106 protein-coding genes and 3 tRNA genes (2 of these 109 only partly in view) are annotated in these 112,823 nt (G+C 63.6%); 32 read left to right on the top strand and 77 right to left on the bottom strand.

From position 1 onward, the window contains the following. Both dnaE and ABIB95_RS32460 read right to left on the bottom strand, forming a co-directional pair. Nucleotides 1-1,442: the start of a DNA polymerase III subunit alpha gene (gene dnaE / locus ABIB95_RS32465; RefSeq protein WP_354245514.1), read on the bottom strand. 2,062 nt of this gene lie to the left of the window's left edge; the window shows 1,442 of its 3,504 coding nt (coding positions 1-1,442); it begins with the start codon at nt 1,440-1,442; the stop codon falls past the left edge of the window. A gap of 499 nt (nt 1,443-1,941) precedes the next feature. Beyond that, nucleotides 1,942-2,661 (bottom strand): outer membrane protein, encoded by a 720-nt coding sequence (locus ABIB95_RS32460; RefSeq protein ID WP_063983028.1) that lies wholly within the window; start codon nt 2,659-2,661, stop codon nt 1,942-1,944. 254 nt (nt 2,662-2,915) lie between these two features. Here ABIB95_RS32460 and ABIB95_RS32455 point away from each other — a divergent pair, with 254 nt between their 5' ends. Next, the gene (locus ABIB95_RS32455) at nt 2,916-3,236 is read left to right on the top strand and encodes a DUF3551 domain-containing protein (protein WP_354245488.1); all 321 of its coding nucleotides are present in this window, start codon (nt 2,916-2,918) and stop codon (nt 3,234-3,236) included. Between the two features lies 1 nt (nt 3,237). Continuing rightward, on the top strand, nt 3,238-3,492 hold the full coding sequence (locus ABIB95_RS32450) for a DUF3551 domain-containing protein (protein ID WP_071913454.1): 255 nt from the start codon (nt 3,238-3,240) through the stop codon (nt 3,490-3,492). An 89-nt stretch (nt 3,493-3,581) separates the two neighbouring features. Here ABIB95_RS32450 and ABIB95_RS32445 read toward each other — a convergent pair whose 3' ends face one another. The 4 genes from ABIB95_RS32445 to ABIB95_RS32430 form a co-directional block, all read right to left on the bottom strand. Next, a complete protein-coding gene (locus ABIB95_RS32445) occupies nt 3,582-4,232 on the bottom strand; it encodes a hypothetical protein (protein ID WP_354245486.1) in 651 nt (216 codons plus the stop codon). Between the two features lie 29 nt (nt 4,233-4,261). After that, the gene (locus tag ABIB95_RS32440; protein ID WP_071913450.1) at nt 4,262-4,822 is read right to left on the bottom strand and encodes a papain-like cysteine protease family protein; all 561 of its coding nucleotides are present in this window, start codon (nt 4,820-4,822) and stop codon (nt 4,262-4,264) included. Between the two features lie 114 nt (nt 4,823-4,936). Continuing rightward, nucleotides 4,937-5,773: a phosphatase PAP2 family protein gene (locus ABIB95_RS32435; protein ID WP_354123707.1), complete on the bottom strand. Its 837-nt coding sequence runs from the start codon at nt 5,771-5,773 to the stop codon at nt 4,937-4,939. 49 nt (nt 5,774-5,822) lie between these two features. Then, nucleotides 5,823-7,700 (bottom strand): adenylate/guanylate cyclase domain-containing protein, encoded by a 1,878-nt coding sequence (locus tag ABIB95_RS32430; protein ID WP_354245482.1) that lies wholly within the window; start codon nt 7,698-7,700, stop codon nt 5,823-5,825. A 665-nt stretch (nt 7,701-8,365) separates the two neighbouring features. Here ABIB95_RS32430 and ABIB95_RS32425 point away from each other — a divergent pair. Continuing rightward, on the top strand, nt 8,366-9,673 hold the full coding sequence (locus ABIB95_RS32425; protein ID WP_354100166.1) for an MFS transporter: 1,308 nt from the start codon (nt 8,366-8,368) through the stop codon (nt 9,671-9,673). A gap of 7 nt (nt 9,674-9,680) precedes the next feature. Here ABIB95_RS32425 and ABIB95_RS32420 read toward each other — a convergent pair whose 3' ends face one another. Continuing rightward, nucleotides 9,681-10,319 (bottom strand): HD domain-containing protein, encoded by a 639-nt coding sequence (locus ABIB95_RS32420; RefSeq protein ID WP_166341989.1) that lies wholly within the window; start codon nt 10,317-10,319, stop codon nt 9,681-9,683. A 50-nt stretch (nt 10,320-10,369) separates the two neighbouring features. Beyond that, nucleotides 10,370-10,831: a carboxymuconolactone decarboxylase family protein gene (locus ABIB95_RS32415; RefSeq protein ID WP_354245478.1), complete on the bottom strand. Its 462-nt coding sequence runs from the start codon at nt 10,829-10,831 to the stop codon at nt 10,370-10,372. A gap of 109 nt (nt 10,832-10,940) precedes the next feature. Between ABIB95_RS32415 and pdxR the strand changes: the two genes are divergently transcribed. Both pdxR and ABIB95_RS32405 read left to right on the top strand, forming a co-directional pair. Next, complete coding sequence (gene pdxR / locus ABIB95_RS32410; RefSeq protein ID WP_354245475.1) at nt 10,941-12,350, top strand: MocR-like pyridoxine biosynthesis transcription factor PdxR; 1,410 nt, start codon at nt 10,941-10,943, stop codon at nt 12,348-12,350. A 138-nt stretch (nt 12,351-12,488) separates the two neighbouring features. After that, nucleotides 12,489-13,760 carry a hypothetical protein gene (locus ABIB95_RS32405; RefSeq protein ID WP_354245472.1) on the top strand — a complete coding sequence of 424 codons (1,272 nt, stop codon included), beginning with the start codon at nt 12,489-12,491 and terminating at the stop codon, nt 13,758-13,760. Between the two features lie 51 nt (nt 13,761-13,811). Here ABIB95_RS32405 and ABIB95_RS32400 read toward each other — a convergent pair whose 3' ends face one another. Next, nucleotides 13,812-15,425 (bottom strand): winged helix-turn-helix domain-containing tetratricopeptide repeat protein, encoded by a 1,614-nt coding sequence (locus ABIB95_RS32400; protein ID WP_354245469.1) that lies wholly within the window; start codon nt 15,423-15,425, stop codon nt 13,812-13,814. 302 nt (nt 15,426-15,727) lie between these two features. On the opposite strand from ABIB95_RS32400, the gene ABIB95_RS32395 reads away from it, so the two are divergent. Beyond that, a complete protein-coding gene (locus ABIB95_RS32395; protein WP_354245466.1) occupies nt 15,728-16,714 on the top strand; it encodes a Bug family tripartite tricarboxylate transporter substrate binding protein in 987 nt (328 codons plus the stop codon). A gap of 327 nt (nt 16,715-17,041) precedes the next feature. On the opposite strand, the gene ABIB95_RS32390 is transcribed toward ABIB95_RS32395, so the two are convergent. The 4 genes from ABIB95_RS32390 to ABIB95_RS32375 all read right to left on the bottom strand — a co-directional run bounded on the left by ABIB95_RS32390 (nt 17,042) and on the right by ABIB95_RS32375 (nt 19,947). Next, nucleotides 17,042-17,635, bottom strand: coding sequence for a DUF6647 family protein (locus ABIB95_RS32390; protein WP_166096961.1), 594 nt, complete (start codon nt 17,633-17,635; stop codon nt 17,042-17,044). 336 nt (nt 17,636-17,971) lie between these two features. After that, complete coding sequence (locus tag ABIB95_RS32385) at nt 17,972-18,487, bottom strand: hypothetical protein (protein WP_354245463.1); 516 nt, start codon at nt 18,485-18,487, stop codon at nt 17,972-17,974. Between the two features lie 61 nt (nt 18,488-18,548). Beyond that, nucleotides 18,549-19,010 (bottom strand): YybH family protein, encoded by a 462-nt coding sequence (locus ABIB95_RS32380; protein ID WP_354245460.1) that lies wholly within the window; start codon nt 19,008-19,010, stop codon nt 18,549-18,551. 193 nt (nt 19,011-19,203) lie between these two features. Beyond that, on the bottom strand, nt 19,204-19,947 hold the full coding sequence (locus ABIB95_RS32375) for a hypothetical protein (RefSeq protein WP_354245457.1): 744 nt from the start codon (nt 19,945-19,947) through the stop codon (nt 19,204-19,206). Between the two features lie 869 nt (nt 19,948-20,816). Here ABIB95_RS32375 and ABIB95_RS32370 point away from each other — a divergent pair. Then, nucleotides 20,817-22,250, top strand: coding sequence for a DUF1254 domain-containing protein (locus ABIB95_RS32370; protein WP_354245454.1), 1,434 nt, complete (start codon nt 20,817-20,819; stop codon nt 22,248-22,250). A 206-nt stretch (nt 22,251-22,456) separates the two neighbouring features. After that, complete coding sequence (locus tag ABIB95_RS32365) at nt 22,457-22,756, top strand: hypothetical protein (RefSeq protein WP_028151721.1); 300 nt, start codon at nt 22,457-22,459, stop codon at nt 22,754-22,756. Between the two features lie 83 nt (nt 22,757-22,839). Here the strand turns inward: ABIB95_RS32365 and ABIB95_RS32360 are convergent, their stop codons facing one another. After that, entirely contained in the window at nt 22,840-23,619 is a 780-nt protein-coding gene (locus ABIB95_RS32360; RefSeq protein WP_354245450.1) for a helix-turn-helix transcriptional regulator, read from the bottom strand. A gap of 109 nt (nt 23,620-23,728) precedes the next feature. Between ABIB95_RS32360 and ABIB95_RS32355 the strand changes: the two genes are divergently transcribed. After that, nucleotides 23,729-24,808, top strand: coding sequence for a zinc-binding dehydrogenase (locus ABIB95_RS32355; RefSeq protein WP_354245448.1), 1,080 nt, complete (start codon nt 23,729-23,731; stop codon nt 24,806-24,808). 130 nt (nt 24,809-24,938) lie between these two features. Here ABIB95_RS32355 and ABIB95_RS32350 read toward each other — a convergent pair whose 3' ends face one another. From ABIB95_RS32350 to ABIB95_RS32300, 11 genes are all read right to left on the bottom strand, one after another. Beyond that, nucleotides 24,939-25,643 carry an ABC transporter ATP-binding protein gene (locus tag ABIB95_RS32350; protein WP_028153958.1) on the bottom strand — a complete coding sequence of 235 codons (705 nt, stop codon included), beginning with the start codon at nt 25,641-25,643 and terminating at the stop codon, nt 24,939-24,941. Between the two features lie 7 nt (nt 25,644-25,650). Further along, nucleotides 25,651-26,931 (bottom strand): lipoprotein-releasing ABC transporter permease subunit, encoded by a 1,281-nt coding sequence (locus tag ABIB95_RS32345; RefSeq protein ID WP_014494909.1) that lies wholly within the window; start codon nt 26,929-26,931, stop codon nt 25,651-25,653. A 73-nt stretch (nt 26,932-27,004) separates the two neighbouring features. Next, entirely contained in the window at nt 27,005-28,324 is a 1,320-nt protein-coding gene (proS, locus tag ABIB95_RS32340) for a proline--tRNA ligase (RefSeq protein WP_354245445.1), read from the bottom strand. 151 nt (nt 28,325-28,475) lie between these two features. After that, nucleotides 28,476-30,038 (bottom strand): copper resistance CopC/CopD family protein, encoded by a 1,563-nt coding sequence (locus ABIB95_RS32335; RefSeq protein WP_354245442.1) that lies wholly within the window; start codon nt 30,036-30,038, stop codon nt 28,476-28,478. Beyond that, nucleotides 30,038-30,556, bottom strand: coding sequence for a YcnI family copper-binding membrane protein (locus ABIB95_RS32330; protein ID WP_208087111.1), 519 nt, complete (start codon nt 30,554-30,556; stop codon nt 30,038-30,040). The genes ABIB95_RS32335 and ABIB95_RS32330 overlap by 1 nt, the downstream gene beginning before the upstream one ends. Before the next feature lie 20 nt (nt 30,557-30,576). After that, entirely contained in the window at nt 30,577-31,011 is a 435-nt protein-coding gene (locus ABIB95_RS32325) for a hypothetical protein (protein WP_071913414.1), read from the bottom strand. Further along, a complete protein-coding gene (locus tag ABIB95_RS32320) occupies nt 31,011-31,532 on the bottom strand; it encodes a copper chaperone PCu(A)C (RefSeq protein WP_063983006.1) in 522 nt (173 codons plus the stop codon). Before ABIB95_RS32320 ends, ABIB95_RS32325 begins: the two co-directional genes overlap by 1 nt. A 28-nt stretch (nt 31,533-31,560) precedes the next feature. Continuing rightward, complete coding sequence (locus tag ABIB95_RS32315; RefSeq protein WP_166341994.1) at nt 31,561-32,058, bottom strand: TlpA family protein disulfide reductase; 498 nt, start codon at nt 32,056-32,058, stop codon at nt 31,561-31,563. Further along, nucleotides 32,055-33,266, bottom strand: a complete 1,212-nt coding sequence (locus ABIB95_RS32310) for a sialidase family protein (protein WP_354245437.1) — start codon at nt 33,264-33,266, stop codon at nt 32,055-32,057. Before ABIB95_RS32310 ends, ABIB95_RS32315 begins: the two co-directional genes overlap by 4 nt. Before the next feature lie 26 nt (nt 33,267-33,292). Further along, nucleotides 33,293-35,698: a TonB-dependent receptor family protein gene (locus tag ABIB95_RS32305; RefSeq protein WP_354245434.1), complete on the bottom strand. Its 2,406-nt coding sequence runs from the start codon at nt 35,696-35,698 to the stop codon at nt 33,293-33,295. Between the two features lie 84 nt (nt 35,699-35,782). Continuing rightward, nucleotides 35,783-36,157, bottom strand: a complete 375-nt coding sequence (locus tag ABIB95_RS32300) for a DUF2946 domain-containing protein (protein ID WP_175618088.1) — start codon at nt 36,155-36,157, stop codon at nt 35,783-35,785. Between the two features lie 498 nt (nt 36,158-36,655). Here ABIB95_RS32300 and ABIB95_RS32295 point away from each other — a divergent pair, with 498 nt between their 5' ends. From ABIB95_RS32295 to ABIB95_RS32280, 4 genes are all read left to right on the top strand, one after another. After that, nucleotides 36,656-37,060 (top strand): globin, encoded by a 405-nt coding sequence (locus tag ABIB95_RS32295; protein ID WP_354245431.1) that lies wholly within the window; start codon nt 36,656-36,658, stop codon nt 37,058-37,060. Nucleotides 37,061-37,199: 139 nt separating this feature from the next. Then, nucleotides 37,200-38,222: a sugar ABC transporter substrate-binding protein gene (locus ABIB95_RS32290; RefSeq protein ID WP_028155964.1), complete on the top strand. Its 1,023-nt coding sequence runs from the start codon at nt 37,200-37,202 to the stop codon at nt 38,220-38,222. A gap of 6 nt (nt 38,223-38,228) precedes the next feature. Continuing rightward, nucleotides 38,229-39,731, top strand: a complete 1,503-nt coding sequence (locus ABIB95_RS32285) for a sugar ABC transporter ATP-binding protein (protein ID WP_071913405.1) — start codon at nt 38,229-38,231, stop codon at nt 39,729-39,731. A 12-nt stretch (nt 39,732-39,743) separates the two neighbouring features. Beyond that, on the top strand, nt 39,744-40,772 hold the full coding sequence (locus ABIB95_RS32280) for an ABC transporter permease (protein ID WP_354245427.1): 1,029 nt from the start codon (nt 39,744-39,746) through the stop codon (nt 40,770-40,772). 243 nt (nt 40,773-41,015) lie between these two features. Here the strand turns inward: ABIB95_RS32280 and ABIB95_RS32275 are convergent, their stop codons facing one another. The 4 genes from ABIB95_RS32275 to ABIB95_RS32260 all read right to left on the bottom strand — a co-directional run bounded on the left by ABIB95_RS32275 (nt 41,016) and on the right by ABIB95_RS32260 (nt 44,259). Further along, a complete protein-coding gene (locus ABIB95_RS32275) occupies nt 41,016-42,059 on the bottom strand; it encodes a medium chain dehydrogenase/reductase family protein (RefSeq protein WP_354245425.1) in 1,044 nt (347 codons plus the stop codon). A 196-nt stretch (nt 42,060-42,255) separates the two neighbouring features. Continuing rightward, on the bottom strand, nt 42,256-42,960 hold the full coding sequence (locus tag ABIB95_RS32270; RefSeq protein WP_354245422.1) for an L-2-amino-thiazoline-4-carboxylic acid hydrolase: 705 nt from the start codon (nt 42,958-42,960) through the stop codon (nt 42,256-42,258). A 41-nt stretch (nt 42,961-43,001) separates the two neighbouring features. Further along, the gene (locus ABIB95_RS32265; protein ID WP_063982996.1) at nt 43,002-43,388 is read right to left on the bottom strand and encodes a RidA family protein; all 387 of its coding nucleotides are present in this window, start codon (nt 43,386-43,388) and stop codon (nt 43,002-43,004) included. Nucleotide 43,389: 1 nt separating this feature from the next. Next, on the bottom strand, nt 43,390-44,259 hold the full coding sequence (locus tag ABIB95_RS32260; protein ID WP_354245419.1) for a VOC family protein: 870 nt from the start codon (nt 44,257-44,259) through the stop codon (nt 43,390-43,392). Between the two features lie 130 nt (nt 44,260-44,389). Between ABIB95_RS32260 and ABIB95_RS32255 the strand changes: the two genes are divergently transcribed. Then, nucleotides 44,390-45,016, top strand: coding sequence for a LysR family transcriptional regulator (locus ABIB95_RS32255; RefSeq protein ID WP_354245417.1), 627 nt, complete (start codon nt 44,390-44,392; stop codon nt 45,014-45,016). A 108-nt stretch (nt 45,017-45,124) separates the two neighbouring features. Here the strand turns inward: ABIB95_RS32255 and ABIB95_RS32250 are convergent, their stop codons facing one another. Further along, nucleotides 45,125-45,400 carry a hypothetical protein gene (locus ABIB95_RS32250; RefSeq protein ID WP_354096081.1) on the bottom strand — a complete coding sequence of 92 codons (276 nt, stop codon included), beginning with the start codon at nt 45,398-45,400 and terminating at the stop codon, nt 45,125-45,127. A 258-nt stretch (nt 45,401-45,658) separates the two neighbouring features. Between ABIB95_RS32250 and ABIB95_RS32245 the strand changes: the two genes are divergently transcribed. Continuing rightward, a complete protein-coding gene (locus ABIB95_RS32245) occupies nt 45,659-46,165 on the top strand; it encodes a methyltransferase family protein (protein WP_502917891.1) in 507 nt (168 codons plus the stop codon). A 1,055-nt stretch (nt 46,166-47,220) separates the two neighbouring features. On the opposite strand, the gene ABIB95_RS32240 is transcribed toward ABIB95_RS32245, so the two are convergent. The 6 genes from ABIB95_RS32240 to ABIB95_RS32215 all read right to left on the bottom strand — a co-directional run bounded on the left by ABIB95_RS32240 (nt 47,221) and on the right by ABIB95_RS32215 (nt 53,060). Beyond that, entirely contained in the window at nt 47,221-47,439 is a 219-nt protein-coding gene (locus ABIB95_RS32240) for a hypothetical protein (protein ID WP_247342444.1), read from the bottom strand. Nucleotides 47,440-47,646: 207 nt separating this feature from the next. Beyond that, nucleotides 47,647-48,699: an ABC transporter ATP-binding protein gene (locus ABIB95_RS32235; protein ID WP_354245409.1), complete on the bottom strand. Its 1,053-nt coding sequence runs from the start codon at nt 48,697-48,699 to the stop codon at nt 47,647-47,649. Further along, on the bottom strand, nt 48,692-49,672 hold the full coding sequence (locus ABIB95_RS32230) for an ABC transporter ATP-binding protein (protein WP_354245406.1): 981 nt from the start codon (nt 49,670-49,672) through the stop codon (nt 48,692-48,694). Before ABIB95_RS32230 ends, ABIB95_RS32235 begins: the two co-directional genes overlap by 8 nt. Beyond that, entirely contained in the window at nt 49,669-50,490 is an 822-nt protein-coding gene (locus ABIB95_RS32225) for an ABC transporter permease (protein ID WP_038936568.1), read from the bottom strand. The genes ABIB95_RS32230 and ABIB95_RS32225 overlap by 4 nt, the downstream gene beginning before the upstream one ends. Beyond that, entirely contained in the window at nt 50,487-51,410 is a 924-nt protein-coding gene (locus ABIB95_RS32220) for an ABC transporter permease (protein ID WP_063982990.1), read from the bottom strand. Before ABIB95_RS32220 ends, ABIB95_RS32225 begins: the two co-directional genes overlap by 4 nt. A 60-nt stretch (nt 51,411-51,470) precedes the next feature. Then, on the bottom strand, nt 51,471-53,060 hold the full coding sequence (locus tag ABIB95_RS32215) for an ABC transporter substrate-binding protein (protein WP_354245403.1): 1,590 nt from the start codon (nt 53,058-53,060) through the stop codon (nt 51,471-51,473). A 252-nt stretch (nt 53,061-53,312) separates the two neighbouring features. Between ABIB95_RS32215 and ABIB95_RS32210 the strand changes: the two genes are divergently transcribed. Further along, nucleotides 53,313-54,188 (top strand): hypothetical protein, encoded by an 876-nt coding sequence (locus ABIB95_RS32210; RefSeq protein ID WP_354245401.1) that lies wholly within the window; start codon nt 53,313-53,315, stop codon nt 54,186-54,188. Nucleotides 54,189-54,201: 13 nt separating this feature from the next. Here ABIB95_RS32210 and mtnK read toward each other — a convergent pair whose 3' ends face one another. The 26 genes from mtnK to ABIB95_RS32080 form a co-directional block, all read right to left on the bottom strand. Next, nucleotides 54,202-55,488: an S-methyl-5-thioribose kinase gene (mtnK, locus tag ABIB95_RS32205; protein WP_354245399.1), complete on the bottom strand. Its 1,287-nt coding sequence runs from the start codon at nt 55,486-55,488 to the stop codon at nt 54,202-54,204. A gap of 89 nt (nt 55,489-55,577) precedes the next feature. Then, nucleotides 55,578-55,925 carry a hypothetical protein gene (locus ABIB95_RS32200; protein WP_014494873.1) on the bottom strand — a complete coding sequence of 116 codons (348 nt, stop codon included), beginning with the start codon at nt 55,923-55,925 and terminating at the stop codon, nt 55,578-55,580. A gap of 36 nt (nt 55,926-55,961) precedes the next feature. Then, nucleotides 55,962-56,237, bottom strand: coding sequence for a DUF1467 family protein (locus ABIB95_RS32195; protein WP_038943027.1), 276 nt, complete (start codon nt 56,235-56,237; stop codon nt 55,962-55,964). Between the two features lie 11 nt (nt 56,238-56,248). Then, nucleotides 56,249-56,653 (bottom strand): methylmalonyl-CoA epimerase, encoded by a 405-nt coding sequence (mce, locus tag ABIB95_RS32190; RefSeq protein ID WP_028149063.1) that lies wholly within the window; start codon nt 56,651-56,653, stop codon nt 56,249-56,251. A gap of 41 nt (nt 56,654-56,694) precedes the next feature. Then, entirely contained in the window at nt 56,695-58,365 is a 1,671-nt protein-coding gene (locus ABIB95_RS32185) for a ribonuclease J (RefSeq protein WP_354245396.1), read from the bottom strand. Next, nucleotides 58,365-59,171, bottom strand: coding sequence for a biotin--[acetyl-CoA-carboxylase] ligase (locus tag ABIB95_RS32180; RefSeq protein WP_208071089.1), 807 nt, complete (start codon nt 59,169-59,171; stop codon nt 58,365-58,367). The genes ABIB95_RS32185 and ABIB95_RS32180 overlap by 1 nt, the downstream gene beginning before the upstream one ends. 1 nt (nt 59,172) lies before the next feature. Continuing rightward, nucleotides 59,173-60,609: an NADH-quinone oxidoreductase subunit NuoN gene (nuoN, locus tag ABIB95_RS32175; protein WP_085400356.1), complete on the bottom strand. Its 1,437-nt coding sequence runs from the start codon at nt 60,607-60,609 to the stop codon at nt 59,173-59,175. Between the two features lie 22 nt (nt 60,610-60,631). Further along, nucleotides 60,632-62,140, bottom strand: a complete 1,509-nt coding sequence (locus tag ABIB95_RS32170) for an NADH-quinone oxidoreductase subunit M (protein ID WP_071913375.1) — start codon at nt 62,138-62,140, stop codon at nt 60,632-60,634. Next, the gene (gene nuoL, locus ABIB95_RS32165; protein ID WP_063982982.1) at nt 62,141-64,219 is read right to left on the bottom strand and encodes an NADH-quinone oxidoreductase subunit L; all 2,079 of its coding nucleotides are present in this window, start codon (nt 64,217-64,219) and stop codon (nt 62,141-62,143) included. It abuts the gene before it with no gap. 8 nt (nt 64,220-64,227) lie between these two features. Continuing rightward, nucleotides 64,228-64,536 carry an NADH-quinone oxidoreductase subunit NuoK gene (gene nuoK, locus ABIB95_RS32160; protein WP_008547737.1) on the bottom strand — a complete coding sequence of 103 codons (309 nt, stop codon included), beginning with the start codon at nt 64,534-64,536 and terminating at the stop codon, nt 64,228-64,230. Beyond that, the gene (locus ABIB95_RS32155) at nt 64,533-65,171 is read right to left on the bottom strand and encodes an NADH-quinone oxidoreductase subunit J (RefSeq protein ID WP_028149057.1); all 639 of its coding nucleotides are present in this window, start codon (nt 65,169-65,171) and stop codon (nt 64,533-64,535) included. The genes nuoK and ABIB95_RS32155 overlap by 4 nt, the downstream gene beginning before the upstream one ends. Nucleotides 65,172-65,180: 9 nt before the next feature. Next, nucleotides 65,181-65,669, bottom strand: a complete 489-nt coding sequence (gene nuoI / locus ABIB95_RS32150) for an NADH-quinone oxidoreductase subunit NuoI (RefSeq protein ID WP_027529879.1) — start codon at nt 65,667-65,669, stop codon at nt 65,181-65,183. A 14-nt stretch (nt 65,670-65,683) separates the two neighbouring features. Beyond that, the gene (gene nuoH / locus ABIB95_RS32145; protein ID WP_063982981.1) at nt 65,684-66,751 is read right to left on the bottom strand and encodes an NADH-quinone oxidoreductase subunit NuoH; all 1,068 of its coding nucleotides are present in this window, start codon (nt 66,749-66,751) and stop codon (nt 65,684-65,686) included. A 4-nt stretch (nt 66,752-66,755) separates the two neighbouring features. Then, a complete protein-coding gene (gene nuoG, locus ABIB95_RS32140; RefSeq protein ID WP_354245391.1) occupies nt 66,756-68,831 on the bottom strand; it encodes an NADH-quinone oxidoreductase subunit NuoG in 2,076 nt (691 codons plus the stop codon). A gap of 5 nt (nt 68,832-68,836) precedes the next feature. Then, nucleotides 68,837-70,162, bottom strand: coding sequence for an NADH-quinone oxidoreductase subunit NuoF (gene nuoF / locus ABIB95_RS32135; protein WP_014494861.1), 1,326 nt, complete (start codon nt 70,160-70,162; stop codon nt 68,837-68,839). A gap of 15 nt (nt 70,163-70,177) precedes the next feature. After that, on the bottom strand, nt 70,178-70,378 hold the full coding sequence (locus tag ABIB95_RS32130; RefSeq protein ID WP_028149053.1) for a hypothetical protein: 201 nt from the start codon (nt 70,376-70,378) through the stop codon (nt 70,178-70,180). Next, nucleotides 70,378-70,989, bottom strand: a complete 612-nt coding sequence (gene nuoE / locus ABIB95_RS32125) for an NADH-quinone oxidoreductase subunit NuoE (protein WP_028149052.1) — start codon at nt 70,987-70,989, stop codon at nt 70,378-70,380. The genes ABIB95_RS32130 and nuoE overlap by 1 nt, the downstream gene beginning before the upstream one ends. 10 nt (nt 70,990-70,999) lie before the next feature. Then, nucleotides 71,000-71,962: an FkbM family methyltransferase gene (locus ABIB95_RS32120; protein ID WP_354245389.1), complete on the bottom strand. Its 963-nt coding sequence runs from the start codon at nt 71,960-71,962 to the stop codon at nt 71,000-71,002. After that, nucleotides 71,962-73,158, bottom strand: coding sequence for an NADH-quinone oxidoreductase subunit D (locus ABIB95_RS32115; RefSeq protein WP_063982978.1), 1,197 nt, complete (start codon nt 73,156-73,158; stop codon nt 71,962-71,964). The genes ABIB95_RS32120 and ABIB95_RS32115 overlap by 1 nt, the downstream gene beginning before the upstream one ends. Before the next feature lie 2 nt (nt 73,159-73,160). Then, nucleotides 73,161-73,772, bottom strand: coding sequence for an NADH-quinone oxidoreductase subunit C (locus tag ABIB95_RS32110; RefSeq protein ID WP_166342015.1), 612 nt, complete (start codon nt 73,770-73,772; stop codon nt 73,161-73,163). Nucleotides 73,773-73,783: 11 nt separating this feature from the next. Continuing rightward, nucleotides 73,784-74,371, bottom strand: a complete 588-nt coding sequence (locus ABIB95_RS32105) for a NuoB/complex I 20 kDa subunit family protein (protein ID WP_061847881.1) — start codon at nt 74,369-74,371, stop codon at nt 73,784-73,786. Further along, entirely contained in the window at nt 74,362-74,727 is a 366-nt protein-coding gene (locus tag ABIB95_RS32100) for an NADH-quinone oxidoreductase subunit A (RefSeq protein ID WP_007603535.1), read from the bottom strand. Before ABIB95_RS32100 ends, ABIB95_RS32105 begins: the two co-directional genes overlap by 10 nt. A 248-nt stretch (nt 74,728-74,975) precedes the next feature. Further along, complete coding sequence (locus ABIB95_RS32095) at nt 74,976-75,206, bottom strand: hypothetical protein (RefSeq protein WP_063982974.1); 231 nt, start codon at nt 75,204-75,206, stop codon at nt 74,976-74,978. Next, entirely contained in the window at nt 75,206-76,342 is a 1,137-nt protein-coding gene (locus tag ABIB95_RS32090) for a PepSY-associated TM helix domain-containing protein (RefSeq protein ID WP_354245386.1), read from the bottom strand. The genes ABIB95_RS32095 and ABIB95_RS32090 overlap by 1 nt, the downstream gene beginning before the upstream one ends. Before the next feature lie 22 nt (nt 76,343-76,364). Further along, nucleotides 76,365-78,617 (bottom strand): TonB-dependent siderophore receptor, encoded by a 2,253-nt coding sequence (locus tag ABIB95_RS32085; protein WP_354245511.1) that lies wholly within the window; start codon nt 78,615-78,617, stop codon nt 76,365-76,367. Nucleotides 78,618-78,791: 174 nt separating this feature from the next. Then, the gene (locus ABIB95_RS32080) at nt 78,792-79,307 is read right to left on the bottom strand and encodes a MarR family winged helix-turn-helix transcriptional regulator (protein WP_071913358.1); all 516 of its coding nucleotides are present in this window, start codon (nt 79,305-79,307) and stop codon (nt 78,792-78,794) included. 183 nt (nt 79,308-79,490) lie between these two features. On the opposite strand from ABIB95_RS32080, the gene ABIB95_RS32075 reads away from it, so the two are divergent. The 6 genes from ABIB95_RS32075 (at nt 79,491) to pepT (ending at nt 84,573) form a co-directional block, all read left to right on the top strand. Then, nucleotides 79,491-80,681, top strand: a complete 1,191-nt coding sequence (locus tag ABIB95_RS32075) for a Rieske 2Fe-2S domain-containing protein (protein WP_354245383.1) — start codon at nt 79,491-79,493, stop codon at nt 80,679-80,681. A 120-nt stretch (nt 80,682-80,801) separates the two neighbouring features. After that, entirely contained in the window at nt 80,802-82,097 is a 1,296-nt protein-coding gene (locus ABIB95_RS32070; RefSeq protein ID WP_354245380.1) for a spinster family MFS transporter, read from the top strand. Between the two features lie 142 nt (nt 82,098-82,239). Next, entirely contained in the window at nt 82,240-82,443 is a 204-nt protein-coding gene (locus ABIB95_RS32065; protein WP_166097000.1) for a hypothetical protein, read from the top strand. Nucleotides 82,444-82,602: 159 nt separating this feature from the next. Continuing rightward, a tRNA-Asp gene (locus ABIB95_RS32060) sits at nt 82,603-82,679 on the top strand. 195 nt (nt 82,680-82,874) lie between these two features. Next, the gene (locus ABIB95_RS32055) at nt 82,875-83,204 is read left to right on the top strand and encodes an HU family DNA-binding protein (protein WP_028155929.1); all 330 of its coding nucleotides are present in this window, start codon (nt 82,875-82,877) and stop codon (nt 83,202-83,204) included. Between the two features lie 118 nt (nt 83,205-83,322). Beyond that, nucleotides 83,323-84,573 carry a peptidase T gene (gene pepT, locus ABIB95_RS32050; protein WP_247301958.1) on the top strand — a complete coding sequence of 417 codons (1,251 nt, stop codon included), beginning with the start codon at nt 83,323-83,325 and terminating at the stop codon, nt 84,571-84,573. Nucleotides 84,574-84,740: 167 nt separating this feature from the next. On the opposite strand, the gene ABIB95_RS32045 is transcribed toward pepT, so the two are convergent. Continuing rightward, nucleotides 84,741-85,457 (bottom strand): cation efflux transmembrane domain-containing protein, encoded by a 717-nt coding sequence (locus ABIB95_RS32045; protein WP_354245376.1) that lies wholly within the window; start codon nt 85,455-85,457, stop codon nt 84,741-84,743. Nucleotides 85,458-85,644: 187 nt separating this feature from the next. On the opposite strand from ABIB95_RS32045, the gene ABIB95_RS32040 reads away from it, so the two are divergent. From ABIB95_RS32040 to ABIB95_RS32020, 5 genes are read left to right on the top strand one after another with little or no spacing between them, the layout of a single operon-like run. Further along, nucleotides 85,645-86,007 (top strand): hypothetical protein, encoded by a 363-nt coding sequence (locus ABIB95_RS32040; RefSeq protein ID WP_354245373.1) that lies wholly within the window; start codon nt 85,645-85,647, stop codon nt 86,005-86,007. A gap of 55 nt (nt 86,008-86,062) precedes the next feature. Beyond that, entirely contained in the window at nt 86,063-87,337 is a 1,275-nt protein-coding gene (gene ihpA / locus ABIB95_RS32035; protein ID WP_354245371.1) for a divalent metal ion exporter subunit IhpA, read from the top strand. Continuing rightward, nucleotides 87,334-88,311, top strand: coding sequence for a divalent metal ion exporter adaptor subunit IhpB (ihpB, locus tag ABIB95_RS32030; RefSeq protein WP_354245368.1), 978 nt, complete (start codon nt 87,334-87,336; stop codon nt 88,309-88,311). Before ihpA ends, ihpB begins: the two co-directional genes overlap by 4 nt. Further along, nucleotides 88,304-91,516 carry an efflux RND transporter permease subunit gene (locus ABIB95_RS32025; protein WP_354245365.1) on the top strand — a complete coding sequence of 1,071 codons (3,213 nt, stop codon included), beginning with the start codon at nt 88,304-88,306 and terminating at the stop codon, nt 91,514-91,516. The genes ihpB and ABIB95_RS32025 overlap by 8 nt, the downstream gene beginning before the upstream one ends. Nucleotides 91,517-91,518: 2 nt before the next feature. Further along, complete coding sequence (locus ABIB95_RS32020) at nt 91,519-92,493, top strand: cation diffusion facilitator family transporter (RefSeq protein ID WP_354245362.1); 975 nt, start codon at nt 91,519-91,521, stop codon at nt 92,491-92,493. A gap of 123 nt (nt 92,494-92,616) precedes the next feature. On the opposite strand, the gene ABIB95_RS32015 is transcribed toward ABIB95_RS32020, so the two are convergent. Together ABIB95_RS32015 and ABIB95_RS32010 are read right to left on the bottom strand one after the other, a co-directional pair. Then, nucleotides 92,617-93,477 (bottom strand): class I SAM-dependent methyltransferase, encoded by an 861-nt coding sequence (locus ABIB95_RS32015; protein WP_354245359.1) that lies wholly within the window; start codon nt 93,475-93,477, stop codon nt 92,617-92,619. Nucleotides 93,478-93,657: 180 nt separating this feature from the next. Beyond that, entirely contained in the window at nt 93,658-93,849 is a 192-nt protein-coding gene (locus ABIB95_RS32010) for a hypothetical protein (protein WP_014494837.1), read from the bottom strand. Between the two features lie 433 nt (nt 93,850-94,282). Between ABIB95_RS32010 and ABIB95_RS32005 the strand changes: the two genes are divergently transcribed. Beyond that, nucleotides 94,283-94,359, top strand: a tRNA-Val gene (locus ABIB95_RS32005). Nucleotides 94,360-94,451: 92 nt separating this feature from the next. On the opposite strand, the gene ABIB95_RS32000 is transcribed toward ABIB95_RS32005, so the two are convergent. From ABIB95_RS32000 to ABIB95_RS31975, 6 genes are all read right to left on the bottom strand, one after another. Beyond that, nucleotides 94,452-94,856, bottom strand: coding sequence for a GFA family protein (locus ABIB95_RS32000; RefSeq protein ID WP_354245356.1), 405 nt, complete (start codon nt 94,854-94,856; stop codon nt 94,452-94,454). 69 nt (nt 94,857-94,925) lie between these two features. Continuing rightward, nucleotides 94,926-97,349, bottom strand: coding sequence for an endopeptidase La (lon, locus tag ABIB95_RS31995; RefSeq protein ID WP_063982959.1), 2,424 nt, complete (start codon nt 97,347-97,349; stop codon nt 94,926-94,928). A gap of 324 nt (nt 97,350-97,673) precedes the next feature. Next, nucleotides 97,674-98,945, bottom strand: a complete 1,272-nt coding sequence (clpX, locus tag ABIB95_RS31990) for an ATP-dependent Clp protease ATP-binding subunit ClpX (protein WP_014494834.1) — start codon at nt 98,943-98,945, stop codon at nt 97,674-97,676. A gap of 461 nt (nt 98,946-99,406) precedes the next feature. Further along, the gene (locus tag ABIB95_RS31985; protein WP_063982958.1) at nt 99,407-100,039 is read right to left on the bottom strand and encodes an ATP-dependent Clp protease proteolytic subunit; all 633 of its coding nucleotides are present in this window, start codon (nt 100,037-100,039) and stop codon (nt 99,407-99,409) included. A 401-nt stretch (nt 100,040-100,440) separates the two neighbouring features. Beyond that, nucleotides 100,441-101,802: a trigger factor gene (gene tig / locus ABIB95_RS31980; RefSeq protein ID WP_085400716.1), complete on the bottom strand. Its 1,362-nt coding sequence runs from the start codon at nt 101,800-101,802 to the stop codon at nt 100,441-100,443. A gap of 174 nt (nt 101,803-101,976) precedes the next feature. After that, nucleotides 101,977-102,061 (bottom strand) — tRNA-Leu (locus tag ABIB95_RS31975). A 154-nt stretch (nt 102,062-102,215) separates the two neighbouring features. Between ABIB95_RS31975 and ABIB95_RS31970 the strand changes: the two genes are divergently transcribed. After that, on the top strand, nt 102,216-103,544 hold the full coding sequence (locus ABIB95_RS31970; protein WP_354245352.1) for a multicopper oxidase domain-containing protein: 1,329 nt from the start codon (nt 102,216-102,218) through the stop codon (nt 103,542-103,544). A 4-nt stretch (nt 103,545-103,548) separates the two neighbouring features. On the opposite strand, the gene ABIB95_RS31965 is transcribed toward ABIB95_RS31970, so the two are convergent. Continuing rightward, nucleotides 103,549-103,986, bottom strand: coding sequence for a GNAT family N-acetyltransferase (locus ABIB95_RS31965; RefSeq protein WP_354245349.1), 438 nt, complete (start codon nt 103,984-103,986; stop codon nt 103,549-103,551). Then, nucleotides 103,986-105,485 carry a bifunctional ADP-dependent NAD(P)H-hydrate dehydratase/NAD(P)H-hydrate epimerase gene (locus tag ABIB95_RS31960; protein ID WP_071913331.1) on the bottom strand — a complete coding sequence of 500 codons (1,500 nt, stop codon included), beginning with the start codon at nt 105,483-105,485 and terminating at the stop codon, nt 103,986-103,988. The genes ABIB95_RS31965 and ABIB95_RS31960 overlap by 1 nt, the downstream gene beginning before the upstream one ends. 383 nt (nt 105,486-105,868) lie before the next feature. Here ABIB95_RS31960 and ABIB95_RS31955 point away from each other — a divergent pair, with 383 nt between their 5' ends. Both ABIB95_RS31955 and glnA read left to right on the top strand, forming a co-directional pair. Continuing rightward, nucleotides 105,869-106,207, top strand: coding sequence for a P-II family nitrogen regulator (locus ABIB95_RS31955; RefSeq protein ID WP_007603495.1), 339 nt, complete (start codon nt 105,869-105,871; stop codon nt 106,205-106,207). A 152-nt stretch (nt 106,208-106,359) separates the two neighbouring features. Continuing rightward, on the top strand, nt 106,360-107,769 hold the full coding sequence (gene glnA / locus ABIB95_RS31950) for a type I glutamate--ammonia ligase (RefSeq protein ID WP_063982953.1): 1,410 nt from the start codon (nt 106,360-106,362) through the stop codon (nt 107,767-107,769). 114 nt (nt 107,770-107,883) lie between these two features. Here glnA and ABIB95_RS31945 read toward each other — a convergent pair whose 3' ends face one another. The 4 genes from ABIB95_RS31945 to ABIB95_RS31930 form a co-directional block, all read right to left on the bottom strand. Next, nucleotides 107,884-109,020, bottom strand: a complete 1,137-nt coding sequence (locus ABIB95_RS31945) for an asparaginase (protein ID WP_354245346.1) — start codon at nt 109,018-109,020, stop codon at nt 107,884-107,886. 81 nt (nt 109,021-109,101) lie between these two features. Beyond that, nucleotides 109,102-109,863: a slipin family protein gene (locus ABIB95_RS31940; RefSeq protein WP_063982951.1), complete on the bottom strand. Its 762-nt coding sequence runs from the start codon at nt 109,861-109,863 to the stop codon at nt 109,102-109,104. Next, nucleotides 109,860-111,263 carry an NfeD family protein gene (locus tag ABIB95_RS31935; protein WP_085400722.1) on the bottom strand — a complete coding sequence of 468 codons (1,404 nt, stop codon included), beginning with the start codon at nt 111,261-111,263 and terminating at the stop codon, nt 109,860-109,862. The genes ABIB95_RS31940 and ABIB95_RS31935 overlap by 4 nt, the downstream gene beginning before the upstream one ends. A gap of 177 nt (nt 111,264-111,440) precedes the next feature. Continuing rightward, complete coding sequence (locus ABIB95_RS31930) at nt 111,441-111,698, bottom strand: tautomerase family protein (protein ID WP_014494824.1); 258 nt, start codon at nt 111,696-111,698, stop codon at nt 111,441-111,443. 151 nt (nt 111,699-111,849) lie between these two features. Between ABIB95_RS31930 and ABIB95_RS31925 the strand changes: the two genes are divergently transcribed. Continuing rightward, on the top strand, nt 111,850-112,823 hold the 5' portion of the coding sequence (locus ABIB95_RS31925) for a GlxA family transcriptional regulator (RefSeq protein WP_354245341.1). Its footprint extends 4 nt past the window's final position; the window shows 974 of its 978 coding nt (coding positions 1-974); its start codon is at nt 111,850-111,852; its stop codon lies off the right edge, out of view.

The raw sequence follows: 112,823 nt of genomic DNA, 5'->3' as shown, positions 1-112,823 counted from the left end.
GTCACCGGCGCGGCCGGATTCTGCGGCACCAGCTTGGTCAGCTTGTCGACCTGGCCATAGGGCATTTGCAGCACGCGGCCGACGTCGCGCAGCACGCCGCGCGCCTGCAGCGTACCGAAGGTGATGATTTGCGCGACCTGGTCGCGACCGTAGCGCTCCTGGACGTACCTGATCACCTCGCCGCGGCGGTCCTGGCAGAAATCGATGTCGAAGTCCGGCATCGAGACGCGTTCCGGATTGAGGAAGCGCTCGAACAGCAGGCCGAACTTGATCGGGTCGAGGTCGGTGATGGTCAGCGCCCAGGCGACCAGAGAGCCGGCGCCCGAACCGCGCCCCGGTCCGACCGGAATCCCCTGGCCCTTCGCCCATTTGATGAAGTCCGAGACGATCAGGAAGTAGCCCGCGTATTTCATCCGCATGATGACGTCGAGCTCGAACGCCAGGCGCTTGTCGTAGTCCTCTTCCGTAGTGCCCTGCGACAGGCCGTGCACGCGCAGGCGGTTGGCGAGCCCCTCCTCCGCCTGGCGCTTGAGCTCGGCCGCCTCGACCGACGCGGCGTCGGAGCTTGCGGCGGCGCCGACCGTGAAGAACGGCAGGATCGGCTTGCGCGTCATCGGGCGGAACGAGCAGCGCTCGGCGATCTCCACCGTCGAGGCCAGCGCCTCCGGAATGTCGGCGAACAGCACCGCCATCTCGGCGCGGGTCTTGAAGCGGTGATCGGGCGTGAGCTGAAGGCGATCGGTCTCGGCGATCAGCCGTCCGCCGGCGATGCAGAGCAGCGCATCGTGCGCCTCGTAATCGTCGTTCGAAGCGAAATACGGCTCGTTGGTCGCAACCAGCGGCAGGCCTTTTGCGTAGGCAATGTCGATCAGCCCGCTTTCGACGCGGCGCTCCTTGTCGATGTTGTGGCGCTGCAATTCAACATAGAGGCGGTCGCCGAACAGGCCGGCGAGACGCTCGCAGCGCGTCGCCGCAATTTCGGCCTGCCCGCTGGCAAGCGCGAGCGAGATCGGCCCGTCAGGGCCGCCCGTGAGTGCGATCAAGCCTTCGGTCTCACCGTCGAGCCAATCGAACTTGATGAACGGCGCGTGGCTGTCAGGCGATTCGAGGAACGCGCGCGAGTTCAGCCGCATCAGGCTGCGATAGCCGCGCTCCTGGGCCGCCAGCAGCACCACACGCGACGGCAGCAGCGCATTGCGCGCGTTGGGATCCTGGTCGCCGAAATCGATCGCGAGCTCGCAGCCGACGATCGGCTGGATGCCGGAGCCCGCCATCTTGTCGGAGAACTCCAGCGCGCCGAACATGTTGTCGGTGTCGGTCAGCGCCAGTGCGGGCTGGTGGTCTTTCTTCGCAAGCTCGGCGAGCTTGGCAATCTTGATCGAGCCCTTGAGCAGCGAATAGGCCGAGTGAACGTGAAGGTGGACAAATCCGGCGCTCGGCATGGTCGCGTGACGGCCTCTTGCAGATGAGATGGAGCGGTCGCCGGCTCCAGGGGGGATCATGAGGACATCTTCCGCCCACCCAGCCGACTCGCCTCACAATGGTGGGGCGTCACCGCTTCAGAGTCCACGCCGGAGCCACGAAACGGCCGCGTCGTCCCGCTTTTCCCCAAGGGCACTCCTGAGGGGGCAAGTCGGGTTCCCGAGCATCGGCTTACAAAACCGAGGCTCTAGAGCTGCGGAATCACCTGCGCCCAGATTGCGATCATCCCGACGAACAGCGAGATCGAGGCGAGTGCGGCGGCTTCTTCCACGAAAATCCTGAACATGGCTTGCTCCATCACCAGAACGTATGAAGAACATTGTTCTCATTTCGTTCTTGAGAGTCAAGCCGTGCGAGCTCTCTCGAAAAGTGATGGTTAACTCGCTGAATTCACACAACAAAAAAGCCCCGGCGCAAGGCCGGGGCTTTTCGACGATCGCTCGAAATGAGCGACCAGTCTCAGTAGCGACCGATCATCGGGCCGCCGAACTTGTAGTTCAGGCGGACGAGACCCATGTCGACGTCCTGACGGATGCGCTCCGAGCCGGCGAAGCCAGCGAAGGTCACGTCCTTGTCGGACAGGAAGATGTGGTTGTACTCGACGCCAACCGACCAGTTCGGCGCGAAGCCGTACTCGAGGCCGGCACCGACCGTGCCACCCCAGCGGCTGTCGCTGGACGAGGAGAGCAGCGCGCCCGCCGTGCTGGAGATCTCGTACTTGTTGCTGACCACAGCCGCACCGCCCTTGACGTAGACCAGGACGTTGTTCCAAGCGTAGCCAACCTGACCGGTGATCAGACCAAACGCATCGATCTTGGTGCGGTTGCGGGTGGCGAACAGCGCGCTGGTGTTGTCGCCCGAGAAGTCGGCCCAGTTGCCCTGGCCTTCCACGCCGAACACCCACTGGCCGGACTGCCAGCGATAGCCGATCTGGCCACCGACCGTGCCGCCCGTCGCATCGTGCGAACCTTCGCGGCCAACGCCAACGAAATCCCAGGTCGCGTGCGACGAACCGCCGCCGCCGTTGATGCCGATGTAGAAGCCGCTCCAGTCATAGACGGTCGCGATCATCGCGGGCGCCTTGGTGTAAGGCCGCGCAGCGAGGTCAGCAGCCAGCGCCGGCGCAGTCGCGCTCAGCGCGACAAGGCTCACGGCAGCAAGCAACAGATTCTTGTTCATTTGATTCCCGTTCCAGTTTCGTCGTTAGGCCCCCGGGCCGTAGGGCCGTCATATCAGCGCTCGACGGAATTGCTGTAACCCCGACGCAACAGTCGGGGCCAAAGGGCTGTGCTGCGTTAATGAATGTTTAGCAGCGCGCGCGGGAAACCCTTTGGAACAAGGGTTTTCATGAGTTCCAATGTCGACTACACGACGTATGTTGCATCTGTGCCTGGACACCTGATGCACGCACGATTGTGTGATTGGAGATTGAGATGCGCAGACAGATTGCCTTCCCCATTGTCGCCACATTTTCGCTCGCAATCGCCACATTCGCGCTCACGCTGAGTGCAAGCACGCCCGCACGCGCATTCGGCACGCATCACGCGTTCTGCCTGACCGGCCAGGAATGGCCGGGGCTGAGCAATTGCACGTTCGACAGTTACGCACAGTGTCAGGCAAGCTCGTCGGGCCGCGCGCTGACCTGCATCGCGAATCCGTATTTCACGGGCCAGAGCGACGATCCCTACGCCTATCAGAATCGTCCGCGCGCGCAGACACCGGGCTATTCACCCGGCTACTACCCGCCGCGCTGAGATGCGCCGCGCCCGCTTCGCGCTCGTCGCCACCGGCCTGCTCTTCTCGGGCGTGCCGGCGCACGCGCAGACCTACGATCCCAGCTATCCCGTCTGCATGCAGATCTACGGCCCGGTCGGCTATTTCGACTGCCGCTACACTTCGCTCGAACAGTGCAGATTTCTCGCCGTCGGCCGCTCCGCGAGCTGCGCCGTGAACCCGTACTTTCCGCAGAAGAGGTCAAAGGCTCCCCGGCGGCCGAAGCAGGCCGACTAGGCGTGCTCCCATGCCGGGACTTGCCAACTTTGACGCCCTTGCGAGCTTAACGCACTTGCGAGCTTTTCCATCGCGCCGACATTGCCCGCTCACCCTCTCGTCGCGTATTCGGAAGTTACTTTCCGAGCGAGGTCTTGCACGACAGCCAAGAACGCAGCCGACGCCATCGGCCGATACGGCTCCAAGGCCTGGTCCGAGGGCGGTAACGTCAGCAGCAGGTCCGCATCGCCATGACAATCTTGATAATCTTGCAGCCAGAGCGCTGTCACATGGACCGCCGGCACGGCGAGCAAGAAAGCCTCGAAGCGTCCTTCCCGAACTTCAGGAAGCTTCTCGGCACGACGGATCGCCTCCGACGTCGCCGCCACAAACGGCCCTTCGTTCAGGTCACCCAGTTCATACGTCGTCTCATACATCGTCGCTGCCGACTTCACGATTGTCGCAGCAGCGATCGGCTCCTGTTCCTCCCCTCCCCCATCATCAGCGGCGGTGCGCCGCTTCGCTTCAATCACAAGAAATCTCCAATTGCCTAGCTTCGCAGCCGCTCTGAGTTTGTCTGCGCGACGGATCTTGCCAAAAGCCAGATAGGCAATGCGATGCGGCAGGGAAATGAAGACCGCGTCGCGGTTGGCAGTGGAAAGCCTTGATCGCGGGAATTTCGGGTTGCCCACCCGGCTGGCCACCGCTCGCTTCACAGCTACGACCGCAGCCGCCGGAGGATCGCTGGGATGAATTGCCATCTTTTCTCTCCTTTCGCGGTGGCGAGGTTCTAGACCGGGGCCTTGGTGAAGTAAGTGTCCGTCCAGACACCTTTGGCGTCCTGATAGTTTGAGCAAAATCGATCAAACTGGATCTCCGGTGTTAGGCCGAAAAGGGGATCCTCGATGACCAGGCTGTCGGTATCCTCCAGATATCCGACGATCGCGACGAAGTGCGCCGGTCCCTCCTCATCTTCGTCTCCCGACCAGACCGTGCGAACACAAATGGGTCGCCCTGCACTGATCTCCTGCTGCACCTCCATTCGTGTCGCTCGTTGGTCGAGGGCCAACACGGCGAGGCAGCGGACTCGGTTGAGCGGTGATCCGAGAGAATGCGTCACATCGAATTCCAGGCCCGGCGTGCCGCAAGGGAAATCACAGCAATCATGCCGGTTCAATTCAAGGTCGGCGATGCGGCACTGCGTGAAAGTACTGGTCTCGTCGTAATAGCGCGAGATGCTGGAAGCGACGGCTGCCCAGCACCAATTGATGTGACACTGATGTTGCATCGTGAAATCTGGCGCCAACTGAATCCGTGTCCTTTCGATGACGGAAATTTCTTCCACACCCATTGCAATACCTCGTGGTTGAGATCGATTGGTCCAACTTCAATTCCTTGTGGCCGTGCGGAGCGCATCCTTGCAAAATCCAAGGATGCGATCTCGGCTGCGGCATTAGGCACTGTTCTAATGCTCTTGTTTTGCCGCCTCGGTCACCGCATGGAAGGTGCTGCATTGCTGGAGGTACGGAAACACGGCTTCAGCAATGGCCTTCCCGGCAGCCGTGTCACTCGGGTAGTGGACGCCAGCGATCTCGCGATTCTTCCCGATCCGCGCGGCCAGCGCCCTCAGTGCACTCTTGGCACCGGGGATAATCTCTCCCAGCGCCAGTGCCATCAGATGACTCTCCAGCGAATGTCCGCTCGGATAGGAGGCGTGCCAGGGCGACGCGACCATTGGGAAAAGCGCCGGACACACCTGTTGCGGCCGCCCGCGATTGAACCTGAGCTTGTAGTAGACGGCGACCATCAGCCCAACATGATCGGCCATCTCCAGAATCTTGATCGTATTTGGATGCGCAGACGGCGAAAGCATGAGGACCTGCGCAAAATAGCCGACAAGCCTCACGTCCTGATCGACGATCTCATCTGCCAACCTCTTGCGACGATCCATCGACGCCCCAAGCAGTTCATCGATCTCGCCGAAAATCACATCGTGATCCGTTGGCGGGCCGGCGACAGTGATGGTTTGCCAATCGGTCTTGGCAAATTCGAGCAATGCGATCTGGGCAAAAAAGTCAGGGCGCCAGGCAGACAGCGGGAATGTCGCCCCGTAATTCAAGCTACCGGGCAGGACTCCGACGAAACTCTCGAAGATCGGGAAAGGACGCGGGGGAATTCCACCACCAACGTAACCGCCGCTGACTGCGCCGTTTCCGCCACCACCGCCGCCGCCGCCGCCTCCGCCGCCTCCGCCACCGCCGCCACCACCGCCACCACCGCCTCCTCCTGCAACACCAGGCATTGTGCTCTCCATCGAGGGGCTAATAATTTGAACCGGGCTCCTGGCCCCATCAATCCGGCAACCCAGCTGCTCCTAATCGCTCGACATACAAAGACCCCTGGGGCTCCTTGAACGGACAACGGCGCGCATAGTCCGATACCCTGAAGCCGGGCAGGATGTTCTTATGGTGCTGCGAAACCTGCCGCGCTTCCTCCAGGCGACCAACCGCGACGAGGCTTGCGGCGAGGACGCGCGCGGCGTTTCCAAAACGCGGGCTGAGGGTCAAAGACTTCTTCGACCAGCGAATGGCATCGTCAAACGTTCCGTTCAGATAATGATTTTGGCCGAGCAGGCAGAAATTGAAAAAGGCCTGTTGGCCAAGTGGTGAAAGCCGGATGGCGCGCTCCGCACGGGCGATTCCGGTTGAAGCATCGCCGATGAACCCGGGGGTCCCGCTCCCGAACACCCATGCCCACGAATTGCTGGGGGATATGGCAAGAGCCCGCTCACACAGGTCCAATCCGCTGTCGTAGTCACGAAAGAACATGCTCTTGCCGTGCCCCTGTATCGCGAGCGCGAGAGCATTTTGCGGGTCTCTTTCGATGGCACAATTGGACAGTCGGATCACGTCGGCCGAATCCGCATCGAAATCCGACGACCACCCCTCCGCGATCTTGAAATTGTGCCACTTCGCAGCGAACGCGTACGGCGCCGCGTATTCGGGGTCTTCCTCGCTGGCTTTCTCGAGCAGCCCTTTGGCGCGCGAGAAGCTCGCGAAATCGAATTTGTAGAGCAGCTCAAGCGCCCGCAGGAGATAGTCATACGCATTGAGGCTCTTCGGCGGCTTTCGCAGCGCCCGCTTGATCTCTGCGCGACGCACATAGGCGGCGATCTTCTCAACGACACCAATGGCGATCTCGTCCTGGACTTCGAAAACGTCCGCAAAGTCCGTGTCGTATTTCTCGGCCCACACCACGGAGCCAGTCGCAACATCGACCAACTCGACCGAAAACCGGAATCGCTTGCCCGATCGGCGAACGTGACCGCTGACGTAATAGCGAACGCCAAGCTTCTCGCCGATTTCGACGGGATCGATCTCGCGCTGACGAAACGGCATCGTCGACCCGCGAGACACCACCAGGAGCTCCTGAATATTACTCAGGCTGACAATGATGTCTTCGACGAAGCCTTCGGCAAAATAGCTGTCGTCGACCTCCGAAGAGCTGTTCGCAAACGGAAGAACGGCGATCGAAGGCAGTTTGGTTCGTCTCGAGGATTTGGTGGAAGCGCCGATCACCGTGCGGCGGTCCACTCCCGGCGAGAGCAGGAGAAAGGCATGAACCGGCCGCGACAGGTTCTTGAGATGAAGCTCACCCAGGTCGTCAAACTTGAATTCGCTCAGATCGGCGACTACTCGCAAAAGGGCCGACGACACCACAACGCCGCCCGCGGGAGCGACAGACTGCAAGCGTGCTGCGATATTGACGCCATGGCCGTAGACATCGTTCAGATCAAAGATGACAGGCTCCCAATGGACGCCGATGCGAAAGGCTATGCGGCGCTCGGGAGGTTGCAAGGTTTCAAGCCCGGTGACTTCACGCTGCAACTCGGAGGCACAGCGAAGGGCATCGAGCGGGCTCTCGAACACCGCGACGAAGCCGTCGCCGGTGTTCTTCACGATCTCGCCTCGTCGACCGATCAAGGCAGGATCGATGACGCTCACGCGAAGAGCCCGATAGCGACTATGCGTCTCGACCTCAGCAGCTTCCATAAGTCTGGTATAGCTGACGACGTCCGCCACGAGGACGGCGCGGAAAGGTCTTTCGAATTCGAGGATCGTTCCTACTTGGGAATTAAAGTCCTGTTCGGCAGCACCAACCAACCTCGCACCACTGTCGTTGGCGGTGTTCGGCGACGACGGGGGGACGCTCGTAGGCTCCGACTTCATTGATCCCTCAGCGGCGAATAAAGCCTCTTGCCGAGCAGAGTCTCGTCGTTGAACCAGTCTGCAACACGCTAAACGCAATTCGGTTGAGGCGCTACCAAAATCACCCGAATGGCTCGGAGCGGCAGCGCCACAACAAGTGGCGGCGGAGAGTAAAAGGGCTTCTTCGGATTACCTCATCTTGGCGATCAGCGGCTCGCGCTGGAATAAGGCGCCCGATCAACGCACTCTACCTTTCGAATTCCTTTTGAATTCCTTATGAATTCCTTCTGAATTTCGACAGCATTCGCGAATTCCCACTTGCACCGGGCCCCGAAGTGGAAGCCCTCGCGCCGGGCGCGATGGCAAAAGGTCGCGCCGACCGCCTCAACCGCCAATACGCTTTGCTGCAGCTATGCAACTGTTTTGCCCTCAAGCGAGTCGACCCCGTCTGTAGAGTGGATAGCGAAAGTCGCGGGAAGGCCGAAGCGCACCGATGAAGCCACAGGCTGGTGCGCGACGCGTCCGGATGGCGCCACACTTAAATCGGGACGCTGATATGCGGCATGCCTTGCATCGCGCCTCCGATGTTGACGCGGGCTGGCGCGGGTTTAAGTACGACGACAAATCTTGCAGGGGTGGCGACGTTCGCTGGGCTGATTCCCGTTGCCGCCACCAATGCAGGACACATGACGACCTCGCCTCACGCGACCTCGCCCCGCGCCTCAGCGCCCCCTCACCTCGCCATCGTCCTGTTCTCGCTCGCGATGGGTGGTTTTGCGATCGGAACCACCGAATTCGCATCGATGAGCTTGCTGCCGTTCTTCGCCGCCGACCTCGGGATCGACGAGCCGACCGCGGGGCACGCGATCAGTGCCTACGCGCTCGGCGTAGTGCTGGGCGCGCCGCTGATCGCCGTGCTTGGCGCGCGGTTCGCCCGGCGCACCCAGTTGCTGGCCCTGATGGCCGTGTTCGCGCTCGGCAACGCGCTCACCGCGCTCGCGCCGGGCTTCGGCTGGATGATCGCGGCTCGATTTCTGTCGGGATTGCCGCATGGCGCCTATTTCGGCATCGCCGCGCTGGTCGCGGCCTCGCTTGTTCCGCAGCACCGCCGCTCGCAGGCGATCGGCCAGGTGATGCTCGGCCTGACCTCTGCCACGATCATCGGCGTGCCCTTGGCCAATCTGATCGGCCAGGCGGTCGGCTGGCGCGCGAGCTTCGGCCTCGTGTCGGTGCTGGCGTTGATCACGGTCCTGCTGTGCGCCCTTTTCGCGCCGCGCGACCAGGCCGGTCAATCGGATCCACGGCGAGAGCTTGCGGCGCTCAGAAGCGGCCGCGTCTGGATCACGCTGGCGATCGGCGCCATCGGCTTCGGCGGCATGTTCGCTGTCTACACTTATCTGGCGACGACCCTGATCGAGGTCACCAAGGTCGGCCCCGCGGTCATTCCGTTCTTTCTGGCCGTGTTCGGCATCGGCGCCACGCTCGGCAATCTGTTCGTGCCGCGCTTTGCCGACCGCGCCTTGATGCCGACGGCGGGCGTCATCCTGCTGTTCGCCGCGGTCGCGCTGCTGCTGTTTCCGCTTGCCGCCGGCAATCCCTGGCTGCTCGCGGTGGACGTCTTCGCCATCGGCGCGAGCGTCTCGCTCGGCGCCGTCCTGCAGACGCGGCTCATGGACGTCGCGGGAGACGCACAAGCGCTCGCTGCTGCGCTCAATCATTCGGCGTTCAACACCGCCAATGCGCTCGGCCCGTTCCTGGGCGGCCTTGCCATTCGCGAGGGGCTGGGCTGGACCTCCACCGGTCCCGTCGGAGCCGCGCTCGCGCTTCTTGGCTTCCTGATCTGGATCGTCGCCGCGCGCGAGGCCGGAGCCGCGCCGGTCGAGGACGCCTCGAGCGACGCTGCCTTGCTGAAGGACGCTCCCGCGCGGCCGGCGCCACCGCTGGCGCCGGATGACCGAAGCCGTTCGGATGCCGTCAGGGATCCGGTGGCTTAGCGGCAGCTCAGCTTTGCCAGGGTGTGTTGCGGATGCGCGTACACACGTTCGGCTTGTGGAAGCTGGGATCGTGATCCTGGATATAGTCGAAATTGACGGTCCCGAATGTCGTCTGCGGCTTCTTCAGCGCTGAGCAGGTCTGCACCTTCAAAAACTCGTTCTTGAAATCGCCGCGCGGAAACGCAGCGATCACCTGATCGCGCTGCTCCGGCGTGTACTCGTCATATCCAACGGCTCCGACGTCCACCACAACTCCTGCCCTCGTGAGGGCGATTTCCGGTCTCATATATTCCGGAATACCGGGTGTGGTGTGCAGCGCAATCGCCTCCCAGACCAGATCGGCCTGCGGCTCGGCGATGCCGCGTGCCCGGAGAAAGTCCCGCGCGGCGTCGGCACCGTCGACCTCAAATCGCTTTGTCTCGGTGTGGTAGTGATCGACCAGGCCGAGGTCGTGAAACAGCGCCGCGACATAAAGCAACTCGGAATCGAATTTCAGCTTCTGACGCAGCCCCTTCATCGCGCCGAACACGTAGACGCGGACCGAATGGTTGAACAGCATCTCGTCTTCGTAGCTGCGCACCAGCTCGGCGGCCTCGCGCGCCAGCTTGCTGTCGGGAATTTTCACGCCGGAAATCACGCTCGTCATTTTCTAACTCCTGCCTTGCATTGACGTCGGCCGATGCCGTTCGTAGCCCGTCAGGCTGTCTTCTCGACGGCGGCCTGCGGCGTCTTACGGAAGCTGATCGCCATACGATTATACGTGTTCATCAGGCCGATCGCGATGGTGAGATCGACGAGCTCGCGCTCCTCGAAGACCCCGCGCGCGGCTTCATAGGCCTGATCCGGCACGCCGGTATCCGCGACGCGGGTCTCCGTTTCGGCCCATGCGAGGGCGGCGCGCTCGCGCGCGTCGAACAGATTGCCGGCTTCCTCCCACGCCTGCAGCAGAGCGAGCTTTTCGATCTTCACCCCGCTCTTGAGCAGATCGCGCATATGCATGTCGAGGCAGTAGGCGCAGTTGTTGATCTGGGATACGCGCAGATAGACGAGGTTGATCAACCCCGCAGGAAGATTGCTCTGCATGATGTAGCCGTACACGCCGCCCAGCGCTTTCACACCCGCCGGCGCGATACGGTCGTAGTCGAGACGCCCTGTCATTGTCCTGCTCCTTGATGATCGATGCCCGGCCCTTGTCTCCGCCATAAATGGCCCTGCCCTGGTCCACAAAAAAGCACCAAGAATGCACAAAAATCGTGTACCAAGGGACATGACCAAACCGATCCGGCTGGAACTGGATCGATCTGCGAAGACGCCGCTGGCCGAGCAGATCCATGGGGGCATCAAGGCCGCCATCGCGAACGGCGTGCTCGCACCGGGAGCTCGACTGCCCTCCTGGCAGGACCTGGCAGCCCAGCTTGGCGTCGCGCGGGGCACCGTACGCGCGGCCTATGAAAAGCTGTCCTCCGCCCAACTGATTGTCGCGTCACGCGCGACCGGCACGCATGTCGCGGATCGGCCGTCCTTTCCCGTTCGCAAGGACAAGGCCCCGGCTCCCGGCTCGTTCATGGAGATGTACCAGGAGCTCACGGCGGGGCCGGCGATCTTCCAGATGGGCGTGCCTGCGCAAGAGACCTTTCCTGCGACGCTGCTCGCAAGGATGCGCGCGCAGGCGGTTCGCGCCGAAATGAGCGCGCCGGCGATCTATCCGGATCCGCGCGGCGAGCTCGACTTGCGGCGCGAGATCGCAGCCTACCTCGCGCTGGCGCGCGGGATCGCGTGCACGCCGTCGCAGATCATCATCACCAGCGGTTTCAGCGGCGGCCTCGGATTGGCGCTCCGTGTCCTCGGCCTCGAGCCAAAGAAGAAAGTCTGGGTGGAGAATCCGGGCTTTCCCTTCACGCGGCACGGTCTCGCGCTTGCCAGACTGTCGATCGCGCCGATCCCGGTCGACGCCGACGGCATCGATGTCGAATATGGCCTGAAGCATGCTCCCGACGCAGCGCTGGTTGTCGTGACGCCCGGACAGCAGGCGCCACTCGGATCCACATTGTCGCTGGCGAGGCGTTCGCGCCTGCTCGATTGGGCCGCCCGACGCAAGGCGTGGGTGATCGAGGATGACTATCTCAGCGAGCTTCAGCTCAAGGGCCGGGCCACGCCGGCGCTCGCCTCGCTCGATCGCGCGGGCCGCGTCATCCATATCGGCTCTTTCAGCAAGACCGTGACCCCTGCCCTGCGGCTCGGCTTTGTCTTTGCACCGGCCGCCCTGGCGTCGCGATTTGCCGAGGCCGCGGCTTGCCTCGCACCGGCGCCCGGGCCCGCGGTGCAGCTCGCGACCGCCGATTTCATGCGCGAGGGCCATTATCTGCGGCATCTCCGGCGCACGAAGCGGGTCTACGCCGCGCAAGGCGATGCATTGCTGAAACAGCTTCGGACACGCACCGCCAACGTTGCGCTTGCCGGATTGGCAACGGTCCTGCGGCTGCCGGATGGAGCGCCCGATCTCGCCATCGCCAGGGAAGCAGCATCGTTCGGACTGGCGCCTACTCCGCTGTCGCTGTGGTATGCGTCCACGGCTTCGGCGCGCCCCGGTCTGTTGCTGGGTATCGCCACATCGCCGCAAAAGCGGATCGAGGCGTCCTGCGACAGGCTCTTCGAAATCATCGATCGTCTGACGTGACGAACGCTGTATTTCGAGAAAGCACGATGTGCCGCCCGGCGCAATAAACGCGGCCCGGCATGCCACCGAAAGTTGTAGGCGCGCCGATCATCATATAACGTCGGCGCCTATCTTCACCGCGCGTGGCCCAGTCGTTACATGCTTGCCCGTATTTTGTTTCTCGTGGCCATGCTGCTTCCATGCGCGCCGCATGCCGAGGAAACGCCTGCCGAAAATGCCGGATTTGCGCGCAGGCTGACGATCTATCTTGCCAAGGGGGCGCCGGACGCGTGCGGGCCCGGCTGCGACCGCTGGATCGCCATCGAGGGCGAGATCGATGGGGACGCCGCACCGCGCATTCGCCGCTTCCTGGCCGGCGTCAAGGACACCCAGCGTCCGATCTACCTTCATTCGCCCGGCGGGAAGGTGGAGCAGTCCTACGTCATCGGCCGGCTGCTGCGCAGTCGCAAGGCGGTCGCACGGGTCGGCCGGACGATCGCAACGGCGTGCGCCGCCGGCACACAGGTGGACGCCGCATGCCTGAAGACCAAGGCCGCCGGCGGCGAGGTCGAAGCGGAGCTCACGACATATCATGCGATGTGCAACTCGGCCTGCGGTTACCTGTTTCTCGGGGCGACATCACGCGAGGTCGCTCCCGACGCCGCCCTGGCGGTCCATAACTCCAGGCTGGTCCTCGTCTTTCACGGGCATCCGGCGCCGCAGGCGGTCGCGGAATACAGGCAGCGCCGGATCGCGAACGCCGACCGCGACCGCGCTGCGTTCATCGCGACGATGGGGATCAGCCGCGAGCTCGACGGTCTCATCCGTACCGTGAAGTTCGAAAGCCTGCATATGCTGACGCGAGCCGAGCTCTATCGTTTCGGAATCGACACGCGACCGTTTGCCGAAGGGATGTGGAGGCTGGAGAAGGCAACGCGGCCGTTCATCAGCAAGATCGCGGTGATGAAGAAGGAAAGCGGCTCTTCGTTCCGGACGATGGAGTGGCGCATGTTTTGCGAAACCAGGGATCGCGTGCCGCTGCTGTTCGCGGGCGAGATCGACGAGGCGAGCGTCGGCAAAAGTACGATCATGATGACGGCGGACGCCGACAAGGACCAGGAGGCCGGAGGGTTTCCGGTGCGGGCCGCGAAGTACGAGATGTGGAGCGGCAGCATCGACCCTGACATGGTCAAGGCGATCATGGCGTCCCGCTCCCTCCATATCCGGCGGACCACGCCGATGCCGGACGAAAAGGTGGACGTCGCGAAATTCGACATCGACCTGACGGGCCTGGCGTCGATGCGGACGCAGCTTGCGGCGGCGTGCTCGTCGGTCGACGCCAAGCCGAAAGGTCCCTGGCCGGCAAGCCCTTGGCCAGCAACTCCGCTGCCGAACGTCACCGCGCCGCCCTCGGCCGTGCCGTCGCCGTAAGCGCAGGAGCGCCCGATCCTTGTTGGGCGCGGACCGGCAACCTCCTGCCGTTCATCCCTCCGGCACCCCGGCCATGCGCATGCCCTCATACACACGCTCGCGTCCGGCGAGATAAGCCGGATGGTCGTTCGTCACGCGGGCCCGGTAGCGGCGGAGAGTGAAGGTCGGATTGAGCACAAGACCCGCCTGCGCGGCGGCCCGCGCCTCGTCCGGTGAGCCGAGCAGCGACAGCGCAGCGGCGAGATAGTAATGCGGGAGGGGATGATTTCGGTTGGCCTCGATGCTCCGGCGCAGCCAGGCAACCGCTTCCACGTCGGCGCCGAGAAACAATTTGGCGAGACCGACAAACATGAACCACCGGTAGGCGTAGGAATCGCGAGGAGAGAGGCGAAGCGCCTCGCGGATATGGGCCTCGGTCTCGCTACTGCGACCGAGAAAAAACTTGGCGAGACCGATGAAGGCATGAGCGTCGGCCAAATTGTGATCCAGAGCCAACGCCCGCTCGCATTCAGCGATGGCTCGGGCCGGGTTGCTAAATGATTGGACCAGACCCAGGATGCTACGGGCCCGAGCATGGTTTGGCGCAAGGGACAGAGCCTTGGTTGAGGCTGCCTCGGCCGCCGCCAAGTGCGCTTTCCAGTCGTCGGTGACAAGATTGGCCCCAAGCGCCGCTTCAACCCGCGCCGAGCCGACCAGCGCCTCGATATTGTCGGGATCGAGTGCCAGGGCGCGGTCGAAAAAGGCCTGCGCTTGCGTCATGTATTGCGGGGTCGTCCCATTGTTCTCGTACGCCCAGCCCTGGAAATACAGGTCCATTGCATCGGGATGGGTTGAACGTTCCGCTCGCCGCGCTTCAACCTGAATGAGCTGGGCATTTAGCGTGTTTGCGAGCCGCGATACGATCTCGTCCTGCATGTCGAACAGGTCGGCGACGGGTTTCTCGAACCTCTCGGCCCATAGGTGATTGCCAGTTTCGGCATCGATCAGCTGAACATTCACCCGAAGCCGATTGCCGCCTCGTTGCACGGAACCTTCGAGCACATAGCGGACGTTCAACTCGCGTCCGACTTGCTTTACATCGACGGCTTTGCCTTTGAAGGTGAAAGCGGTGTTACGCGCGATCACGAATGAGCCACTGATGCGCGAAAGGTCCGTGGTCAGGCTGTCGGTCACGCCATCAACGAAGTAATCCTGCTCGGGATCACCTCCGAAGTTCGCGAATGGCAGCACGACGATGGAAAGGCGTGGCGCAGGAATCGACATCGCAACTGTTGCGGCATCGGACCGATCTGGATCAGCGGTACCCTGAAACTGTTCACCAGAATCGGCTGTGGGCGCCGCGTCTGCGGGCCTCTGCACTTCCTGCACCGTTCCAACAAAACGGAAGCCCTTGCGCTGCAGGGTTTTGATGAGACGCTGTTTTTCGCCGGAATCGCCAATCACACTCCGAGCGACGTTCAGCCGCGTCGTCAGTGCCGCATCGGACACGACACGGCCGTTCCAGATGGTCTTGATGAGGTCGTCCTTGCTTACGACCCGTTCCCTGTTGCGGATCAGGTAGTCGAGCAGGTCGAACACCTGCGGCGCAACCGAGACCACGTGCGCCCTGCGGTAAAGCTCGCGAAGGTCGGTGTCGAATGCGTACTCGTCGAAGAGATACCGCAAGCTGGCAATTCCCTGGGTGGCTTTCCCCCGTCGGTCTCTCGCGCCGGTTGCAGCGCAAGAATAAGCCGCCGGTGAAGAGAATGTAAGCAGAATGTCAAGAGCGCCCGCCCATGGCCTGCTACCATCCTCGGGACGGCACAATTTGCTCAGGAAGCAATCCATGAGCACGACCAACGGCTTGCCGTACCGCGCAGCAGTGCCCCGAGCAGCGGCTCAGGATTCAACGTAGGGCCGTCCGCCTGAAGGACTGGCAGCAACGCCACGACGCGCGTCCTCGGAATACAAACATGATGGAGACCGTGATGGCACTGAAGATCACGCGCCGCGCCTTCATCGCAACCGGCGCAGCCACCATCGCTTTGTCGTATCATGATAGCGGGTGGACGCAGACCTGGCCCTCCCGGCCGATCAAGATTGTTTGCGCCTATCCCGCCGGCGGACTTGCGGACACCCTCGCGCGCGTCTACGGCGAATACCTCTCCCAGAAGCTCGGCCAGCCGGTGATAGTTGAGAATAAGGCGGGTGCCAGCGGTTCGATCGCTGCAGCAGCCGTGAAGCAATCGCCACCGGACGGTTACACGTTACTCCTCGCCATCACCGCAACTCTGGTGCAAAGCCGGGTGCTATTTAAGACTTTGCCATACGACGCCGACAGGGACTTCGCGCTCATTTCCAGCATGTCGGCAGGATATCTGCCGTTGGTCGCCTATAAGGCGACCAACGCCACCAATTTAAAGGAGTTCGTCGAATACGCCCGCAGAAACGTGACGAACGTCGGGACCTTCGGCGCAGGCTCCTACCCTCATATCGTCGTTGCAGAGCTCAACAAGCAGTACGGGCTGCAGATGAAAGCCGTGCACTACCGCGGCGAAGCGCCGATGTGGCAGGACCTCGCGGCCGGCGTGCTCCAGGCGGCGATGGGGAGTTACGCCAATGCCGTCAACGCGCTGGAATCCGGAGTTGGGAGGGCAATCGCCGTGCAGACGAGGACGCGGAGCAGAAAGCTTCCCGACGTTCCCACATTCTTCGAGCAGGGTGCCGAGTCCGAGCTCTTTGCTATGACCGGTTACGTCTTTCTTGCCGGTCCCATCGGCATGCCGCAGGACATCGTGGAGCGTGTTTCCGGCCTGATGGTAGAAGCCGGCAAGACCGACAAGATACAGAAGCTGCTCGACTCGTACGGCATCGATGAGTCCGCTCAAGGACATGTCGCGTTCAGAAAGCTGTACGACAGCGAAACGCCTCCTTTGTTGGCTGCCGTGAAGGCATTGGGGCTGACGCCTGAATAGCGTGCGGATGCCCGCGCCCGTCCGCCTTGCAGATCGCCGCGGGCCACGAGCGGACCTGTGCGCCACCGGCTGAACGGATGAACCCGTCACCTTAGGAGAACTCAGGGAACAAGCACCGCTGGCATTAGTCCTGTCGGCAGCGGTACAAACTGATTCTGCTGCCCCCGAGCCATCGCCAGGATCGCCAATGCAATTGCGAGGACCGCCAGGAGTCTGGCCATCAATCAAATCCGCTGAATATCTTGTTGGTACGTACGAGATGAGCTTGGCTTTGCGCTCCTTTGGAAAGGCAATCGTTCGACAGCGACTTGGATCGACCGGTCACACTCAATACATGCATGCTGAAGTAATCAGCACCGTGAACATGTCGACGTCGAACTCGTTCTCCAGGCTAAGCCCGAACCGCTCCAGCCATTTATCCTGAGCCAGGTAGGCCAACTTCTCTCGCGCCTGTGGGCAGACAAATTTGAGCCCTCCAACATTCTGAAGGTGATGGACCATTTCGTGTACCAGGACCGATTGATCGGTCGGCGAAGTGCCGCCCCAATCATCAGGAAGCAGGATCGTTCTCGTCTCGTTGTCGTAAAGTGCGACAACCTCGCGCTGAGCTAGTTGTCCATCGCTTTCCATGAAGCCTTGCGAAGAAGTACGGTCCCTTGCACGCAACCTCGCAAGCTCCATCTTCGACGCAAATTCAACGACGGGACGCTGTTTGATGGCAGGCAGGTCGAAATTCGATGAGAGCCAAGTCACAATGTCATCCAACAGGGCTTCCGCAAGTTGAGCTGCATCAGAATGCAACGAAACCGAACGCGACTCGGCGGACGCGCTGCGCTCCAAAGCATATTCGCAATCGGCTTTAGAGGATGTGGCTAACGTCAGGGAGGCTATCGCCGCGACCAAGAGGAATTGCTTGAACATGACCCTCTCCTCAGAGGCTGTTCGAAAAACACTCTTCAGAAAATCAGTCAGCAGTAGAATGGCTGGAACATAGCACTTGCCTGGCGACGTCGTTGTGAACCCATTCACACCCAAAGAACTCACAACGCCGTCGGTCACCGAACATGCTGGCGAGCGGCGTACCTCGTACTTCACCGGGACACCGGCCGGCCGTTCAGCGGACGACGGAACCACGTCGCTAGTGCGTGACAGCGGACATGAGCGCCAGGGCAAACCGTTCAGAAGACGTTGCTGCCTTGGCATCCCGAACTGCAGCAATCAAGGCCGTGCGCGGCTGCTGGAATTCGGCGGACGAACCTAGTTCGTCTTGACGAACTTGTACGTCCCCTTCTTGTGGCCAATGACCTGACTGATGCCATCGAAGTTGCTCTTGAGAGGGTCGATGGTGACGACGAGCGTGGCCTGGAGACCTTCGAATTTCCCGGTCCCACCGGTTATGTTGCAATTGTTGGGGGATGCGGGCATCCAGTCGCATTGCTCGAACAACTGGTCGCCGTCCTTGTCGACGTAAGTACAGAACCCGTGAATTTCGGCGGTCTTCGCAGACGGATCCGTCAGGCGGCTGAGCTGACAACGTCCACCCATGTTGTTGAGTACAGGATTTCCCGCCTCGTTTGAGGCTGCCATGGCTTGGTTCATGACAGCAAATTCTCTGCCGCCGCCGATCGCCATCGGCTTGGGAGCAGGAATCGGCGTCGCGGTGAATATGACCGAGACGGGGCCCTCCGGCGGCATGCTCTGAGCCTGGACACTCGTCGTTGCCAGAACCGATGCGACTGAAAGCAATGCGAGGCTTGCGTGCAAAATGGCCATCGTTGACTCCCTTTGAGGTGGCGCAGAGAACGATTGCGGGCAGAGAAGGCTATGCCTTGAGTTATTTTGCGGCCTGCTGCGGCTGGGGCGGCGGCGGTTTGGGGACCGACGTGAGCATGCGAATCTTCCATTGCCCGTCCTCACGAACATCGAGAGCGGTCCAAACAACGGTGAAGTCTATGGGAGCGCCTGTCTCGCTGTTGCCGGTAACGCGAGATTCGCCGGTGACCAGAGCCATGCTTTCTGACAATGACTGAACCTCGATCGTCTTGACCTCGAGGCGACTAACTCCCGTCTTGAAAGCGTTCTCATAGTATCTGGCATTGTCCACGACGCCGTCTTCCGTCACGCGCATATAGTTCTTGGTGTAGAGCGAAGTAATCCCGGCGGGATCCTTGTTGCTGAAGTACCGCTCGTATGCTGAACCTATCTTTCCAATTTCCTCCTTGAGATTTTGATCTGACGCAGTCGCAGGAATTGCCGATAGTAACAGCGAGATACATACAGCTCCAAATCCGCGCATAATGTCACTCCCTACTGTTGACGCCGCTCCAGACGAGACTTGAGACCAGGCTTGCCTCCATCCCCGTGAACTCCCGACGCCGCTGCATTTGAGCCGGCAGCCTCGTTGTTCTCCATGGACAGGAAGTCTCCCTTGATCTGACGCGAGGAATTTTCTCCGCAGTCAGCGCTGCTCGAAACTTGGTTGTTCGTCTTCATGGTGGCAGCAGAGCGGCCGCGATTCCGCCGCTAAGGTCAGGCGGCCGCACGAAGAGAAAACGGGAGGTCGCCGGTATTTCAGCGTCATCTCGGCCGTCCTGGCCGATCAGGATCAATCCGGCTCCGCCATTTGCCACGTTGAGAACCACGGGCTCTCCGCTCCACGTCTTGATCGGCTGCATTCCCACGATGAGGAATTCACCCATGGGCTGATCGAGATACTGAAGACGCAATTGCGGACCGACCTCCGCTGCCGCAAGTTCAAAGCCGAGTTGTCGGGCCCGTGCGTAAATGACGGCCAGAGGCACGCTATCGGTCTTGAAGCCGAGCTGGACCGCGGATACCGCCACAAGCTCCACGTCCATCTTGTTGGAACTGACCGTAAAGGCCGGTCGAGCGAGAACTTCCGCGGCCAGCCCGCCGATGTTGCAGCCGACCGCATCCAATGCATCGCGCAACGCAACGGAGTTGCCAAAAGTGCCGACCGCAATCGTCTTCCATGTCGGAACGTCGCGGACGGACGCGATGAGTTTTTGCGGCAAATCAACTGCACGAACCTTGCCGAGTTTCAGTTGATTCTGTAGCACGTCGCGCGCCGAGCATTGTCCCCACGCCCTGGGCGCGAACTGAAACAAGGAAGCGGCACAGAGCAACGCAACCATCAAGCAATGGCTGCCCCATCTCGCGTTCGGATGGTGATGTGGTGCGGCGCGATCCGCTTGGCTTGTCAGAATGCACATGTCGAATATCGACTTGTTGCAAAATTCAACTGAAAAGAACCCGCCTCCGAGTCAATGGGAAGAACGGAGGCCAATGAAAAACATCGCCCGACCGAACTCAAAAGGGGGGCCGGAGGCGGGGAGCTATTGGCTCAACTATTACAATTTCAAATGAACGGGCGGCGGTCCGTAAGCCCGATCGCCCGTCGCATCAAACCGAAAGCGGAATGACGTGTTCAAACGTAGCACCACGAGTCCCTCGGTACAATCAGCAACTCCGCCCACCAGCGTGCATTGCGATCACTCGATCGCGCTTCGCCGCGAACACCACTCCGAGGCCGCAGACGTTTGTCATGGGTCACAAGCCGCGACTGTTCGCCGCAAGCTCATCGACGACAATCGCCCGATCGCGCCGTCGCGCGTCCGTCGGCCGCGCCACGTGACGACCCCTGTGCCTATCACAATCGGCCGCGCGCAGACGCCGGAGCATTCATCGAGCTATTCTCGGCAGATGGGCTCACATCATCAGCGTCCGACCTCAAGACGACGAATCATCGGATGAAGGGCTGCTCCATTTCGAGCACACGAGGTTGCAATCCAATGACGATCCGGCGCTGAAGCTCGTCATCTAAACGCCGGTCTCGGACGTCGGTTCACGATCGCCTGGCGTCAGCTTTTGAGGGCCAAGCGGAGCGCAGCGATCCGTCAGAGCAACGCCGCTCGTGACCCGTCGGCGGACTCCCTTGATCTAGATCAACCAGAACGCGGCGCTTCGCCGCTTAGCTGGCTCATCCTCCTTTGCCTGAGTTGGAGGGAAATAGGAAAACACCCGCAGTGGCGGCACTACATCGCCCCACTCGGCCAATGCAGCGAATTTCAGGAGAACCCTTATGCAAAAGCATCTGTTGTCGCTTGCTGCGATCCTGTCGGGTTTGAGTCTCATCGTGTCGACATCGACCCCGAGCGCCGCTCAATCGATTTCTGCGGAAGAGGCACAAGCGATCGCTGCGGAGGCCTATGTTTACTTCTATCCGCTCGTGACGATGGACCTGACGCGCAAGCAGCTCATCAATTCCGATCCCAAAACTGCGGCAATAGGCGGTCCTCCGAACACATTCGACAATATCCAGGCCTACCCGACCGCAGACATGAAGGCGGTGGTGCGGCCCAATTTCGACACGCTGTATTCGAGCGCCTGGCTCGACCTGACCCGCGAACCCATGGTCGTTTCGGTTCCCGATACCGGTGGCCGCTACTACCTGCTGCCGATGCTCGACATGTGGACGGATGTGTTCGCGTCGCCGGGATGGCGTACGACAGGCACCAAGGCAGCAAATTTCCTGGTCGTGCCGCCGGGCTGGAACGGAAACGTGCCGGCGGGCTTCGCACGTATCGACGCGCCGACGCCTTATGTCTGGATCATCGGCCGCACCAAGACCGATGGTCCTGCCGACTATGCTCCGGTTCACGAGGTGCAGAAGGGGTACAAGATCACACCGCTATCTGGGTGGGGTAAGCCCCCGGTCGCCGTGACACAGACCATCGATCCCAACGTTGACGTCAAGACGCCGCCGAAGCTGCAAGTCGACACGATGGCAGGCGATAAGTTTTTTGCCTATGCGGCGGAGCTATCCAAGGTCCACCCGCCACACATCACAGATGAGCCGATCATCGCGCGCATGGCGCGGATAGGGCTCGAACCGGGCAAGACGTTCGATATGACCAAAGCCGATGCGACGATACGGAAAGCTATCGAGGATGCGCCGGCTCAGGCGCAAAAACTGATGGCATGGAAAGTCCCTACACTGGCGCGCGTCGCAAATCACTGGTCCATGAACACGGACACGATGGGCGTCTACGGTAACTACTACTTGAAGCGCGCGATCGTCGCGCAGCTCGGGCTCGGCGCTAATCTGCCGGAGGACGCGATCTACCCGAACAGTGTTGGCGATGAAAACGGCAAGCCGCTCGACGGCGCAAACAAATACATCGTCCGCTTTGCCAAGGACGCGGTGCCGCCGGTCGAGGCATTCTGGTCAATCACCCTGTATGACGATGAAGGCTTCCAGGTTGCCAATCCACTCAATCGCTTTGCGGTGAGCAGCTGGATGCCGTTCAAACGCGAGGCCGACGGATCGCTCACGCTCTACGTCCAGAATGACAATCCGGGCGGCGATCGCGAAGCCAACTGGCTGCCCGCGCCCAAAAGCCCGTTCAACCTCACCATGCGTCTTTATGCGCCAAAGTCGGAGGCATTGACCGGCGTGTGGAATCCACCCGCCATCAAGCGGGTCGATAGTGAAACCGTTGGCCGGCAGCAATGACAATGCCAAGGGAGCCCGGCCGGGCAAGGCACGCGCGGCGCATTTAAAGCGCCCGAGAAAGGGCAGAGTTGATTCCGCTCGCGAAGCCTGAACCAGGATCACGCCGCCGAAGACGAACCTTCATCGAGATCGAACGGGAGGTTCGCTCCTCAAACGTCGCTCGATAATTGCCTCTTGGACAGTTTACACAGCTAAGGAGGTAGCCCATGCCGATCGTTCAATTTACTCGCTTCAAAACCGACAAGGTCGAGGAAACGGTCCAGATCATCCGGCAGGCGAAGAAAATCTTTGAAAAACACGGTGCCGAGTTTCTTCGGCTCTCCCGTTTCCACACCGGTCCCTGGGCAGGAGAGTTGCTGGTTACGACGCGCTACTCCAATTGGGAAGTCTACGGCAAGGTGCAGGAGGCCGTATCAAAGGACGCGGAGTTCGCGCAGCTGCAGGCTGATGGAATGAAGATTGCCGAACTACAGGGCCGCAACATCGCCGTCAGCATCGATCTCTAGTCGGGGCGCCGCCCCGCAAACCACAATAAGCGCGGAGGCCGCCGGACATATGCCGGTGGCCTTCCCGATCTGGTGACGGCGTTCTACGCCCCGACTGGCGTATAGATCACGAGCTTCAGCGCGGGATCGTCGTTGGCCTGAAAACTCGTGTGCTCGAAATGGAGCACGCCCAGAGTTGGATGAGACATCGTCTTGAGGCCCGAGGCGGTGCTGCGGATTTCGTGGGCCTCCCACCATTTGACGAATTCCGGGCTGCCCTGCCGCAGCCGCGTCAGCAATTCCGCAAAGGCGGGATCGCCGGCCCAGACGTCGTGGGTGGCGCGAAACATCGCGACCATGCGCTTGGCGACCTCCGCCCAGCCCGTGCCGTAAGCCTTGCGCGTCTGCTTGTTGGTCATCATCAGGAGCATCGTGTTGCGATCCTCCTCCGGCAACCGGCCGAACGCAAAAACCTGCTCGGCGGCTTCGTTCCAGGCCAGCACGTCCCAGCGCCGCCCGGTGATATAGGCCGGATGCGGCAGGCTCTCGATCAGCCGCAGGATCGGCGGCGGCACGATCTCGCGCGTGAACGCCCGCTTGTCGCCGTCGCGCGCAAGCGCCTTGAGGTGCGCATGCTCGGTCTTGCTCAGCCGCAGCGCACGGGCGAGCGCATCGACGGTCGTCACCGAAGGGCTGACGGTGCGGCCCTGCTCGAGGCGGATGTACCAGTCGACACCGATGCCGGCGAGCTGGGCGACCTCCTCGCGGCGCAGGCCCGCGGTGCGCCGGCGGCTGCCCGCGGGAAGACCGACCGTCTTCGGCGTCAGCTTTTCGCGGCGGGACCGCAGGAAGTCGCCGAATTCGATGCGGCGCGGGTCGGCCATGATGTTGCGCTCCGATGGAGGGCCTTCGTAATACTAGGATAATACCAGGCCTTCCTGACCTTTCCAAGGCGGCGCATATGCCTTTTCACCCGACTTTGAGGTGAACATCATGAAAGCTGCCGTACTCAAATCCTTCGGATCGCCGCTGGTGATCGAGAATGTGCCGGAGCCGGTGCTCGGCACCGGCGAGGTCATCGTCGACGTCGTCGCCACGCGCGTCCTGTCCTACATGAACGAGGTTTTCAGCGGCGAACGAAACTACGCGCTCGACCTGCCGATCATCCCGGGTCCCGGCGGCATCGGCCGGGTGCGCGCGATCGGCCCGGACGCGACCAAGCTCGCCGTTGACGACTGGGTGTTCTGCGACCCGACGGTGCGTTCGCGCGATGACATCGTGGCGCCCGATATCGCCCTGCAAGGGCTCACGGCCGCCGGCCCCGGCGGTATGCGCCTGCAACGGCATTTTCGCCACGGCTCCTATGCCGAGCGGATGCGCGTGCCGACCGAGAATGTAAAGCGGCTTGGCGCGATCACGTCCGCGGAAGCCTCGCAATGGTGCGCGCTGGGGACGGCGCTGGTGCCCTATGGCGGCTTCCTCGCCGCCAACCTTCAGCCCGGCGAGACCGTGCTGGTGAGCGGCGCCACCGGCAATTTCGGCAGCGCGGCCGTCTCGGTCGCGCTCGCGATGGGCGCGGCCTGCGTGGTCGCGCCCGGTCGCAACGACAGGATTCTGGCCGACCTCGTCCGCCGCTTCGGCGATCGAGTGAAGCCGGTGAAACTCACCGGCAACGAGAGCGACGACTGCGAAAGCATGAAGCGCGCCGCACCGGGACCGATCGACTGCGTGTTCGACATCATGCCCCCCTCGGTCAGCACGACCGTCGTACGCGCGGCGATCATGACGGTGCGCGCTTACGGCCGCGTCGTGCTCATGGGCGGCGTCGGCATGGCGGGCGGCGCGGGCCTCGATCTGCCGTACCCCTGGATCATGCGCAACTGCATCAGCATCCACGGCGTCTGGATGTATCCGCCGGATGCAGCGAGCCGCCTGATCGCGCTGGTGCGCGCGGGATTATTGCGGCTCGACGAATACGCGACGACGGATTTCGACCTCGACCACGTCAACGAGGCGGTGGAACACGCCGCGGCCAATGCGGGACCGTTCAAATTGACGGTGATCAGGCCATAACGACCCCGCCGCTGCGGCGATGCGCCGTCGCAGCCGAAAGGCCCGACACGCCAAATGGTTGGAAGGCGTCACCCCGATCGTAGCCGGCCAAGGCCGGCTACTGTGCATGGGGTTGTTTTCGCAGTTCTTATTATTCGAGCTCGACGACCTGGCCGTTCGACAGCGACACGCGCCGGTCCATGCGGCCGGCCAGCTCCATGTTGTGGGTCGCGATCAGCATGGAGACCTTGGTCGCCTTGACCAGCTGCATCAGGGCCTGGAAGACGTGATCCGCCGTGTGCGGATCGAGGTTGCCGGTCGGCTCGTCCGCGAACAGCACGCGCGGCGCGTTGGCGACCGCGCGCGCAATCGCGACGCGCTGCTGCTCACCGCCCGACAGTTCCGCGGGCCGATGGGTGATGCGGTCGCCGAGGCCGAGATAGCCAAGGATCTCCTTGGCGCGCTTGACGCTCTCCGACTTCTTCAGGCCGCGGATCATCTGCGGCATCATCACGTTCTCGAGCGCCGAGAACTCCGGCAGCAGCCGGTGCGACTGGTAGACGAAGCCGATATCGGTGCGGCGGAGCTGGGTACGCTCGATGTCGGGGAGCTGCGAGGTCGGCGCGCCGTTGACGTAGACCTCGCCGGAATCGGGCGCTTCAAGCAGCCCCGCGATGTGCAGCAACGTCGATTTGCCCGAGCCCGACGGTGCGACCAGCGCGACCGATTGCCCGGCCCACAGCGCGAGCTTGGCGTTGTCGAGGATCGTCAGCGGCACCTCGCCCTGCAAGTACTGCCGCTTTATCTCATGGAGATAAATGACCGGTACATCTTCCGCCCCCTGCTGGCTCTCCATCAGCCCCTCACTCGTACCGCAGCGCTTCGACGGGATCGAGGCGCGCGGCGCGCCACGACGGGTACAGCGTCGCAAGGAACGACAGCGTCAGCGCCATGATGACGACCGCCGTGGTCTCGCCGACGTCGATCTCGGCGGGCAGTTTCGACAGGAAGTAGAGCTCCGGCGAGAACAGCTCGGTGCTGGTCAGCCAGGACAGGAATTGCCTGATGGACTCGATGTTGAGGCAGATCACGAGGCCTACGAAAAAGCCGACCAGCGTCCCGACCACGCCGATCGAGGCGCCCGTGATCAGGAAGACGCGCATGATCGAGCCTTGCGAAGCGCCCATCGTGCGCAGGATCGCGATGTCGCTGCCCTTGTCCTTCACCAGCATGATCAGGCCGGAGACGATGTTGAGCGCGGCGACCAGCACGATCATGGTCAGGATCAGGAACATCACGTTGCGCTCGACCTGGAGCGCGTTGAAGAAGGTCGAGTTGCGCTGCCGCCAGTCGACCAGGAACACCGGCCGGCCCGCGGCCTCCGTCACCGCCTTGCGGAAGGCGTCGATCTTGTCGGGGTTCGTGGTGAACACCTCGATCGAGGTGACGTCGTTGCTGCGGTTGAAATAGGCCTGAGCTTCGGCCAGCGGCATGAACACGAAGCCGAGATCGTATTCGGACATGCCGATCTCGAACACCGCCACGATCTTGTAGGGTTTTATGCGCGGCGTCGTGCCCATCGGGGTGACCGCGCCCTTCGGCGCCACCAGCGTCACGCTGTCGCCGGCATGCAATGACAGCTGGTCGGCGAGGCGCCGGCCGATCGCGACCCCCTGCCCGTCGTCAAAGCCCTCGAGCGAGCCCTGCTTGATGTTCTTGGCGATCGAGGTGAGGTTGTTGAGGTCATCGGAGCGGATGCCGCGCACCAGGACGCCCGAGGCGTTCCACGGCGAGGACGCCAGCGCCTGGCCGTCGACCACGGGCGCTGCGAGCCGGATGCCCTGGACCTGGCTGAGGCGGTCGGCGACGTCCTTCCAGTCGGTCAGCGGCGATTCCAGCGGCTGCACCAGGATATGGCCGTTGAGGCCCAAAATCTTGTCGAGCAGCTCTTTGCGGAAGCCGTTCATGACAGCCATGACGATGATCAGCGTCGCCACGCCGAGCATGATGCCGAGGAAGGAGAACCCGGCGATGACCGAGATGAATCCCTCCTTGCGGCGCGCGCGCAGATAGCGCGCCGACAGCATCCACTCGAATGGCGCAAAAGGCGCGGTTTGCTTGGTCTCGGTCATGGTCTCATCCATCGCTCGATAATCCCATGATTCGGGGTCAATTGTGGCCGGATTGGCGGCCGCGATATCGCGCGATGAACAATATTCAGCCGACCAGCCGGGCGACCGCGTCCGCAGGCGACATCGTCTCGCGGGAGCCGTCACTGCGCTTCTTGATCTCGACCTTGCCCTCGGCGAGGCCCTTCGGCCCGATCATGATCTGCCAGGGGATGCCGATCAGGTCGGCGGCGGCGAATTTGGCGCCGGCGCGCTGGTCGGTGTCGTCGTAGAGCACGTCGACGCCCTTGGCGGTGAGCTCGGCGTAGAGCTTCTCGCAGGCCGCATCGACCGCGGCATCGCCCTGCTTGAGGTTGAGAATCGACGCGCGGAACGGGGCCACCGCCTCCGGCCATTTGATGCCGGCATCGTCATGGCAGGCCTCGATGATGGCACCTAACAGGCGCGAGACGCCGACGCCGTAGGAGCCGCCATGGATCGGCACATCGACACCGTCGGGGCCCGCAACCAGTGCCTTCATCGCATCGGAATACTTCGTGCCGAAATAGAAGATCTGCCCGACCTCGATGCCGCGGGTGTTCACCCGCTTGTCCGCAGGCACTTCCTGCTCGAAGCGCGCCGCGTCGTGCACGTCTTCCGTCGCCGCATAGACCGAGGTCCATTGCTTGATGATCGGCGTCAGGTCGCTGTCATAGTCGACGTCCTCGCCCGGCACCGGCAGGTCCAGCACGTCGCGATTGATGAACACGCCGGATTCACCGGTCTCCGCAAGCACGATGAACTCGTGGCTGAGATCGCCGCCGATCGGGCCGGTCTCGGCGCGCATCGGGATCGCCTTCAGCCCCATTCGCGCGAAGGTGCGCAAATAGGCGACGAACATCTTGTTGTAGGCGACGCGCGCTGCGGCCTCGTTGAGGTCGAAGGAGTAAGCATCCTTCATCAGGAACTCGCGGCCGCGCATCACGCCGAAGCGCGGACGCTGCTCGTCGCGGAATTTCCATTGGATATGATAGAGATTCAGCGGCAGGTTCTTGTAGGACTTGACGTAGGCGCGGAAGATCTCGGTGATCATTTCCTCGTTGGTCGGCCCATACAGCAGCTCGCGCTTGTGGCGGTCGGCGATGCGCAGCATTTCCGGGCCATAGGCGTCGTAACGGCCGCTCTCGCGCCAGAGGTCGGCCAGCTGGAGCGTCGGCATCAAGAGTTCCAGTGCGCCGGAGCGGTCCTGCTCCTCGCGCACGATCTGCTCGATCTTCTTCAGCACGCGGAAGCCGAGCGGCAGCCAGGCATAGATGCCGGCCGCCTCCTGCCTGATCATGCCGGCTCGCAGCATCAGCCGATGCGAGACGATCTCGGCCTCTTTCGGATTTTCCTTGAGGATGGGCAGAAAGAATCGCGACAACCGCATGGCAATACTCTGAGAATCAGTGATCGCCTGCAGTGAAAGCGGATTGGGAGCGAAAACACAAGACCGGGAATGAGGAAAAGCCGCTAAGGCGGCGGAATTCCTGTCATTTTTCCGTTGCCTTCAGGTTCAGCATGAACCGCACCGGCGCGCTTTAAGGCAGCCCCAGATCGAGCTCGTCCTCCAGCGTGACCTTCTCGAAATCGGTCACCAGCGCGTCAATCCGCACATGCCAGCGGCCGGCGAAGGGAAGCTCGACCTTGCGCACGTGCCAGTAGCCGTCCGGCCCAAGCGATGCGCCCCGCTCCATCGGCTCGATGCCGCGCTCCGGCAGGCTCAGGGTCAGCGTCACCTCCTTCGCGATCAGCGGCGTGGCCTCGCCGGTCATGAGCTGGAGCACGAAATCGTCGACGCCGGGTTTCCCAGGAGACACCAGAACCTGGAACATCGCCTTGTCGCTGTGGATGTGGATCGCCAAAGGCGTCTCGGGAATGATCGTCCGCGGCGGCGGGGTGAAGCGCCAGCCGGCGACGACGGCAAGGATGGCGAGTGCGATCGCGCCTTCCAGCAGGATCGAGCGCTTGAGCGCGGGCGTCCCTTTCTCGTCGCGGGCCAGGGCCGGTGTCAGCCTGAACCGATTGAGCGCGGCAAGCCCCAGCAATCCCGTGACCAATGCAAGCTTGATCGAGAGGATGAGTCCGTAGCGGGTCTCGACCAGCGCGACCGGCTTTTCGAGCTGAACGATCGCGAGTGCGAGGCCGGTCAAGGCCAGCACGCCGACCGCCAGCGCAGCGATGCGGGAAAAGCGGTTCACGACGGGGAGCGTCGCAGTCGTCGGCTTCGACACCAGCGCGACCAGCGGCGCGAGAGCACCGATCCAGATGGTGACGCCGAGGCCGTGGAGAAAGATCGCCGGCCGGGTCAACGCCTCCGGCGGGGCCGTTGCAGCGTGCCCGGTCATGGCAAGCGACAGGCCGACGCCGACCAGCGCGATGATCGCAAGAGCGCGCGCGTACCATGCGCTGCGCAGCGCCATCAACGCGAACAGCATCGCAGCAATCGCAACTAGCAGCGCGGGGCCGGCACTGGTCGCGAACGCGACTTTCCAGGGGGCGGCCGTCGCGAGAGCCGCTGGCGGCAGCCCGAGAAGATCCAGGCCTAACACCCCGAGAGAGACAGCGGCGCTCGGAATGCCGATGGCGAGCGCTACGCGCGGCACGGTCATGCCCGTCGTCGACCACGCAACCCAGCGCGCAAAGAACACGCCTCCGACACCGACGAACAGCCCGAGATACAGACCGACCCGCGCAAGCCAGATCAGCACATTCAACCCGCGATCCGCATTGGCGGGAGGTTGCGTCCCCGTCGGCATGCCGATCGAGAAGATCACCGATCCCGCGACGGGATGGCCGTCCTGCGAGATCACGCGATAGCTGACGACCGCAGTGCCTTGCGGCAGGTCGGGCGGCATCGCGACAGAGATCGTTTCGCCCGACGCGCTGACGCGCGCATCGTCCCGCGCCCTGCCCGCGCCGTCGATCAATTGGATTGCGCCCGGCGTCACCGCCTCGTTGAATCGCAACTCCACCGCCTTCGGCGCGCTCGCAAGCATGCTGCCGCTCGCCGGCTCGACTGCGACGAGCGCCGCATGTGCGGACGCGCCGGTCGTGAAGCCGACAACGCAGAGGAGCGTCGCGAGCGCGGCGAGCAGGCGCATTAGGGTTTTGGCAGGAGCTTCACGCCCGGTGCCGGCGATTTGCCCTCATGCGAATGCCCTTCCCCGTCCGCCGGGATCTCGATCCAGCGGCTGACGCCAGTCTCGCACTCCTGGACGACAGGGAAATACAGCGTCGTGTTCGGCTTCAGGCTGTTGGTCAGGAAGCTGCTGATGACGAACTCGTCGTAATTGTGATCCGGCAGCTTGCCGCCGGACCAGGCCACCTCCCTGACGCCGGAGGCAAGCTTGTTGCCGTGATAGTCGTATTCATTGGCGTACTTGCCTTCGACGACATCGACGCTCCAGCCCGCCTTCGGCATCGGCTTCACCGCGATCACGCCTTCCGGAATCTGCACCCTGATCTTCACGGTAGGCGAACCCGCGCAGCCGTGCGGCACGGCGAAGACGGCCTTATAGTAGGAACCAACAGTCGCCTGCTTGGTCTCGAGCGTGATATGCGCCGATGCAGGCGACGCGGCCAGCGCGGCGATCAGGAACAGGCAGGATTTCTTCGACATGTTTGGCCCCTTCGACAACGTCATTTGATCAGGATCGGCGATTCCACGCTGACATGATCGGCCTCGGAGATCGAAATTCCGAGGCCTAGCATCCAGCGTCCGGGCGTCAATTGCGCGACCTTCACGTGCCAGCTGTCCTCGCCGTCGCGCGAAGCCTCGACCGGCGCGAGCTTCCGCCCGGACTGCGTGTCCACGAGCGTCACCGACACGGCTCTCGCCGCAAGCGGCGTCTCGTCCGTGGTTTCGAGCTGGATGGCGATCTCGACCGGGCCAGCGCGCCCCGGCGAGACCGTGACGTTGGCCATCGCCTTCTCGGTGTGCAGGTGCGTGAAGAAGCTGTCGTCGTCCGTCGCCGCCGCAAGCGGTGTCGCGGCAACCGACAGCAAGGCAGCCATCGCGAGCGCAAGGCCCGCGAAATTTCGAGGCGAGGTCATCGGAGACTTGATCTGTTTCATCACATCTTCATTCCCGAATGATCCGGCATTTTCTTCATCATGTGCCCGCCGTCGCCGGGCGCCTGCGCACCGACGCCCTGGACGTCAAGGGAGACGGCGACCTTGCCGGCCTTCTCGAACTCCAGCGTCACCGGTACCTTGTCACCCTGCTTGAACGGCCCCTTCAGCTCCTGGAGCATCAGATGATTGCCGCCGGGCGCGAGCTTCACCGTCTTGCCGGCATCGATCACGAGCCCCTTGTCGAGCGGACGCATCTTCATCACACCGTTGTCCATCGCCATCTCATGGACCTCGGTCTTCCCCGCGATGTCGGCGGAAACGCTGACCAGCCTGTCCGCCGTTGTCCCCTTGTTCTCGATGGTGAGATAGCCGCCGGCGACCTTGGCGCCGCCCGGCGTCGCCCGGCTCCAGGCCTGCGAGATGACGAGATCGCCGGCCTTGACGTCCTCGGCCGCCGCTGGTGCTGCACAGAGCGCGAGAGCGAACGCTGCGAGCAGCACATCTTTCAACATGGTCTTCATATCGGTATTCCCGTTTGCAGATTGAATTTCAGTGTGTGGCGAGCTGTTGGCCCGACCATTTTTCGAGATCGGCCATCTCGGCCGAGCCTTCGATCGTCGTGATTGTCCCGTCCCGGGAGATAAGCATGGTCCGGGGAATGTCGCCCTGCCAGGCGGGGTCGATCTCGAACCTCAAACGCTCGACAAAACCGTCGTTGAAGATGAAGTTCTCGGTCGACGACAGCCCCGCCTTGTCAAGCATCGACTGCGTTGCCGCCGGCAAGTTCGGCACGAGATCGGCGCTGATCGTGACCACGTCGATCCCGGGATGGTCCTTCGCAAACTGCCCGAGCAACGGCAGCTCGACCTTGCAGGGCCCGCAGGTCACGCCCCAGAAATGCACGAGCGTCGGGCGGCCCGCATGACCCCTAAGGACGCCTTGCCAGGTGCCGCGCTCGAACGGTTTCAGGGCCGGCGCTGCTCCCAGCGTAGCCGTTGACGCGATCAGGATACCCAGACCCAGAATGCCTGCAAATCGACGTCTCATGGCTGGTCCTCGATTGCTGTGAGCCGATAGCCGTCCGCTTTCGTCATCCATGACAGGTAGGTCTGCCGGCCATTGGAGACGAGCAAGGGATGATCGGATGTGTCGGTCGTGCTCGATATCGTCTTCGGCGGCGACCACGTCTCACCGTCGTCGCGGGAGATCGTCATCTGGACCGAGGTCTTCTCGCCGTCGAACTCCTTCCAGACCATCACCGTTCCCACAGCCCCTGCGAGCACGTAAGGGCGCGTCGGATTGCGGCCCGGCTGCCCCAGCGCCATGGGCGCAGAGAAGGTACGGCCTTCGTCGCGCGAGTGGGCGTAGAACAGTCCCTTCCGCGTCTTGCCGTTCGTGTACCAGGCGATGTGATAGGTCCCGTTCGGCGCAACCGTGAGGCTCGGTCCGTGATGCGGGCAGGCGTTGATCTGCCAGTCGTCATTGCTGACCCGATGGATTTCACCCGGCGTCGAGACGTCGGCGAATGTCATGACCGCGTGGTCGCGCACGCCGCCGTCAAAAATGTTTCTGAAGATCACCGCCGGCCGCCCGAGCGCCGCGAATGCCAGCCCCAACCGGCAGCATTCGCAGGTGTTGTCACGCGCAAGCTTCGCCTCCGCGTAGGTGGCGCCGCCATCGCGCGACGAGGCGAAGAACAGCCCTGCTCCCTCGTACTTCCGTCCCGCCTCCTTCGCGGGGACGCGATTGCGCTTGTCCAGCCACGCCGCGAAGACCGTTCCATCCTGATCGAGAGCCAGTGCCTCAAAGCGCTGGCTCTCATTGTTGGCGGTGATGGGCTTCAGTTCCGCAAAGCTCTTCCCGCCGTCGGCGGAGCGTGTGTAGAGCACCTGGCCGTTAAATGCCTCATCCCGGAAGATCGAGAATGCGAGCGCGACGCCGCCCTTGCGATCGACCACGATCTTCGGCCGGGCGTCCGGCCCCCAATCAAGGTTCAGCCGCTTCGTCGTGACCTGGGTGGGCGCCGAGAAGCTGCGCCCCGCATCCGGCGAGCTCGCAACCGAGACCTGCCCGCCCGCCATCCAGGCCAGCCACAGCGTTCCGTCCGGTCCGAATGCGGGCGTCACCTTGGTTGCACAGCGCAGCGTCGGCTCCTCGCACGCCGCTTCGGAGGCATGCTGACCGTGCATCTGCGCGAGCGCCGCCCCTTGCAGGAATGCAAGAGCGACTATCCCAAGCAAGCCACTTCGGACCATGGCCCTATTCCCTTCGAGAGCCCGGATCATCTGAATGCCACCTTCATACCCGCAACGAACAGGCGCGGCGAGCCCGCGTAGATCGATCCCGTCGTGTTTGCGAGCACGCTCGCAGGATTTTGAAGGCCCGCCGCCGTGACCGTATTGGCGATGTTGTTTGCCGACGCGACGTAGGTGCGGTCGAAAACATTCCTGACTTCGAGGAACAGGTTCAGGGATCTGAAAGTGTCGGACACCAGATCGGTCTTGTAGTGGACGTTCAAATTGACCAGATCGTAACCCGGCGCCTTCAACAGATTTGCATTGTCCATGTAGAAGGAGTCCTTCCACTGGACCTCAACGAAGCCACCGAGACCTGCCAGTGGCCCCGCAAACTCGTCGTAGCCAACGCGGGCTGTCAGCTCGTTGGGCGAAATGCCGGGGATCTTGTTGCCGGCCCGGTTGAAGCTGAACACCGCGCCATTGCTGATATTCTCGACATACTCCGTGTAGACCTCGTCGAGGTAGGTGTACGCCGCCATGAACCGCCAGCCCGGATAGAACTTCCAGTCGGCCGCAAGCTCGATGCCGCGATGCTCCGAGCGCGGCGCATTGAACGTGTAGCTCGTGTTAGGTGAATTGACAGGTGTTGCCTGCGATACAAGTTCGTCGCGAAAGAACTCGTAGAAGCCCGTCGCGCTGACCTTGAGCGTGTTGTTCGGTGTCCAGTCGAAACCGAGGTCGTAGCCCAGATTTTTCTGAGCCTGGAGCTGGGTATTGTTGCCCGACAGCCCACTCGGCAGGACAAACAGGTTCGAAACCTGCGGAGTGCCGTACCCCGTAGCAACCCGCCCCCTGAGCACCCACTCGTTGTTCACCGTATAAAGCAAGGCCAGTTCAGGCGCGGTGTTCTGGAATTGCCTGTCCGCGGTCGTCAGCGTCGTCGTGGTAATGCCAGTGGGGCCAGCGTACGCATACGCAGTGTTGATCCCCTTAAGAACGGTAGTTTCCCAGCCGATGCCCGCGACAGCCGTCAAGGATGTCGTCAGCTTGAGCTCTTCCCGCGCGCGAACGCCGTAATTGGTCGTCTGGCTATAAAGATTGCTCGACAGACTGCCGAGTGTGGCATTGCCCCCCGGCATGACGTTCCGCGTGTCGCTCGAGGCCGTCAGGGTGTTGTAGAAGGCACCGAAGAACGTGGTCGATTCCAGGCCGAGAATCTCGCCCCGCTTGGTGACGTCGCTCATGAAATTGTACGAGGGAAAATCTCCGATCGCGCTGGTCGTGCCGGTCGGCTGATTGATGTTCCTGTCGTCGAACACGAACTGGTTGCGCCAGGTCGTGGTGTTGTCGAAATCGTGCTCCCAGCGGCCGCCGACGATGGTGCGGCGGTCGTTGCGGCCAAGCCCGGCCTGCACGGCCGTCTCCTTGTCGGTTCCAGCGGTTGCATTGAAGCCGTTGTTGAACAGTGTGACCGTGCCGCATCCGGCGGCGGCCGAGACGCCGGTCGCACAGCCCTGCTGGAAAGGGTTTTGATAGTACTGGTTCAGCGACTGCCGGATCGGCAGCCTAGTGCTGAGGTCGTTGTTGATGATCTTGACCGTGAAACGATCGTCCGGCGTCGCCTTGAGCGTGCCGAGGAAGTTGACGGTCTGCGTATTGAACCAGCTATTGCCGATATAGCCGTCGCCTCGCGTGTCGCTTGCGAACAGCGAGCCCTCGAAGTTCCCGACCTTTTTGCCGGCCGCGAGATAATTGTTGAGATAGCCGTAGCTGCCGCCGTCGACGCCATATTCGACGCCGTCGATCGTGCCGCCCGGCCGTGTCCGGAAATTGAGCGCGCCGCCGGTCGCGTAATTGCCGTAGAGCGCCGACGAGGGGCCGCGGATTACGTCGATGGCGGCATAGGCGCGCGGATCGATCAGGTCACTGCGCGACAGGCCGTCCGGCTGCGTCACCGGAAAACCGTCGTCGAAGATCACGAGATTGCGGATGCCGAAGCCGTTGCGGGCGTTGGAGCCGCGGATCGAGATGCCGATATCGCGGGGTCCGTTGCCCTGCTTCACCGATATGCCGGGGCTCTCGCGCAGCACGTCGGCCACGGTAACCGCCGGCCGGTTGTCGAACTGGCTGCGATAGATGGTCGTCTCGGTCTGGCCGGTTGGCGCCTGATTGAGACCGGCTCGCGCAGCGCTGGCCGTCACGGCCCGGTTTGGGGCCGACGCGCCGACGCTCGCACTCGGCGTAACAGGCCTCGCTGCGCGGCCGGCCGAAGCGGATCGCGGCTGCGAAGGCCGGGTGACTGGTTTGGCACGGCCAGTCTGCGGCGCCTCAACGGTCACCGCCGGCAGCTCCGAGTTGGTGCTTTGGGCAAAGACTCCGCTCGACGACGCAAGCAGCGCGGCCTGGACCGCGACGACGCTCACGCCACGGCGGGCATGACAACGTAACATGGGGCATTCCTGACGCCGGCTTTCTCTCCGGCCATTCGACAGCATCGATCGCCAGCGGACGGACCGCGGCAATCACGAGGGTCGTCAGGAAAATTGAGGTGGTGCGCGCGCCTGGGCGCTTGTGCCCTTATGGATCGCGACGGCGGATACATCCGCCGCATGCCACACCACGCGCGCGGCGTGGCGGAAGGGAATGGCGAGTGCAACGTGCGGCGGCGAATCGAGCGATGCGCCTGCCTGCGCCAGGCAGCACAGCGCGCACGCGGCGCCATGTGCGGTCGGCGCGCCGGTCTGGTCGTCCAGACCGCCCTGCTCGCTGGCGCTGTGGCAGATGACGCCGGCAGACAACGGATCGGCCACGGCCTGGCCGGCCGCCAGACAGGCGGCAATCGGCGCCAGCACCTGCATCGCCAAAGCGAGCAGGACCAGGGGTAGGAATTTTTGTAGCCGTGCGCGCATCCGCCGAGCCATTCGTTCGCCTACGAACTAAACACCTCGCCGAGACCTGAGTCGAGGTCAGTTCCGCCGGCTTCTTGGCCCAGCGCAAATTTCTCGAAAACTGTGATCCCGCCGCCCCACGGGCTGGGACGTCCGGCATTTGAGGCAGTCCGGCAACCCGCCCCGTCCACAGATTTCTTATATTTGTCATATGCTTACGGGGCAAACAGCCCGATCATTTCGTCAGCTGCTCTAATTTTGAACAATCGTTGCCGAAAATGATGACAAGTGAGAAAAGTTGATCTAGCATCCCTCTTGCTCAGGCTGGCCGCGAGGTCGAAGTCTGGTGGTCCAAGTCTCGGGAGGAGCCCCTGGCGCGCAAAACGCAGCGTCGCCCCGTCAATCAAGAGCAAATCTTAGAATCGGGGATAATAGGGTCGACACAATTTTCGAGCGGGGCTAGGGCCCCGCTCTTTTTTTGCCCGCAAGGCTTCTTTTGCCCGCATGGCTTCGATGCCGATGAGCGTTCCCTCTAATCCAATCGAAAACAGCTTCGAACTCGCAGCCTCGCGTTGCGCGGATCTCACGCCACTCGTCTACCAACGGCTGTTCGAACAGCATCCCGAAACGCAGACCATGTTCCGCTCGCAGGGCAGCGAGCTGGTGATGGGATCAATGCTTGCGCTGACGATCGAGGCGATCCTCGACTTCGCCGGTGAGCGTCGGGGCCATTTCAGGCTGATCGCCTGCGAGGTCACCTCGCACGATGGCTACGGCACCCCGCGCGAGCTGTTCATCGCGTTCTTCGCCGTCATCAGGGATGCGCTGCGCGACCTCCTCGGCGACGAATGGTCGCCGGAAATCGCACGGGCCTGGGACCAGATGCTCGTCGAGATCGACGCCTTCGCCACTATTCCGGCCTGACGCTTTGCGCTGCACCAACACGAGCTGCGGCGATCTCGCGATCGATTGCAGATTGAGTGGCAGGAACTCTTGTGAGAGACTTTCGGACATCGGTCGCGCAATCAATGACGCGCCGACGAAAATTTTATGGGAGCGAGCGATGTCCGGGACGAAAGATTTCTCGACGACGAGGCGCGATCTTCTTCAGGCGGCGGCGACCGCCGGCGCCGCGACTGCCCTTCTCGGCAGCATGGGCATAAACCCCGCCCTTGCAGCCGAGGTCGGACGATCCGAGAAGCCGCTGAAGGCGGCCTTCTCCAATGCGGGCCTCCAGGCCACCTGGTGCGCCCAAGGCAAGCAGGCGGCGGAATTCTGGGGCAAGCTGTTCAATGTCGAGGTGACCTGGTTCGATGGCCAGCTCGATGCGGTGAAGCAGCGCGCGGCGATCGACAACATGGCCTCGCAAAAGTGGGACTTCGTCGCGATCCAGGCCTTCGGTATCGGCACCCTCACCCAGCCTGTGCAGAAGATGATCGATGCCGGCACGCCGGTGATCGACATGGACACGCTGATCGCGCCGCTCGATCAGATCAACGTCCATTCTTTCCTTGCCCCCGACAACGAGTTCATGGGCGCCTCGGTGACGCAGGCGCTGTGCAACGCCATGGGCGGCAAAGGCAAGATCATCATGACGCAGGGCGCGCTCGGCCATACCGGCGCGCAAGGCCGGGCGAAGGGCTTCAACACCGTCGTCAAGCAGTTCCCGAACATCGAGGTGCTCGACACCCAGCCTGCCGACTGGGACGTGTCGAAAACCGCGCGCCTCTGGGAAACCTACCTGACCAAATATCCGCAGATCGACGCGGCGTTCTTCCACAATGACGACATGGCGCTTGCCGCCGCCAACATCATGAAGGCGCGCAATCGCACCAACATCCTGATCGGCGGCGTCGATGCGATGCCACCGGCGATCCAGGCGGTGAGCGAGGGCCGCATGTTCGCGACCGTGCGCAATCCGTCCTGCCGCATCCATGGCGGCGCCATCATCGCGGGCGTTTCCGCCGTGGTCGGCGGTGAGAAGAGCGGACAGGGCATTCCCAAGAACGTCGTCACCGACGGCCCGGTCGTGACCAAGGCCAACGCCGCCGGGATGCAGTGGATGCAGGATCACTTCCTAATCTGAGCCTCCATGCCTGAGGTTCGTTCGCCCATCCTGGAACTGCAAGGCATCACGAAGAGCTTCGGCGGCGTCGAGGCGCTTCGTGGTGTCGACTTCGCGCTTTCACCCGGCGAGATCCACGGTCTCGTCGGCGAGAACGGCGCCGGCAAAAGCACGCTGATGAAGATCATCGCCGGCGTGCACAGCGAATTCTCCGGCCGCTTCCTGATCGACGGGAAGGAGACGCATTTCCGCTCGGCCCGCGATGCACACGCGGCCGGTATCGCCATGGTGCATCAGGAGCTCAGCGTCGCGCCCGATCTCACCGTCGCCGAGAACGTGTTCCTGGGCAACCAGCCGACCAACCGGTTCGGCCTCGTGCAATGGCGGCGCATGGCGCGTGAGGCCGGCGAGCAGCTCGCCCGCTTCGGCATCGACGTCGATCCGATGAGCCGCCTCGGCGACCTCCCGATCGGGCTGCAGCAGCTGATCGAGATCGCCCGGGTGCTGTTCTCCGGCGCCCGCATCGTCATCCTGGACGAGCCGACCTCCGCCCTCTCCCCGCCGGAGGTCGAACGGCTGTTCGCGACGCTGCGGCGGCTGCGCGAGGAAGGCACCGCGATCGTCTTCATCTCGCATTTCATCGAGGACATCCTGCTCGTGTCCGACACGGTGACCGTGTTCCGCAACGGGCGGAAGGTCGCCGAGACCGCGGCGGCTGCGACCAGCAAGGGCGCGCTGATCGAGGCCATGATCGGCCGCGGCGGCGAAGCGCTCGAGCACAGCTACACCGATGACCTCATGCTGCCACGGCCGAGCGACAGCTCCGTGGTTCTGAAGGTCGACCAATTGTCGCTGGCCCGCAGCCTGAAGGACATCTCCTTCGAGGCGCGCGCCGGCGAGGTGCTCGGCATCTACGGGTTCATGGGCTGCGGCCAGCAGGAGCTGTCGCGCATCCTGTTCGGCAAGCTGAAGCCGGACGGCGGCACGCTCGCGGTCGAGGGCAAGCCAAAAACCTTCGCCAGCACGGCGGCGGCGCGGCGCGCCGGCGTGGCGCTGGTGCCGGAGAGCCGGCGTGCCATGCTGTTTCACCAGGAGCCGGTCTACAAGAACATCTCGATCAGCATTCTCGACCGCATCTCGTCGCTGTTGCTCAAGCCGGCGCAGGAGCGCGACATCGCCAAGCGCCAGGTCGAGCAGTTGCAGATCAGGCCGCCGGTGGTCGGTCTCGACCTCGGCATGCTCTCCGGCGGCAACCAGCAGAAGGTCGCGCTGGCAAAATGGCTGACCTATCCGCCGAAGCTGCTGGTGCTGTGCGAGCCGACCCGCGGCATGGATGTCGGCGCCAAGAACGACGTCATCAACATCGTCCGCGATCTCCGCGCCAAGGGGCTTGCGGTCATCGTGCTGTCGACCGAGCCCGAAACGGTGCTGTCGCTGGCCGACCGCATCCTCGTGCTCAAGCGCGGCGCATTGGTGCGGGAATTCAAGAACGAGCCGGTCAGCAAGGACCGCCTGCTGGAAGCGGCGTGACGGAGAAGCACCATGGCGAGCAGTGAGACGGCTTTGGCGGCAGGTCAGCGGCCGCGCGGCGTTGCGCCCTTCCTGCGCTCGCAGATGCGCAACATCGCGCCGTTCCTCACCCTGATCTTCCTCTCCGCCTTCTTCGCCTTTGCCAGCCCCTCCTTCGCGACGTTGGACAATCTCGGCAACATCCTGACGCAGGTGTCGGTGACCGGCATCATCGCGGTCGGCCTCACCTTCGTGATCCTCTGCGCCGAGATCGACCTCTCGGTCGCCAGCATCGCCAACGTCACCGGCATCGCGGTCGCCTACTTCACGCTGCAGGAATCCTACGTCAACATCGCCAACATCCCCCTGCCCGGCGCGGTCGCGATCATCCTGTCGATCCTGCTCTGCGCGCTGCTCGGCCTCGTCAACGCCCTCGGCCTGACCGTGATCGGTATCCCCTCCTTCATCATGACGCTGGCCATGATGCAGATCGCGGCCGGCGTCTCGGCGCTGCTGGTGCGCGGCCAGATCGCCTACAAGGTGCCCGGCCTGATCACCACGCTCGGCTCGGGCTCGATCGGCGGGATCCCCTGGATCGTCATCGTCGCGGCCATCATGCTGCTCGGCGGCCATCTGGTGCTGACCTACACGCGCTTCGGCCGCTACGTCTACATGGTCGGCGGCAATCGCGAGGCGGCCGAATATTCCGGCCTCAACGTCAAGCTCATCCTCGGCGCTGTGATGGTGATCTCCGCGGTGTGCTCGGGGATCGGCGGCATGCTCGGCGTCGCCCACTTCGGCAGCGCGCAGCAGAACGAGTTCGACACCTATTTGCTCGACTCCATCGCCGCCGTCGTCGTCGGCGGTACCAGCCTGTTCGGCGGCCGCGGCGGCATCGGCAACACCATCGTCGGGCTCTTCGTTCTCGGCGTCCTCAATAACGGCCTCGACCACGTCAACATCGACAGCTTCCTGAAGATCCTGATCCGCGGCTTGATCCTGCTCGCGGCGCTGGTCATCAACGTCTACGCGCAGCGGCTGAGGGAAAAAGCAGCGGCGTAGGCAGCCCTCAAAACAAAAAACGCGAAAACAACCCCATGCACAGTACAAATCATTGAAGATTTTGGCGCGGAGTGGCTTGAGCCCGCGCTCCAGGGGCGTTTGACACGTCGCGCAAAACAGGAGCACGATGTCATCATGGCGACGGGCGCCGATGGGCCTCGGGCCCGGCCCCGAACTCCGTCATTGCGAGCGCAGCGAAGCAATCCAGGAATCTATCCGCGGATACATGTCTGGAGCGTCGTCTCAGGCGGCGCGCTGGTTGTGTCGCGACAAGAGATCCGGGCACAGCACGAGCTTGCCCTCGAGGCCACCAGCCTCGAGGCGACGGTGAGCATCGGCAACCTCGTCGAAGGAGATCCGCTCGGCGATGCGCGGCCGGATGGCACCAGTTGCCAAAAGCCCGAACAGCCGCTCCAAGTCCTCCTTGAACCAGGTGGGATGTCGCGCCCGCATGGCATTTACCGAGTAAAACCGGGCCCGCTTGCCGCCGGGCAACAATCTCCACAGGTAAAGGCGCGCGATCTCCATCACGATAGGGAGCATGCGACGCTGCGCTTGCACGCTCGCCGAGAAACCGATGGCACAGAGCAGGCCGCCTGGCTTGAGCGCCGCGTATGAGCGGCGATAGCCGTCTTCGCCAACGCCGTCGACGATGACGTCGAACCCGCCCGGCAGGACCCGCGTGAAGTCCCCATGCTTGTAGTCGATCGGCGTTGCCCCTAGCTCTCGGACGAGCGCCATGTGCTCGCCGCGCGCGGTGCCCCACAGCTCGATGCCGGCCAGTCTCCCGAGCACGAGCAGCGCCTGGCCGACCGCGCCGGCGGCGCCGTGCACGAGCACGCGCTGGCCTCGCTGGACCCGGGCCGCGCGGTGCAGAAGCTGGTACGCGGTCGTCCAGCTCAAGATCAACGTGGCCGCCTCCGCCGCGTCTACGCCCTCCGGCAGGCGGGCCACGTCGTTCGCCCGAAGCGTGCGGTAGTCAGCGTTTGACCCGACCACCGTCATGTCGGCCACGCGGTCGCCAATCTGAAAGTTATGCACGCCTTCACCGAGCTGATCGATTGCCCCGACCACGTCGTAGCCCATTACGAACGGCGGCCGGAGGCCCATCGTTTGCGGGTATAGATGGCGCCTGATCAACACCTCGGTGTAGTTGAGGCTCGACGCAAGTACACGGACCCGCAGCTCGCCCCGGCTGGCGGTCGGCAAGGGAGCGTCGACCACCTCCAGCCTCTCGGGATCACCGAAGAGGCTGACTTGAACAACTCGATTGCGCGGCTCCATCATCGGCGATCTCCTTGCAATGTCGTGATCCAGCGCAAGGACGGGCACTCTTTTGCAGCTATTTTGCATCGCCACGTCGGCAAGCATTGAGGATACGGCCGGCCTCGAGTTCTACCTTGATTTGGCTCAAAGTATGCGATGCGCAATTTGATCGCTACCGGGGCATAGCGGAGTTTCGCGAGCCGTCAGCGCGGCCGATTTATGGGTTCGCGGCCTCATCCGGCGGGAGCCGCGAGAAGCGGAAATTGCAGTGGCTCGCGCCGCCCGCCAATGTTTGTGTGCGCTCCAGGCGGATGCCGCGCGCTGCGTAGGCGACGAAATCGAGGCCGCAGATGTTCGGCAGGACGTCCTTGTCCCCATGACGCGCTGCGAGCTTGCAGAAGCCGCAGGCCTTGTAGTTGATGCCGAATTCGAAGCTGTCTTGCGGACCCGGCTCGACGAAATCGTAGACGAAGTCTTCCGAAAACTCTTCCTGATGAGCTTTTGTAAAGCTCCTTGCCGCCTGCTCGCGCAGCAAGGCCTGGTTCTCCGGCGACATGAATTGCCGCCCTGAGGCGAGACGCTCCGCTTCGGGCGCATTCAGCAATTGCGCCTTGTAGGTTTCTCGCTCGATCTCGCCAATCACAGGCACCGGCACGCCGTGTCGTCGCAGCACGCGGCTGATGGCCATGAAACCCGTCAGGTGCATGAAGAAATCGCTCATGCGGCTTGCCGCGCCGCCGACATAGGGCATCTGGGTGAGGACAATCTCGAATTCGTCCATCACCTCCCGCCTGATCCCGTCGATGTCGGTGAGATGCGTGCGCTCGCGCAGCATCGCTTCGGCAAGGTCGAGCCGATCGCGCATGGCGGTCTCCATGGCGCTCCGATGCGTCTCGTAGAAGGGATGGATGTTCTCAGCCATTGGACACCTGAGGGCTCATTGCAGGGTTGGCGAAGCCGGTTTCATTCCGCGGCGATCGCCTCGATCTCCAGCAGCCATTTGCTGTCGACGGTCTCGACGACCACGACCGTCAGCGCCGGCCGATGTTCGCCGAGCACCTTGCTGCGAATGGTGCGGTTGGTCACGACTTGAGTCCGGTCAGTCAGGAACGTGGTGACCTTGACCAGATGCTCGACGCCAAGCCCCGCGGCGGCGAGCACCTCGATCACGTTGCGCCAGGCCTGCTCGCATTGCGCCTCGAAACCTTCGGGCACGGTGCCGTCGGTTTTCTCGGGCACCTGGCCGCTGACGAACAACAGGCGGCGATGCTGCGTCAATTCAAGTCCCATGCTGTAACCGCCGGCGGGAGGATGGACCGTTGCGGGATTGTGGTTGACGATGTGAGCCATGTCAGTTTGCCTCCTGTTCGACGAATTCGAGCGCCAGACCATGCGCGGTGGCGGGTGGCACCAACAGCACGGCACCGGTCATCGCGAAGCCGACGCCGTTGTGTTTCAGTGTTCGCCCTGTCGCATCCAGATCAGCGACCGCCAGACGCGCCGCGCAAAAGCGCGGCGAAGCGCTGTTCGCGAGGCCCGGCAACCGACGCGCCAGCTCGGACGGGTCAAGCAAGGTGATATGATTGCCGCGCTCACCAATGGTCAGCCGCCCGGGCGCAAGCTCGGCCGTGCCTTCCGTGAGGCGCTCGAGAAAATCGCGATGCGCCGCCGGCTCCGCGGCCGACATCACCACCTCTACCACGCGGAGGGCGCCGTTGGGATGACGCTGATACTGCGCCTTCCAGAACAGTTCCGGCGGGTGACGCTGCTGGCAGGTGAAGAACGCGAGCCCGGGCATGGCGGGATCGGTGGCAAAGGCCAGCGAAAACGCGACGCGCGCCGTGCCTCCGCCCGGGAGCACCGCGTCACGGCCGAAATCGAACGGAGCATAATCGCCGATGCGGTCGGCCCCGAAACGCGCGGCATCGGCGTGGGCGTCGGTGCTGTGCAAGACCAGCATCGACATCCCCTCGGCGGTCTCAAGAAAATCGCGATTGTGGGCCGCGAAGCTGAAATGGCCCGGCGTGGCTGGCGGCACCAACGCATTGTCGGTGACGGCCAGCAACTCCAGAAAATTGTCGGCGAACTGCGCCAGGCGGTTGCTGGTTCCGAACGGATGCACGCCGGTCGGCGTGAGGTTGAAGCCAAGCCGCTGCCAATCCGGCGCAGCCTGTTCCAGATCGTGGACGCAAATGACGAGATGATCGATTCGGCGCGGCATGGGAGTTCTCCGGATTGCGGGCCGACCGTATCCGGCGACATCACTGCTTCGCAAAGCATTGTTGCCGCGGTTCAGCGCAAGAAAATCTATTGCAAGGCCAAGGCCCATCAGTGTCAAACTGCGAGCCGCGATGACCTACACCCTTCCCCCGCTCAACGCGCTCCGCGCTTTTGAGGCCGCCGCCCGGCATCTCAGCTTCAAGCTGGCCGCGCACGAGCTGCACGTGACACCTGCCGCCGTGGGACAGCAGGTGAAGGCGCTGGAGGCACGCCTCGGCGTGCAGCTGTTCGAGCGGCTGCATAAGCAGCTCATTCTCACCGCGGCCGGTCAAGCCTATCTGCCCGGGGTCTCCGAAGGTTTTCGCCACATTGCGGAGGCGACCTCGCAATTGAAGCCGGCGGGCGCGGTGCTGCTGCAGTTGGGGGTCCATGGCAGCTTCGACCTGCGCCGGCTCGAATTGGCGGAGTTTCGCAGCGCGCATGCGGAGATCGGTTTGCGGGTGCTCCAGCCCGCAGGCCTGCACGAATTGGTCGAGGGCAAGGTCGACCTGCTGATCGCCCGCGGTCTCGGCCGCCATCCGGGCTATCGCTGCGACCGGGTCAATGAGGGATCAGGCCTCGGTGATTGGCTGATCGCGCCTGAAGGCACCGCGGATTGCCCCGAGATCGTCAGCTTCCGCGACTGGCTGCGCGCCCTGCCAGCCGAGAACCCGCTCGCAAACCGCCGCCCGCGTCTGGTCGGCATCAGCGGAAGCTAAGGCGACCGTGAGGCATGGCTTGAGCCCTCGCCGCTAGGACGTTTGAGACGTCAGGCAAAATACCGGCACAAGTCCATCATGGCGCTGGTCCCGTAAAGACCACCGAGCTCACGGCAGCGGCTCGACCTTCGCCGCCATATCGGGAACGCGCGTGATCTTGTACATGGCGTTGCTGCATTTGAGAACCCAAACGTCGCGATCAGGTCGAGACGCCTTCGTGTTCTTCTTTGCGCCGAGTGGCTTTTCGCAAGTGAAGCCTTGCGTGCGTATCTGGGCCGCAAGCATTCCCTGAACGGTTTCGGCCGGAATCTGCTGCGCCCGCACTTGCGGAGCAAATAGAATAAAAACGAAGGCAAGTAGTAATGATCCAGATGCTCTGTGCATGATTTCAACCCTTGAAGCAGCCGCCCCGCAAGTTCGAACGTCGCACTATAGCAGAAACACCGGTGTTGTCCGCGCCGGGCCTTCCGCGCCGTAGCGCGCTAGCTGCACTCATTGTCAGGACAACGAGCGCGGGTTGGTGGCAATTTGCCCGAAAGCAGACCTATTGCGCTCAGTTCAAGCTTTGTCGTTCATGACCCAAGGCGGACCTGACGCGCTCCCGGTGCGGTGTGTTAAAATAGCAGGGAACGGATCGTGTCTATGCCAAGAACTGCTGCCGTCATCGGCACCGCCATCTTCTTCGTGTTCGCGCCCTGCGTGGTGGCTGGGGTGGTCCCGTGGTGGATTTCACGCTGGGAGTTCAAGTTGCCGTTTCTCCGCGTCGAGCTCACGCGCTTCGTCGGCGCCGCGCTAATTCTTGCCGGCTTAGCCGGGCTCGTGGATTCATTCGCGCGTTTCGCACTGCAGGGGCTCGGCACGCCGGCGCCGATCGCCCCGACCCAACATCTCGTCGTTACCGGCCTCTATCGCTATGTGCGCAATCCAATCTACGTGGCGGTCGCCGCCGTCATTTTCGGCCAGGCGCTCCTGTTCGGCGATTGGGGGCTGTTCGCCTACGGCGCAGTCGTCTGGCTCGCCTTCCACCTTTTTGTCGTGGGCTACGAAGAGCCGACGCTAAAAAGGTCATTCGGCGCGGAATACGAAGCGTTCTGCATCAATGTGCCGCGTTGGATCCCGCGCCCAACTGCGTGGCGAGGCGGTCGGTAGCTGCCGTAGCGCATGACCTCGGCGCTGATTTTTGATGAGCTTCTCGAAGGCTCCTCAACAAAGCTTGTCTGCAATTGGGCCCATCAGCGAAGTGGCGGCACGCCTCATTGAGGTCCGATCAATAGGGCATAGCGGACTGAATTTGCTCAGGTTGAGTTTTTCGTAGTTTGACCCAGAGCGGTCATCAGCCGCCGTATTCGGGCGAAGTTGATATAGATCAACCTTGATGATGTGCATAGTCGATACCGCAAAATGTTGCTTGCAGTCTCTTCGGTAGGAATGAGCCGCAAAGGATAGTCAGTCGTTCAATCATTGACACATAAGGAGACGCGCAAATGAGGAAGCTTGCTTCGATAGGACTGATCGCCGCGGCCATGTTCGCTAGTCCGGCCATGGCCGCGTGGTACGACCAAAGCGGCGCAGCCGTCCATCCGTCCCGCGTCGTTCACTGCATCCGGGCTCCAGACGTTGGCAGTTTTGCCGGAGGGCCGTTCAATAAGCCTCCCTGCGAACCGGCAAGCTGGCGTAGGTCGGCGTGGCGCGACAAAAGCGGTGCAGTCGTCCCTACCTCCAACGTCGTTCACTGTGTCCGGGCTCCAGACGTTGGCAGTTATGCCGGAGGTCCGTTTAATAAGCCTCCCTGCGAACCGGCAACCTGGCGCTGAGGCGAGCGGCAAGATGCCGCCAACGTTCCCTGCGAAGCGAACGTTCAATGTCGGGACGGTTCGTTGACGCTGCGCGCTGGTGCCAAAATCACCGAGCGTAGACAAGTAGACAAAGAGAGCAACTGGCTGCCTGCGAGTGGCCAGTTCTCGCTTTACATCCGCGTCTACTGGGCGGGAGCAACATCCTCGATGGTCAGCGGAGACCGCCGTTTGTCCGAATACAATCGAGCAGTTAACTACGGCGTCCGCGACGCGGTTCCGAGATGCGAACGGACGATATATCGAACGTCGGTTGTTGGCCCTTAACGGACCTATGGACGCTGTCGTGGATTTGTCTGCTGCTGACCCAGCTGAGACATCGGCGCGGGGCTTCTGTCCCGCGTTTTGTGTCTAGGACCACGGCGGCTCTTCGCTCTTCCCGACCGCCTCGTGGCGGGTCGTGACACCCGCCGAACGCAAGCCGGTCAGCAATACGGTTCTCACAGAGGCCGGATCGAATCCAATATCCTTGGCGTTTGGTGGATGTGCTTCGCTGCCCTTCAACCGGAGCGCCAAGTGCAATTGCTCGCAAAGGTGCTGAACGACGAGATTGACCTGATCGTCAGTCATGATCTGCCTTTCCTGCTACATTTTGCTAGCCAACCATGTAGCACACATGAAAATGGGGCGGTACGCGATTGGACCGCGCCAAGGATCAACCCCAGGCGATTGCCCATGGGCGGATCCCAAAAATCGTCCGCCTGTCAGGACAGACCGGACGTGACTAGCGGCCCACTAGAGCGACGCTTTTGACCGCGACGGACGCGCCTCCCATCCCTAGGGATGCCCGCCTCCGGTCGAGGCCAATGCCGCCTGCCCCGCAATCTCGTCAGCCCGCCAGCACCTCACCTCATGTCCATCGGCGCGCGTTTCCAGCACCGGACCGGGCTCGTGGCGACACACGGCCTCCGCGTACCGGCAACGCGGGCTGAAGGCGCATCCGTTCGGCGGATTGAGCGGGTTCGGAAGGTCGCCCCCTGTCGTCGCCAACGGCGCATGACGCAGCGGATCGGGGATGGCCGCGATCAGGGCTTGCGTATAGGGGTGCGCCGGCCGCTCGAAGATTTCGCGCCAGTGGCCGTTCTCGACGATGCGGCCGAGATACATGACGGCGACGCGGTCGCTCATGTGCTCGACGACGCCGAGGTCGTGGCTGATCATGATGTAGGAAAGACCGAGCGTGTCCTTCAATTCCAGCAGCAAATTGATGATCTGGGCGCGGATCGAGACGTCGAGCGCCGACACGGGCTCGTCGCAGATGACGATCCTGGGATTGAGGATCAGGGCGCGCGCAATCCCGATGCGCTGGCGCTGGCCGCCGGAGAATTCATGCGGATAGCGGTCGGCCTGTTCCGGCCGCAGGCCGACATGCCGCAGCATCGCCGCAACACGGTCCTCGATCTCACTTTTTGCGGTCACGCCATGCACACGCAGGGGATCTTCCAGCGTGCGGCGGACGGTCTGGCGCGGATTGAGCGAGGCGTAGGGATCCTGAAAGACGATCTGCACGGTGCGGGCCAGCGACTTTCGGTCGCCGGCTTGCCTGTTCGTCACCACCTGCCCGTCCAGCACGATGCGGCCGCGCGTCGGCGTCAACAGACCCAGGATCGACAATGCGACGGTCGACTTGCCCGAGCCGGACTCGCCGACAAGGCCGAGGCATTCGCCTCGTCTCAGCCTGAGATCAACGCCGTCGACGGCACGGAGCACCCGCCGGCCGCGGCCCAGCAGGCCGCCCCCCATCGGAAAATGAACCGCGAGATCCTCGACACTGAGAATGAGATCGTCGTCCGGCCTCGCTTCCCCCTGCATGGCTTGCGGCTCATGCATGGTGATAACACCGGACGAAACCGCCGGCCCCCAGCAAATCCGTCTCCGGCGCCACTGTTCGGCAAATCTCGGTGGCCTGCGTACAGCGCGGATTGAACCGGCAGCCATCCGGGAAATTCGTGATGGCTGGAACCACGCCCGCGATCTCCTTGAGCCTGGTGCGGCCAAGCGCGGCCCGGCTACCCAGCCGCGGCAGCGAGGCGACCAGGCCCTGCGTATAGGGATGCGAAGGCGCCCGGAAAATATCGGCAGAGCCGCGCTCCTCGACGATGCGGCCGGCATACATGACGGCGACACGGCGGCAGACATTGGCGACGAGGCCGAGATCGTGGCTGATCATCAGGATCGCCGTTCCCCGCTCGGCGCACAGATTGCGCATCAGCTCGATGATTTCCGCCTGCACCGTCACGTCGAGCGCGGTGGTCGGTTCGTCCGCGATCAGGAGATCCGGACCGCATGCGAGCGCAATGGCGATCATGACGCGCTGGCGCATGCCGCCGGACAGCTGGTGCGGGTAGTCGTTGACGCGCCGCTCCGGTGCGGGGACGCGGACGCTCGCCAGCGCCTCGACCGCGAGTTGGTTGGCTTCGCGCCAGCTCTTGCCCTTGTGCAGCACGAACATCTCGGCGATCTGCCGCCCCACCGGCGAGACCGGATTCAGCGCCGTCATCGGCTCCTGGAAGATCATGGCGATGCGATTGCCGCGCAGCTCCCGCTGCCTGGCCGCGGAAAGGTGCTGGATCTCCCGTCCCTCAAACCGGATGACGCCGCCGCCGATCGACAGCGGTTGCCGCAACAGGCCGATCAAGGCGAGCGCCGTGATGCTCTTGCCGCAGCCGGATTCGCCGACCAGCCCGAATGTCTCGCCGCGATCGATGCGGAACGAAATGCCCTCGGCTGCCGCGACGCGCGTTGCTCCGTCGTCGAGATCGATGCGCAAATCTTCGACTTCGATCAGCGGCGCGCCCGTCATGTCCGCCGGCTCCGCGACTGGGGATCGAGAATGTCGCGCAGGCCGTCGCCGAGCAGGTTCAGGCCGAGCACCGTCAGGAAGATGGCAAGGCCCGGAAACACCGAGAGCCACGGCGCCGTCGTGATCTGCTCGCGCGCATCCGACAACATGCTGCCCCAACTCGGAAAGGGCGGGCGGACGCCGAGGCCGAGGAACGACAAGGCAGCTTCGGACAGGACCGCGCTACCCATGCCGAGCGTGCCGATGACGACGATCGGCCCTAGCATGTTCGGCAGCAGCTGCGTGACCATGATCCGCAGATCGCCGTAGCCGAGCACGGTCGCCGCCTGCACATAGCCCTGGCTCCTCAGCGACAGCGCCGAGGCCCGTGCGATCCGGCAGGTAAAGGACCAGTTGGTCAGGCCGAGCGCGATCAGCAGGCTGGTGAGGCCGGGGCCAAGCACCGCCATGATGGCGAGCGCGAAGATCAGCGAGGGGATCGCGAGCATCAGATTGGTCAGGCCGTTGACGAAATCGTCCCACCAGCCGCCCCAATAGCCCGCGCTCAAGCCGAGCGCGACGCCGATGACGCTGTTGATGAGCTGCGAGACGATGCCAACGGTCAGCGAGACGCGGGCGCCGTAGACGACGCGGGAATAGATGTCGCGGCCCTGGTCGTCGGTGCCGAACCACCAGGTCCAGCTCGGAGGCTCCTCCGCGTTCATGAGGTTAGCGTCGAGGACGGGATCGGTGTGCGCCAGCCAGGGCGCGAGCAGGCCGACCAGGATCGCGAGCGCGAACAGCGCGCCACCGATGATGAGATTGGCGCGGAGCTTCATGCGTATCTGATCCTGGGATCGATCACGCCGTAGAGCACGTCGATCAGCAGATTGATCGCGAGAAAGGCCAGCACCACCACGAGAATGGAGCCCTGGACGGCGGGAATGTCGCGCTGGAGCACACTGTCGACGAGCAGCGAACCGATGCCCGGCCAGGAGAATAGTTTCTCGACCACGACCGCCTGCCCCATCAGCCCGCCGAACTGAAGGCCGACGGTGGTGAGAATGATGACGAGCGCGTTGCGCATCACATGCCACTTCACGACACGCGTCTCGCTCATGCCCTTCGAGCGCGCGGTGCGGACGAAATCAGCGGTCATGATCTCGAGGACCGCAGCGCGCGTCGTGCGGGCAAATAGCGCCATCGGCGAGACGCCAAGCGTCACGGCCGGCAGAAGCAGATATTTCAGCCCTCCATCGCCATAGCCGAAGCTCGGCAGCCAGCCGAGCTTCAACGCAAACAGATACATCAGCACCAATCCGAGCCAGAATTTGGCAATGGAAAGGCCCGACACCGCCAGCACCATGGCGAGCGTATCGACGATGCCCCCGGGTTTCAGCGCTGCGATGAAACCAAGGGGAACACCGATCAAAATCGCAAACGTCATGGCCGTGAAGATGAGCTGCAGCGTCGGCCAGGCCCGTTTGGCGATCATGGTCGTGACAGGCTCGCGGGTCCGGAACGAGGTGCCGAAGTCACCGGTCGCGAGCTTGGCGATGTAGGCGCCGAAACGCCAATAGAGGGGATCGTCGAGGCCGAGCTGCTTCTTCATGCGCAGCTCGACCTGGGGATCGCTGTCGTCGCTCATGCTCGAGACAATACTGCCGGGAACGACGCTGAACAGCACAAAGACCAGCAGCACGACAGCGAGCACGGTCGGAATGGTTTGCAGAAGACGGCGGAGCAGGAACGAGAGCATCCAGGCTTTTCCTCTCTCCCCCCACCGCTCGTCGCGATGGAGGGAGCGCGAGAGCGCGTGTCACTTCGCGGGCGAGGTCTCGTCGACCCAGAGGTCTTCGACGTTCTGATGGGTCAGCTCCGTCGCATTGAGCTGAACGCCCTTGAGCCACGGCTGCACCGCCATGACCGCCTTGTTGTAGTTGAAGAACCAGACCGGCGCTTCCTCATAGAGCAGCGCATTGGCCTTTTGCAGCAGCTCGGTGCGCTTTGCGGGATCGTCGGCCTGCCCTGCTGCATCGATCAGCTTGTCGAAATCGGCATTCTTGTAGTTCATGTAGTTGCAGGCCGGCTGCGGCGTCGAGGAGTGGAAGCATTTGAGCGCGGCCAGGGGATCCGGGCCGGTCGCCTGGGAATAGATGAAGGCCTGGTAGTCGCCGCTGCGCACCACCTCGGCCAGCACCGCGGTCTCGACCTGCTTGACCTTCGCCTTGATGCCGACCTTGTCCAGCATCGGGATCACGGCCGAGACGATCGGCAGACCCCAGCTTTCATTCTGGCTGGTGGTCCATTCGAATTCGAAGCCCTGCGGATAGCCGGCCTCCGCGAGCAGCTGCTTGGCCTTGGCGGGATCGTAGGGGTAAGGCTTCATCGCCTTGTCGTAGGCTGGAGATGTCAACGGCAGCCAGCTGGTGGCGCGATAGGCCTTGCCCTTGACCAGCTTGTTGATGATCAGGTCGGTATCGATCGCGTAGTTGATCGCCTGCCGGACGCGCTTGTCGGTGAACGGCTTGAACGAGGGATTCATGCCCATGTAACGCGTGAAGACCTCGGCGACTTCGACGATGGTGCCCTTGAGGTCGGCGTCGGACTGATAGGCGACATATTGCGCAGGTCCCAGCACCGAGGTGTCGATCTCCTTGTTGCGGAAGGCGACATCGCGCGCCGCGGCCTCACCCATGATCGACACGATGACCTTGTCGGCGTAGGGCTTGCCCGGCTTGTAGAACCGGTCCCAGCGCTCCAAAACGATGCGCGATCCCGGCACGTGCTCGACGAATTTGAATGGCCCGAGACCGATCGGCTTCTGGATGAAGCTCTCCTTGGCGGCCTCGTCGGCGGGATAGATCGAGGTCAGCGCGGTGAAGAAGTAGAAGCCCGGATCGACTTTCTCGGTCAGCTTCATTTCGAGGGTGAAGTCGTCGATCTTCTTGAGGCCGGAGATCTCCTTGGCCTGTCCCTTCTCGACCGCGGCCGCGCCCTCGATGACGCGGACAAAACGCGCGCCGGGATAGGCCTTGGTGCCGTCCATGATGCGGTTGTAGGACCAGATGACGTCGTCGGCGGTCATCTTGCGGCCGTTGTGGAAATAGGCGTCGTCGCGCAGCTTGAAGGTGTGAACGAGACCGCCTCCCGAGACCACGTCCTCCTTGGCGAGCTCCAGAACCGGCTTGCCCTCCGCGGAATTCCAGATGTAGAGCGACCGGTGCAGCGCCTTGGCGTAGATCTCGTCCTGGGCGCGCTGCGTGGTGTGAATATCGAGGCTCGTGAAACTCGAACCGTAGGGCGCCGTCATGCGGATGGTTCCGCCCTTGCGCGGCGCCTGGGCCTCCGCCGAGGTGGCGAGCGCCAGCCCCAAACCAGCGACGATCGCGATCATCCTGAACATCATGTGTCCCCCAACAACGCAGGCATTCCGATCAGGGATTTGATCATTCGTAGCCCGTCGAACGCAAGCTTCGTTTTGATGGCGACGGGTTCCGGAACGCGGCGCTCGCGAGACCCTCGGAGGCCAGGTTGCGTCCCAAGCGGTGCAAGCCGCCGATTGCGGTGCATCATGAGCGACCGAGAGCAGTGAACATTTTTCGTGATCAACGCGACCAAGCTCAGGATCATTATCTGAGCCCCAGGGATCACGGAAAAAATGAATCGCCGAACGCTAGGTATCTTGCTCACGGGCGGACTGCTCGCCGCCACGGCCGTGCTGGCAAGCCCGGTCGCGGCCAGCCTCGGCCGGTACAGCGAGGCGGACAGCATCCGGTTCAGCTGGAGTCGCACCACCGGCGTGAACGACTATCTTGACGAGACGTGGTGGGCGGTCCGGGGCCATGACACTCCGGATAATTTCGTCGAACGACTGCTGAGCATCCCTGTCGGAGCGGTCGCACGGGGCGCACGTACGGGTTTCGAAGCCAGGGTTTCCCAGGGCACCGGCCTGCCACTGCCAGAGAGCTGGAGCATCGCTACGGCGAAGAATTCGCCGTTCATCGCGTCAGTCTACGCCGAGACCCCGCGCGATCTCTCGGCTGTGCTCGGCTTCTATCGCGCCGAGCTCGGCAAGCGTGGCTGGATCGAGACGGTGGTCGAACCGGACCGGGCCGTGATCACCTTCACGACGGCCCGTGGACCGGTCCTGCTCCGGCTTTCCCGTCAGGACGACAGGACAATCGCCGAACTTTCGCTGCGCAAGCCGGGTATCGCGAATGCCGGCCTCCTGCCGAGGCCGAGGCAGGCAAAGCTGATGCTCGGCAACAAGTCGGACGAGGCGGCGGTCATCACCGTCGCCGACCAGACCATCAAGCTGGCGGCACACGCCGGCGAGAAACTGGCGCACTCGGACTCCGCAGCAGCCGAAATACCGGACAGCCAAAAGATCGATCTTCCGCCCGGCAAGTACAAGGTCACCCTCAAGGTCGAGGGCGGCACGGTCCAGAGCCGGGAGTTCGAGGTCGCGCCCAGCGAGACCTGGGGCCTGCTGGCCGGCACGGACGGCGCCCTGCTGCCGATGCGGCTTTATTAAAGCGCATCGGCCCCTAGCCGTTCGCAAACTCCGGCTGCCAATCGCGCAGTTTTCGCGCTGCGCCGGTGACGTCCGAGATGTTCGGAAATGCCCCCGCCTCCACCATCATCGCTCTCGCCAGCCGCACGGCGCGAGCCTCGCTGATCGCGCGCTTCTTCGGGTCCTCGATCAGCTCGAAGTCGATGTTGTGGGCCAGGCCGAAGATACGGCGGAGGGTTTTGGCGGCGGCGAAGCCGACGGTGTCAGTGAACAGCCGCTGCATGTAGGCCTGCCGCTCGGCTTCCAGGCATGCGGCGCCCCTCTCGCCGGCGAAGAGCGTGACCGGATAGGCATCGCCGGTGGCGCCAGCGCGCCAGAGATCGAGGAACTTACGGGCGAGCTCGCTCCAGACCTTCTCGACCGTTTCCAGCACCCAGCTTTCGAACGCCTGCCGCTCGCCCGGCGCGCGCTCGTGGCCGGCGGAGGCGAAATAGGCCATCAGGAGGTTCGCAAGCACCGCGCCGACGTCGAATCCCATTGGGCCGTAGAATGCGAATTCGGGATCGATCACGCGCGTCTGGCTCTCCGTCACCATGATCGAGCCGGTGTGGAGATCGCCGTGGAGCAGTGCCTCGGGGCTTGCCATGAACTTCAGCTTCAGCCGGGAGATCGCGACGTGCAGGTCCATGTCGTCGCGCAACGACGCGGCCAGGCCGTCGAGATATGGCGCGGTCCAGCGGTTCTGCTCGGCAATGCGGTAGGGATCGGTGAAGATCAGGTCTTCGGTGATCTTGCAGAGCGCGTGGTTGCCGGCAAAGGCGGCGATGCCCTGCTTCTTCTCGGCCGCCGACAGGGCGAGGTCGGAGGTGAAGAACAGGGTGCGCGCCATGAAGGTGGTGATGTCGTCCACGAAACCGGGATATTGCGTTGCGGCGACCATCCCCTTGCGCATGATGATGTGGGGCTCGAGCAGCTCCATCACGGTCAACGCCAGTGTCTCGTTGTGGTGCAGCAGGGCCGGCACGAGGCCGGGCGCGAGCTGGGCCTGCTTCGACAAGGCGAGATACTCGTAATGGGCCCGCGACAGCGGCAGCGGCCAGCTCTCGCCGACGAGGCGGACGTAGGGCAGCGCCTGCTTCACGGCGACGCCGCCGCGCGCGCCCTTGACGATGAAGACGAGATTGAGATTGCCGTCGCCGACCTCGGTGATGCCCCAGGCGGCCGGCTCGCCGCCGATGAGTGCCTTCAGGTCGGAAATACCCGCGAGATGGTCCCGCAAGGCCGCCTCATGCAGAATCCGGTAGTCCCCCGCGTCGGCCATGACGATCCCACCCCATGATATTTGAGCACGATCTTATCGGAAAACCGCTTCGCACTTTTCCGGATCATGCTCTTGGCATGGCCGGATCGTTACTCCCGCTCCAGGAAGCTCGAGCCGATCTCGGCCTTTCTTTTGATGGGATCGTAATCACAATAAACGCTGTCCGCCACCAGCGTGTAGCTGGCGCTGACGGTGTATTTGTCCAGCTTGACCGAGTTCAGGCCGATCACCGAGGTGCTCTTGCCCCCGTTCCACTTGAACGGCGTCGAGCTCTTGGCCTGCTCGCAGGCCATCACGGCCTCGTTGAAGACAGAGCCCTCGACGAACGCCTTCAGCGTTCGGACCTGCACGGCCATCTTCCACTCGAAATAGCCGATGGCGCCAAGGCCGGCGACGATCAGCACCAGAAGCGCGATGACGATCCGCTGAAAAGTCATTCGTTTCCCCCAAAACAATATTGCCGGCAAAAACGTCTAGAACGGCATTCCCATCAATTTTGACAAGCGTTCGATCGAAAGATAGCCGGCATGATAGGCGGCGATGCCGATCCCGTAGATGATCGCCGAGATGATCGTGGTCCAGATCAGCTTGCCTCTCATCCGCGTCAGAACCGGTGCGCCGGGGTCGGTGCCGGGCGCGCCGACGCCGTCCTCGTGCTGGCTGCGCACGCCGAACGGCAGCGTCAGAAACAGCGCGATCCACCAGATGACGAAGTAGATCGCAAGCGCGGTCGATATCTGGATGGCCATGATCCGGCGCCCTACGCCTGCTCGATTTCGACCAGCGCCCCGGAAAAATCCTTCGGGTGCAGGAACAGCACCGGCTTGCCGTGGGCGCCGATCTTCGGCACGCCGTCGCCGAGCACCCGTGCGCCCTCCTTCACCAGCGTGTCGCGCGAGGCGATGATGTCGACGACCTCGTAGCAGATATGGTGGATGCCGCCGTCGGCATTGCGCTCGAGGAACTTCGCGATCGGCGAGGCCTCGCCGAGCGGCTCGATGAACTCGATCTTGGTATTGGGCAGTGTCGCGAACACGGTGGTGACGCCATGCTCGGGCAGCGCGACCGCCTCCGAGATCTGCGCCCCGAACGCCGCGCCATAGATCTTCGCGGACTTGACGGCGTCCTTGGTCGCGATCGCGACGTGGTTGAGGCGACCCAGCATGTTTCTTCTCCCTCAGCGCATGATCCGAAGACCATGCTCAACTACACCGTCAGGACGTGTACCAGACAGGGGGGCTTTTTGCCCCAATGTTCGTTGATGACGGCACGGACAGCGCGTCGCACCGACTCAGCCAGGGCATCCGCATCGCGGCGGCGCGCCTTTGGCAGGCCCTCGATGGTGGAGACCACAGCGTCGAAGACGATGTCGTCGAAGGGCTCGCCGTCCCGGTTCTTCTCGGGAATGCCGACGAGATCGACCTCGGGATCGTCGGCAAGCTCGCCCTGCTCCGTCATCGCGACCGCGACGAAGGCGCAGCCGGAGAAAGCCATGCGACGACGCTCGACCACGGCGCGGGACTTGGAGTCCTCCAAGATCGTGCCGTCCTTGTAGATCCGGCCGGAGGGCACCTCGCCGATGATGCCGGGATCACCCGGGCCGAGCTTGATCAGGTCGCCGTTGCGAACGACCAGGACGCGCGGCACGCCGGCGGCGCGCGCGAGCTTGGCATGCTCGTTCAGGTGCAGCGCCTCGCCATGGACGGGGATCAGGAGCTGCGGCTTGGTCCAGGCGATCATGTCGCGCAATTCGTCGCGGCGGGGATGGCCGGAGACGTGGACCAGATGGTCGCGGTCGGTAAGGACCTCGACGCCCTGCAGCACCAGATTGTTGATGATCGAGCCGACGGCCTTCTCGTTGCCCGGGATGGTGCGCGAGGAGAAGATCACGCTGTCGCCGCGGTTGAGCGTGATCTCGGGATGGTCGTCATTGGCGATGCGCGCCAGTGCCGCGCGCGGCTCGCCCTGGCTGCCGGTGCACAGCGCCAGCACCTTGTCCTGCGGAAGATGGCCGTAGACCTCGGGCGAGCGGAAGTTCTGCACGCCGTCGAGATAACCGGTCTCGCGCGCGACCTGCACCACGCGCTCCATGGCGCGGCCGACCACGACGACCTCGCGATCGGCAGCCCTGGCCGCGGCAGCGACGGCCTTGATGCGCGCGACGTTGGAGGCGAAGGTCGTCACCGCGACGCGGCCCTTGGCGCCCTTGACCAGGTCGATGATGGTTCGCGCGACCTCGGCTTCCGAGGGCGAGCGGCCGTCACGCACGGCATTGGTGGAATCGCCGATCAGGGCGAGCACGCCCTCCTCGCCCAGTTCGCGCAAACGCTTCTCGTCGGTCGGGCTCCCGAGCGTCGGGGTCGGGTCAATCTTCCAGTCGCCGGTGTGCAGCACCGTGCCGACCTCGGTGTGGATCGCCAGCGCATGCGCTTCCGGGATCGAATGCGCGACGGGAATGAACTCGACCTTGAACGGGCCGATATCGACGCGCCCGCCCGACGGCACCACCGTCACCGGGATTTTCGGCGCATTGCGCTCGGCGGCGCATTTGGCCTCGAACAGCGCCGCGCTGAACTGCGTGGCATAGATCGGGCATTTCAGCTTCGGCCAGAGGTCGATGATGGCGCCGAAATGGTCCTCATGGGCGTGGGTCAGCACGAGACCCATCAGGTTCTTGCGTTCCTTCTCCAGGAAGCTGATGTCGGGCATGATCAGGTCGATGCCTGGCAGATGCTCCTCGTCGCCGAAGGAGACGCCGAGATCGACCGCCAGCCAGGCGCGCTGCTGGCGATTGCCGAGGCCGTAGATCGACAAATTCATGCCGATCTCGCCGACGCCGCCGAGCGGCGCAAATACCAGTTCGTCAGGCTTCGCCATCACGCAGCTCCCACGGAGGCGGCCGAACCGAAGAACACCTCGCCGGCCGCCACCGGGAGGCGTCGGCCGTCAACGGTGCGGACGATCAGGCAGCCGGTGTCGTCGATGGTGTCGAAAATGCCTTCCAGCGTCATCGTCCCCGTGTTGATCGCGACCCGTTCGCCGAGGCCACAGGCTCGCTCCAGCCACAGCTTGCGGATCTCCGCAAAGCCGCGGCCATTGTCCCAGATGCCGAGGAACTCGACCCAGGCGTCGGACAGCGCCGAGAACAGCTCTTCCGCGCTGATCTGGACGCCGAGCGCGGCCAGCGACACGGCCGGCGTCGGCGTGCCCTCCGGCGCCGCCACGACGTTGGTGCCGATGCCGACGACGACGGCGAGACGATCGCCGATGGCCTCGGCTTCGAGGCCAATGCCGACCAGCTTCTTGCCGCCCGCGAGGACGTCATTCGGCCATTTCAGGGCGTATCTGGGCCGCTCAGGACCAAGCCGCAATGCGGCCTCGAGGCTAACCTTCTCCAGGGCAGCCTCTTCCGCGAGCCCCGCCGCAAACCCGATGGTGGCGGCAACCGCAGGCGCTATGTCCAGCACCTCGAGGACGCTGGCAGCCAGATTGCCCTTTGGCGCGATCCAGGCACGCTGGCGCCGGCCGCGGCCGGCGGTCTGGTCGGAGGTGACGAACCACATCGGGCCGCGTTCGCCGGCCCGCGCGTGCTCGATGGCGTCGGTGTTGGTCGAACCGGTCCGTTCGAAAGCCGCGAGCTTGTAGCCCGCCGAGAGTGCGCGAGGACCGAGCGCGAACCCCATCCTAAAACAGCGACTTTGCCGCGGCGGAGGCGACGCTCACCACCGGGCCCGCGAACAGCGCGAAGAGGATGTTGAACAGGCCAAAGACAGCCAGCACAGTCTTCACCTCGACGCGCACCGGATCGACCTGACCGGCCGGCTCGTCGAAGTACATCGTCTTGACGATGGTCAGGTAGTAGTAGGCGCCCACGACGCTGGTCAACACGCCGATGACGGCGAGCGTGAACAGGTTCGCCTTGATGGCGGCGACGAAGACGTACCATTTGGCGAAGAAGCCGGCGAGCGGCGGGATTCCGGCGAGCGAAAACAGCAGCATCGCGAACATGAAGGCGAGCAGCGGATTGGTCCGCGACAGACCGGCGAAATCGCTGATCTTCTCGACGGCCTGGCCGTTGCGCTTCATCGCCAGAATGACCGAGAACGAGCCGAGCGTCATCGCGACATAGATCACGATGTACATCAAGACGCCCTGCGCGCCTTCGACCGTGCCGGAGGCGAGGCCGACCAGGGCAAAGCCCATGTGGCCGATCGAGGAATAAGCCATCAGGCGCTTGATGTTGGACTGGCCGATCGCGGCGAAAGAGCCGAGCGCCATCGAGGCGATTGCCACGAACACCAGGATCTGCTGCCACTGCGAGACGATGCCGGGGAACGCGGTCAGCGTGACGCGCGTGAAAACGGCGAGCGCGGCCACCTTCGGCGCCGAGGCGAAGAAGGCGGTGACCGGCGTCGGCGCGCCCTCGTAGACGTCAGGCGTCCACATGTGGAACGGCACGGCCGAGACCTTGAAGCAGAGGCCGGCGAGCAGGAAGACCAGGCCGAACACCAGGCCGATATTCGAGACCGTCGCGGCCGCCGCGATGCCGGTGAAGCTGACCGTGCCGGTGAAGCCGTAGACCAGCGAGGAGCCGTACAGCAGCATGCCCGACGACAACGCGCCGAGCACGAAGTACTTCAGGCCCGCTTCGGTCGACTTGGCGTTGTCGCGGTTCGAGGCCGCCACGACATAGAGCGCGAGCGACATCAGCTCGAGGCCGAGATAGAGCGAGATCAAATCGCCCGCCGAGATCAGCACCATCATGCCGAGCGTCGAGAGCAGCACCAGGATCGCGTATTCGAAGATCCGGCGCGACGGGTCCGACAGGAACTCGGTCGACAGCACCAGCGTCACCGCCGAGCCGATCAAGGCCAGGATCTTCATGAAGCGCGCGAAGTCGTCGACGATGAAGCTGCCGCCGAAGGTGACGTGCTTGCCCGCAGGCTGCGCGTAGACGAGCACGCCGACCACGACCAGCAGCAGGACCGAAAGCGTCGTGACGGTCCTGGTGGTCTCCTGCCCGCGATAGGCCCCCAGCATCAAGAGTGCCATGGCGCCGACCGCGAGCACAATCTCGGGCAGCACCGGCGCCAGTTGATAACCTGCAGTCTCAAAGCTCATGGCGATATCCTGACCTGCCCGATCACTGGAGCAGTGCGGCGGCCTTCACGGCCGTCACAGCGGTGTTGTAATTGTTGACGAGTTGCTGGACCGAGACGGCCGACATATCGAGCACCGGCTTCGGATAGACGCCGAACAGGATCGTCAGCGCGATCAGCGGGAACAGCGTCACGCACTCGCGGAAAGTGAGATCCTTCATGCTCGCCAGCGACGGCTTGACCAGCGCCCCGAACACAACCTTGCGGTACAGCCACAGCGCGTAGCAGGCCGACAGGATCACGCCGAAGGTCGCGAAGAACGCGGTCGGGATCGAGACCTTGAAGGTGCCGAGCAGCGTCATGAACTCGCCGACGAAGCCGGAGGTGCCGGGCAGACCGACATTGGCCATGGTGAAGATCATGAAGGTCAACGCGTAGAGCGGCATCCGGTTGACGAGGCCGCCATAGGCCGCGATCTCGCGGGTGTGCATGCGGTCGTAGACGATGCCGACGCAGAGGAACAGCGCGCCGGAGACGATGCCGTGCGAGATCATCTGGAACATGCCGCCGGCGACGCCCTGCATGGTGCCGGCGAAGATGCCCATGGTGACGAAGCCCATATGCGCCACTGACGAGTACGCAATCAGCTTCTTCATGTCCTCCTGCATCAGGGCGACCAGCGAGGTGTAGATGATGGCGATGGCCGAGAGCGTGAAGATCAGCGGCGCGAAGTCGTGCGAGGCCAGGGGGAACATCGGCAGCGAGAAGCGCAGGAAGCCATAGCCGCCCATCTTCAGCAGGATCGCGGCCAGAACCACCGAGCCCGCGGTCGGCGCCTCGACGTGGGCGTCGGGGAGCCAGGTGTGCACCGGCCACATCGGCATCTTCACCGCGAACGACGCGAAGAAGGCGAGCCACGCCCAGGTCTGCAGGGATCGCGGCACGGCGGTGTGCATCAGGGTCGGGATGTCGGTGGTGCCGCCGTTCCAGTACAGCGCCATGATGGCGAGCAGCATCAGCACCGAGCCGAGCAGCGTGTAGAGGAAGAACTTGAACGACGCGTAGACCCGGCGCGGACCGCCCCAGACGCCGATGATCAGGAACATCGGGATCAGGCCGCCCTCGAAGAACAGGTAGAACAGCACGAGATCGAGCGCCGAGAAGGTGCCGATCATCAGCGTTTCCAGGATCAGGAACGCCATCATGTATTCGCGGACGCGGTTGGTGATCGCCTTCCAGCTCGCGATGATGCAGAACGGCATGATGGCGGTGGTCAGGATCACCAGCGGCAGCGAGATGCCGTCGACGCCCATGTGGTAGGTGATGCCGGTGGCGAGCCAGTTCGCCTTCTCGACGAACTGGAAGTCGGCGCTCGACGGATCGAAGCGCATCACCAGGATCACCGACACCGCGAAGGTGATCAGCGTGGTCCACAGCGCGATCCAGCGCGCATTGCGCCGGGCCGCCTCGTCATCGCCTCGGCTGAGATAGACGATCAGCGCGCCAACCAGCGGCAGGAACGTCGTGACCGAAAGGATTGGCCAGGTTGTCATTTACTGGCCTCCAAAGCCGAACATGAACCAGGTGATCAGGCCGGCGGCGCCGATCAGCATGGCGAACGCGTAGTGATAGAGATAGCCGGTCTGGATCTTCACCACGTTGCGGGTGACGTCCAGCACGCGGGCCGAGATACCGTCGGGACCGAGACCGTCGATGATGAAGCCATCACCCTTCTTCCAGAGCTGATAGCCGATCCACTTCGCCGGGCGGACGAAGATGAGATCGTAGAGCTCGTCGAAGTACCATTTGTTGAGCAGGAACTGGTACAGCATCGGCTGCGTGTTCGCGAGCTCGACCGGCAGATAGGGCCGGCGGATGTAGAACAGATACGACACCAGGAAGCCCAGCACCATCATCACCGTCGGCAGGATGGCGATGGTCTCGGGGATGTGGTGCATCTCCTCGATGATGTGCGGGTTCATCTTCACGGACTCGCGGAAGAACTCCTCGACGCCGTGACCGGCGAACAGCTCCTTGAACGGGAAGCCCGCGACGATCGAGCCGACCGCGAGAACGCCGATCGGGATCAGTATCCAGAGCGGAGCCTCATGCGCGGCCTCGTAGTGATGCTCGTCATGGGGCTCGCCGTGGAAGGTCTTGAAGATCAGGCGCCAGGAGTAGAACGAGGTCAGGCCGGCGGCGACGACCGTCATCAGGAAGCCGTACATCGCGAACGGATTATGCGAGGCGTAGGCGGACTCGATGATGGCGTCCTTGGAGAAATAGCCCGCCGTGAGCGGGAAGCCCGTGAGCGCCAGCGTGCCGATCACCATCACCGCATAGGTGTAGGGGATCTTGCGCCAGAGGCCGCCCATGTTGCGGATGTCCTGCTCGTGGTGCATCGCGTAGATCACCGAGCCGGAGCCCAAGAACAGCAGCGCCTTGAAGAAGGCGTGCGTGAACAGGTGGAACATGCCGACCGAATAGGCCCCTGCTCCCATCGCCACGAACATGTAGCCGAGCTGCGAACAGGTCGAGTACGCGACGATGCGCTTGATGTCGTTCTGGACGAGGCCGATGGTGGCGGCGAAGAACGCCGTGGTGGCGCCGAAGAACATCACGACGGCCTGCGCGTTCGGGGCGAGCTCGAACAGCGGCGACAGGCGCGCCACCATGAACACGCCGGCGGTGACCATGGTCGCGGCGTGGATCAGCGCGGAGACCGGGGTCGGGCCTTCCATCGCGTCCGGCAGCCAGGTGTGCAGCAGGAACTGCGCCGACTTGCCCATCGCGCCCATGAACAGCAGGAGGCAGGTCAGGGTCAGCGCGTCGGCGTGCCAGCCGAGGAAGTCGATGGTCTTGCCGGTCAGGCTCGGAGCTGCATGGAAGATGGTCTCGAAATCGGTCGAGCTCGTCAGCATGAAGATCGCGAAAATGCCGAGCGCGAAGCCGAAATCGCCGACGCGGTTGACCACGAAGGCCTTGATCGCCGCCGCGTTCGCCGACGGCTTCTGGTACCAGAAGCCGATCAGGAGATAGCTGGCGAGACCCACGCCTTCCCAGCCGAAGAACAGCTGCACGAGGTTGTCGGCCGTCACCAGCATCAGCATGGCGAAGGTGAACAGCGAGAGATAGCCGAAGAAGCGCGGCCGATACGGATCCTCGTCCATGTAGCCGATGGAATAGAGGTGCACGAGCGAGGACACGGTCGTCACCACCACCAGCATCACGGCGGTGAGCGTGTCGACCCGCAGCGTCCAGTAGACCTGGAGGTCGCCCGACATGATCCAGGGCAACAGCGGAATGCGCATGTCGTGGTGCATGAAGCCGACATCGACCAGCGTCATCCAGGACAGCGCCGCCGAGACGAACAGCAGCGCGGTCGTGATCAGCTCGGCGCCCCGCGAGCCCGCGGCCGGCGGCTCGACCGGGCCATGGCCGTGGTCATCATGACCGTGATCGTCGTGACCATGGTCGTCATGGGCCGCCGACGCGTGCGCGTCGCCGTGGCCATGATCGCCGTGATGCTCGACCTCATCGCCCGAGGGGTTGCGGGCATGCGCGCCGAATAGCGCGATCAGGCCAGCAAGGATGGCGCCCAGCAGAGGCAGAAAGACAATCGCCTGAACCATGACTGAGCTCAGCCCTTCATCAGATTGACGTCCTCAACCGCGATCGAGCCGCGGTTGCGGAAATAGACCACCAGGATGGCGAGACCGATCGCGGCTTCCGCGGCCGCAACAGTCAGCACCAGCAATGCGAAGACCTGGCCGACGATGTCGCCGAGGAAGGTCGAGAACGCGACGAGGTTGATGTTGACCGAGAGCAGGATCAGCTCGATCGACATCAGGATGACGATGATGTTCTTGCGGTTCAGGAAGATGCCGAGGATCCCGAGCGTGAACAGGATCGCGCCGACCGCCAGATAATGTCCGAGCCCGATCGTCATTTCACCCACTCCGCCGCGTCGCTGTCCTGGAGCCCCTGCCCCGACGCCACCTTGCGCATCGCCATCGCCATCTCGGGCGTGCGTGCATTCTGAACGTTGATGTCCTGCCGCTTCACGTTCGCCTTGTGGCGCAGCGTCAGCACGATGGCGCCGATCATGGCGACCAGCAGCACCATGCCCGCGAGCTGGAAGTAGTGGATGTACTTCGTATAGAGCACGAGCCCGAGCGCCTCGGTGTTGCTGACATTGGTCGGGATCGCCGCCGTGATCGTCTTGGAGACGCCGGGGTTGATGACCCAGAAGCCGACGGTGAGCAGCAGCTCGAACAGGAAGATGCCGCCGATCACGAGGCCCACCGGCAGGTACTCGATGAAGCCCTCGCGCAGCTCGAGGAAGTCGACGTCGAGCATCATGATCACGAACAGGAACAGCACCGCGACGGCGCCGACGTAGACGACAATCAGGATCATCGCGAGGAATTCGGCGCCCATCAGCACGAACAGGCCGGAGGCGTTGACGAAGGCCAGGATCAGGTACAGCACGGAGTGCACGGGATTGCGCGAGACAATCACCATCACCGCCGAGGCGACGCAGACGCCGGCGAAGAGATAGAAGAACAGCGCGGGAAGGATCATGCTCTCATCTCACCGGTACGGCGCGTCGAGCTCGATCGCTTTCGCGATCTCGCGTTCCCAGCGGTCGCCATTGGCGAGCAGCTTGGCCTTGTCATAGAACAGTTCCTCGCGGGTCTCGGTCGCGAACTCGAAGTTCGGACCTTCGACGATGGCGTCGACCGGACAGGCCTCCTGGCAGAGGCCGCAATAGATGCACTTCACCATGTCGATGTCGTAGCGCACGGTGCGGCGGGTGCCGTCGTTGCGGCGCGGGCCGGCCTCGATGGTGATGGCCTGCGCCGGGCAAATGGCTTCGCACAGCTTGCAGGCGATGCAGCGCTCTTCGCCGTTCGGATAACGGCGCAGCGCATGCTCGCCGCGGAAGCGCGGCGAGATCGGGCCCTTCTCGAAGGGATAGTTCAGCGTCGGCTTCGGCTGGAAGAAATAGCGCATGGCGAGGAAGAACGCCGAGACGAATTCCGACAGCAGGAGCGAGCGTGCAGTGGCGTTGATGTTGATACCCATGACGGCCCTCACTTCGGCGCGATGCCGGCGAAATGCAGCACACCGGCCACCACGACCACCATCGCCAGCGACAGCGGCAGGAACACCTTCCAGCCGAGGCGCATCAATTGGTCGTAGCGGTAGCGCGGCACGATCGCCTTTGCCATCGCGAACAGGAAGAACATGAAGAACACTTTGAGCGAGAACCAGATGATCCCCGGCACCCAGTTGAAGGGCGGCAGATCCACCGGCGGCAGCCAGCCTCCGAGGAACAGGATCGTCGCCAGCGCGCACATCGTGACGATCGCGACATACTCGCCGAGCATGAACAGCAGATACGGCGTCGAGCCGTATTCGACCATGAAGCCGGCGACGAGCTCTGATTCAGCTTCCACGAGGTCGAACGGCGGACGGTTGGTTTCCGCCAACGCCGAGACGTAGAAGATCACGAACATCGGGAACAGCGGCCACACATACCAGTTCAGGATGGTGAGCTGCGGCAACCCGATCAGGCTGGCAAGGCCACGGGCATGCTGGGCCTCGACCACGGCCGACAGGTTCAGCGTGCCGGCGCAGAGCAGCACCGTGATGATGACGAAGCCGATCGAGACCTCGTAGGACACCATCTGCGCCGCCGAGCGCAGCGCGGCCAGGAACGGGTATTTCGAGTTCGACGACCAGCCGGCCATGATGATGCCGTAGATCGACAGCGACGAGATCGCGAAGATGAAGAGCACGCCGACATTGATGTCGGAGATCACCCAGCCGAGATTGGTCGGGATCACCGCCCAGGCGGCGAGCGCGAGCACGCATGAGACCAAGGGAGCAAGGAGAAACACGCCCTTGTTGGCGCCGGACGGGATGATCGGCTCCTTCAGCACGAACTTCAGCAGGTCGGCGAAGGACTGCAGCAGGCCCCAGGGGCCGACCACGTTCGGGCCGCGGCGGATCTGCACCGCCGCCCAGATCTTGCGGTCGGCGAGCAGGATGTAGGCGATCGCGACCAGCAGGACGACGAGCACCAGGACGCTCTCCGCGACCATGATGATCAGCGGCCAGAGGAAACCGGTCCAGAATGCGCTTTCGAAGAATTCCATCGGCTCACTCCGCTGCGGTCAGCATCTGCCCGGAGGCAAGCCGCGAGCATTCCGCCATCACGGCGGACGCACGCGCGATTGGGTTGGTCAAATAGAAGTCCTCGATCGCCGGCCTGAACGGCGCCTTCTCCGGCGAGCCGCCCTTCCCCGCCAGCTTCTTGATCTGCTCGGCGGAGCCGGCCTCGATCTGGTCGAGACGGATCAGGTGCGGCACGGCCTTGAAGATCGCTTGGCGCAGCGCCGACAGTGAGTCGTAGCCGAGCTTCTTGCCGAGCGCTTCCGACAGCGCGCGGACGATCGCCCAGTCCTCGCGGGCTTCGCCCGGCGGGAACGCAGCGCGGCCGGTCATCTGCACGCGGCCTTCGGTGTTGACGTAGATCGCGGACTTCTCGGTGTAGGCGGCGGCCGGCAGGATGACGTCGGCGCGATGCGCGCCGCGGTCGCCATGGGTGCCGATATAGACGACGAAGGTGCCGTCCGACGGCTTGATCTCGTCGGCGCCGAGCAGGAACAGCAGGTCCAGCGTGCCGAAGGTCGTCATCTGCGCGGCGTTCAGCCCGCCCGCACCGGCGACAAAGCCGATATCGAGCGCACCGACGCGCGAGGCGGTCTCGTGCAGCACGCCGAAGCCGTTCCAGCCGTCCTTCACCGCGCCGACATCGAGCGCGAGCTTGGCGGCGGCGGCGAGAATGGCGGCGCCGTCGTGACGCGAGGCCGCGCCTGCGCCGACCAGGATGATCGGGTTCTTGGCGTTCTTCAGCACGTCCATGAAGGAGTGCTTGCCAGCCGCGAGCTCGCCGAGCGTCTCGGTGCCCGCACCCAGATGATCATAGTCGTAGGTCAGGTCGACCTTGGCGCCGATCACGCCGACCTTGAAGCCGCCGGCGCGCCAGCGCTTGCGGATGCGGGCGTTGAACACGGCCGCTTCCTTGCGCGGATTGGCGCCGATGATGAGCAGCGCATCGGCCTGCTCGACGCCGACCAGCGTCGGATTGAAGATGTAGGAGCCGCGGCCGAGCGCGGGATCGAAGGCGTCGCCGCCCTGCACCGCCAGATTGCCCGAGCCGTACTTGGCGAGCAGGTCCTTCAGCGCGAACATCTCTTCGACGCCGGCGAGGTCACCGGCGATCGCGCCGATGCGCTTGCCGTCGGTGCGCGCCGCCTTCGCGGCGATCGCGGCAAAGGCTTCCGGCCAGCTCGCCGCGCGCAGCTTGCCGGCTTCGCGGATATAGGGCCGGTCGAGGCGCTGGGTGCGCAGGCCGTCAACGACGTGACGGGTCTTGTCGGAGATCCACTCCTCGTTCACGGCCTCGTTGATGCGCGGCAGCACGCGCATCACCTCACGGCCGCGGGTGTCGACGCGGATCGCCGAACCGATGCCGTCCATCACGTCGATCGACTGGGTCTTGCCGAGCTCCCACGGGCGCGCCGCGAAGGCATAGGGCTTCGAGGTCAGCGCACCGACCGGGCAGATGTCGACGAGATTGCCCTGCAATTCGGACGTCAGCGCGTGCTCGAGATAGGTCGTGATCTCCATGTCCTCGCCGCGGCCGGTGGCGCCCATCTCGGGCGCGCCGGCGACTTCCGCCGAGAAGCGGACGCAGCGCGTGCACTGGATGCAGCGGTTCATCGAGGTCTTGACCAGCGCGCCGAGGTACTTGTCCTCGACGGCGCGCTTGTTCTCGGCGAAGCGGCTGGTGTCGACACCATAGCCCATCGCCTGATCCTGAAGGTCGCACTCGCCACCCTGGTCGCAGATCGGGCAGTCCAGCGGATGGTTGATGAGAAGGAATTCCATCACGCCTTCGCGCGCCTTCTTCACCATCGGCGAACGCGTGGAGATTTCCGGCGGCTCGCCCTTGGGGCCCGGACGGCAATCGCGCACGCCCCAGGCGCAGCTTGCGACCGGCTTCGGGCCGCCCTTCACTTCGACGAGGCACATCCGGCAATTGCCGGCGATCGACAGCCGCTCGTGATAGCAGAAGCGCGGAATCTCGGCGCCGGCCGCCTCGCAGGCCTGAAGCAGCGTGAATTCGGCGGGGACATCGATCTCTTTGCCGTCGATGATGAGCTTGGTCATTTCTCTTACTCCGCCGCGACCATGTTCACGGGATCGCGGACGCCGATATCGTCGATGTCAGCCTTGTGTGAATACTGGTCGATGCGCGCCTCGATCTCGTGACGGAAATGCGCGATCAGGCCCTGGATGGGCCAGGCGGCTGCGTCGCCGAGCGCGCAGATGGTGTGGCCTTCGACCTGCTTGGTGACTTCGAGCAGCATGTCGATTTCGCGCTTGTGGGCGCGGCCGTCGGCCATGCGGGTCAAGACGCGCCACATCCAGCCGGTGCCTTCGCGGCATGGCGTGCACTGGCCACAGCTCTCATGCTTGTAGAAATAGGAGATGCGGGCGATGGAGCGGATCAAATCGGTCGACTTGTCCATCACGATCACGGCCGCGGTGCCGAGACCCGAGCGCAGCTTGCTCAAGCTGTCGAAATCCATCGGCGTGTCGATGATCTGCTCGGCCGGCACCATGCGCACCGAGGAGCCACCGGGGATCACGGCCTTGAGGTTGTCCCAGCCGCCGCGGATGCCGCCGCAATGCTTCTCGATCAGCTCACGGAACGGAATGCCCATGGCCTCTTCGACGTTGCAGGGCCGCTCGACATGGCCGGAGATGCAGAACAGCTTGGTGCCGACATTGTTCGGACGGCCGATGCCGGCGAACCAGGCCGCGCCGCGGCGCAGGATGTCGGGCGCAACCGCGATCGACTCGACATTGTTGACGGTGGTCGGGCAGCCGAACAGGCCGACATTGGCCGGGAACGGCGGCTTCAGCCGCGGCTGGCCCTTCTTGCCTTCGAGGCTTTCGAGCAGCGCGGTCTCCTCGCCGCAGATATAGGCCCCGGCGCCGTGAGCAACGTAGATGTCGAACGGCCAGCCGTTGACGTTGTCCTTGCCGACGAGCTTCGCCTCATAGGCTTGGTCGATCGCGGCCTGGAGATGCTCGCGCTCGCGGATGAACTCGCCGCGGACATAGATGTAGCAGGCATGCGCGTTCATCGCGCAGCTCGCGATCAGGCAGCCCTCGATCAGGAGATGCGGATCGTGCCGCATGATCTCGCGATCCTTGCAGGTGCCGGGCTCGGATTCGTCGGCGTTGACGACGAGATAGCTCGGCCGGCCGTCGGTCGATTCCTTCGGCATGAACGACCATTTCAGGCCGGTCGGGAAGCCGGCGCCACCGCGCCCGCGCAGGCCCGAAGCCTTCATCTCGTTGATGATCCAGTCACGGCCCTTGTCGATGATATTCTTCGTACCATCCCAGGCGCCGCGGCGCCGCGCGCCCTCGAGCCCCCAGTCATGGAGGCCGTAGAGGTTCTTGAAGATGCGGTCCTTGTCCTCGAGCATTTCAGTGCTTTCCGATCAACGATTGGACTGCTTGTAGGCAAGTCCGGCGGCGCAGACGGCGAAGGTCAACGCCCAGAGTAGGCTGCTCTCCTGCGTCGCGTTCATCACGAAGCGCTGCAGCAGGAACATGAAGGCGGCCGCGACCGCGGCGTGCATGGCGACGAAGCCCCATTTGTTCACGGCCTCGTTCCCTCCAATTGCGGGGAGATCGCGCATCAGGTGATCTCCTTCAGCGTGGTCGGCCCACCCGTCGGCGCCGAGAACTGGCGGCCGTTCTGCGGACCGGGCTTCGGCGGATTGCCCGAGGCGAAGCCGTCGAGCACCTTGCCAAAGGTTTCCTTGGTCAAATCCTCATAGGTGTCCTTGCCGATCAGCACCATCGGCGCATTCACGCAGGCACCGAGACATTCCACCTCTTCCCAGCTGAAATTGCCGTCCTTGGAGAGATGGAACGGCTCGTGGTGGATGCGGTGCTCGCAGACGTGGATGAGGTCCTCGGCGCCGCGCAGACGGCACGGCGTGGTGCCGCAGACCTGGACATGGGCCTTCTTGCCGACGGGAGCGAGCTGGAACATCGTGTAGAAGGTCGCGACCTCGAGCACGCGGATATAGGGCATGTCGAGCAGATCGGCGACGGCGCGGATCGCGGCTTCCGACACCCAGCCGTCGTGCTGTTCCTGGACGCGCCAGAGGATGGCGATGACAGCGGAGGCTTGCCGGCCGGCCGGATATTTCGCGATCTGCTGCTTGGCGAACGCGAGGTTCTCCTCCGTGAACGCAAAGCTCGCGGGCTGGACTTCCTTCGGTGCTAATCGGCGAACGGACATCTCTTATCTCTCACTGCATACGGCGCGCGGTTTTCGCATTCAGGGCATCGATCCTGTCCTGCCAGAATGCGCTTGCGGTGCCGAAAACGTTGTAGCCGACGTGGGTCGAGACCTTGATGCGGTCGAGGATCGACAACTCGGTCACGGTCTCCATCCGGTTGCTGCGCGGATCGAACACGATCAGCCTCAGCGGCGTCTGTTCGAGGATAAAGCGCGACACCGCGTGGCTGCGGTCGCTGCCGTGCTCCTCGCACATGATGACGCTGTCGGTCTCAAGCAGCCGGGCGCCGCCCTTGATCGCCTCGATCTCGACGCCCTCGACGTCGAGCTTGATCAGGTACTTGCCGTGAGCCGCCACCTTGCCGTCATCGATGAGATTGTCGAGCGCGAGAACCGGCACGTCCTCACCGCCCGCCGACGGTGCGCCAGCGATGCTGAAGGCCTCATGCTTGGTGCCTGACAGCCGCGCGGTACCGCGCGCCGCGCCGATCGCGCATTTCAGCGTCTCGAAGCGGTTGCCGTTGACGCGGGCGTTGTTGGCAAGCTTCGGATAGTTCTGTCCCGACGGCTCGATCGCGATCGCCTTGTGCGATCCGAACGGCCTGCTCGACACCAGCACCGACCAGTAGCCGTAATTGGCGCCGCAATCGAGCAGCGTGTAGTCGACGTCGATGGAGTCGGCGAACAGGACCTCCAGCTCGTCCTCGTAATTGTAGGAGCGGTTGAGCAGCTTGCTCCAATAGCCGTCGCCGTAGGGGAATTCGAACACGGCGTCGGGATTGAGCCTGATCGCGATGTTGCGCTCGGGCAGCGTCTTCCGCAGCAGGTTCGCGCAGGCGATGTAGCCCATGTGCGAGAAATGCGAGGAGATCTTCGATCCCGTCACCAGCGCCAAGGCAGCCGTCCGCTCCCACAGGTTGGCCCCTTCAAGGGCCCCCGAGGCACGGTCAAACTGGATTGGCGCCTGCGCCATCACCGATCGACCTCTCCGAACACGATGTCGAGCGAGCCGAGGATCGCCGAGACGTCGGCGAGCAGATGGCCGCGGCAGATGTGGTCCATCGCCTGCAGATGCGCAAAGCCCGGCGCGCGGATCTTGCACTTGTAGGGCTTGTTGGTGCCGTCGGAGATCAGATAGACGCCGAACTCGCCCTTCGGCGCCTCGACCGCGGCGTAGACTTCGCCGGCCGGCACGTGGACGCCCTCGGTGTAGAGCTTGAAGTGATGGATCAGCGCTTCCATCGAGCGCTTCATCTCGCCGCGGCGCGGCGGCGCGACCTTGTTGTCTTCGACGACGACAGGCCCCTTCCCGTCGGCTGCGTTCAGCTTCTGGATGCACTGCTTCATGATGCGCACGGACTGGCGCATCTCTTCCATGCGGATCAGGTAGCGATCGTAGCAGTCGCCGTTCTTGCCGATCGGGATGTCGAAATCCATCTCGGCGTAGCATTCATAGGGCTGCGACTTGCGCAGGTCCCAGGCCGCGCCCGAGCCGCGCACCATGACGCCCGAAAAACCCCACTCCCAGGCTTCCTTGAGCGGCACCACGCCGATGTCGACGTTGCGCTGCTTGAAGATGCGGTTGGCGGTGAGGAGACGATCGAGGTCGTCCACGACCTTCAGAAACGGATCGCACCAGGCCTCGATGTCGTCGACCAGCTTCTGCGGCAGGTCCTGATGCACGCCGCCGACGCGGAAGAAGGCTGCGTGCATACGGCTGCCCGAGGCGCGCTCGTAGAACACCATCAGCTTCTCGCGCTCTTCGAAGCCCCACAGCGGCGGGGTCAGCGCGCCGACGTCCATCGCCTGCGTGGTGACGTTGAGGAGGTGCGAGAGGATGCGGCCGATCTCGCAATAGAGCACGCGGATCAGCTGGCCGCGGCGCGGCACCTCGATGCCGAGCAGCTTCTCAGCCGCCATGCAGAAGGCGTGCTCCTGGTTCATCGGCGCGACGTAGTCGAGCCGGTCGAAATACGGGATCGCCTGCAGATAGGTCTTCTGCTCGATCAGCTTCTCGGTGCCGCGGTGAAGCAGGCCGATATGGGGATCGACACGGGCGACGATTTCGCCGTCAAGCTCCAGGACCAGACGCAGCACGCCGTGCGCAGCCGGATGCTGGGGCCCGAAGTTGATGGTGAAATTGCGAAGCTGTTCGGGTTGCTCGTTCATGATCAGACCTTCGGTCCCGCCTTCTCGTCACCGGGAAGCGGATAGTCCGCCCCTTCCCACGGCGAGAGGAAATCGAACTTGCGGAATTCCTGGTTGAGCCGGACGGGCTCGTACACCACCCGCTTCTCCTGGTCGTCGTAGCGAACCTCGACGAAACCGGTGGTCGGGAAATCCTTGCGCAGCGGATGCCCCTCGAAACCGTAATCGGTCAGCAGGCGGCGCATGTCGGGGTGACCGACGAAGAACACGCCATAGAGGTCGTAGGCCTCGCGCTCGAACCAGTCCGCGCCCGGGAATACGTCGATCAACGACGGCACCTGCGTGGTCTCGTCGGCCTGGGCCTTGAGCCGGATCCGCGCGTTCAGGGTCGGAGACAGGAAGTGGTAGATCACGTCGAAGCGCTTTTCGCGCGACGGATAGTCTGCGGCCGTGATGTCGGTGAAGTTGATGAACCGGCATTTCGGATCGTCGCGGAGGTACTTGACCACCTCGACGATCTTGCTGACCTCGACATCCACCGTGAGCTGGTTGAAGGCAACCGAATGACCGATGGCGGCGCCCGGAAGCGCGCTAACGATCGTCTGCCCCAGGGCGTCGAGCTTGGCGTCGTCCATGACGTAAAACCTTAGCGTTCGATGGTGCCGGTGCGGCGGATCTTCTTCTGCAGCAGCAGCACGCCGTAGAGCAGCGCTTCCGCCGTGGGCGGGCAGCCCGGCACGTAGATGTCGATCGGCACGATCCGGTCGCAGCCGCGCACGACCGAATAGGAATAGTGGTAGTAGCCGCCGCCATTGGCGCAGGAGCCCATCGAGATGACGTAGCGTGGCTCGGGCATCTGGTCGTAGACCTTGCGCAGCGCAGGCGCCATCTTGTTGGTCAGCGTGCCGGCGACGATCATCACGTCGGACTGGCGCGGCGAGGCGCGCGGGGCGAAGCCGAAGCGCTCGACGTCGTAGCGCGGCATCGAGACCTGCATCATCTCGACCGCGCAGCAGGCGAGACCGAAGGTCATCCACATCAGCGAGCCGGTACGGGCCCAGGTGATGAGGTCGTCGGTCGCGGCCACGAAGAAGCCCTTGTCGGACAGCTCGGAGTTGACCTCGAGGAAAAACGGATCGTTGGCGCCAACCGGCCTGCCGGTCGACGGATCAAGGATGCCCTTGGGGGCCGGCGCGACGACCGGACCTGTGGACGATGCAGGGTTCAATCCCATTCCAGTGCTCCTTTCTTCCATTCATAGGCGAACCCAACCGTGAGCACGCCGAGGAACACCACCATGGACCAGAAGCCGGTCGCGCCAAGCTTGCCGAACGCCACCGCCCAGGGAAACAGGAACGCCACCTCGAGGTCGAAGATGATGAAGAGGATGGCGACCAGATAGAAGCGGACGTCGAACTTCATGCGAGCGTCGTCGAAGGCGTTGAAACCGCACTCATACGCCGACAGCTTTTCCGGGTCCGGCTGCTGGAACGCCACGATGAAGGGCGCGATCAGCAGCACGAGGCCGATGAGGCCCGCTACCCCTATAAAGACGACGAGTGGAAGATAGTTCTGCAGAATGCCGCTCATTGACGAGCCCTTTTTCCCGCAGCCTCGGGACAGCCACGGATTCGTCCAGTTTGGAATTGTTCTGAGCCTTAGCGCAGTGCACCAATGGGCGCAAGACACGCTCTTTTTAGGCCCTTTGCCGCCCCCAGAACGATAGAAATCCCGGAATCGCCCCGCGGCTGGTATGGAGCAGATCGCCAATCCCAGCAAGGGCGGCCACAGTTTTGCAGGGCAGCCGTTCGAGGATTGCGGCACACGGGCCGAGGCAGCTATTTGCCGCGTGTCGTCCGCGATAATTGCCCGGTTTTCTGGGTGCGGCAGCGCACCCAAACCCAGGCAATGACCAGCACCGGGGCCCCCACCGTCACCCAGGCGACATACTGGCCGACCGTTCCCCAGAGCAGCGCAGCCAGCAGGCCGGTGATGGTCGCAGCCGCGAGCAGGATGGGTGCAGCAAAGACACGTATCCACAGGCCCGAGCGATCAGAGGAGCCATGCATCACGACGGGACCGGGGTTCGTCTGGCGAATGCGTCGGTCCGGGCGGGCGCGCGCTTGCGCCTCCGTGCCAGCCAGAGATAGAGGCCACTGCCGATCACAACGATCGTGAGAATGTCGAGCACGGCCCAGATCACCTTGAGCGGCAACCCGCCATAATCGCCGAAATGCAGCGGCTGCGAGATCAGGAGCGCCTGGAGATAGACCGGCAGCGCCCGGCTGTCGGCGACCTCCCCTGTTTCGCCGTCGAGCAGGACCGGCTTGAGCAGCCGCGCCGTCAGCGCCGTGTCGCCGCGCATGAAGGCGGCGAAGTGGTGCGAGGAGGTGAACGGCGTTCCCGGAAACGCGATGAAGGCAACCTCCATCCCGGGCGCCGTCTGCCTCGCGCGCGCCACAACATCGTCGAGCGAAGCCAGATGCGACGGCGGCGGCTTGCCGGCATAGGGCGCGACCATGCTGGCAAGCTCAGTGGCCTTCCACTGATTGAGCATCAGCTCGGCCCAGGTGTTGACGACGCCGGTGAGGCCAACCACCAGTGCCCAGGCCACCGTCACCACGCCGATCAGATTGTGCCAGTCGAGCCAGCGCACGCGGCGCGAGGCGTGGCCGCGAATGGTGGCAAAACGCAGTCGGCGGGTGAACGGCCAGTACAGCACCACGCCGGAGATGATGGCGATTGCGAACAGCAGGCCCATCCCGCCGAGGAACAGCTTTCCGGGCTGGCCGGCAAACATGTCGGTATGCAGCTTGAGCATGATCAGCATCGGCCCGATGCCGACCGGTCCGAGCAGCTTGGTCGACATCGCATCGAACGCGCGCACGGTCGTGTTGTCGGGCAGCCCGTCGACGGCGCTGTTGGTGAACGCGGTCACGATCCCGGGCTCGTCCTTGTCCCAGGCGATATATTGCAGCACCCGGCCGGGATCGGCGGCGAGCGCGGCGTCGGCGACGGCTTGCGTCGTCGCACGCGCCGCGCCCGCATGAGCTTCGGGCTGGGGGGCATAGCCCAGGAGCTCATCGATCTCGTGATGGAAGATCAGCGGCAGGCCGGTCAGGCAGAGCAGCAGCAGGAAGACGGTCGAGATCAGGCTGGTCCAGGTGTGGACCACGGACCAGAGCCTGACCGTGCGCGCCTTCACGAGGCCCTCCCCTCGCCGGTGCCTACCACTTGTAGGAGACGCTGGCGGTGACGCGCCGGCGGTCGCCGTAGAAGCATGACGAGGCCGCCGCGCAGCTTGCGACATAGATCTTGTCGGTCAGGTTGATCACGTTGATTGCCGTGCGCCAGTTCTGCCACTCGTAGTGGACCGCGAGGTCGCCGAGCACGACCGCGGGAACCTCGAGGGTGTTGGCGGCGTCCGCCCAGGAGGCGCCGACATAGCGCACGCCGCCGCCGAAGCCGAAGCCCGCAAGCGGTCCGTCCTTGAATGTGTAGTCGGCCCAGCCCGAGACCAGGAGCTCAGGCGTGTTGGTCGGCGTCTTGCCGACCAGCGCCGGGTTCAGGTCCCTGCTGGTGAAGAGATGATAGGCCGTGAAGGCGCCGATGAACTTTAACTCCTTCGTCGCATTTGCGACCGCTTCGAGCTCGATGCCGCGCGAGGTCACCTCGCCGGTTTGGTTCTGCAGCGTGGTGATGATCGGATCGGTAGTGGGTACATTCTGGCGCTTCAGGTTGAACACCGAGGCAGTGAAGTAGCCATCAAATCCCTTGGGGGCGACCTTGACGCCGATTTCGGCCTGCTGGCCGGTCTCCGGCTGGAACAGCTGATTTTGCGCGTTGAGCCCGATAATCGGGTTGAAACTCGTCGCGTAGGAGATGTAGGGCGCGATGCCGTTGTCGAAATTGTAGATCAAGCCTGCGCGACCGCTGAACTGGCTGTCATTGTTGCTGGCGAGCGTCGCCCCAGTGTCACGGGCGGCCTGCGTCGTCTCGACCCAGTCGTTGCGGCCGCTCAGCACCAGCGTGAAGTTACCGAGCTTCATCTGGTCCTGGAGGTAGGTGCCGGCCTGCTTCTGCGTGATCAGGAAGTTACGGAACGGCGGGCCTGTGAGCGGGATGTTAATGCCGTAGACCGGATTGAGCACATTGATCGGAGGAACGGTGCCGAAGTTGAAGGCCTGATAGTCGTCGATCTGATAGCCCTTCAGATCGACACCGAACAGCATCGTGTGCCTGACAGGACCGGTGTTGAAGCGATATTCCAGCTGGTTGTCGAGATCGGCCTGGTTGGCGGTGTCCTTCGCATACCAATTGTAGCGACCGAGAGAGGCCGCATTGATATTGTCCCAGCCGTTGCCGATGTAACCGCGATAGGTCAGGTCGATATGCGCAAATCGCGCATTCTGCCGGAACGTTAGATCGTCGGTGACATTGCGCTCGAACTGATAGCCGAGCATCTCCTGCTCGCGCGTGAACTTGTCGACGCTGGGATCGCCGGCGAAGAAGCTGGTCGGGATCTTGCCGAACGGCGCGTTGGTCACCGTGCCCTGGTAAGGCAGGAAGTTGATGCCGCGGGTGTCGGTCTTCGATGCCGACGCCAGAACCGTGAAAGTCGTATCGGCATCCGGCTTCCAGGTGAAGGACGGCGCAATGAAGTAGTTGTTGTCCGGCGTGAAGTTGACCTGCGTGTCGCCGTTCCTGATCTCGCCGACGACGCGGTAGAACAGCTTGCCGTCCTGGGGCTGCGTTGCAACGGGCCCGCCGACATCGAAGCCGACATAGGCGTTGCCGAAATTGTTGACGCCGGTCTCGATGTAGCGGATCGGCTCGGTCGGCGGCATCTTGCTGATGACGTTGACGATGCCGCTCGGGCTCGATCCACCATAGAGCACCGCCGACGGGCCGCGTAACACCTCGACTCGCTCCATATTGGACGGCGGAAGCCGCCAGCTCGCATAGGCCGTGTAGAACAGCTGCGTGCCGTCGAGAAACAGTCCGATGTCGTCGGACTTGAAGCCGCGGATCAGCCACCAATCGTTGCGCGTGTCCGCACCGAAGGTGCCAGCCCGCACGCCAGCGGTGTAGCGCAGAACCTCGTCGAGCTTGGTCGCCTTCTGGTCGCGGATCTGGTCCGCGCCGATCACCGACACCGATTGCGGCGTCTCCATGATCGGCGTGTTGGTCTTAGTGCCCGACGAGCTGCGGTTGGCGACGTAGCCGTTCACCGGACCGCGCGGCGTCTCGACGAAGCCGACATTGCGCTGCTGAAGCGGTCTGCGGCTGGCGGCGGTCTCTACCGACGGCCGCGCCACGCGGCGGGCGGCCGCAGCAGGTGCGCGGCGTCGTGCTTCCGGCGCGTTGACGGTGACCGACGGCAGGTTTTGCGCACCGCCTTGCGCCGAGGACTGCGCAAGCGATGCCTGCGGTACCAATACGAAAGCGGACGCGGTCGCCAAGACGGCCGACCGCAGCATACGAAGACTGTTCAACGCGCACCCCAAGTGTCTATTTGCTTACGTCATGCCATCGTTCCCCCAACGGCATGCGTTTGCGGTGACGCTTAGGTGAGCGCGCGCGAATTCCCTAATTGAAAAGGTCTTAGAAGAACTCTTAGAAGCGATCCAATATTTCCGGAGATTGCTGCGAGATCAGCGTGAAACCTTCTCGGCCTCGAGCATCTTCTCGGCTGTCGCCGTGAGACGGTCGATCTGCGCCAGCAGCGTCTCGAACTCGTCCTTGCTCAACTGTTCGAGCAATTGCCGATTGCGCTCCTGCGCGCCTTCGACGATCGCATCGTGCGCGGCGAGCCCTGCCGCGGTCAGCGCGACCAGCACCTCGCGGCTGTCCTTCGGGTTCGCCGACTTCGCGATCAGCTTGCGCGAGACGAGCTCCGCGAGCGCGCGGCTGATCTGGCCCTTGTCCTGGCCGACGGCTTCGGCGAGCCGCGCCACGCTCATCGGCGGACGGCGACCGAGCGAGGCGACGAGACCGAACTCGACCGAGGACAATCCGGCGAGGCGCTTGTAGCGCAGGATGGCACCGCGCTTGAGCAAATTGGCGAGCACCATCAGCCGTGACGACAGCATCACGGTGATCGGCGCCGGCGAGTGGTTTTCGTCCGCATCGGGCGACGCGTGCCCGTCCCTGCTCGATGTCTGGCTCATGATCCACCTCTGCCAAGAAAGCCGGGGCGTGCCAAGCGCTGGTAGCGCAACCTCCCCAACCTGATTCCAAATGCGATTAAGAGGCATTCTGGAATATCGTTGACATTGTCATCGAATTATTTTTCACTGGGTCACCGCATCAAAACGACCCGGCCACCCAAGGCCAGCGGCGGGAGGAACAGCATGACGATGACCCAGCGGGATCGCGATCTCGGCACCGGCTATGCGATGAAGCCGGCGCATACGCGCATCGAGCTCACCTCAGTCGTGCGCGGCACACCGATGGGAGAATTGCTGCGCCGCTACTGGCATCCGGTCGGGCTCGTCAGCGACGCCACCGACACGCCGAAAAAGGTCCGCGCGATTGGCGAGGATCTGGTGCTGTTCCGCGACAAGCACGGCCGCGCCGGCCTGTTGCACGCGCGCTGCTGCCATCGCGGCACCACGCTCTACTATGGCAAGGTCGAAGAGGACGGCATCCGCTGCTGCTATCACGGCTGGAAGTTCGACACCGAAGGCCATTGCCTCGAACAGCCCTGCGAGCCCGACGGCGGCCAGTTCAAGGACAAGGTGCGCCAGCCCTGGTACCCGGTCGAGGAGCGCTATGGGCTGATCTTCGCCTATATGGGCCCGGCCGAGAAACGCCCGGTGTTGCCGGCTTACGAATGCCTGGAAAACATGGACGAAGGCGAGTTCGTCGAGGCCGACGATTCCTCGATCGGCGGCGGCGGCCCCGCGATCATCCCCTGCAACTGGCTGCAGCATTTCGAGAACGTGGTCGATCCCTATCACGTGCCGGTGCTGCACGGCTCGTTCTCGGGGCCGCAATTCACCAACATGATGGCCTCGATGCCGGAGGTGAAGTTCGACAAGACGCCGCGCGGCATCGCCGTGCGCTCGATCCGCAAGCAGGACGACGGCAAGGTGTTTTATCGCGTCACCGAAGCCGCCCTCCCCACCTTGCGCGTCGTGCCGAACCCGCGCGTGGCGCAATTCGCCCGCGTCGAGTCGATCGGCTGGACGCTGCCGATCGACGACACCTCGTTCCGCATCTACGTTGCGGGCCGCGTCAAGGCTTCCGGCGACATCGGCCGCATGCGCTCGAAGTTCAACGGCAAATTCTGGTGGGACATGACGGAAGCCGAGCACCAGCAATTCCCCGGCGATTACGAGGCCCAGGTCGGCCAGGGCCCGCAGACCATCCACTCCGAGGAGCATTTCGGCCAGAGCGACCGCGGCATCCTGATGATCCGGCGCATGCTGAGCGAGCAACTGGAGGCGATGGAGGCAGACCGCGATCCGATCGGCGTGTCGTTCGACACCAGTGCTGCGCCGGTCGAATTCGAAGCGGGGAATTACATCCGCGAAGGCTGAGTTTTTGTTTGGCGCGTTTTCTTCACGCGAACCGGTATCCACTTCGCTCGAAAACGCTCTCGACCAGCCTCACGAAGGGCTGGACCGGCAACGATAACAAAGACAAATTGGGGGGATGCGATGGTCGATGTGACGTCACAGATGTCGGTGCAGACGACTGCGGCGGCAAAGCCCCCGGCGCGGCGCTATTACGTGCTGGGCCTGCTCACCATCATCTATGCGCTGAACTTCCTCGACCGCACGATCTTCAACGTCCTGATCGAGCCGATCAAGAAGGAGTTTCAGCTCAGCGACACCATGATGGGCCTGCTCGCGGGCTTCGGCTTCGCACTGTTCTATTCCCTGCTCGGCATCCCCATCGCGCGCGTCGCCGACCGGCTCAACCGGCGCAACATCGTCGCGGTGGCCCTTGCGTTCTGGAGTGCGATGACGGCGCTGTGCGGGGCAGCCTCGAGCGTGACCTCGCTGGCGCTGGCGCGCATCGGCGTCGGCATCGGCGAATCCGCGGGCTCGCCCGCCTCGCAATCGATCGTCGCCGATCTCTTCACCAAGAACGAGCGGCCGCGCGCGCTCGGCATCTACGCCATCGGCACCTATCTCGGCGTCTTCCTCGGCTATTTCATCGGCGGCTACGTCAACCAGCACTATGGCTGGCGGATGGCGTTCTATGTCGCCGGCCTGCCCGGCATCCTGCTCGCATTGATTCTTTGGCTGACGATCTCCGAGCCGAAGCGCGGCGCCATGCAGGAGAGTTTCGTGCCGGAGCCGCTCGGGCCGACACTGCGCTTCCTGGCCTCGCAGCAAAGCTTCATCATCGTGCTGATCGGCTTCTGCCTCACCACCTATACGAACTACGCAACGGCGGCCTGGATCCCGCCGTTCCTGGCACGCGTGCACCATCTGTCGAGCGCCGAGATCGGCACCTATGCCGGGACCTTCAAGGGGCTCGCCGGCATGGCCGGCACCCTGCTCGGCGGCTTCGTGGTGGCGCAAATAAGCCGCCGCGACGACCGCTGGAAGCTGTGGGCGCCGGCGATCACCTCAGGGCTGGCCGGCCCGGTGTTCGCGCTGTGCATGCTGACGCAGGATTTCTCGATGATGGTCGCCATGCTGGCGCTGACCTCGTTCCTGGTCGGCTTCCATCTCGGACCGATCTTCGCGATCGCGCAGACGGTGGCCAAGCCGAGCATGCGGGCGCTCGCCTCCGCCCTGATCGCGCTCACCGCCACCTGCTTCGGCCAGGGCGTCGGCCCGCTTGCCGTCGGCATGGTCAACGACGCCCTCAAGGGCACTTATGGCGCGGACGCCGTGCGCTATTCTCTGCTCTCGGCGGCGGTCACGACCACACTGGGCGCCCTGCTGTTCGTCTGGGCGGCCCGCACGATCCGGGGCGATATCGGCCGGGCGGCCGCCTGAGACCCGTTCCGGCCGCCAGCCCGGCGAAACCAAGCGGGCGCATTAATGAAACCATTTTGCGGAACCCGCGAAACCATCCGGAAACAGATGGTCCTTAAGACATGAGCCCATAGACGGCGGCTAAGCCCGTCGGGAGGCTCATATGAACCACTCAATTCACTCGGCTGATCGTGGCACCCACCTGAAGATCGTGGTGGTGGCGCTGGTTGCCGGTATTCTGGTCGCCGGCTTCGGCATCGCAGCCCGCACCAACGTCGATTACAGCCAGACCGCCCAATCGGCTCACGTGATCAAGGCCGGCAAGCCGGTGGCCGTGACCAGCGCAGGCACGTCGGAGATTCGCTGACACGCCCTGTTTCGGGCTGACCGAGGCCGCCGCCTGGCGGCCTTTTTCGTTTTCCAGAGCAATGCTTAGCCGATGCGTCCTGACAAAGCGCAACGTCCTTGACTTCACCAAGCCCCGCCTTTAAGTCCCCCCTCGTTCCGCGCGCTTTCAGCGAACCACGCGGGAGTAGCTCAGTTGGTTAGAGCGCCGGCCTGTCACGCCGGAGGTCGCGGGTTCGAGCCCCGTCTCTCGCGCCATTTTGGCAATCCCTTCATAGTCTTAGCCCGAACTTCCCGATGCCTTTCGCGGCACTATCGGCGATTGCCGGCGTCCGGCGGGAACTCGTGGCATGGTCAGCCCGCGCCCGAATCGTCTACGCCTTCCAGGACTTGGAGGGATCCCCACGCTTGACCGGCTTTTCCGGGGCTTCCCTGTCATTGAGGAGGCCAGACATGGCTAAGAAGGATTCGGCCAAGAAGGATTCGGCGAAGAAGGCAGCCGCTCCCGCCACCATCACGCTCAAGCACCTCGCCGCTGACATCGCGGAGAGCCAGGACCTCTCGAAAAAGCACGCCGAGGCCGTCCTGACCGACATGGTCGATCTGATCGCCAAGCACCTCAAGAAGGGCGACCGCGTCCGCATCGTCGGGCTCGGCATCCTCCAGGTCCGCAAGCGCGCCGCCCGCACCGGCCGCAACCCCACCACCGGCGAGGCGATCCACATCAAGGCCAGCAAGAAGGTCGCCTTCCGCCCGGTCAAGGAGCTCAAGGAAGCGATCTAGCAGCTACGTTTCGTTAAGCCTGATCCGCTTCGTTCCGGCCGCATCACGGCCCGCTTTTCTGATATACCGCCTGCTTCCCCAAGCCTTGCTTCCCCAAGACCCGGCGGTTTGACCAGAAATGTCCTCCCTCTCCTTTTCGCACACCGTGACTGAACGCTTCCTGCGCTACGTCACCATCGACACCCAGTCCGATCCGGAATCCCCGGCCTCGCCCTCGACCGAGAAACAGAAAGATCTCGGCCGCGTGCTCGCCGCCGAGCTGAAGGCCATGGGCGTCGCCGACGCGCATCTCGACGACTTCGGCTACGTCTACGGAACGATCCCGGCCAATACGACCAAGAAGGTGCCGGTGATCTGTTTCTGCTCGCACATGGACACCTCGCCCGACGTGACCGGCAAGGACGTCAAGCCGCAGCTGGTGAAGGACTATCGCGGCGGCGATATCACCCTGCCGGGCGATACCAGCCAGGTGATCCGCTTCACTGAACATCCCGCGCTGAAGAACCAGATCGGCAACGACATCATCACCACCGACGGCACCACGCTGCTCGGCGCCGACAACAAGGCCGGCGTCGCCGAGATCATGGATGCCGCGCATTTCTTCATCAACAACCCCGATGTGAAGCACGGCACCATCAAGATCCTGTTCACGCCGGACGAGGAGATCGGCCGCGGCGTCGACAATGTCGACCTGAAGAAGCTCGGCGCCGATTTCGGCTACACCATGGACGGCGAGAGCGCCGGCAGCGTCGAGGACGAGACCTTCTCGGCCGACGGCGCCACCATCACCATCAACGGCGTCAGCGCCCATCCAGGCTACGCCAAGGGCAAGATGGAGCACGCGATCAAGATCGCAGCCGCCATCATCGAGCGGCTGCCGAAGGAAGGCTGCTCGCCCGAGACGACGTCAGGCAAGCAGGGCTTCCTGCATCCGATCGGCATCGACGGCGCACTGGAGCAGGCGACGCTCTCATTCATCGTGCGCGACTTCACCGAGGAGGGGCTGAAGGAGAAGGAAGTCCTGCTCGAGAACATCGTCAAGGACGTGATGAAGGACTATCCGCGCTCGACCTACAAGTTCGAGGTCAGGGAGCAGTACCGTAACATGAAGCAGGTGATCGACCGTCACCCGCACATCCTCGAATACGCCATCGAGGCGATCCGCCGTGCCGGTCTGCGCCCGATGCGCACCGCGATCCGCGGCGGCACCGACGGCTCGCGCCTGTCCTTCATGGGCCTGCCCTGCCCCAACATCTTCGCCGGCGAGCACGCGTTTCATTCGCGGCTCGAATGGGTCAGCCGGCAGGACATGGAAAAGGCGGTGCAGACGATCGTGCATCTCGCGATGATCTGGGAGGAGAAGGCGTAGGAACGCCGCGCCTCCCGGCGGCAGGGCAAAATAATTCCGAGCCCTGCGGAACGATCCAGTGCGGGGCGCGTTAGCGCCTCAAGTCCCAAGGATGAGAATGTGAGCACATAAGGCCTCAGCCGGTCATCCCCGGGCTGGGGCCTTTCCGTGTTTGGATCGCGCCACCCTCAGGCAGTCACGGCAGCTTGCCCGCCGCGATACTCTGCCCATGCTTGCCGCAGGATTTGCAGCGAAGAGGTCAGGAAGATTCCGGCCATCACGCCGGCGACAGCCAGATCGGGCCATGCCGTCGCGGTTCCGAATACGCCGATGGCAGCGACCATCACGATGACGTTGCCGATCGCGTCATTGCGCGAGCAGAGCCATACCGACCGCACATTGGCATCACCGTCCTTGTAGCGCGCGAGCAAGAGAACCGAGGTCAGGTTCGCTGCCAGCGCGGCCAGGCTCATCGCTCCCATCAGCTCCGCACGTGGGAGCCCCAGGACCAGGGTCTGATAGAGCGTTGACCCGAACACCCAGGCGGCCATGGCACTGAGCGACAACCCCTTGAACAACGCGGCGGTGGCACGCGTCTTGATGCTCGCGCCGATCACCGAAAGGCTCAGGCCGTAGGTGACCGTGTCGGCGAGGAAGTCGAGAGCGTCGGCCTTGAGAGCCTGGGAGCCGGCCAAATGGCCCGCCGCCATTTCACTCACGAACATCGCGGCGTTGATGGCGATGACGGTCCACAGCACGCGCTTGTATCGCGGATCGAGCCCGTCGAAGACCGGAACGCCCGCCGAGCAGCAGTCGGCGCAACCTGACGCGGCGACTTCCTCCACACGGGCTTTGGCGGCTTCCCCACAGCACGCATCATGCGAGCAGCAAGACTCTTCGGGCATTCCGGGCTCCCTCTCGTCGTTTCTATCTTACCATGGGACCGTAACGATGGCGATGAACGGACGTCGCTGCTTGCAATCGCATGGATACATGCGGGTGCGACGTTCAGTTCCCCACACGTAACATTATTGCGGGTCGACACTGTTCCGGTCGCCATGCTACGAACCCGGACGTAACCAGAGTGACTTCGTGACTGCGATCCGCCGCCCGATCAGATTGTTTCGCCTGCGCAACTGGCGCGGGCTGTTGGCTGCGTGTCTCGCAATCAGCTATCTGCTGTCGGGCGTGTTGCATACGTGCCAATGCCTGGACGTGACCAATCCGTTCGGCCAGCTGGAAATCGCTGCGTCGCCGGGACCCGATTCCGGAGACACGGATAACAAGACGCTGGCAGCCCATCACTGTCATGGCTGTTTCTCGGTGGTCTTCGCGCAACTGCTGCTGCCTGACGCAATGTCGGAGCTGGTGGCCGCGTCAAATCCGCCTCGTCCGACTGTTCTTGCAGGCGTCGTGCCTGACACCGACTCTCCGCCCCCCAAACATCTGACCTGAACTGATCAGCCGGGCGCCCGCGCGCCTACGATGCTATTGTTCACAGGTCACCTTCATGTCTTGCAGACGGACTGCCGCGCGCCTTGCCTGCGCGATGGCGATTTTCGTCAGCCCCTGGCTGACGCAGCACGCACACGCCCAGACGCTGACGATGCGGAGCGCGCTCACGCGCGCCCTGGCAGCGAGCCCGCGGCTCACCGCGGCGGAGCGCGACGTCGGCATCGCCACGGGTCAGCGCATCCAGGCCGGCGCACTGCTCAATCCGGAGCTGTCCTATGAGCAGGACAATTCGTTCGGGTCGGGCATCTATCGCGGCACGAGATCGGCCGAGACCACGCTCCAGATCAGCCAGGCCTTCGAGCTGTTCGGCAAGCGTGACGCGCGGATCGCCGCAGGCGCCGCCGGCATCGAGGTGGCCGCGATCCAGCGCAAGGCCGTCAGGCTGGAGGTGCTGTCGGAGACTGCGATCGCCTTCCTCAGCGTGCTCGGTGCGCAGCGGCGCATCCAGATCCTCGACGAGCAGATCGCCGCGATCGACCGGCTGACGCCGCTGCTGCGCCGCCGTGTCGAGGCCGGCGCCTCCTCGCCGGCCGAGACCGGCCGCGCCGAGGTGGCGTCCGCCCTGGTGAAGGCCGACCGCGAACGCTTCAAGGCAACGCTTGCGAGCGCCCGGCGCGAGCTTGCGGTGCTGATGGGGGATCCCGCGGCAAAATTCGGCGAGGTCTCCGGCCGGCTCGACACCACGGGAAAGACGCCGACGTTCCAGTCGGTCGTCGCCGCCATCGATGCCAATCCGCAGCTGGTGCGCTGGACGGCGGTGTATGCCCAGCGCAATGCCGAGCTGTTGATGGCACGCTTAAGGCCCTATCCCGACGTGCGGATCGCGGCGGGATGGCGCCATTTCAACGAGACCAATGACGATGCGGTGCGCCTCACCGTCTCGGTGCCGATTCCCGTGTTCGACCAGAACCAGGGCAACATCCTCTCGGCGCAGGAAAGCCTCGCCAAGACCAGGGCCGAGCGCGAGGCCAACCGCAACACGCTGATCGTGGTCGCCGGCCGCGCCTACGACTCGCTCCAGGGCTCGCTGCGCGAGCTCGCGGTGCTGCGCGAAACCGCGATTCCGAAAGCCACGGAAGCCTCGGAGGCGATCGCGCAGGGCTACGGCCAGGGCCGCTTCTCCCTGCTCGAAGTGCTCGACGCCCAGGCGAGCGTTACGCAAGCGCGCCTGCGCGAGCAGGAGGCACTGCAGAACTTCCATGCCGGCGTTGCGACCATCGAAGGCCTCGTCGGCAATCCCTTTGCGCTGGCCCGGGAGAGCGCGCGATGAAGACATCCTCCACCATCGTCATTGCCATCGTTGCCGCAGCACTCGGCGCTTACGGCTATTCCCTGCTCGCCCCTGCCGGGGTCACGCACACCGAGCATGCCGCGGAGAAGAAGCCGGAGAAGCCGAACGACCATGTCGAGCAGGACGAGCACGGCGCCGACCGCATCCGCATCTCCGACGTCAAGCTGGCAGCTGCCGGTATCACGCTGGCGGAGGCCGGGAGTGCGACGCTGACCGATACGCTGTCCTTCAACGGCATCTTGCGCGCCAACCAGGAAGCGGTCGTGCAGGTGACGCCGCGCTTTCCGGGGGTCGCCAAATCGATCCAGAAGCGCATCGGCGACAGGGTCCGCAAGGACGATCTGCTCGCCGCGATCGAGAGCAACCAGAGCCTCACCGTCTACGAGCTCAAGGCGCCGATCGCCGGCACCATCATCGAGCGGCAGATCTCGCTCGGCGAATACGTCTCCGAGCAGAAGCCGGCCTTCGTGGTCGCCGACCTCTCGACGATCTGGGTCGACCTGTCGATCTACCGGCAGGACCTCCGGCGCGTTCGCCTCAATGACGAGGTGCTGATCGATCCCGACGACGGCCGCGGCGAGATCAAGGGCACGATCGCCTACATGGCGCCGATCGGCAGTAGCGAGACCCAGACCGCGCTCGCCCGCGTGGTGCTGCCGAATCCGGACGGGCGCTTGCGTCCCGGCCTGTTCGTCACGGCGCGGCTTGTGCTCGCAAAACGTCACGTCGCCGTGGCGGTACGCACAGGGGCGATCCAGATGCTGGAGAATAAGACGGTCGTGTTCGTCCGCGAAGACGACGACAAGATCGAGGCCCGCCCCGTGGAAACAGGCGATTCCGATGCGAAGTTCGTGGAGATCCGTGCAGGCCTCTCGGCCGGCGAACGCTACGTCGCCGAGAACAGCTTCGTGGTGAAGGCGGAGATGGGCAAGGGAGAGGCCGACCATGATTGACGCCCTCCTCGCCCTCGCCATCCGCCAGCGCTGGATGGTCATCCTCATCACACTCGCGGTCGGCGCCTTCGGCGCCTGGAACTTCACGCGTCTGCCGATCGATGCCGTGCCTGATGTCACCAACGTCCAGGTCCAGATCAACACCCGTGCGCCCGGCCTATCGCCGCTCGAATCCGAGCAGCGGATCACCTTTCCGATCGAGACCGCGATGGGTGGCCTGCCCAAGCTCGAATATACCCGGTCGATCTCGCGCTACGGTCTCAGCCAGGTCACCGTCGTGTTCCAGGACGGCACCGACATCTATTTCGCACGCCAGCTCGTCAACGAGCGCATCCAGCAGGCACGCGACCAGTTGCCGGCCGGCGTCGAAGTTGCGATGGGGCCGATCTCGACCGGTCTCGGCGAGATCTACGTCTACTCGGTGGAAGCCAAGCCGGGCGCGAAATCTCCGACCGGCCTCGAATTCACGCCGACGGAATTGCGTACCATCCAGGACTGGATCATCAAGCCGCAATTGCGCACCATCCCCGGCGTGATCGAGGTCAACTCGATCGGCGGCTACGAGCGGCAATTCCACGTGCTGCCGATCCCCGCCCGTCTGATGGCCTACAAGCTCGGTTTCCGCGACATCATGACGGCGCTGACCGCCAACAACGCCAATGTCGGCGCCGGCTATATCGAGCGCAACGGCGAGCAATATCTCGTCCGAGCGCCCGGCCAGGTCGCCAATATCGACGACATCAAGGACATCGTGATCGGCTCGCGTGGCGGGGTGCCGGTACGTATCCGTGACGTCGCCGACGTGCAGGAAGGGCACGAGCTCCGCATGGGCGCGGCGTCAGCCAACGGCAAGGAGACCGTGCTCGGCACCACCATGCTGCTGATCGGCGAGAACAGCCGCACCGTGGCCCAGCGCGTGGCGGCTCGACTCAACGAGATCGCAAAATCGCTGCCTGAGGGCGTGATCGCGCACGCGGTTTACGACCGCACGCATCTGGTGGAAGCCACCATCGAGACCGTCGAGAAGAACCTCGTCGAGGGCGCGGCGCTGGTGATTGCAGTGCTGTTCCTGATCCTCGGCAACATCCGCGCCGCCCTGATCACCACCTGTGTCATTCCCCTCTCGATGCTGTTTACGATATCAGGCATGGTCGAAAGCAAGGTCAGCGCCAATTTGATGAGCCTGGGCGCGATCGATTTCGGCATCATCGTCGACGGCGCAGTCATCATCGTCGAAAACTGTTTGCGGCTGCTCGCCGTCGAGCAGAGCCGGCGCGGACGGCTGCTGTCGCTGGAGGAACGGCTGGAGACGATTCACGCGGGCGCGCGCGAGGTCATCAAGCCGAGCCTGTTCGGCACGTTGATCATCGCGGTCGTCTATCTCCCGGTCCTCACCCTGACGGGCACCGAGGGCAAGATGTTCACGCCGATGGCGCTGACCGTGCTGATGGCGCTCGCGGGCGCGGCGCTGCTGTCGGTCACGTTCGTCCCGGCTGCGGTGGCGATCTTCGTCACCGGCAAGGTCTCGGAGAAGGAGAACATCTTCATGCGGGCGGCAAAACGGTTCTATTTGCCGCTGCTCGAGCGTGCCATCCGCTACCGTGGCAGCGTCGCGTTTGGTGCCGTCCTGATCGTCGCCGGCAGCATCTTCGCCGCGACGCGCATGGGCGGCGAGTTCATCCCGAGCCTGGACGAAGGCGACATTACCATCGAGACCATCCGAATTCCCGGCACCAGCCTGACCCAGAGCGCCGACATGCAGATTCGGCTGGAGAAGGCGGTCAAGCAGGTTCCAGAGGTGGCGACGGTCTTCTCCAAGATGGGCACCGCCGAAATCGCCAACGATCCGATGCCGCCGAATGTCGCCGACACCTTCGTGACGCTGAAGCCGCGTGAGGAATGGCCCGACCCCGCCAAGCCGAAGAACGAGGTGATCGAGGACATCGAGCGCACCGCCAACACCCTGCCCGGCACGGCATATGCGATGACCCAACCGATCCAGATGCGCTTCAACGAGCTGATCGCCGGTATCCGCAGCGATGTCGGCGTCAAGATCTTCGGCGACGATCTCGACGTGCTGGCCGGCATCGCCCAGCAGGTCAACGGCGTGGTCCGCGGCATCGAGGGTGCCGCCGACGTGAAGACCGAGCAGGTCGCAGGCCTGCCGATCCTCACGGTCAAGCTCGACCGCCAAGCGTTGTCGCGCTACGGCCTCAGTCTCAGCGAGGTGCAGAACCTGGTCGAGATCGCGATCGGCGGCAAGCCGGTCGGAAAGCTGTTCGAGGGCGATCGCCGCTTCGACATCGTGGTGCGGCTGCCGGAAAACCTGCGTGCCAACCCCGACACGATCAAATCGCTGCCGATCCCGCTGCCGCCGGGCGACGATGTCCCCGCCGTCACCAAGACCGCCTGGCCAGGTGCATCGGGCTCGACGCTCCGCTACGTGCCCCTGTCCTCGGTTGCGACGATCGAGATCGCGCCCGGCCCCAACCAGATCAGCCGCGAGAACGGCAAGCGCCGCGTGGTGGTGATGGCCAACGTTCGCGGGCGCGACCTGCGCTCCTTCGTCGCCGAGGCCCAAGAGGCGGTGGCCGAGAAGGTCAAGCTGCCGCCCGGTTACTGGATCGGCTGGGGCGGACAGTTCGAGCAGCTGGTCTCCGCCACCAAGCGGCTGACCATCGTGGTGCCGGTGGCGCTGCTGCTGGTGTTCCTGCTGTTGTTCATGGGCATGGGATCAGTGGCGGATGCGGCGCTGGTATTCTCCGGCGTGCCGCTGGCGCTGACCGGCGGGGTCGCCGCGCTGTTGCTGCGCGGTATTCCCTTATCGATCAGCGCCGGTGTCGGCTTCATCGCATTGTCAGGCGTGGCCGTTCTCAACGGCCTCGTCATCATCGCCTTCATCGAGCGGCTGCGCAGCGAGGGGCGCCCCGTGGCCGACGCGGTGCGCGAGGGTGCGCTGACGCGGCTGCGTCCGGTGCTGATGACCGCCCTGGTCGCCTCCCTCGGCTTCGTGCCGATGGCGCTCGCCACCGGCGCCGGCGCCGAGGTGCAGCGTCCGCTGGCGACCGTGGTGATCGGCGGCATCATCTCCTCGACCGTGCTGACGCTGCTGGTGCTGCCGGCGCTCTATGCGCTGTTCCGGCGTGACGGGGCTGCCGAAACGCCTACAATGGCGCCTGATTTGGCGGCGTCCGGGGAGCGCTAGATTTGGGCAGCCACGACCATCACGGACATCACCACCATGATCATGCCGGCCACGGGCATGACCACGGGCATAGCCACGGTCCTGGCCACGCGCATGTCCATGCGCCCGCCGATTTCGGCACGGCGTTCGCGATCGGCATTTCGCTCAACACCGCGCTGGTCGTGGCCGAGGCGATCTACGGCTATATCGGCAACTCCACCGCCCTGCTCGCCGATGCCGGCCATAACCTCAGCGACGTGCTCGGCCTGGTCGTGGCCTGGTGCGCGTCGATCGCGGCAAGGCGCGCGCCGAGCGGCCGCTTCACCTATGGCTTTCGCGCCTCCACCATCCTGGCGGCGCTGGCGAACGCGGTGTTCCTGCTGGTCGCGACCGGCGCGATCGGCTGGGAAGCGATCTTGCGGCTGCGCGAGCCGGAGCCGGTCGCAGGCGTCACCGTGATGGTGGTCGCCGGTATCGGCATCCTCATCAACGGTTTTACCGCCATGCTGTTCGCGCGCGGACGCAAGGACGACATCAACATCGAGGGCGCCTATCTGCACATGGCGGCCGACGCCGCGGTCTCGCTTGGCGTCGTGATCTCGGCGGCGCTGATCATCTGGACCGGCTGGCTCTGGCTCGATCCCGTCACCAGCCTCGTCATCTGCGCCACCATCCTCTGGAGCACCACCAGCCTGCTGCGCGGCTCCATCGATATGTCGATGGCGGCGGCACCCAAGGGCACCGACATCGCCGCAATCAAGATCTTTCTGCTGGAGCGGCCCGGCGTCTCGGGAATCCATGATCTCCACGTCTGGCCGATCTCGACCACCGAGACGGCGCTAACCTGCCATCTCGTCATGCCCGGCGGCGCCGGCGATGCATTCCTGATGGAGACGGCGCAGATGCTGAGGGCGTCGTTCCGCATCGGCCACACCACGCTCCAGATCGAGACGCATCCCGACAATGGCTGCGCGCTCGCGCCGGATGATGTGGTTTAGGACTCACAGGCCCATCCACGCCGTCATTGCGAGGAGCGAAGCGACGAAGCAATCCAGACTGTCTCCGCGGAGGCAGTCTGGATTGCTTCGCTACGCTCGCAATGACGGTGGATAGAGCGTCGCCTACGCCGCCTTCGCCGTGACGATCCAGATCGCGCCCTGCAACGCTACGCTTTGTCCCTTCATGAACGGCGCGAGCATCTCGCGGATCGAGGCTTTTGCAGCGGCATATGTCTCCGGCGGATGGCCTTGCAGCGCGCGGCTGGCGGGGCCAATCTGGAGCGAGCCCTCGACCGCGGCATCAAGCCCACCGCCGATTGCGACATCCATCGCCAGATTATGCGGCTCCATAGCCACGTCCACGAAGCCTGCACCTTTCAGGATGCGCATCACGCGCTCTTCCGAGGCGAAGGCGAACGGGCCCGGTTCTTCCGGCCCGACCGGCGGCATCTTCGGGACATGTTTGTAGACCGCCATCAGCGGCGCCATCATCCACGGATTTTCCTTCGGCTCGCGCCAGCAGGCGAAGGCGAGCCGTCCGGTCGGCTTCAGCGCGCGGCGGAGGTTGGTGAAGGACGCAATGGGATCGGCGAAGAACATCACGCCGAAGCGCGACGCCAACAGGTCAAAGCTCGCCGGCTCGAACGGATGGACCGTCGCATCCGCCAGCACGAAATCGAGCGGCAGGCCTTTTGGCGCAAACGCGCGCGCCTGCGCCAGCATCGGGTCGGAGACGTCGAGGCCGAGCGCGAAGCCATCGGGCGCGACAGCCTTCGCGAACGCGAACGTCGTCGCACCGGAGCCGCAGCCGACATCGAGCACGCGCTCGCCCGGCTTCGGCCTGGCGCGATCAATCAGCACGTCGGCGATGGGTCCAAGCAAGCTTTCCTGGGCAGCGTGCCGATCGGCCCAGCGCTGCCCGCTCGGACCGTTCCAATAGGCGATCTGGTCGGCATTCTCTGCGTGTCCGCTTGGCTGTTCCATGGATCCCCTCCGGCAGCTTGGTCGAAAGACCCCGATGCCGAAAAGCAAAGACGCCGTCAACTGAGGCGGCCTGTTCGGTCCACCTGTCAGCGAGACGTTCTTGCGTTCACGCCGCACGACACGGCGTCAGAGGTTGACGGACCGCCGAGGTCTTCAACTGCCGACCTGCACTACGCCGGATCATTCGGCCGCGAGCGAAACTCCGGTTCGCTTGGCGAGGACGCGGCGAAAGTCGGCTGCCAGCTCGTCGTAATAGTTGGCAAGCTCCTCGTAGAAGGCCCGACCGGCCTCATCAGGAGCTTCTTGAGCCGCTTTCATACAGTGGGCGGCTTTCGACTCGTACCTTTCCAGCTTGATGCGAAGATCACTCATCACGGCGATACTCCACGCTGCCACAGGGAGCCGTAACGTTGGTTCGGATGGCGATCAAAAAGATGACCGAAAAAGGGCAATTTTGGACCCTTGGAGGGCGGCTCGTGGACGTCCGATGCCAGGCGCAACGAGCCAGGACAGCCGCCAGCGGCCAAATCGGCGCGCCGTCAGCCGGAACTACCAAATTGGAACGATCGAGCCGCGGCGGCTCATGCGTCGCACTTCGCGCAAACACGCCCGGCAACAATGTCGGTAGATGAGGTCCAGCAGGGCACACATTGGCCACCCCTCCATCGTGAATTGCGGTGGACATTGGCCGACTCGCGGGCGGACGCCTGTGACAATCATCACAAAGGCGGTCTTGCTCGAGCCCTGTTTGCGATGCGTTCGGGCCTTGCTCGAACACCCGCGGGAGGGCTAAAGAGGCGCCTTGGGGCGGTTAGCTCAGCTGGTTAGAGCATCTCGTTTACACCGAGAGGGTCCGCGGTTCGAATCCGTGACCGCCCACCAGCCTGCGCTCGCGCAGCGACGCAGGCTGCCACGCCGAATCCCAACGGGCGAAGGCGGGCTTTTTGCGGCGAGCTTCGGCTTGGCAAGCCAGCCTAATCCCCCGGCCTCCCCGGCAGCAACGGCACCGCGTCGATCCACACCGCCGCCGACTGGCACCAGATCTGCCTGACGGGCCGCAATTTGTCGCGCTGGCGGATTGAGCCCCAGCGGATGCCCCAATCGTCAGCCTGGTCGCCCTCGCCGCTGGTGAACAGCGGGGAACCGCAGTCGGCGCAGAAGTGCTGGAAGCGCATCCGGCCGTTGTCGCCGCGCTTGCCGTAGACTTTTGGCGTGCCGCTGGTCAGCCTGACGTCGGCGTTGCTACAGATCGCGGTCACCCGGAACGGCGATCCCGTCAGGGTCTGACAATCCCGGCAATGGCAGACCGACACCGTTTCGGGATCGATCTCGGCCTCGAAGGTGATCTGCCCGCAATGGCACTGCCCGTCGATCTGCATCGCCCTGATCCCTGCCCCCAAAACAAAAACGGCGCCCGAAGGCGCCGTTTTATCATCTTTCGCTGAACCTCAGTGAGCGGTCAGTCCGCCGGCGGCCTCGTCCCCGTCCGGCTTCACCGTCACCTTGGTGTCCTCTTCCCAGACGATCGGCACCGGCTTCTTCACCAGCGCCTTGGCGACGACGTCGTCCAGTCGCGACACCGGGATGATCTCCATGCCGCCCTTGATCGCATCGGAAATCTCCGTGAGATCCTTGGCGTTGTCCTCGGGGATCAGCACCATCTTGATGCCGCCGCGGGCAGCAGCCAGCAGCTTCTCCTTCAGGCCGCCGATCGGCAGCACACGGCCGCGCAGCGTGATCTCGCCGGTCATCGCGACATCGTGGCGGACCGGAATGCCGGTCATGACCGAGATGATCGCGGTGGCCATTGCCACGCCCGCCGACGGACCGTCCTTCGGCGTCGCGCCTTCCGGCACGTGCACGTGGATGTCGCGCCGGTCGAACAGCGGCGGCTCGATGCCGTAGACGATCGCACGCGAGCGCACGTAGGACGCCGCCGCCGAGATCGATTCCTTCATCACGTCGCGCAGATTGCCCGTGACCGTCATCTTGCCCTTGCCGGGCATCATGACGCCTTCGATGGTCAAGAGCTCACCGCCGACATCGGTCCATGCAAGGCCCGTGACGATGCCAACCTGCGGCTCGCTCTCGATCTCGCCGTAGCGGTACTTCGGCACGCCCAGAAGCTCTTCCAGAGTCTTCTCGGTGACCTTGACCGACTTCTTCTTGGAGATCATCAGCTCCTTCACCGCCTTGCGGGCGAGTGTGGAGAGCTCACGCTCCAGATTACGCACGCCCGCTTCGCGGGTGTAGCGGCGGATCAACAGCAGCAGCGCGTCGTCGTCGATCGAGAACTCCTTGGAGTCCAGGCCGTGCTTGGACACCGCGTTCGGGATCAGATGCTTGCGCGCGATCTCGACCTTCTCGTTCTCGGTGTAGCCCGCGATCCGGATGATCTCCATGCGGTCCATCAGCGGCCCCGGAATATTGAGCGTATTCGCGGTCGTGATGAACATCACATTGGACAGATCGTAGTCGACCTCGAGGTAGTGGTCGTTGAAGGTCCCATTCTGCTCGGGGTCGAGGACCTCAAGCAGCGCCGAAGACGGATCGCCGCGGAAATCGGCGCCCATCTTGTCGATCTCGTCCAGCAGGAACAGCGGATTGGACGACTTCGCCTTCCGCATCGACTGGATGATCTTGCCGGGCATCGAACCGATATAGGTGCGGCGATGACCGCGGATCTCGGCCTCGTCGCGCACGCCGCCGAGCGAGACGCGCACGAACTCACGTCCGGTCGCCTTCGCGATCGACTTGCCGAGCGAGGTCTTGCCGACGCCGGGCGGTCCGACGAGGCACAGGATCGGGCCCGTCAGCTTGTTGGCGCGCGACTGCACCGCGAGATACTCGACGATACGGTCCTTGACCTTCTCCAGCCCGTAGTGATCGGCATCCAGAACCGCCTGCGCCGATTCCAGATCCTTCTTCACCTTGGACTTCTTGTTCCACGGGATCGACAGCAGCCAATCCAGATAGTTGCGCACGACGGTCGCTTCCGCGGACATCGGCGACATCTGGCGCAGCTTCTTCAACTCATGCTGCGCCTTCTCGCGCGCTTCCTTGGAGAGCTTGGTCTTGGAGATCTTCTCTTCGAGATCGGCGAGTTCGTCGCGACCGTCGTCGTCGCCGAGCTCCTTCTGGATCGCCTTCATCTGCTCGTTGAGATAATACTCGCGCTGGGTCTTCTCCATCTGGCGCTTGACGCGCGAGCGGATGCGCTTCTCGACCTGCAGCACCGAGATCTCGCTCTCCATCAGGCCCAGCACCTTCTCGAGGCGCGTGGTGACCGACAGCGTCTCCAGGATTTGCTGGCGATCCGCAATCTTGACGGCGAGATGCGAGGCAACGGTGTCGGCGAGCTTGGCGAAATCGGTGATCGCCTGCACGACCCCGACGACCTCGGCCGAGATCTTCTTGTTGAGCTTCACATAGCTTTCGAAATCGGACACGACCGAGCGCGACAGTGCCTCCGCCTCGACCGACTTCGCATCGGTGTCGGCGAGCGCAATCGCGGTCGCTTCGTAGTACTCGCTGCGATCGGTGTATTTCTGCACGCGCGCACGCTCGAGCCCTTCGACCAGCACCTTCACGGTGCCGTCGGGAAGCTTCAAGAGCTGAAGCACGCTGGCGAGCGTACCGGTCTCGTAAATGGCATCGGGCGCCGGATCATCGTCGGACGCGTTCTTCTGCGTCGCGAGCATGATCAGCGCGTCGTTCTTCATCACCTCTTCGAGCGCGCGGATCGACTTCTCGCGACCGACGAAGAGCGGAACGATCATGTGCGGGAAGACGACGATGTCGCGCAGCGGCAGCACGGGATAGGCGTGCGTTTCGCCATGGACGATGGTTGGCCGGGGTTTTGGATTAGTCATGGCCTTTTCCTTTTGCTTTGCCCCCTTGCACGCAGCCCGCCATGCTCATGCGCAACCGCCACAAGGTGCCGAGGTGATCCACAAAACCGGCCTACCATTCTAAGGTTGGACCGGGCTTGCCGGATCGGAACTGAGGCGAATCTTGAAGAGAATTTTCGCTCGCCGTCGACATTAGGTGGCTATCGACCGGGGGGGTGTCAAGTCATTGAAAGACGCGCGCCATCAGGCGCTTACGCACGCGTATAAGCGACGCAAGATCGGCTGCGGAGAACCATTCCGCAGCCGCTACTATCAAAGACGATTGGAGCGTCCCAGCGCCGCAAATCAGGCGCTGGCGTTCTCGACGGCGCGATCGGACCGATCGGCGTAGATGTAGAGCGGACGGGCCGTACCTTCCACGACTTCGCGCGAAATCACGACTTCTTCCACACCTTCCAGGCCCGGCAGGTCGAACATGGTCTCGAGCAGGATCGCCTCGAGGATCGAACGCAGACCACGCGCGCCGGTCTTGCGCTCGATCGCCTTGCGGGCGACCGCGCCAAGCGCCTCGTCGGCGAAGGTCAGCTCGATGTTCTCCATTTCGAACAGCCGCTGGTACTGTTTCACCAGCGCGTTCTTCGGCTCGGTGAGGATCTTCTTCAGCGAAGTCTCGTCCAGATCCTCGAGCGTCGCCACGACCGGCAGACGGCCGACGAATTCGGGGATGAGACCGTACTTCAGGAGGTCCTCAGGCTCGACGTGGCGGAAGATCTCGCCGGTACGGCGATCCTCCGGCGCGAGCACCTGGGCGGCGAAGCCGATCGAGGTCGACCGCCCGCGCGCCGAGATGATCTTCTCGAGGCCGGCGAACGCACCGCCGCAGATGAACAGGATGTTGGTGGTATCCACCTGCAGGAACTCCTGCTGCGGATGCTTGCGGCCGCCCTGCGGCGGGACCGAAGCCACCGTGCCTTCCATGATCTTCAGCAGCGCCTGCTGCACGCCCTCACCCGACACGTCGCGCGTGATCGAGGGATTGTCGGACTTGCGGCTGATCTTGTCGATTTCATCGATGTAGACGATGCCGCGCTGGGCGCGCTCGACATTGTAGTCGGCGGCCTGGAGCAGCTTCAGGATGATGTTCTCGACGTCCTCGCCGACATAGCCGGCTTCGGTCAGCGTCGTTGCATCGGCCATCGTGAACGGCACGTCCAGGATGCGGGCGAGCGTCTGCGCGAGCAGCGTCTTGCCCGAACCGGTCGGACCGATCAGCAAGATGTTCGACTTCGCGAGCTCAACGTCGTTGTGCTTGGTCTGGTGGTTGAGGCGCTTGTAGTGATTGTGCACCGCGACCGACAGGACCTTCTTCGCATGGCTCTGGCCGATGACGTAATCGTCCAGGACCTTGCAGATTTCCTTCGGCGTCGGAATGCCGTCGCGCGACTTCACGAGCGAGGATTTGTTTTCCTCGCGGATGATGTCCATGCAGAGCTCAACGCACTCGTCGCAGATGAAGACCGTGGGACCCGCGATCAGTTTGCGGACTTCGTGCTGGCTCTTGCCGCAGAACGAGCAATACAGTGTGTTCTTGGAGTCGCTCGTGCCGACCTTACTCATTCATGTCTCCGTCCGCGGTTCGATCCCGCTCCGCTCGATCGCTCCATTCCGGCACGCATGCCGTATGAAGTTCAAATAGAGCAAATTCCGTACCAAGAAAGACCCTACGCGTTACATCCCGTGCGAATCACGGTCACTCGATTCTCCGCGATCATAGCCGATCAATCGTAGCCAACCATGCTGTCACCCGACTATCAAGAATTCGCTAATCGAGGGGGCGCTGGCTACCCGTGACAATACCGTGATTTCACGTCTTGGCACGGACGAAGTGATCGAAATCGCCCCGGAGTTGCTGGATTGCCACGAAAAACAAGCACGAAAGCGGAACTTTCTGCCTGTCGCGGGGCGCAAGACTGTTTTTTGCGCCGCCGCGTAGTGCGCCGTTAACGTGAACGTCGCCCTGACGATCCCGAGAAATCCCCATAGGTATTCCAGGGATCGATGTTGCAGCCCCGTTCGCGTTACTGCGGTTTCGCCGCCGGCTCTTCGGCGCGCTTGTCGATGACCCTGTCGACCAGCCCGAACTCCTTGGCGTCGTTCGCGGTGAGGAACTTGTCGCGTTCCAGCGCGTCCTCGATCGTCTTGTAGGTCTGACCGGTGTGCTTCACGTAGATCTCGTTGAGCCGCTTCTTCAGGTTCAGGATTTCCTGCGCGTGCAGCATGATGTCGGTGGCCTGGCCCTGGAAGCCGCCGGAGGGCTGATGCACCATGATGCGCGCGTTCGGCAGCGAGAAGCGCATGTCCTTCTCGCCGGCGCAGAGCAGCAGCGAGCCCATCGAGGCGGCCTGGCCCGTGCACAGCGTCGAGACCGGCGGGCGGATGAATTGCATGGTGTCGTAGATCGCGAGGCCCGACGTCACCACGCCGCCCGGCGAGTTGATGTACATCGAGATCTCCTTCTTCGGATTTTCCGCTTCAAGGAACAGGAGCTGCGCGACCACCAGCGTCGACATGCCGTCCTCGACCGGCCCGGTCAGGAAAATGATGCGCTCCTTCAACAGGCGCGAGAAGATGTCGTAGGCGCGCTCGCCACGGTTGGTCTGCTCGACCACCATGGGCACGAGGTTCATGTAGGTTTCAACCGGATCGCGCATGAGTCACCTAGGGTTTTAGGAGGCGGACATTGCCAGTCTTGGCTGCCAGTTTGGCTGGATTTGCCGGAAGGCCGATGGACGCCAGTGATGCAGGAAGTGGGTAGAGGTAGAACGCTTGGTAGAAGACTTGGGTACAGGCCGTACCGACAGATATAGCCCAATTCGCGCCAGACAAGTGCGGAGCGAATTAAGGCTTAATCCACGGGGCACTTGAAGCTGATTCTCGCAAACAGGCCCAGCCAGCCAGATGGCTAGCCGGGCCCCTTTGATGATCATCCTTAATGGAAGGCTGTTCTTGAGCCCCGTTCCGATGGAATTGGAACGGGACTCTAGATTCTAAGTTTGACGCGTTTTCTTTACGCGAACCGGTATCCACTTCGCTCGAAAACGCTCTAGAGCCTTCAGGCTGCGGTCTTTTCCGCGTCCTCGTCCTTGTACAGGTCCTCGCGCGAGACCTTCTTCTCGGTCACGTTGGCGAGCTCGAGGATGAAGTCGACGACCTTGTCCTCGTAGATCGGTGCACGAAGCTGGGCCAACGCCTGGGCGTTGCTGCGGTAATAGTCCCAGACTTCCTTCTCGCGGCCCGGCATCGAGCGAGCGCGCTCGATGACGGCGCGGCCGACCTCGTCGTCGGTCACGGTGATCTTGTTCTTCTCGCCGATCTCGGACAGCACGAGGCCGAGCCGAACGCGGCGGTCGGCGATCTTGCGGTACTCGTCCTTGGCCTTGTCTTCGGTGGTATCCTCGTCCGCGAAGGTCTTGCCGGCCGAATCCATCTCGGCCTTGACCGAGTTCCACATCAGATTGAACTCCTCGTCGACGAGCGACGGCGGCGCTTCGAAGCGATGCGCCTCGTCGAGGCGGTCGAGCAGCGCACGCTTGACGCGCTGGCGCGTCGCGCCGGCGAACTCGGCAGCCAGACGCTCGCGCGCGGCTTCCTTCAGCTTGTCCAGCGATTCGAGGCCCAGCGTCTTGGCGAACTCGTCATCGATCGCGACGTCCTGCGGCGCCTCGATCGAGGTCGCGGTGGTCTCGAACTCGGCCGGCTGGCCGGCGAGCTTGTCGTTCATGTAGTTCTTGGGGAACGACACTTTCAGCGTACGCGTCTCGCCCGCGCCGATGCCGGTGAGCTGCTCCTCGAAGCCGGGGATGAAGGTATTGGAACCGATCGCGACCTGGATGCCCTCGCCGGTGCCGCCCTCGAAGACTTCGCCGTTGATGGTGCCCTTGAAGTTGATGGTGACGCGGTCGCCCGACTCGGCCTTGGCGCCCTCGGCCTTGGCAGCATAGCCGCGGTTGCTGTCGGCGATGCGCTTGATGGCCTCGTCGACATCGGTGTCGGACACGTCAGCAACGGGCTTCTCGACCTGGAAGCTCTTGAAGTCGGCGAGCGCAATCGCAGGCACCACCTCGATCGCAACCGTGTAGGTCAGATCGGTTTTGCCGTTGAGCAGCTCCTCGACCTCGGCCTGCTCGGTCGGCATGGTGATCTTCGGCTCGGTCGCGAGGCGGAAACCGCGGTCGGAGAACAGCTGCGTGTTGGTGTCGCGGATGGTCTGGTCGATGGTCTCGGCCATCACCGAGCGGCCATAGACCTTCTTCAGGTGAGCGACCGGCACCTTGCCGGGGCGGAAGCCGTTGATGCGGACCTTGTCCTTGAGATCGACGAGTTTGGCACCAGCCTTGGCGTCGAGATCAGACGCGGGAACGCTGATCTTGAACTCGTGCTTCAAACCTTCCGAGAGGGTTTCTGTGACCTGCATGGCGTCCAATCTTCTTCTCGCTCGGCCCCGGCACGCATGCGTCGGGACGCTGTCATTAATCGAACCGGCGCGAGGCAAGACGCCTCAACGCCGGTGGTTCATCGGACCACTTCCGCCGGAAACACTCCGTGAGGAAGCAGCCCTTCGGTAATCCGTGCAAACGCTGAAAGCGCTTGGTGCGGGCGGAGGGACTCGAACCCCCACAACTTTCGTCACTGGAACCTAAATCCAGCGCGTCTACCAGTTCCGCCACGCCCGCGTGAATTTGCATCAAGACCGGCCGCGATGCCGCGGGCGGCCGGGCTTATAGCATGTGCCTGACTGTTCGCAGCAAAAAAATGGCCCGATAGAGTCCGGCTTTAAGTAGGCGCGACGGCTGGACTTATCCAGCGCTTCATGGTCCGCATCGAACCATGAAAACGCGGATCTCTGACCCGACCCGGCGTGAGGTTTTGGCCGGACTTGGAGCTGGACTTGGAGCCGGACTTGGAGCCTCCGCGGCCGGGCTGATCGCCGGCGGCGCAACCTCCGCTGTCACCGCCCAGCTCGCCCTGCAGGCAAGGCCGGCAACGCTGGCGCTCAGACCGGGTCAGTCGGCGACACCGATCTGGGAGCTCGCCGCCGTAAGCCATATCGGGAACGTCCGTCTCAAGCGAGGCGACCGCTGCGAGGTGGTCTTCCGGAACGACCTGCCTGTCCCGCTTGCGCCAGTCTGGTACGGCCTGAATGGCCCGGCTGCGGCCGACCCGTTGCGAGGGCGTACGCCGACCGCGACGGATACGACTGAAACTTCAATTGTTTCAATACCGAATGCAGGAACTCTAGCAGCCGACTTCCGTCTCTTCGAAGACGGTCTGAAGTTGCCCGCGCGCCCGCTTCCGATCATCGCCGGCGAGACAAATCGCGTCGCCGTCGACCGCGACGAGGTCATGTTGATCGAGGAATGGCGCTTGCGGCCGGATGGGACCGCGCTTCCGCCCGGCCGCGCGCCCGAGGACACGACACCGCTCTTTACCCTCAATGGCCGGACTTCATTCGAACTGTCAGCCGCGGCCGGCGAGCGGCTGCGGCTGCGCTTTATCAATGGCTCGCAACGTTCTGTTCTGGCGATCAAATTGGAAGGCCACGAGGTCCAGGTAATGGCCCTGGACGGACAGCCGGCCGAGCCATTCCCGGCGCGCAATGGCGCCCTGGTGCTCGCCCCCGGCGCACGCGCCGACGCCTTCGTGGATGCGGCCACATCGGCCCCATTCCTGTTGCATGACGGCAAGGAGGCGCGCCAGGTCGGGAGCCTCACGATATCAGGCAAGCTCGAGCGGCGCGCGCCGCTGTTGCCGCCACAGCCGCTCCCCCTGAACGACCTCCCCGAGAAGCTCGACCTCAAAGGCGCCCTGCGGTTCGATGTCGCGCTCGGCGCGCCCGACGCCGGCTGGGCACGGCCTGCAAGCTTCTCCGTCTCCTCCAATCCGGCCTTCCGCGCCAGGACCGGCCGCACCGTCGTGCTGGCCCTCAAGAACCCCGGACCGGTCACGACCGTGTTTCACCTGCACGGCCACCATTTCCGCCTGCTCGACAAGCTCGACGACGGCTGGAAACCCTATTGGCTCGACACGCTCGCAATCGAGCCCGGCCAGACCCAGCGGATCGCATTCGCGGCGACCTCACCCGGACGCTGGCTGATCGAATCCGTCGTGACCGACTGGGCCGCGCCGCGGCTGGTGCGCTGGTACGCGGTGGAGTGACCGGCTACCGCCCCGTCCAGAGGTAGCGAGCATCAGGCTCCCGCTCCTCGTTCCGCGCCTCGTCGGTCTGCTCAACCAGTGCGAACCCGCGCGCCTCATAGAAGCGCCGCGCCGGCGCGTTGCGCTCGAAGGTCCAGAGCTCCAGCTGGTCGCTGGCCCGCTTGGCGACATCGAGGAGTTCTGTGCCGACGCCGCGCCCCTGGGCGGCGGGAAGCACATAGAGCTGCTCGACCCAACCTTCGCGGAAGGCGATGATCCCGCTCAGGACGCCATCATCGAACCGTCCCCACACACGGCACGTCGTGAAAACGCGCTCGCGGTAGAACCAGCTGTCCTCGTCAGGTGTGTGCAGCCCAACGAGCCACGGCATCGCCCGGTCAAACGCAATCCGATGGACCTGCGCGGCCTCGCCCATATCGGTGAGTGCGAGCAGCCTGAGCACTAGTACTCCACCCCGAGCGCATTATAGATCCGCCGGTGCACGGCCGGCAGCGTCTCGGTCAGGTCCTCCGCGATCAGGCCGGGCCCCGCCTCGCTTCCCGCCTCGCCATGCATCCAGACGCCGATGCTGGCGGCTTCGAAGGCCGGCACGCCCTGCGCCAGAAGTCCTGCGATGATGCCGGCGAGCACGTCGCCGGCGCCGGCGGTGGCGAGCCAGGGCGGCGCGTTGGCGGCGATGGTGGCGCGCCCGTCGGGCGCGGCGATGGTGGTATCCGGCCCCTTCAGCAGCACGACCGCACCACAGCGCTCGGCGGCGGCGCGGACTCGCTCCAGCTTCGAGCGGCCCGGATGTTTGTTGCTGAGGTCGGAGAACAGGCGCGGAAATTCACCCTCGTGCGGCGTCAGCACGACCGCACTGTCCTCAGAGGACTTGATCGATTCAAACAGCCGCTCGGGGTTTGCGGCAAAGCTCGTCAGCGCATCCGCGTCCAGCACCAGATGCCGCTGCGCGTGAAGCGCCGTGTGGACCAGATCGCAGGTGCGATCGCCGACGCCCGCGCCGGGTCCGATCAGGCAGGTGTTGTAGCGTTTGTCGCCGAGCAACGCGCCGAATTCGACCGCTGTGTCGCAGGCGCGAACCATCACCACGGTGAGCGCGCTGGCATTGATCGCGAGCGCATCGCGCGGGGTCGCCAGCGTCACGAGGCCCGCTCCGGCCCGCAAAGCCCCACGGGCGGCGAGCCGCGCCGCGCCGGTCGCGGCGGCATCGCCCGAGACCGCCAGCACGTGGCCCCGTGCGTATTTATGGCCGTCGATGCGCGGCACCGGAAAGGCGGTGCCCCAGAAATCCGGATCGTTCTCGAAGGTCCGCGGCGCGATCTCGTCCAGCACCTGTGCGTCGATGCCGATGTCGGCGACGCGCACGTGGCCGCAATGCATCCGGCCGGGCAGCAGCAAATGCGCCGGCTTCTTGCGGAAGAAGGTGACGGTCTCGGTGGCGTTCACCGCCGCACCCATCACAGCTGCGCTGGTGCCGTTGATGCCGCTCGGCAGGTCGACCGCGAGCACCGGGGCGCCGTTGGCGTTGATCGCTTCGATCATCGCATGCGCCTCGCCGTCGACCGGGCGACTGAGGCCCGCGCCGAACAGCGCATCGATGATCAGCGCGGGCTTGCCGATCGCCTGCGGATTGAACGGCAGCACCGGGTGCTTCCAGCCGCGCGCCGCGGAGGCCGCGTCACCCTGGAGCTGGTCGCGCTCGCACATCAGGATCACCGAGACGTCGCGCCCTTGCGCGGCGAGCTCCGCGGCTGCGACAAAACCGTCGCCGCCATTGTTGCCGGGACCGGCCACGATCAGGATCGGCCCCTCCTCCACCAGCGCATTGGCGGCCTCCGCGACCGCCTGCCCCGCGCTGAGCATCAGCTTGAAGCCGGGCGTGCCTGCCGCAATACTGAGCTGGTCGGCACGCTGCATTTCAGCGTTGGTCAGAACTTCCATGCCACTTCCCTGGTCCAAACGCCTTTTCAACAGGCACGTTCCGTACAGGCCCACCCGGCAGAACAACGATTTGCACAGATATTGAACCGATTGCCTATTTCGTAGTCTGCGGTATTTTGAGCCAGTCGGCTCCACCTATCAGAGATGCGCGTTAAAAGGCTGATAACGCTCCAATAATCAGGGCATTTGCAACTTGGCATAGACCCTGCTTTCGAGGAAGCCGCTTCGGTTCGTCGTGCTCACTGGCAATCTATCAGGGTGTGGCCGGCCGTTGTTGCCGGGCTGGTCAGGCATCCCGGCATAGCGAAGACAAGATCGTGCGTTAAGAAAAGCGCATCCTGACGAAGACGTTGCTATTTGATCGAAAGGCCGGGAGGCGCGCAGTGAAGAAAATCGAAGCCATCATCAAGCCATTCAAGCTCGACGAGGTGAAGGAAGCGCTTCAGGAAGTCGGCCTGCAAGGCATCACCGTGACCGAGGCCAAGGGCTTTGGCCGGCAGAAGGGCCACGCCGAGCTTTACCGCGGCGCAGAATACATCGTCGATTTCCTCCCCAAGGTGAAGATCGAGATCGTGATCGGCGACGATCTGGTCGAGCGCGCCATCGACGCGATCCGCCGCGCCGCGCAGACCGGGCGCATCGGCGACGGCAAGATTTTCGTCTCCAATATCGAAGAGGCGATCCGCATCCGGACCGGCGAATCCGGGCTGGACGCTATCTGAGCCGGGTGCTATCCCGCATTTTGCGACACTCCGACAAGAAAAAGGCTGCTTCGGCGGCCTGATTTTGTTTGTGCGCTCGCGCGCGAACTCGCCAAAAGCGAGAACAATCTTGCTCACCTGGAAACCGACCCGCAGAGCCAAAAGGGGTATGCATGAAGACCGCCAAAGACGTCCTGAAATCGATCAAGGACAACGACGTCAAATACGTCGACCTGCGCTTCACCGATCCGCGCGGCAAGTGGCAGCACGTGACATTCGACATCAGCATGATCGATGAGGACATTTTCGCCGAAGGGACGATGTTCGACGGCTCCTCGATCGCCGGCTGGAAGGCGATCAACGAGTCCGACATGTGCCTGATGCCGGACCCGGTGACCGCGACGATCGACCCGTTCTTCGCCGAGACCACCATGGTCATCACCTGCGACGTGCTCGAGCCGACCACTGGCGAGCCCTACAACCGCGACCCCCGCGGCATCGCCAAGAAGGCCGAGGCCATGGTGAAGTCGATGGGCGTGGGCGACAGCGTGTTCGTCGGCCCCGAAGCCGAGTTCTTCGTGTTCGACGACGTGCGCTTCTCCGCCAACCCCTACAACACCGGCTTCCGTCTCGACTCCTCGGAGCTGCCGACCAACTCCGACACCGAATATGAAGGCGGCAATCTCGGCCACCGCGTCCGCACCAAGGGCGGCTACTTCCCGGTGCCGCCGCAGGACTCCGTGCAGGACATGCGCTCCGAAATGCTCGGCGCCATGGCCAAGATGGGCGTCAAGGTCGAGAAGCATCACCACGAAGTCGCGTCCGCCCAGCACGAGCTCGGCATGAAGTTCGACACGCTGACGCTGATGGCCGACCACATGCAGATCTACAAGTACTGCATCCACCAGGTCGCGCACATCTACGGCAAGACCGCCACCTTCATGCCGAAGCCGGTTTATGGCGACAACGGCTCGGGCATGCACGTGCACCAGTCGATCTGGAAGGACGGCAAGCCGGTGTTCGCCGGCAACAAGTACGCCGACCTGTCGGAGACCTGCCTTCACTACATCGGCGGCATCATCAAGCACGCCAAGGCGATCAACGCCTTCACCAACCCGTCGACCAACTCCTACAAGCGCCTGGTCCCGGGCTATGAGGCCCCCGTGCTGCTCGCCTACTCCGCGCGCAACCGCTCGGCCTCCTGCCGCATCCCCTACACCGCTTCGCCGAAGGCCAAGCGTGTCGAGGTGCGCTTCCCCGATCCGCTCGCCAATCCCTATCTCGGCTTCGCCGCGATGCTGATGGCCGGCCTCGACGGCATCAAGAACAAGATCGATCCGGGTCCGGCGATGGACAAGGACCTCTACGACCTGCCGAAGGAAGAGCTGAAGCAGATCCCGACGGTGTGCGGCTCGCTCCGCGAGGCGCTCGAAAACCTCGACAAGGACCGCGGCTTCCTCAAGAACGGCGGCGTGTTCGACGACGACTTCATCGACAGCTACATCGAGCTGAAGATGACCGAGGTCGAGCGCTTCGAAATGACCCCGCACCCGGTCGAGTTCGACATGTACTATTCGGGCTGAGCGGCCCAAACTCTCTGCGACAAGCAAAAGGCGCTCCGCGAGGAGCGCCTTTTCGTTTTGGGGAGTCGCAGGGTGGATTACGCTAACCCACCCTGCAGGACACGACGCGCCCAATCACCACGTTGCAGTGAAGGCGCGCTGGAGCTCGGCCGGAGCCGTAACCCCGCCCGCGATCAGCAATTGAGTGAGAACACGGGCCTTCTGCGGATTGAGGTCCTCGGACACGACGAACCCGTTCTTGTCGTCGTCAACCTCGACATTCCGGGTGACGAAGCCGGATCGGACCCGCGTCGAGCGGACGACGATGACGCCCTTCTTCGCCGCCGCTTCGAGCGCATCGAGGGCCTGCTTCGACGTGTTGCCGTCGCCGACGCCGGCCAGCACGATGCCCTTGGCGCCGTGGGAAATGGCGTCCTCGATCGGAACGGCGTCCATGTTGGCATGCGAATAGACGATCTCGACGCGCGGCAATTGCTCGCCTGCCGGGAGCGGATAGGTCGTGCGCTTGAAGCCGGCGGCCTGGGTCATGAAACGGATGCCGCCGGCGCTGTCGACATAGCCGATCGGGCCGTCATTGGGGGAGCTGAACGTCTCGATGCTCGTGGTGTTGGTCTTGGTGATCGAGCGGGCGCTTTGGATCTTGTCGTTCAGCACGGCCATCACGCCGCGGCCGCGAGAGCGAGGATCGGCCGCCACCTGCACCGCTTCGTACAGATTGCCGGGGCCGTCCGCACTCACCGCCGTGGCCGGACGCATCGAACCGACGATCACCACCGGCTTGTCGCCGCGCACGACATTGTCGAGAAAGAACGCGGTCTCCTCCAGCGTATCCGTGCCGTGGGTGATGAGGATTCCATCGGCTTCATTCTTGTCGAAGGCGTCCTGGATGCGGCGGGCCAGGGCAAACCAGACCTTGTCGTTCATGTCCTGGGATCCGATCGACGAAATCTGCTCAGCGTTCAGCTTCGCGAGCTTGTCCAGGCCCGGTACCGACTGCATCAACTGCTCCCCGGTGATCTGGCCGGATTTGTACGCGCCGGTCGCGCGCGTGTCGGCCTGGCCTGCGATGGTGCCTCCCGTCGCAAGCACGAGAATGCGCGGCAGGCCGGCCGCCGTCGCGTCCTTGCCCGGCTCTGCGGCCTGCGCCGCATCGATCCCCCACGACCAAAGTGCGAGGGCGACCAGCGGGACGGTGAGCATCAATGTCCGATTTCGGCGGCGGCTTGCTGGTCTGGCGGCATGCTTCGTCATCGAATTTTCCTCCCGTTTAAGTTGGGAGCAATATTCGACACCTCCATTTGGGCCGAAGATGGGTCATCCTGCCGCTTATGGCTACGGGTTGTCGCGCCGCGGCACAAAATGGTCGAGCAGGCCCGTCGGCAGCGGAAAGACGATGGTCGACGACCGTTCGCCCGCGATGTCGTGCAGGGCCGCGAAATAACGTAGTTGCATCGCCTGAGGCTCCTGCGCGAGAATCCGGCCGGCCTCGACGAGCTTTTCGGCAGCCTGCTGCTCGCCCATCGCATTGATCACCTTGGCCCGCCGCAACCGCTCCGCCTCGGCCTGTTTGGCAATCGCGCGCACCATGGTTTCATTGAGATCGACGTCCTTGATCTCGATGCCGGTGACCTTGATGCCCCAGACGTCGGTCTGCTTGTCGAGGATCTCCTGGATGTCCGCGTTCAACCTGTCGCGCTCGGCCAGCATCTCGTCGAGCTCGTGCTTGCCGAGCACCGAGCGCAAGGTGGTCTGGGCGAGCTGGCTGGTGGCGGCCATGTAGTCGCCGACCTTGATGATGGCCCGTTCGGGGTCGACGATGCGGAAGTACAAAACGGCGTTGACCTTGACGGAGACGTTGTCCCGCGAAATCACGTCCTGCGGCGGCACGACCTGCACCATCACCCGCAGATCCACCTTCACCAGTTGCTGCACGATCGGAATGAGGATGATGAGGCCCGGGCCCTTCACGCCGGTAAAGCGGCCGAGCGTAAAGATGACGCCACGCTCGTATTCGCGCAGGATTCGAATAGCCTGGGACAGGAACATGATGACAAGCAACGCGAGCGCCGCATAGGTCAGATATTCCAGCATCATGATGTACCTCCCTCGCCTGTTGGTGCGCGCCGAATCAGCAGCGTCAGGTCGACGATGTTGGCGACTTCGACCGTCTCTCCGGGCTTGAACGTTTCGGCGCCGCGCGCCTGCCAGCGCTCACCATGGGCGAAGACATGACCTTCGTTCCCATTCCAGTCGAGAACCTCGGCGGGCAAGCCTCGCATGGCCTGCGCGCCGACCAGTGCAGGAGCCCTGCCGACGCGCCGAAGCGAACCGAGCACGACGAGCGCAAAGCCGGCGAACACTGCTGCGGTGATGCCTATCACCCACCACGACAGGTGGTAGCCCGGCGCCTCGCCCCTGAAAAGCATCAGCGCTCCCAGCACGAACGCGATGATCCCTCCGAGCCCGATTACCACGGTCGGGTTGAAGGCTTCGATGGTGAGAAGCACGAGTCCAACCAACATCAGGGCGAGGCCGGCATAATTGATCGGCAGCAGATTGAGCGCATAGAGGCCGATCAGCAGGCAGATCGCGCCGACGACTCCGGGGGCGACGGCTCCAGGAGACATGAACTCGAAGATCAAGCCGTAGATGCCGACCATCAGGAGAATGAACGCCACGTTTGGATCGGTGATCACCGCCAGGAAGCGGGATATCGGTCCGGGATCGATGGCTTCAACGACGGCATCCTTCGTCACCAGGCGTTGCGTCTTGCCGCCTGCGACCTCGACCACGCGACCATCGATCTGCCTCAGCAATTCAGCCTGATCGCGCGCGACGAGATCGATGGCGTGAGCCTCTAGCGCGGCGTTCGCAGAGAGCGTGGCAGCCTCACGGACCGCCTTCTCCGCCCAGTCCACATTGCGGTTGCGCAGCTCCGCAAGGCTGCGGATGAAGGCAACCGCATCATTGGTCGCCTTGGCCGTCATCGCATCCTTGGGCTGATCCTTGGACTCGCTCTGCTGGTCACCGTCCTTTTTGTCCTTGCCGCCCTTGTCCGCGGGTCCGCTCGGAAGACCCGGCAGCGGCCCGCCGATCTGCACCGGCGTCGCGGCGCCAATATTGGTGCCCGGCGCCATCGCCGCGATGTGGGTCGCATAAAGGATATAGGTCCCCGCGCTCGCCGCGTGGGCGCCGGAGGGCGCGACGTAACCGACCACAGGGATCGGCGAGGCCAGCACATCCGCGATGATCTCGCGCATGCTGGAATTGAGACCGCCGGGCGTGTTCAGTCTCAGAAGCACGACCTCGGCGCGCCGTTCGCTTGCCTTGGCCAAAGCCTCCTTGACGTAGCTGGCCGACGCAGGGCCGATGGCTCCGTCGATCGAAACGATCAATGCAAGACGGCCGTTCTCCTCCGCTGAGCTGGGAAGGAGGCAGCAGATCAAAGCCACGACGCCAATCGCCGCAACGAGGGCCGCCTTCATGGTCTGCACGGCAGGGCTCCCTTGCAGAACATATGGTGGGCGTCTTGCGAACCTCAATGCGTCCGCGTGCAGGCCATGGTCGTGATCGTGATTGTGCGATGCAATGGAAATCGCCCCGCGGATCGATTGAGCACAGGGCGGTGGCGAACCATGCCTTTGGCTGGTCCGCCCGCGCACGCTGTGCTGCTACGGCCGTGGGACCCGCACGCCATCCGCGCCGATCGTGCCGAACATGCCGGCGATGATCTCAGGCGTCGGCTGCATGCCGCCCAGCGACCAGTGCGCCGGCTCCTGCTCCTCGATCCTGACCCAGACGTTGCGGCGGAAGTCCGGGTTGCCCTGCCCTTCGACTTCGACCAGGAGATCGGTGACGCGTTCGAGCAGGGTCTTCTTCTGCCCGGCATCCAGGATGCCGCGGACGGTGGAAATGGTGACGTAAGGCATGTTTCTCTCCAATCATGTCGTGTGACGACGGCACGAGACTGGACCTGACGGCGCGGGCAAGGCAGTGGCGGATGAGACAGAGATCGGGCAATTTCCGCCACGCAGCCCCACGCCGATCGGCTAGGATCGCCGCCCCTGTCCTGGAGGTCTCATGAAGCTCGCAATTCTGGCGCTGGAAGGCTGCATGCATTCGGCGATCGCCGGGGTCGCCGACATCCTGTCGCTCGCCAATCACGTGATGCAGCAGAGCGGTGCGAAAACGCGCTTCGCCTGGGAGGTGCTTTCGCTCGACGGCAAGCCGGTGCGCGCCGGCGGCGGCCAGATGGTCGCCGTCGATGGCGCGGTCGGCAAACGCGGTCGGTTCGACGCGATCCTCGTCCCCGGCAACCTCGTCGATCACGTCACGGCGGAACGCCTGCAACCGCTATATGCCCGCGCCGGCGCCTGGCTTCGGCAGCAGCATGCGAGCGGCCGGCTGATCGGCGCATTCTGCAGCGGCGTGTTCCTGCTTGCAGGCAGCGGCCTGCTCGACCACCGCCGCGCCACCATCACCTGGTGGCTGCAAGGCGAACTGCGGCAGCGCCATCCCACCATCGACCTCGCCGCCGACGCCGTCATCACCGTCGCGGACCGCATCGTCTGCGCGGCCGGACCGATGTCGTGGGTCGACCTCCTGCTCAGGCTGATCGAGATGGTCGACGGCAAGGAGATTGCAAAGCTCTGCGCGGACTACGTCGTCATCGACACCGCGCAACGCACCCAGTCGATCTTCATGCCCGTCGGCTATTTGCTGTCGCAGGACCCGCTGCTGACCAGGGCCGACCTCCTGGTTCGCCGCACCGGCAAGAGCCCGATGACGGTCAAGCGCCTCGCCGATGCACTCGGCCTCAGCGAGCGCACGCTGAACCGGAAGTTCCAGGAGCTCACGCGCGAGCCGCCGCAAGCCTTCATCATGCGCCGCCGCGTCGAGCATGCGCGCACGCTGCTGGAGACGACGGCGCAGCCGATCAAGACCATCGCACGCACGGCCGGCTATGAGGACGAGAGCAGCTTTCGCAAGGCGTTCCGCAAGCTGACCTTGATGTCGCCGCAGGCCTATCGCGCGCGACGGATGGAGCGGACGGC

The sequence above is a fragment of the Bradyrhizobium sp. LA2.1 genome, from assembly GCF_040547725.1.
GTDB classification, from domain to species: Bacteria; Pseudomonadota; Alphaproteobacteria; order Rhizobiales; family Xanthobacteraceae; genus Bradyrhizobium; species Bradyrhizobium barranii.
This window is presented reverse-complemented; position numbering and strand designations above follow the sequence as displayed.

Excerpts from the sequence above, each read along its gene's own strand:
- ABIB95_RS32065 (WP_166097000.1), top strand. The coding sequence starts at position 82,240 with ATGAACCACTCAATTCACTCGGCTGATCGTGGCACCCACCTGAAGATC.
- ABIB95_RS31930 (WP_014494824.1), bottom strand. The coding sequence starts at position 111,698 with ATGCCTTACGTCACCATTTCCACCGTCCGCGGCATCCTGGATGCCGGG.
- lon (WP_063982959.1), bottom strand. The coding sequence starts at position 97,349 with ATGACTAATCCAAAACCCCGGCCAACCATCGTCCATGGCGAAACGCAC.
- ABIB95_RS32235 (WP_354245409.1), bottom strand. The coding sequence starts at position 48,699 with ATGCATGAGCCGCAAGCCATGCAGGGGGAAGCGAGGCCGGACGACGAT.
- ABIB95_RS32255 (WP_354245417.1), top strand. The coding sequence starts at position 44,390 with ATGACCTACACCCTTCCCCCGCTCAACGCGCTCCGCGCTTTTGAGGCC.
- mce (WP_028149063.1), bottom strand. The coding sequence starts at position 56,653 with ATGCTGGGTCGCCTCAACCACGTCGCGATCGCGACCAAGGACGCCGTC.
- ABIB95_RS32360 (WP_354245450.1), bottom strand. The coding sequence starts at position 23,619 with ATGGCCGACCCGCGCCGCATCGAATTCGGCGACTTCCTGCGGTCCCGC.
- ABIB95_RS32000 (WP_354245356.1), bottom strand. The coding sequence starts at position 94,856 with ATGCAGATCGACGGGCAGTGCCATTGCGGGCAGATCACCTTCGAGGCC.
- ihpA (WP_354245371.1), top strand. The coding sequence starts at position 86,063 with ATGTCTTGCAGACGGACTGCCGCGCGCCTTGCCTGCGCGATGGCGATT.
- tig (WP_085400716.1), bottom strand. The coding sequence starts at position 101,802 with ATGCAGGTCACAGAAACCCTCTCGGAAGGTTTGAAGCACGAGTTCAAG.
- ABIB95_RS32285 (WP_071913405.1), top strand. The coding sequence starts at position 38,229 with ATGCCTGAGGTTCGTTCGCCCATCCTGGAACTGCAAGGCATCACGAAG.
- ABIB95_RS32105 (WP_061847881.1), bottom strand. The coding sequence starts at position 74,371 with ATGGGATTGAACCCTGCATCGTCCACAGGTCCGGTCGTCGCGCCGGCC.
- ABIB95_RS32120 (WP_354245389.1), bottom strand. The coding sequence starts at position 71,962 with ATGGCGCAGGCGCCAATCCAGTTTGACCGTGCCTCGGGGGCCCTTGAA.
- ABIB95_RS32280 (WP_354245427.1), top strand. The coding sequence starts at position 39,744 with ATGGCGAGCAGTGAGACGGCTTTGGCGGCAGGTCAGCGGCCGCGCGGC.
- ABIB95_RS32310 (WP_354245437.1), bottom strand. The coding sequence starts at position 33,266 with ATGGTCCGAAGTGGCTTGCTTGGGATAGTCGCTCTTGCATTCCTGCAA.
- pdxR (WP_354245475.1), top strand. The coding sequence starts at position 10,941 with ATGACCAAACCGATCCGGCTGGAACTGGATCGATCTGCGAAGACGCCG.
- ABIB95_RS31970 (WP_354245352.1), top strand. The coding sequence starts at position 102,216 with ATGAAAACGCGGATCTCTGACCCGACCCGGCGTGAGGTTTTGGCCGGA.
- ABIB95_RS32085 (WP_354245511.1), bottom strand. The coding sequence starts at position 78,617 with ATGCTGCGGTCGGCCGTCTTGGCGACCGCGTCCGCTTTCGTATTGGTA.
- ABIB95_RS32380 (WP_354245460.1), bottom strand. The coding sequence starts at position 19,010 with ATGCGCGGATTTGGAGCTGTATGTATCTCGCTGTTACTATCGGCAATT.
- ABIB95_RS32350 (WP_028153958.1), bottom strand. The coding sequence starts at position 25,643 with ATGGAGAGCCAGCAGGGGGCGGAAGATGTACCGGTCATTTATCTCCAT.
- ABIB95_RS32320 (WP_063983006.1), bottom strand. The coding sequence starts at position 31,532 with ATGAAGACCATGTTGAAAGATGTGCTGCTCGCAGCGTTCGCTCTCGCG.
- ABIB95_RS32245 (WP_502917891.1), top strand. The coding sequence starts at position 45,659 with ATGCCAAGAACTGCTGCCGTCATCGGCACCGCCATCTTCTTCGTGTTC.
- ABIB95_RS31945 (WP_354245346.1), bottom strand. The coding sequence starts at position 109,020 with ATGACGAAGCATGCCGCCAGACCAGCAAGCCGCCGCCGAAATCGGACA.
- ABIB95_RS32405 (WP_354245472.1), top strand. The coding sequence starts at position 12,489 with ATGCTTGCCCGTATTTTGTTTCTCGTGGCCATGCTGCTTCCATGCGCG.
- ABIB95_RS32420 (WP_166341989.1), bottom strand. The coding sequence starts at position 10,319 with ATGACGAGCGTGATTTCCGGCGTGAAAATTCCCGACAGCAAGCTGGCG.
- ABIB95_RS32375 (WP_354245457.1), bottom strand. The coding sequence starts at position 19,947 with ATGTGCATTCTGACAAGCCAAGCGGATCGCGCCGCACCACATCACCAT.
- nuoF (WP_014494861.1), bottom strand. The coding sequence starts at position 70,162 with ATGCTCGAGGACAAGGACCGCATCTTCAAGAACCTCTACGGCCTCCAT.
- ABIB95_RS32130 (WP_028149053.1), bottom strand. The coding sequence starts at position 70,378 with ATGCGCGATCTCCCCGCAATTGGAGGGAACGAGGCCGTGAACAAATGG.
- ABIB95_RS32370 (WP_354245454.1), top strand. The coding sequence starts at position 20,817 with ATGCAAAAGCATCTGTTGTCGCTTGCTGCGATCCTGTCGGGTTTGAGT.
- ABIB95_RS32075 (WP_354245383.1), top strand. The coding sequence starts at position 79,491 with ATGACGATGACCCAGCGGGATCGCGATCTCGGCACCGGCTATGCGATG.
- ABIB95_RS32330 (WP_208087111.1), bottom strand. The coding sequence starts at position 30,556 with ATGTCGAAGAAATCCTGCCTGTTCCTGATCGCCGCGCTGGCCGCGTCG.
- ABIB95_RS32365 (WP_028151721.1), top strand. The coding sequence starts at position 22,457 with ATGCCGATCGTTCAATTTACTCGCTTCAAAACCGACAAGGTCGAGGAA.
- ABIB95_RS32265 (WP_063982996.1), bottom strand. The coding sequence starts at position 43,388 with ATGGCTCACATCGTCAACCACAATCCCGCAACGGTCCATCCTCCCGCC.
- ABIB95_RS32155 (WP_028149057.1), bottom strand. The coding sequence starts at position 65,171 with ATGATCCTTCCCGCGCTGTTCTTCTATCTCTTCGCCGGCGTCTGCGTC.
- ABIB95_RS32440 (WP_071913450.1), bottom strand. The coding sequence starts at position 4,822 with ATGGGTGTGGAAGAAATTTCCGTCATCGAAAGGACACGGATTCAGTTG.
- ABIB95_RS32300 (WP_175618088.1), bottom strand. The coding sequence starts at position 36,157 with ATGCGCGCACGGCTACAAAAATTCCTACCCCTGGTCCTGCTCGCTTTG.
- ABIB95_RS32395 (WP_354245466.1), top strand. The coding sequence starts at position 15,728 with ATGGCACTGAAGATCACGCGCCGCGCCTTCATCGCAACCGGCGCAGCC.
- ABIB95_RS31985 (WP_063982958.1), bottom strand. The coding sequence starts at position 100,039 with ATGCGCGATCCGGTTGAAACCTACATGAACCTCGTGCCCATGGTGGTC.
- nuoE (WP_028149052.1), bottom strand. The coding sequence starts at position 70,989 with ATGTCCGTTCGCCGATTAGCACCGAAGGAAGTCCAGCCCGCGAGCTTT.
- ABIB95_RS32305 (WP_354245434.1), bottom strand. The coding sequence starts at position 35,698 with ATGTTACGTTGTCATGCCCGCCGTGGCGTGAGCGTCGTCGCGGTCCAG.
- ABIB95_RS32415 (WP_354245478.1), bottom strand. The coding sequence starts at position 10,831 with ATGACAGGGCGTCTCGACTACGACCGTATCGCGCCGGCGGGTGTGAAA.
- ABIB95_RS32080 (WP_071913358.1), bottom strand. The coding sequence starts at position 79,307 with ATGAGCCAGACATCGAGCAGGGACGGGCACGCGTCGCCCGATGCGGAC.
- ABIB95_RS32115 (WP_063982978.1), bottom strand. The coding sequence starts at position 73,158 with ATGAACGAGCAACCCGAACAGCTTCGCAATTTCACCATCAACTTCGGG.
- nuoK (WP_008547737.1), bottom strand. The coding sequence starts at position 64,536 with ATGACGATCGGGCTCGGACATTATCTGGCGGTCGGCGCGATCCTGTTC.
- ABIB95_RS32110 (WP_166342015.1), bottom strand. The coding sequence starts at position 73,772 with ATGGACGACGCCAAGCTCGACGCCCTGGGGCAGACGATCGTTAGCGCG.
- ABIB95_RS32230 (WP_354245406.1), bottom strand. The coding sequence starts at position 49,672 with ATGACGGGCGCGCCGCTGATCGAAGTCGAAGATTTGCGCATCGATCTC.
- ABIB95_RS32200 (WP_014494873.1), bottom strand. The coding sequence starts at position 55,925 with ATGACTTTTCAGCGGATCGTCATCGCGCTTCTGGTGCTGATCGTCGCC.
- pepT (WP_247301958.1), top strand. The coding sequence starts at position 83,323 with ATGTCCTCCCTCTCCTTTTCGCACACCGTGACTGAACGCTTCCTGCGC.
- ABIB95_RS32180 (WP_208071089.1), bottom strand. The coding sequence starts at position 59,171 with ATGGGGTTCGCGCTCGGTCCTCGCGCACTCTCGGCGGGCTACAAGCTC.
- ABIB95_RS32295 (WP_354245431.1), top strand. The coding sequence starts at position 36,656 with ATGAGCGTTCCCTCTAATCCAATCGAAAACAGCTTCGAACTCGCAGCC.
- ABIB95_RS32215 (WP_354245403.1), bottom strand. The coding sequence starts at position 53,060 with ATGATGTTCAGGATGATCGCGATCGTCGCTGGTTTGGGGCTGGCGCTC.
- ABIB95_RS32100 (WP_007603535.1), bottom strand. The coding sequence starts at position 74,727 with ATGAGCGGCATTCTGCAGAACTATCTTCCACTCGTCGTCTTTATAGGG.
- ABIB95_RS32010 (WP_014494837.1), bottom strand. The coding sequence starts at position 93,849 with ATGAGTGATCTTCGCATCAAGCTGGAAAGGTACGAGTCGAAAGCCGCC.
- ABIB95_RS32450 (WP_071913454.1), top strand. The coding sequence starts at position 3,238 with ATGCGCCGCGCCCGCTTCGCGCTCGTCGCCACCGGCCTGCTCTTCTCG.
- ABIB95_RS32195 (WP_038943027.1), bottom strand. The coding sequence starts at position 56,237 with ATGGCCATCCAGATATCGACCGCGCTTGCGATCTACTTCGTCATCTGG.
- ABIB95_RS32045 (WP_354245376.1), bottom strand. The coding sequence starts at position 85,457 with ATGCCCGAAGAGTCTTGCTGCTCGCATGATGCGTGCTGTGGGGAAGCC.
- mtnK (WP_354245399.1), bottom strand. The coding sequence starts at position 55,488 with ATGGCCGACGCGGGGGACTACCGGATTCTGCATGAGGCGGCCTTGCGG.
- ABIB95_RS32250 (WP_354096081.1), bottom strand. The coding sequence starts at position 45,400 with ATGCACAGAGCATCTGGATCATTACTACTTGCCTTCGTTTTTATTCTA.
- ABIB95_RS32335 (WP_354245442.1), bottom strand. The coding sequence starts at position 30,038 with ATGCGCCTGCTCGCCGCGCTCGCGACGCTCCTCTGCGTTGTCGGCTTC.
- nuoL (WP_063982982.1), bottom strand. The coding sequence starts at position 64,219 with ATGGTTCAGGCGATTGTCTTTCTGCCTCTGCTGGGCGCCATCCTTGCT.
- ABIB95_RS32430 (WP_354245482.1), bottom strand. The coding sequence starts at position 7,700 with ATGAAGTCGGAGCCTACGAGCGTCCCCCCGTCGTCGCCGAACACCGCC.
- ABIB95_RS32345 (WP_014494909.1), bottom strand. The coding sequence starts at position 26,931 with ATGGATGAGACCATGACCGAGACCAAGCAAACCGCGCCTTTTGCGCCA.
- ABIB95_RS32185 (WP_354245396.1), bottom strand. The coding sequence starts at position 58,365 with ATGGCGAAGCCTGACGAACTGGTATTTGCGCCGCTCGGCGGCGTCGGC.
- ABIB95_RS32290 (WP_028155964.1), top strand. The coding sequence starts at position 37,200 with ATGTCCGGGACGAAAGATTTCTCGACGACGAGGCGCGATCTTCTTCAG.
- ABIB95_RS32240 (WP_247342444.1), bottom strand. The coding sequence starts at position 47,439 with ATGACTGACGATCAGGTCAATCTCGTCGTTCAGCACCTTTGCGAGCAA.
- proS (WP_354245445.1), bottom strand. The coding sequence starts at position 28,324 with ATGCGGTTGTCGCGATTCTTTCTGCCCATCCTCAAGGAAAATCCGAAA.
- ihpB (WP_354245368.1), top strand. The coding sequence starts at position 87,334 with ATGAAGACATCCTCCACCATCGTCATTGCCATCGTTGCCGCAGCACTC.
- ABIB95_RS32225 (WP_038936568.1), bottom strand. The coding sequence starts at position 50,490 with ATGAAGCTCCGCGCCAATCTCATCATCGGTGGCGCGCTGTTCGCGCTC.
- ABIB95_RS32220 (WP_063982990.1), bottom strand. The coding sequence starts at position 51,410 with ATGCTCTCGTTCCTGCTCCGCCGTCTTCTGCAAACCATTCCGACCGTG.
- ABIB95_RS32385 (WP_354245463.1), bottom strand. The coding sequence starts at position 18,487 with ATGGCCATTTTGCACGCAAGCCTCGCATTGCTTTCAGTCGCATCGGTT.
- ABIB95_RS32025 (WP_354245365.1), top strand. The coding sequence starts at position 88,304 with ATGATTGACGCCCTCCTCGCCCTCGCCATCCGCCAGCGCTGGATGGTC.
- ABIB95_RS32455 (WP_354245488.1), top strand. The coding sequence starts at position 2,916 with ATGCGCAGACAGATTGCCTTCCCCATTGTCGCCACATTTTCGCTCGCA.
- ABIB95_RS32260 (WP_354245419.1), bottom strand. The coding sequence starts at position 44,259 with ATGCCGCGCCGAATCGATCATCTCGTCATTTGCGTCCACGATCTGGAA.
- ABIB95_RS32425 (WP_354100166.1), top strand. The coding sequence starts at position 8,366 with ATGACGACCTCGCCTCACGCGACCTCGCCCCGCGCCTCAGCGCCCCCT.
- ABIB95_RS32445 (WP_354245486.1), bottom strand. The coding sequence starts at position 4,232 with ATGGCAATTCATCCCAGCGATCCTCCGGCGGCTGCGGTCGTAGCTGTG.
- nuoG (WP_354245391.1), bottom strand. The coding sequence starts at position 68,831 with ATGACCAAGCTCATCATCGACGGCAAAGAGATCGATGTCCCCGCCGAA.
- ABIB95_RS32325 (WP_071913414.1), bottom strand. The coding sequence starts at position 31,011 with ATGAAACAGATCAAGTCTCCGATGACCTCGCCTCGAAATTTCGCGGGC.
- glnA (WP_063982953.1), top strand. The coding sequence starts at position 106,360 with ATGAAGACCGCCAAAGACGTCCTGAAATCGATCAAGGACAACGACGTC.
- ABIB95_RS32275 (WP_354245425.1), bottom strand. The coding sequence starts at position 42,059 with ATGATGGAGCCGCGCAATCGAGTTGTTCAAGTCAGCCTCTTCGGTGAT.
- ABIB95_RS32170 (WP_071913375.1), bottom strand. The coding sequence starts at position 62,140 with ATGACAACCTGGCCAATCCTTTCGGTCACGACGTTCCTGCCGCTGGTT.
- ABIB95_RS32055 (WP_028155929.1), top strand. The coding sequence starts at position 82,875 with ATGGCTAAGAAGGATTCGGCCAAGAAGGATTCGGCGAAGAAGGCAGCC.
- ABIB95_RS32460 (WP_063983028.1), bottom strand. The coding sequence starts at position 2,661 with ATGAACAAGAATCTGTTGCTTGCTGCCGTGAGCCTTGTCGCGCTGAGC.
- ABIB95_RS32270 (WP_354245422.1), bottom strand. The coding sequence starts at position 42,960 with ATGGCTGAGAACATCCATCCCTTCTACGAGACGCATCGGAGCGCCATG.
- ABIB95_RS32390 (WP_166096961.1), bottom strand. The coding sequence starts at position 17,635 with ATGTTCAAGCAATTCCTCTTGGTCGCGGCGATAGCCTCCCTGACGTTA.
- ABIB95_RS32210 (WP_354245401.1), top strand. The coding sequence starts at position 53,313 with ATGAATCGCCGAACGCTAGGTATCTTGCTCACGGGCGGACTGCTCGCC.
- ABIB95_RS32315 (WP_166341994.1), bottom strand. The coding sequence starts at position 32,058 with ATGAGACGTCGATTTGCAGGCATTCTGGGTCTGGGTATCCTGATCGCG.
- ABIB95_RS32095 (WP_063982974.1), bottom strand. The coding sequence starts at position 75,206 with ATGCATGGCTCCTCTGATCGCTCGGGCCTGTGGATACGTGTCTTTGCT.
- nuoN (WP_085400356.1), bottom strand. The coding sequence starts at position 60,609 with ATGAGCTTTGAGACTGCAGGTTATCAACTGGCGCCGGTGCTGCCCGAG.
- ABIB95_RS31940 (WP_063982951.1), bottom strand. The coding sequence starts at position 109,863 with ATGATGCTGGAATATCTGACCTATGCGGCGCTCGCGTTGCTTGTCATC.
- ABIB95_RS31960 (WP_071913331.1), bottom strand. The coding sequence starts at position 105,485 with ATGGAAGTTCTGACCAACGCTGAAATGCAGCGTGCCGACCAGCTCAGT.
- ABIB95_RS32015 (WP_354245359.1), bottom strand. The coding sequence starts at position 93,477 with ATGGAACAGCCAAGCGGACACGCAGAGAATGCCGACCAGATCGCCTAT.
- nuoH (WP_063982981.1), bottom strand. The coding sequence starts at position 66,751 with ATGGAATTCTTCGAAAGCGCATTCTGGACCGGTTTCCTCTGGCCGCTG.
- ABIB95_RS32435 (WP_354123707.1), bottom strand. The coding sequence starts at position 5,773 with ATGCCTGGTGTTGCAGGAGGAGGCGGTGGTGGCGGTGGTGGCGGCGGT.
- ABIB95_RS32070 (WP_354245380.1), top strand. The coding sequence starts at position 80,802 with ATGGTCGATGTGACGTCACAGATGTCGGTGCAGACGACTGCGGCGGCA.
- clpX (WP_014494834.1), bottom strand. The coding sequence starts at position 98,945 with ATGAGTAAGGTCGGCACGAGCGACTCCAAGAACACACTGTATTGCTCG.
- ABIB95_RS32355 (WP_354245448.1), top strand. The coding sequence starts at position 23,729 with ATGAAAGCTGCCGTACTCAAATCCTTCGGATCGCCGCTGGTGATCGAG.